The organism is Stenotrophomonas sp. STEN020, from assembly GCF_056760195.1.
In genome coordinates, this window is the sequence record NZ_JBRREI010000004.1 from 56,892 (window position 1) to 158,825 (window position 101,934).

The 101,934-nt window shown below is 63.8% G+C and carries 64 protein-coding genes and 1 riboswitch (1 of these 65 cut by a window edge); of the genes, 27 read left to right on the forward strand and 37 right to left on the reverse strand.

The features are described from left to right. From ACVOLZ_RS03085 to ACVOLZ_RS03150, 14 genes are all read right to left on the reverse strand, one after another. Positions 1-596 carry the start of an efflux RND transporter permease subunit gene (locus ACVOLZ_RS03085; protein ID WP_481514974.1) on the reverse strand. The gene continues 2,572 nt to the left of window position 1, outside the view, so only the first 596 of its 3,168 coding nucleotides appear in the window; it begins with the start codon at positions 594-596; the stop codon falls past the left edge of the window. 32 nt (positions 597-628) lie between these two features. After that, entirely contained in the window at positions 629-1,633 is a 1,005-nt protein-coding gene (locus ACVOLZ_RS03090) for an efflux RND transporter periplasmic adaptor subunit (RefSeq protein ID WP_481514975.1), read from the reverse strand. After that, positions 1,630-2,910 (reverse strand): TolC family protein, encoded by a 1,281-nt coding sequence (locus ACVOLZ_RS03095; protein WP_481514976.1) that lies wholly within the window; start codon positions 2,908-2,910, stop codon positions 1,630-1,632. The genes ACVOLZ_RS03090 and ACVOLZ_RS03095 overlap by 4 nt, the downstream gene beginning before the upstream one ends. Before the next feature lie 54 nt (positions 2,911-2,964). Beyond that, entirely contained in the window at positions 2,965-3,348 is a 384-nt protein-coding gene (locus ACVOLZ_RS03100) for a hypothetical protein (protein WP_481514977.1), read from the reverse strand. Between the two features lie 267 nt (positions 3,349-3,615). Continuing rightward, positions 3,616-5,400 (reverse strand): DUF885 domain-containing protein, encoded by a 1,785-nt coding sequence (locus ACVOLZ_RS03105; protein ID WP_481514978.1) that lies wholly within the window; start codon positions 5,398-5,400, stop codon positions 3,616-3,618. A gap of 110 nt (positions 5,401-5,510) precedes the next feature. Further along, positions 5,511-5,846, reverse strand: coding sequence for a lipid-A-disaccharide synthase N-terminal domain-containing protein (locus ACVOLZ_RS03110; RefSeq protein ID WP_481514979.1), 336 nt, complete (start codon positions 5,844-5,846; stop codon positions 5,511-5,513). A 2-nt stretch (positions 5,847-5,848) separates the two neighbouring features. After that, positions 5,849-6,571, reverse strand: a complete 723-nt coding sequence (locus tag ACVOLZ_RS03115) for a glycosyltransferase family 2 protein (RefSeq protein WP_481514980.1) — start codon at positions 6,569-6,571, stop codon at positions 5,849-5,851. 72 nt (positions 6,572-6,643) lie between these two features. After that, positions 6,644-7,609 (reverse strand): SDR family NAD(P)-dependent oxidoreductase, encoded by a 966-nt coding sequence (locus tag ACVOLZ_RS03120; protein ID WP_481514981.1) that lies wholly within the window; start codon positions 7,607-7,609, stop codon positions 6,644-6,646. Continuing rightward, positions 7,606-8,337, reverse strand: a complete 732-nt coding sequence (locus ACVOLZ_RS03125) for a suppressor of fused domain protein (RefSeq protein WP_481514982.1) — start codon at positions 8,335-8,337, stop codon at positions 7,606-7,608. Before ACVOLZ_RS03125 ends, ACVOLZ_RS03120 begins: the two co-directional genes overlap by 4 nt. A gap of 39 nt (positions 8,338-8,376) precedes the next feature. Then, a complete protein-coding gene (locus tag ACVOLZ_RS03130) occupies positions 8,377-8,685 on the reverse strand; it encodes a helix-hairpin-helix domain-containing protein (protein ID WP_481514983.1) in 309 nt (102 codons plus the stop codon). 34 nt (positions 8,686-8,719) lie between these two features. Continuing rightward, positions 8,720-9,634 carry a ParB/RepB/Spo0J family partition protein gene (locus tag ACVOLZ_RS03135; protein ID WP_481514984.1) on the reverse strand — a complete coding sequence of 305 codons (915 nt, stop codon included), beginning with the start codon at positions 9,632-9,634 and terminating at the stop codon, positions 8,720-8,722. Continuing rightward, entirely contained in the window at positions 9,634-10,431 is a 798-nt protein-coding gene (locus ACVOLZ_RS03140) for a ParA family protein (protein ID WP_481514985.1), read from the reverse strand. Before ACVOLZ_RS03140 ends, ACVOLZ_RS03135 begins: the two co-directional genes overlap by 1 nt. Before the next feature lie 424 nt (positions 10,432-10,855). Next, on the reverse strand, positions 10,856-11,497 hold the full coding sequence (gene rsmG / locus ACVOLZ_RS03145) for a 16S rRNA (guanine(527)-N(7))-methyltransferase RsmG (RefSeq protein ID WP_481514986.1): 642 nt from the start codon (positions 11,495-11,497) through the stop codon (positions 10,856-10,858). 181 nt (positions 11,498-11,678) lie between these two features. After that, positions 11,679-12,269 (reverse strand): 4'-phosphopantetheinyl transferase family protein, encoded by a 591-nt coding sequence (locus ACVOLZ_RS03150; protein WP_481514987.1) that lies wholly within the window; start codon positions 12,267-12,269, stop codon positions 11,679-11,681. Between the two features lie 102 nt (positions 12,270-12,371). Between ACVOLZ_RS03150 and ACVOLZ_RS03155 the strand changes: the two genes are divergently transcribed. Further along, positions 12,372-12,626, forward strand: coding sequence for a GlsB/YeaQ/YmgE family stress response membrane protein (locus ACVOLZ_RS03155; protein ID WP_057629282.1), 255 nt, complete (start codon positions 12,372-12,374; stop codon positions 12,624-12,626). Between the two features lie 56 nt (positions 12,627-12,682). On the opposite strand, the gene xth is transcribed toward ACVOLZ_RS03155, so the two are convergent. Continuing rightward, on the reverse strand, positions 12,683-13,456 hold the full coding sequence (xth, locus tag ACVOLZ_RS03160) for an exodeoxyribonuclease III (protein WP_481514988.1): 774 nt from the start codon (positions 13,454-13,456) through the stop codon (positions 12,683-12,685). Positions 13,457-13,808: 352 nt separating this feature from the next. Here xth and hsdR point away from each other — a divergent pair, with 352 nt between their 5' ends. The 16 genes from hsdR to ACVOLZ_RS03240 all read left to right on the forward strand — a co-directional run bounded on the left by hsdR (position 13,809) and on the right by ACVOLZ_RS03240 (position 41,678). Beyond that, positions 13,809-17,291: a type I restriction-modification system endonuclease gene (gene hsdR, locus ACVOLZ_RS03165; RefSeq protein WP_481514989.1), complete on the forward strand. Its 3,483-nt coding sequence runs from the start codon at positions 13,809-13,811 to the stop codon at positions 17,289-17,291. A 90-nt stretch (positions 17,292-17,381) separates the two neighbouring features. Next, a complete protein-coding gene (locus ACVOLZ_RS03170) occupies positions 17,382-18,569 on the forward strand; it encodes a Fic family protein (protein ID WP_481514990.1) in 1,188 nt (395 codons plus the stop codon). Then, positions 18,566-20,110 (forward strand): class I SAM-dependent DNA methyltransferase, encoded by a 1,545-nt coding sequence (locus ACVOLZ_RS03175; RefSeq protein ID WP_481514991.1) that lies wholly within the window; start codon positions 18,566-18,568, stop codon positions 20,108-20,110. The genes ACVOLZ_RS03170 and ACVOLZ_RS03175 overlap by 4 nt, the downstream gene beginning before the upstream one ends. Then, complete coding sequence (locus tag ACVOLZ_RS03180) at positions 20,103-21,608, forward strand: restriction endonuclease subunit S (protein ID WP_481514992.1); 1,506 nt, start codon at positions 20,103-20,105, stop codon at positions 21,606-21,608. The genes ACVOLZ_RS03175 and ACVOLZ_RS03180 overlap by 8 nt, the downstream gene beginning before the upstream one ends. A 51-nt stretch (positions 21,609-21,659) precedes the next feature. Continuing rightward, entirely contained in the window at positions 21,660-22,925 is a 1,266-nt protein-coding gene (locus tag ACVOLZ_RS03185) for an HNH endonuclease (protein ID WP_481514993.1), read from the forward strand. 427 nt (positions 22,926-23,352) lie between these two features. Beyond that, complete coding sequence (locus tag ACVOLZ_RS03190; RefSeq protein ID WP_481514994.1) at positions 23,353-24,204, forward strand: HpcH/HpaI aldolase/citrate lyase family protein; 852 nt, start codon at positions 23,353-23,355, stop codon at positions 24,202-24,204. Between the two features lie 52 nt (positions 24,205-24,256). Next, the gene (locus ACVOLZ_RS03195) at positions 24,257-26,665 is read left to right on the forward strand and encodes a sodium:solute symporter family protein (RefSeq protein ID WP_481514995.1); all 2,409 of its coding nucleotides are present in this window, start codon (positions 24,257-24,259) and stop codon (positions 26,663-26,665) included. 135 nt (positions 26,666-26,800) lie between these two features. Next, a complete protein-coding gene (locus ACVOLZ_RS03200) occupies positions 26,801-27,682 on the forward strand; it encodes a LysR family transcriptional regulator (protein WP_481514996.1) in 882 nt (293 codons plus the stop codon). Positions 27,683-28,180: 498 nt separating this feature from the next. Next, positions 28,181-30,355, forward strand: coding sequence for a TonB-dependent receptor (locus tag ACVOLZ_RS03205; RefSeq protein ID WP_481514997.1), 2,175 nt, complete (start codon positions 28,181-28,183; stop codon positions 30,353-30,355). A gap of 437 nt (positions 30,356-30,792) precedes the next feature. Further along, complete coding sequence (locus tag ACVOLZ_RS03210) at positions 30,793-33,051, forward strand: TonB-dependent receptor (RefSeq protein WP_481514998.1); 2,259 nt, start codon at positions 30,793-30,795, stop codon at positions 33,049-33,051. 20 nt (positions 33,052-33,071) lie between these two features. After that, positions 33,072-34,328 carry a serine hydrolase domain-containing protein gene (locus tag ACVOLZ_RS03215; protein WP_481514999.1) on the forward strand — a complete coding sequence of 419 codons (1,257 nt, stop codon included), beginning with the start codon at positions 33,072-33,074 and terminating at the stop codon, positions 34,326-34,328. Beyond that, complete coding sequence (locus ACVOLZ_RS03220) at positions 34,325-35,266, forward strand: ribokinase (protein WP_481515000.1); 942 nt, start codon at positions 34,325-34,327, stop codon at positions 35,264-35,266. The genes ACVOLZ_RS03215 and ACVOLZ_RS03220 overlap by 4 nt, the downstream gene beginning before the upstream one ends. A 37-nt stretch (positions 35,267-35,303) precedes the next feature. Continuing rightward, entirely contained in the window at positions 35,304-37,493 is a 2,190-nt protein-coding gene (locus ACVOLZ_RS03225) for a formylglycine-generating enzyme family protein (RefSeq protein ID WP_481515001.1), read from the forward strand. After that, entirely contained in the window at positions 37,490-39,346 is a 1,857-nt protein-coding gene (locus tag ACVOLZ_RS03230) for a glycoside hydrolase family 127 protein (RefSeq protein WP_481515002.1), read from the forward strand. Before ACVOLZ_RS03225 ends, ACVOLZ_RS03230 begins: the two co-directional genes overlap by 4 nt. 162 nt (positions 39,347-39,508) lie before the next feature. Next, positions 39,509-40,702: a CoA transferase gene (locus tag ACVOLZ_RS03235; protein ID WP_481515003.1), complete on the forward strand. Its 1,194-nt coding sequence runs from the start codon at positions 39,509-39,511 to the stop codon at positions 40,700-40,702. A gap of 13 nt (positions 40,703-40,715) precedes the next feature. After that, entirely contained in the window at positions 40,716-41,678 is a 963-nt protein-coding gene (locus ACVOLZ_RS03240) for a transaldolase (RefSeq protein ID WP_481515004.1), read from the forward strand. 300 nt (positions 41,679-41,978) lie between these two features. Here ACVOLZ_RS03240 and ACVOLZ_RS03245 read toward each other — a convergent pair whose 3' ends face one another. From ACVOLZ_RS03245 to ACVOLZ_RS03260, 4 genes are all read right to left on the reverse strand, one after another. Further along, entirely contained in the window at positions 41,979-43,394 is a 1,416-nt protein-coding gene (locus ACVOLZ_RS03245; RefSeq protein WP_481515005.1) for a coniferyl aldehyde dehydrogenase, read from the reverse strand. A 303-nt stretch (positions 43,395-43,697) separates the two neighbouring features. After that, on the reverse strand, positions 43,698-45,419 hold the full coding sequence (locus ACVOLZ_RS03250) for a cation acetate symporter (RefSeq protein ID WP_481515006.1): 1,722 nt from the start codon (positions 45,417-45,419) through the stop codon (positions 43,698-43,700). Then, positions 45,416-45,733 carry a DUF485 domain-containing protein gene (locus tag ACVOLZ_RS03255; RefSeq protein ID WP_481515007.1) on the reverse strand — a complete coding sequence of 106 codons (318 nt, stop codon included), beginning with the start codon at positions 45,731-45,733 and terminating at the stop codon, positions 45,416-45,418. The genes ACVOLZ_RS03250 and ACVOLZ_RS03255 overlap by 4 nt, the downstream gene beginning before the upstream one ends. A gap of 151 nt (positions 45,734-45,884) precedes the next feature. Next, positions 45,885-47,318: a DcaP family trimeric outer membrane transporter gene (locus ACVOLZ_RS03260; RefSeq protein ID WP_481515008.1), complete on the reverse strand. Its 1,434-nt coding sequence runs from the start codon at positions 47,316-47,318 to the stop codon at positions 45,885-45,887. Positions 47,319-47,557: 239 nt separating this feature from the next. Here ACVOLZ_RS03260 and acs point away from each other — a divergent pair, with 239 nt between their 5' ends. The 3 genes from acs (at position 47,558) to ACVOLZ_RS03275 (ending at position 51,298) form a co-directional block, all read left to right on the forward strand. Continuing rightward, positions 47,558-49,501, forward strand: a complete 1,944-nt coding sequence (gene acs / locus ACVOLZ_RS03265) for an acetate--CoA ligase (protein ID WP_481515009.1) — start codon at positions 47,558-47,560, stop codon at positions 49,499-49,501. A gap of 129 nt (positions 49,502-49,630) precedes the next feature. Continuing rightward, a complete protein-coding gene (locus tag ACVOLZ_RS03270; RefSeq protein WP_057629262.1) occupies positions 49,631-50,296 on the forward strand; it encodes a response regulator transcription factor in 666 nt (221 codons plus the stop codon). 221 nt (positions 50,297-50,517) lie between these two features. Then, positions 50,518-50,680: riboswitch (yybP-ykoY riboswitch) on the forward strand. Positions 50,681-50,689: 9 nt separating this feature from the next. After that, the gene (locus tag ACVOLZ_RS03275; protein WP_481515010.1) at positions 50,690-51,298 is read left to right on the forward strand and encodes a manganese efflux pump MntP; all 609 of its coding nucleotides are present in this window, start codon (positions 50,690-50,692) and stop codon (positions 51,296-51,298) included. A 207-nt stretch (positions 51,299-51,505) separates the two neighbouring features. Here the strand turns inward: ACVOLZ_RS03275 and ACVOLZ_RS03280 are convergent, their stop codons facing one another. The 10 genes from ACVOLZ_RS03280 to glyQ all read right to left on the reverse strand — a co-directional run bounded on the left by ACVOLZ_RS03280 (position 51,506) and on the right by glyQ (position 84,150). Next, a complete protein-coding gene (locus ACVOLZ_RS03280) occupies positions 51,506-54,946 on the reverse strand; it encodes a hybrid sensor histidine kinase/response regulator (RefSeq protein WP_481515011.1) in 3,441 nt (1,146 codons plus the stop codon). A gap of 336 nt (positions 54,947-55,282) precedes the next feature. Continuing rightward, a complete protein-coding gene (locus ACVOLZ_RS03285) occupies positions 55,283-56,302 on the reverse strand; it encodes an OmpA family protein (protein WP_481515012.1) in 1,020 nt (339 codons plus the stop codon). A 10-nt stretch (positions 56,303-56,312) separates the two neighbouring features. Next, on the reverse strand, positions 56,313-59,693 hold the full coding sequence (locus ACVOLZ_RS03290) for an Ig-like domain-containing protein (protein WP_481515013.1): 3,381 nt from the start codon (positions 59,691-59,693) through the stop codon (positions 56,313-56,315). Next, on the reverse strand, positions 59,690-71,452 hold the full coding sequence (locus ACVOLZ_RS03295) for an SdrD B-like domain-containing protein (RefSeq protein ID WP_481515014.1): 11,763 nt from the start codon (positions 71,450-71,452) through the stop codon (positions 59,690-59,692). The genes ACVOLZ_RS03290 and ACVOLZ_RS03295 overlap by 4 nt, the downstream gene beginning before the upstream one ends. A gap of 331 nt (positions 71,453-71,783) precedes the next feature. Beyond that, entirely contained in the window at positions 71,784-72,518 is a 735-nt protein-coding gene (locus ACVOLZ_RS03300) for a winged helix-turn-helix domain-containing protein (RefSeq protein ID WP_481515015.1), read from the reverse strand. A 145-nt stretch (positions 72,519-72,663) separates the two neighbouring features. Beyond that, the gene (locus ACVOLZ_RS03305; RefSeq protein ID WP_481515016.1) at positions 72,664-74,811 is read right to left on the reverse strand and encodes a S46 family peptidase; all 2,148 of its coding nucleotides are present in this window, start codon (positions 74,809-74,811) and stop codon (positions 72,664-72,666) included. Positions 74,812-75,256: 445 nt separating this feature from the next. After that, positions 75,257-79,117: a translocation/assembly module TamB domain-containing protein gene (locus tag ACVOLZ_RS03310; RefSeq protein WP_481515017.1), complete on the reverse strand. Its 3,861-nt coding sequence runs from the start codon at positions 79,115-79,117 to the stop codon at positions 75,257-75,259. Further along, on the reverse strand, positions 79,114-80,913 hold the full coding sequence (locus ACVOLZ_RS03315; protein WP_481515018.1) for an autotransporter assembly complex protein TamA: 1,800 nt from the start codon (positions 80,911-80,913) through the stop codon (positions 79,114-79,116). The genes ACVOLZ_RS03310 and ACVOLZ_RS03315 overlap by 4 nt, the downstream gene beginning before the upstream one ends. Positions 80,914-81,169: 256 nt before the next feature. After that, positions 81,170-83,242, reverse strand: coding sequence for a glycine--tRNA ligase subunit beta (gene glyS, locus ACVOLZ_RS03320; RefSeq protein WP_481515019.1), 2,073 nt, complete (start codon positions 83,240-83,242; stop codon positions 81,170-81,172). Next, positions 83,239-84,150 carry a glycine--tRNA ligase subunit alpha gene (gene glyQ / locus ACVOLZ_RS03325; RefSeq protein WP_481515020.1) on the reverse strand — a complete coding sequence of 304 codons (912 nt, stop codon included), beginning with the start codon at positions 84,148-84,150 and terminating at the stop codon, positions 83,239-83,241. The genes glyS and glyQ overlap by 4 nt, the downstream gene beginning before the upstream one ends. 92 nt (positions 84,151-84,242) lie before the next feature. On the opposite strand from glyQ, the gene ACVOLZ_RS03330 reads away from it, so the two are divergent. From ACVOLZ_RS03330 to ACVOLZ_RS03340, 3 genes are all read left to right on the forward strand, one after another. Then, positions 84,243-86,045, forward strand: coding sequence for a GspE/PulE family protein (locus tag ACVOLZ_RS03330; protein WP_481515033.1), 1,803 nt, complete (start codon positions 84,243-84,245; stop codon positions 86,043-86,045). Beyond that, positions 86,042-86,767: a glutamine amidotransferase gene (locus ACVOLZ_RS03335; RefSeq protein ID WP_481515021.1), complete on the forward strand. Its 726-nt coding sequence runs from the start codon at positions 86,042-86,044 to the stop codon at positions 86,765-86,767. Before ACVOLZ_RS03330 ends, ACVOLZ_RS03335 begins: the two co-directional genes overlap by 4 nt. Positions 86,768-87,450: 683 nt before the next feature. Next, on the forward strand, positions 87,451-88,353 hold the full coding sequence (locus ACVOLZ_RS03340; RefSeq protein WP_481515022.1) for a BPSS1780 family membrane protein: 903 nt from the start codon (positions 87,451-87,453) through the stop codon (positions 88,351-88,353). 57 nt (positions 88,354-88,410) lie between these two features. On the opposite strand, the gene ACVOLZ_RS03345 is transcribed toward ACVOLZ_RS03340, so the two are convergent. From ACVOLZ_RS03345 to ACVOLZ_RS03380, 8 genes are all read right to left on the reverse strand, one after another. Beyond that, complete coding sequence (locus ACVOLZ_RS03345; RefSeq protein WP_481515023.1) at positions 88,411-89,409, reverse strand: diguanylate cyclase domain-containing protein; 999 nt, start codon at positions 89,407-89,409, stop codon at positions 88,411-88,413. Then, positions 89,400-89,981 carry a chemotaxis protein CheB gene (locus ACVOLZ_RS03350; RefSeq protein WP_481515024.1) on the reverse strand — a complete coding sequence of 194 codons (582 nt, stop codon included), beginning with the start codon at positions 89,979-89,981 and terminating at the stop codon, positions 89,400-89,402. Before ACVOLZ_RS03350 ends, ACVOLZ_RS03345 begins: the two co-directional genes overlap by 10 nt. Next, positions 89,978-90,844 carry a CheR family methyltransferase gene (locus tag ACVOLZ_RS03355; RefSeq protein ID WP_481515025.1) on the reverse strand — a complete coding sequence of 289 codons (867 nt, stop codon included), beginning with the start codon at positions 90,842-90,844 and terminating at the stop codon, positions 89,978-89,980. The genes ACVOLZ_RS03350 and ACVOLZ_RS03355 overlap by 4 nt, the downstream gene beginning before the upstream one ends. Then, positions 90,829-94,431 (reverse strand): response regulator, encoded by a 3,603-nt coding sequence (locus ACVOLZ_RS03360; RefSeq protein WP_481515026.1) that lies wholly within the window; start codon positions 94,429-94,431, stop codon positions 90,829-90,831. Before ACVOLZ_RS03360 ends, ACVOLZ_RS03355 begins: the two co-directional genes overlap by 16 nt. A gap of 98 nt (positions 94,432-94,529) precedes the next feature. Beyond that, positions 94,530-95,279 (reverse strand): twin-arginine translocase subunit TatC, encoded by a 750-nt coding sequence (gene tatC / locus ACVOLZ_RS03365; protein ID WP_481514353.1) that lies wholly within the window; start codon positions 95,277-95,279, stop codon positions 94,530-94,532. Further along, a complete protein-coding gene (tatB, locus tag ACVOLZ_RS03370) occupies positions 95,276-95,803 on the reverse strand; it encodes a Sec-independent protein translocase protein TatB (protein ID WP_481515027.1) in 528 nt (175 codons plus the stop codon). Before tatB ends, tatC begins: the two co-directional genes overlap by 4 nt. A gap of 15 nt (positions 95,804-95,818) precedes the next feature. After that, positions 95,819-96,046, reverse strand: a complete 228-nt coding sequence (gene tatA, locus ACVOLZ_RS03375; RefSeq protein WP_481514351.1) for a Sec-independent protein translocase subunit TatA — start codon at positions 96,044-96,046, stop codon at positions 95,819-95,821. A gap of 74 nt (positions 96,047-96,120) precedes the next feature. Next, positions 96,121-97,026 (reverse strand): lipid-binding SYLF domain-containing protein, encoded by a 906-nt coding sequence (locus ACVOLZ_RS03380; RefSeq protein ID WP_481515028.1) that lies wholly within the window; start codon positions 97,024-97,026, stop codon positions 96,121-96,123. Between the two features lie 206 nt (positions 97,027-97,232). Between ACVOLZ_RS03380 and hemH the strand changes: the two genes are divergently transcribed. The 4 genes from hemH (at position 97,233) to ACVOLZ_RS03400 (ending at position 101,827) form a co-directional block, all read left to right on the forward strand. Further along, positions 97,233-98,195 carry a ferrochelatase gene (gene hemH / locus ACVOLZ_RS03385; RefSeq protein ID WP_481515029.1) on the forward strand — a complete coding sequence of 321 codons (963 nt, stop codon included), beginning with the start codon at positions 97,233-97,235 and terminating at the stop codon, positions 98,193-98,195. Beyond that, positions 98,192-99,055: an alpha/beta fold hydrolase gene (locus ACVOLZ_RS03390; RefSeq protein WP_481515030.1), complete on the forward strand. Its 864-nt coding sequence runs from the start codon at positions 98,192-98,194 to the stop codon at positions 99,053-99,055. Before hemH ends, ACVOLZ_RS03390 begins: the two co-directional genes overlap by 4 nt. 125 nt (positions 99,056-99,180) lie before the next feature. Further along, positions 99,181-99,657, forward strand: coding sequence for a hypothetical protein (locus ACVOLZ_RS03395; RefSeq protein WP_481515031.1), 477 nt, complete (start codon positions 99,181-99,183; stop codon positions 99,655-99,657). A 13-nt stretch (positions 99,658-99,670) separates the two neighbouring features. Then, positions 99,671-101,827 carry a methyl-accepting chemotaxis protein gene (locus ACVOLZ_RS03400; RefSeq protein ID WP_481515032.1) on the forward strand — a complete coding sequence of 719 codons (2,157 nt, stop codon included), beginning with the start codon at positions 99,671-99,673 and terminating at the stop codon, positions 101,825-101,827. The last annotated feature ends 107 nt before the right edge of the window (positions 101,828-101,934 follow it).

A 101,934-nucleotide genomic window follows, 5' to 3' on the forward strand; every position in this document is an offset into this window, starting at 1 on the left:
TCCGGGGTGATGTGGATCTGCCGCTGGTAGCCACCAATCGTATTGACCTCGGTGACGCCGGGCACGTTGCGCAACTGTGGTCGCACCACCCAGTCCTGCAGCGTGCGCAGGTCGGTGGCGGTGTATGGCGAACCATCGGGCTTGCGCGCCTTGGGATCGGCATCGATGGTGTACATGAAGATTTCGCCAAGACCGGTGGCAATTGGCCCAAGTTGCGGGTCCAGGCCTTCCGGCAACTGCGATTTCACCTGCTGCAGGCGTTCGGCGACCTGTTGGCGGGCGAAGTACAGGTCGGTGCCATCCTTGAACACCACCGTCACCTGCGACAGGCCGTAACGCGACAAGGAACGCACCTGTTCGAGCTTCGGCAGACCCGCCATCACCGTTTCAACCGGATAGGTGATGCGTTGTTCCGTCTCCAGCGGCGAATAGCCGTCGGCAGCGGTGTTGATCTGCACCTGTACATTGGTGATGTCGGGCGTTGCATCGATGGACAGACGGGTGAAGCTCCAGCTGCCGATCGCGATCAACGCGAAGGTCAGCACCATCATCATCCAGCGATGGGCGATGGCACTGCGGATGATGCGCTCAAGCATGGCTGCGCCCTCCGCGTTGCTTGCGGCAATGATCAATGTTCATGCGCGGCCCCCGCCTTGCCGATATCGGCCTTGACCACATAGCTCTGCTCGACCACGACCTGCTCGCCAACGCGCAGGCCGTCCTTGATCTCGACCTTGCCTGCATCGCGTGCGCCCAACACCACCGGGCGCGCGGTATAGGTGTCGCCATCACGCACGAACACCACATCGCTGCCTTCCATGGTCTGCAGTGCGGAGAGCGGTACCACAACCGCCGCAGGCTGCATCGCCACCACGATGCGCGCCTTCACCGCGGCGCCGGGCCGCCACAGGCCGTCGTCGTTGCGCACGCTGGCGCGGGCCACGGTGCTCTGGCTTGCAGTGGCGGTGCCGGGCAGCACGCGTTCCAGCGTGGTTGTCTGGCTGACACCATCGGTCATACGCGTCACCGTCACCGGCACGCCGGCGGTGATGTGCTGGGTGTCCTTGCCGAAGATATGCAGGTCCACCCACAACTCGGACAGATCGCCGATCTCGAACAGCGGCGCGCCCTCGCCCGCCACCGCACCAACCTGTGCCTGCCGCGACAACACCACGCCGCTGATCGGCGCGCTGACGCTGTAGGTGGTCAGGCTCAGGTTGCTGTCGATGCTGGCCAGGGTCTGGCCGGCGCTGACGCGGTCACCCACATTGGCCCGCAGCGTGCGCACCGGCCCGGGGTAGCGTGCCGTCACCTGGGCTACGCGACCGTCCACCGGCGTCAACAAACCCTGCACTTCGTGCTCATCGGCAATGGTGCCGGCCTGCACGGCAACGCTGCGTATGCCGGCCTGCTCGGCCATTGCCGCCTTGATGGTGGTGCGGTCGGCTTCTGCTTCCTCGCCCGCTTCATGGGCGTGACCATCTGCTTCGCCGCCCTTTTCTTCGTCATGACCGTGTCCGGCTTCTTCCGCTGCTCCGTCGGGGGCTTCCGCAGCCGGCTTTGCGCCGCAACCCACCAACAGCAGACTCATTGCCAGCACGCCGGCAGCTACAACACTCATCGGACGGCTCATCGTGCGTTCTCCACGGCAACGGTTGCATCGGTGGCCAGCATTCCCTGGCCGGTAAGGCGCTGGATTTCTATCAGCGCGGTTTGTGCGGCGATGGCCGCGTCCAACTGGCGCTGGCGCGCCTCGATGCGCATGGCCTGCAGCTGCGCCCATTCCATGTAGCTGGCGGCACCGGCGCGCCAGGCACGTTCGGCGGCGCGTTCTGCCTTCTGCAGCTGCGGCAGAACATCGGCCTGCATGCGCTGCACTTCCAGACGCGCGGTGACATAGCGGCCGTGTGCTTCGGCAAGGGTGGCGTACAGCTGTTGCTGACGGGCCTGGCGCTGATACGGCAGCAGTGCGAGATCAGCCTCGGCCTCGCGGATTTCCGGCGCAGCACGGCGGGTGCTGCCCAGCGGGATGCTGAAGCCGCCAACCAGTGACGTCGCATTGTCGGCGCGACTGTTGCGCACGCCCACCTGCCAGTTCCAATCAGGACGGCTGCGAGTGCGCACCAGTTGCAGCTGGGCTTCGCGGATGCGCTGCTCGCCGAGCAGTTCGGCCAGTTCCGGTGCGCGTTGCAGATCGTCATTGAGCAAGGCGAAATCGCGCAGTGCCGGCAGCTGCAGTGCGTTGCCACTCACCTCTTTGAAATCAGGTGAGCGTGCTCCCCACAACGCGGCCAGCGACAGCCGCGCTGCGCTGGCTTCTTCAATTGCGCGGTCACGGTCCAGTTCGGCCTGCGCCAGCATTGCCTGCGCGGTGAACAACACCGATTCCGGCGAGGCGCCGGCCTGCAAGCGCAGACGCGCGGCGTCAACGGCACGGCGACGCTGTTCGATATCGGTGATGGCGATCTGCAATGCAGACTGTGCTTGCGCTACGGCGAGATAACGACGCGCGGTCTCTGCCAGCAAGTCGAGTCTGGCGGTGGCACGTTGCGGCGCCAAGGCATCGATATTGGCTTGGGCCAGCATGCGGCGGGCGTCGAGCTTGTCGCCGCGCTCCAGTACGCCGGACAGGCTGACCGTAGCTTCGGCGCCCTGCACGCCGCGGGTATCACCGCTGCCGAGCAGGTTTTCCAGTTCCACGCCCAGCTGCATCGGCGGGCGCAGTAGCGCTGCATCGCGGCGGGCTTCAAGTACGGGACGCTGCGCATCGATCAGGCGCAGTTCGGGGTGATCAAGTGCAACGCGGACGATGGCATCGTCCAGCGTCAACGGCACAGCAGACGCCGGCGCCTGCGCATACGCGCGCGGCACCAGCGCAAAGGCGACAACAGCCGCCAGGCGCATCCACATGGGTTTCTCCAGATAGCAGGTTCAGACGTGGGGGCCGGCCAGAGGGCCGGAACGTCAGACGGCTATCGGGGGGCGGAACAGACTTTCGGTCGGGTGCGAGACCCGTTGCGTGCCAAGTATGGCGACGGCCTGCTGTGCAGGCGGCGATGCAACGATCCAGGCCGGGGTAACGGTTGGCAGTACACCGCCGTGACCGTGACAGTCCACGCAATGCACCAGCGCGTGCAGCAGTGCGTTGGCGCTGTCCTCGGCATCCGGGGCCATGGCCAGCTTGCTGTCGTCGTGCTCATGCACGTCGGCACCGATGTCGGTGTGCGCCAGCATGTGGATGTCGGTCAGTACTGCTGCCAGCGAGGTGCCGAATACGCCAAGGCCAACCAGCGCCAGCATCAGCAGGCGTAGCAGGTAGAGGCGGCGGTGGCGCAGGGTGTGCAGCATCGGCGCAGGTTAGCGGGTGCTCGATGGGTTACACAATCGCAAGAGCGGCATGATGGTTCAGGTGCGGGCTGTCGCCCCTCCCCTTTGGCGCAGCCAAGGGGGAGGTTGGGAGGGGGTGGCTTTGTTTGTGGCTTTTGCGTGTTGCTTTGGGTCACTGCGAAGTGCACCCCTCCCCAACCCTCCCCTTGGCTGCGCCAAAGGGAGGGAGCTAGAAGCACCCCTCCCCAGCCCTCCCCTTGGCTTCGCCAAAGGGAAGGAGCAGAGCACTTACTTCGCTGCTTTGCGCTCGGCGATGTAGGCGTGGATCTGCTGCTCCAGCACCGGCAGCGGTACCGAGCCTTGCTTGAGCACGGCGTCGTGGAAGCCCTTGATGTCGAACTTGTCGCCCAGTTCCTTCTCGGCCTGTGCGCGCAGCTTGACGATGGTGATCTCGCCCAGCTTGTAGCTCAGCGCCTGTGCCGGCCAGGAAATGTAACGATCCACTTCGGTGGTGACTTCGTGCTCGCTCAGCGCGGTGTGGTCACGCAGGTAGGCAATCGCGCGGTCGCGGTCCCAGCCGTAGTGGTGCACGCCGGTGTCGATCACCAGGCGGCAGGCGCGCCACATTTCATAGGTCAGGCGGCCGAAGTCTTCGTACGGGGTCTGGTAGATGCCCATGTCGACGCCCAGCTTCTCGGTGTACAGGCCCCAGCCTTCGCCATAGGCGGAGATATAGGCGGTGCGGCGGAACTCGGGCTGGCCGGTCTGCTCGGCGGCGAGTGCGCCCTGCAGGGCGTGGCCGGGATCTGACTCGTGCAGGGTCAATGCCGGCAGGTTGTACAGCGGGCGCGCCGGCAGGTTGTAGGTATTGAGCCAGTAGGTACCCATGCCACCACGGCCGGCGGTCCAGAACGGGGCGATATCCGGCGGCACCGGCACGATGGTGAAGCGTGCACGCGGCAAGGTCATGAACTTGCCGATCACGCCGTCCACGCGCTTGGAGATCCACGCCGCACGCCACAGCAGTTCATCCGGCGTCTTGGCGTAGAACTGCGGGTCGGTACGCAGGAATTCGAGGAAGTCGGCGAAGCGGGTCTGCTCGCTCTTACCCTTGAAGCCGACCTTGTCGATGATGGTGTTCATTTCCTGCTGGATACGATTCACCTCGGCCAGGCCCTGCGCATGAATCTGCTGCGGGCTCAGGTCAAGCGTGGTGTATTCGCGGATCTGCTGGCGGTAGAACTCCTTGCCGCCCGGCATTTTCTCGGCAGCCAAGGTGGTACGCGACTGCGGCACGTATTCCTGCCTGTAGAAAGTCAGCAACTTGCCGAACGCCGGCACCACGCTGCCACTGATGGCCTGCTTGGCCTCGGCCTGCAGCTTGGCCTGCTCGGCGGCGGGGATGCTGTTGGGCAGCTTCTTCAGCGGCTCGTACAGCGGCGACTCGGTCGGGTCCTTCAACTCGGCCACGGTCGAGATGGAGACATCACGGCCTTCCAGCACCGCACGCGGCACGCTGAAACCACGGGCGAGGCCGGCGCGCATGTTGACCATCTGCTGGTCGAAGTAACGCGGCACATCGTTCAAGCGCGCGATGTAGTTGCGGTAGTCCTGCGCGGTCTTCATCTCACGACGCGCCATGAAACTGAGGTTGGACCAGAACGAGGAATCCGAATTGAACGGCATCTCGTAACTGCCCAGGCGCACTTCATCGGCCAGGCTTTCAACCTGGTAGTGATAGATGGCGTAGTTGATCTGGTTTTCGGCCGAGAGCTTGCTCGGGTCGATGGCCTTGAGCTTGCCCAGCACCTCGTCCCATACCTTCAGCCGCGCCTGCTGTGCAGCGGCGCTGACGTCAGGCAGACGCGTGCTGTTGGCCGGTGCGTCGCTGTCTTCGCTGGCTTCACCGCCACCGGTCTGGCGCCAGGCCCATTCCTTCTCGTAGATGGCCTTGAACTGCTCATCCAGCGACTGGGTGGCCAGCGTGGCCGGGGCCGCCGGTGCGGCGGCAAAGGCCGGGGTGGCGCTCAGGCCAAGGGTGAGCAGCAGCGCAACGGTCAACGGTGATTTCACGATCGGTATTCCCCAGGTGATTCATTCACCCCGATCATCGCATTGAAGCCGCCGCCCGACCTAGACGGATTCGGGCGGCAAATCCGCCGGATTCGGGCACAGTCGCCCGCTCAATGGCTGGCCTTGTCGCGCTGCCAGCCGCGGTGCTTGATGTCCAAGCGCAGGCTGTACAAGGCGGTGAAGGCCGGGAACAGGTTCTGCACCACGCCGACCGCGTCCTGCTTGGACGAGAACAGGAAGTAGCTCAGCGTCATCAGGCTGCCGAGCACGCTCATGTACCAGAACAGGCGCGGGATCACCGGCTTGCCGGCGCGCCGCGAGGCCACGAACTGCACCAGCCAGCGGCCACCAAACATCAACGCGCCGGTCAGGCCGATCAGCTTCCACGGCGACATGTGCAGGCCGGTCCACTCCAGCCACACCAGCGGTTGGTTCATGAAATCCATGCTCAGACCTCTTCCACCGCGGTGCGCTTGGAACGGGTGATCAGCCAGGCCACACCGCGCAGGTCGCGGATGCCGACCAGCGCCCGGCCGAGGTTGTTGTACTTGGACACGCCGGCGGTGCGATGGCGGTGGTTGACCGGCACGCTCACCGTCTTCCAGCCGGCACGCTGCATCAGCGCCGGCAGGTAGCGGTGCATGTGGTCGAAGTACGGCAGGTCGAGGAAGGCAGCGCGCTCGAACAGCTTGATGCCGCAGCCGGTGTCCGGGGTGTCATCGCGCAGCATGCGGGCGCGGATGGCGTTGGCCCACTTGCTGGCCCAGCGCTTGCTGCCCGAATCCTGGCGATTGACGCGCCAGCCGGCGAACAGCCGCACCTGCGCGTCGGCGCCATTGCGGGCAGCCAACAGCTTGGGAATGTCGGCAGGGTCGTTCTGGCCGTCGCCGTCCAGGGTGGCGATCCAAGGCGAGCGTGCGGCCTTGACGCCGGTGCGCACGGCCGTGCTCTGCCCGCTCTGGCTGACATGGTGCAGCACCCGCAGTTCCGGGTTGGCGGTTTTCAGCGCCTGCAGTACCTGCAGGCTGTCGTCCTTGGAATTGTCGTCGACGTAGACGATCTCGAAATCGATCTGGCCGCGCAGCGCGGCGGTGATTTCATTGACCAGCGGGGTGACGTTGTCGCGTTCGTTGAAGACGGGAACAACCACTGAGAGGCTGGGCTGGTTCATTGCTGATTCCGCAGGTTGTGCATTTGAAGAAAGGTCACGCATTTTCCAAAACTCAACTTAGCGGAAGATGAGTCAGGGGCGTAACCCGAAATAGGTGCGGCACCACTCCACCACCGGCGGCAGACCCAGCTCGATCGGCGTGTCCGGCGCGTAGCCGAAAGCAGCCTGTGCGCGCGAGGTATCGGCCATGGTTTCCACCATGTCGCCCGGCTGCATCGGCTTGTAGACCTTGTGCGCCGGGTGCCCCGCGGCCGAGGCGATCACGTCGATGAAGTGTTCCAGTTCCACCGGGGTGTGGTTGCCCAGGTTGAACACCTGGTGGGGTGTGGCCTGGGCGGAGGGATGCGACAGCGCCCCGAGGATACCTGCGACGATGTCAGAAACATGTGTGAAGTCGCGCCGCATATGGCCGTTGTTGAACACATCGATGCTGCGCCCTGCCAGCACCGCGCGCGAGAACAGCAGTGGCGCCATGTCCGGCCGCCCCCAAGGGCCATACACGGTGAAAAAGCGCAGGCCGGTGGCCTTCAAGCCGTATAGCTGCGCGTAGGTGTAGGCCATCAACTCGTTGGCGACCTTGGTGGCCGCGTACAGCGAACGCGGTTGGTCCACCCGTTGATCTTCGGAAAACGGCGGCGTGGCCGAGTTGCCATAGACCGAGCTGCTGGAGGCATAGACCAGATGCTGCACGCCGCGATGCCGGCACAGCTCCAGCATGTTGACGAAGCCGACCAGGTTGCTTTCAACGTAGGCGTGCGGGTTTTCCAGCGAGTAGCGCACGCCGGCCTGCGCGGCCAGGTGGATCACCTGGGTCGGCTGGATCTCATCGAACAGCGCGGCCAGGCCGTCACGGTCGGTGATATCCAGCGCGCGGATATCCAGCTGCGGGCACAGCGCGGCGACGCGATCGCGCTTGAGCTGCGGGTCGTAGTAGTCGTTGTAGTTGTCCAGCCCGACCACGCGCTCGCCGCGTGCGGCCAGGGCCTGGCAGGTATAGGCGCCGATGAAGCCGGCGGCGCCGGTGACGAGAGTGGTCATGCAGTTGGTCCAGACAGGTATTCGCGGGCCGGATTGTGCCGGCCCGGCTCGATGACATCGCCGATGTCGTTGTCGCTCAGCAGGTCGATCAATGCATCAGCGCCTTCGCGCAGCTTAAAGGCCATTTCCTGTGGGTATAACGGCACGACGGACAGGAACTCTATGCTGGTGTCGTCGTCGACCATCAAGGTATCGAAATCTTCCGGCGCCGACAGTGCCAGCAGCAGAATCGCGCCGTCGAAATCCACGCCGGGTGCGTACGCTTGGGCCGGGTCGCCGTTGGGCACGGTGTGGGCCAGGCCTAGCCAGGTGTTGTGCTTGTGCGGCAGCCGCGCCAACGTCTTGAGCAGGCGGATCGGCCAGTAATTGCGCTCGTCCTGCAGCTGCGCATGCTGCAACGGCCAGTCGCCCGGCAAGGTCAACATCAGTTCCAGATAGGGTGAGACTTCCACATCATCCGGCAGCTGCATCGGCAGATCGCTCATGCCGGAGGTGACCAGGCGCGTATTCGGACAATCCCCGCACGGCGGCACGACATGGATATCCAGGTGCACGGCGTCGGAGACGATCTCGTGCAGCACGCTGGCTATCGGCCCTAGATGGCGCTCAATGTGCGCGCTGATCGCCTCGAGGTGCGAATGGCCACGCGCCGGTTCGAAGTCACTGGCTTGCCCATGGCTGAGCATCCGACTGCCGCCAGGGCTCATTTCATCGCCTGTGTTGCTCATGCACTGCTCCGGTTCGTGGCCACGACCATTGCGCATGCCTCACCACATGGTGAGCGGCGCTTCCTTGGCCAGGGTTGCCTTGCGCTCCTTGCTGTACGCCCACCAGGGCTGCGGCGCATCGCCGCCCATGAAGCGCACCACCGACAGGAACACATCGATCACGCAGGGATCGTGCACCACGCCGGTTTTCAGGCATAGCTGTGCATACATATCGTAGGCATCACGCCCGCGCAGATGCGCGGGGACGCGGATCCCGATCAAACGGAGATCCTTTTCACAGGCCGGCCCGACATTCGGCAGGTCGGTCAGACGCAATAGATGATTGCGGTCGACCTTGGTGGGGTTCATTGCCTTGCGTGCACCTCGTGGGGGATGAAGTACGTCAGCCGTTCTGGCGGACGCGCAGCCGCTCCAGCACGCCGTCCAGCGTGTCCAGATCGGTGTAATGAATGACCAGCTTGCCCTTGCCGCCGCGGCCGTGGCTGATCGCCACTTTCGCGCCCAGCGATTCGGACAGCTCGGTTTCCAGCGATGCGATATCGGCCTGCGGCGCGGTCGGCGACGGCTTGGCCTTGCGTGCGCCCGGCACCTTGCCTGCAGCGAACTGCTGCGCGCGGTGCTCGACTTCACGCACCGACCAGCCCTGCTCGGCAGCTTCTTCGGCCAGCTTGGTCGCCAGTTCCGGCGCCAGCGTCAGCAGCGCGCGGGCATGGCCCATTTCCAGACGACGGGTTTCCAGCAGCACGCGCACACCGATCGGCAAATCGATCAGGCGCAGCAGGTTGGACACCGAGGCGCGCGAACGGCCAACGGCCTGCGCGGCTTCGGCGTGGGTCAGCGTGAACTCGCTGACCAGCCGTGCCAGCGCTTCGGCTTCTTCCAGCGGATTGAGGTCTTCGCGCTGGATGTTCTCGATCAGCGCCATCGCGATGACGGTGCGGTCTTCCAGCTCACGCACGACCGCCGGCACTACCTCCAGCCCGGCCAGACGCGAGGCGCGCCAGCGGCGTTCACCGGCGATGATTTCGTAGCGACCGCCTTCGATCTGGCGCACCAGGATCGGCTGGATGATGCCCTGTGCCTTGATCGAGTCGGCCAGTTCGGCCAGCTTGCCTTCGTCCATGTCGCGACGCGGCTGGTACTTGCCCGGCTGCAACTGGTCGATGGGCAGCTTGCGCAGCACTTCGCCGGGTTGCGGTTCGGCGACGGCAGCGACGGTGACCGGGGTTACTGCGCCCTTGGGGCCCAGCAAGGCATCAAGACCACGGCCAAGACCGCGCTTTTTCGCTGCACTCATCAGACAGCCTCCACGGCCCGGGAGGGCTGCTTGCGTTCACTGTTGCGACGGATGATCTCGCCAGCCAAGCCCAGATAGGCCACACCGCCGCGCGAGGCGCGGTCGTAGCCGACGATGCTCTGGCCATGGCTGGGCGCCTCGGCCAGGCGCACGTTGCGCGGCACGATGGTGCGGAACACGCGGTCGCCGAAGTACTCGGTGAGCTGCGCCGACACCGCGTTGGCCAGGTTGTTGCGCACATCGAACATGGTGCGCAGCACGCCTTCGATTTCCAGCGCCGGGTTGAGATTGATCTTGAGCGCGTCGATGGTCTCGACCAGCGCGCTCAGGCCTTCCAGCGCGTAGTACTCGCACTGCATCGGCACGATCACCGAGTCGGCGGCGGCCAGCGCATTCAGCGTCAGCAGCGACAGCGCCGGCGGGCAGTCGATCAGGATGTAGTCGTATTCATCGCGCACCGGTGCCAGCGCGCGCTTGAGGCGCTGCTCGCGCTCGCTCTGGTCCATCAGCTGGATCTCGGCGGCGGTCAGGTCGATGTTGCCCGGCAGCAGGTCGAAACCTTCGGGCGTGGTCACGCGCACTTCGGCGGCAGTGATCTCGCCCAGCAACAGGTCACAGGTGGACGCTGCCACTTCACGTTTGTCCACGCCACTGCCCATGGTCGCGTTGCCCTGCGAGTCCAGGTCGACCAGCAGCACACGTTTTGGTGCGGCGGCAAGGGAAGCAGCCAGATTGACAGCCGTCGTGGTCTTGCCGACGCCGCCTTTCTGGTTGGCGATGGCGATGATGCGAGCCATGCAGGAGAGCCTCGTTGGCGAAGTTGGACTGGTCATTATGGGGGTAGCGGCGCGTAGGCGGAAACCGGTTTCCGGGCAACGGGCGGCTTTGGGGCGGGAATGTGCCCTGATTTGCTCTGCTTTTGCCGTGCCCCCTCCCTTTGGCGAAGCCAAGGGGAGGGCTGGGGAGGGGTGGCTCTTGGCTTTGCTGGTAAAGCCCCTGCCGAGCATGGCTCGGCACTACGCTTTAGCCCCTCTCCCGTTCACGGGAGAGGGGTTGGGGTGAGGGCAGCTTTGGGCTTTGGCTGGTAAAGCCCCTGCCGAGCATGGCTCGGCACTACGCGTCGGCCCCCTCCCTTTGGCGAAGCCAAGGGGAGGGTTGGGGAGGGGTAGCTTTTGGCATTGCTGGTAAAGCCCCTGCCGAGCATGGCTCGGCACTACAGATCTAGCCCTTGCGCTCCACCACCACCAGATGCCGGTCACCAACCAACCCCGGCACCTGCAACGGGCGCACTTCCAGCATCTGCCAGCCGGCCGGCAGCTGGGCGATCTCATCGTGCGGGTACACACCCTTCATCGCCAGCAGCTGGCCACCGGGACGCAGCAGATGACCACCAACCTCGATGATGCCGGCCAAGGTATCCATGGCACGGGCGGTGAGGTTGTCGTAAGCACCCGGCTCGTCCAGCGCTTCAGCGCGCGATTCGGCGACGCGGGCATTGCTCAAACCAAGCTGGCGCACGGCCTCACGCATGAAGCGGGCCTTCTTGCCGTTGCTCTCGACCAGGGTCACCTGCAGCTGCGGATGGGTGATGGCCAGCGGAATGCCCGGCAAGCCCGGGCCGGTGCCCAGATCGGCCAGGCTGCCGCTGCTGACATGCTCGGCCATGGCCAGCGAATCGAGCAGATGGCGGGTGACCATTTCGCGCGGGTCGCGGATGGCGGTGAGATTGTAGGTGCGGTTCCAGCGCACCAGCAGGGTCAGGTAGGCCAGCAGGGGCTTGGCCAAGGCGGCGTCCAGGCCCATGGCCTTCAAGCCGTGGTCGAGGTCGCTGGCGACTTCGCGCGGGAGAGTGGTGTCGTTCATGGCGGGGATTATCGCAGGAGTGGCGCTTGAGCCCGCTCCCTTGCGCCGAAGGCGCAGGGGAGGGTTGGGGAGGGGTGCTCTGGATCTGGCTTTTGATCTGCCGCGCAGAGCAAGAGCAACGGCAACAGCTACCCCTCCCCAGCCCTCCCCTTGGCCTGCGGCCAAAGGGAGGGGGCAGAAGCTACAGCGGATACCACGCCAGCGCGGCGCGGAAATCTTCCGTCGCCTGCCACTCATATAGATTCCAGCGTGTTGCGTCGCCAAGGCCCGGATCGCACCACACCAACTGCAAGGCCCCCATCGCATCCGGCGCAAAGCGCAGCTTGTTCAGCCCGAACGAAATGCCGTGCCCGTGCGCCTTCAACAGCGCCTCCTTTGCGCACCACAGGCGGAAGAACCATTGCTCGCAGCCGCTGTCATCCAGCGACTCAAGCCAGGCAATCTCATCCGGGTGGAAGTAGCGGCGGATCACCTCGCGCATCTGTTTGCGCGGCCGCTGTCGCTCCAGATCCACGCCCAGGCGTGCGCCCTCGCCCAGCGCCACCAGCAGATGACCGCCGCTATGGCTCCAACCGGTACCGTAGTGCGCCAGCTCACCAATCAGCCATGGCCGGCTGCGCTCATCGCGGGTCAGCGGCAAGGCCTCGGGCGTGGTGTCGAAGACACCGGCCAGCAACTCGCGGGCCTGCGGCTCACCGCGGGTGCCCGGAGTATGCGGCAACAGCCACACGTCGACCGGGCCAAACTGCCAATGGCTACCCGTCGGGCTCATGCTGAACAGGTTCCTGCCCGGACAAACATGTTCTTAACGCCACTACGCGTTGACTGTCGCCACCGCACCTTTCGGGGTGCTTCACGGCAGGGAGGTTCGCGCATGGGCATCATCATCTGGTTGATTATTGGTGGCGTCGTGGGTTGGCTGGCCAGCATCATCATGCGCCGCGATGCGCAGCAGGGCATCATCCTGAACATCGTGGTGGGCATCATCGGCGCCATGATTGCCGGCTTCTTCTTCAGCGGCGGCAGCATCAATGGTGCAATTACGCTGCGCTCGTTCCTGTTGTCACTGGTTGGCGCAGTGGTACTGCTGGCCATCGTCAATCTGTTCACACGCAAAAGCGTGCGTTAACCGTTCTGGCGCCGATTCGACCAAGGCCCGGCTGGCAACAGCCGGGCCTTGTTGTCTCAGCCTTGTGCCAGCTGCACCCAGGCCGGGGCGTGATCGCTGGGGCGCTCCCAGGTGCGCGGTTCACGGTCGATGCCGGAGGCCACAGCGCGCGCCTTGAGCGCATCGGACACCAGGGTCAGATCGATGCGCAGGCCCAGATTGCGGCGGAAACCCGCAGCGCGGTAATCCCACCAGCTGAAGATGCCGGCTTCGTCGTTGTGCAGACGGAAGGCATCGTGCAGGCCCAGATCCAGCAGCTTCTGCAGACCAGCGCGCTCGGCGGTCGAGGTGAGGATGTGGTTCTCGTTCCAGACGCTGACATCAGGGACATCGCGGTCATCCGGAGCGATGTTGAAATCGCCCATCACCACCAGCTGCGGGTGTTTCTGCAGTTCGGCGGCGATCCATGTGTGCACCGCGTCCAGCCAGCGCAGCTTGTAAGCGTACTTGTCGGTGCCCACGTCCTGGCCGTTGACCACATACAGATTGATGATGCGCACACCGTTGACGGTGCCGGCGATCACCCGCTTCTGCTCATCCTCGAAATCCGGGATGCCGATCTGCACGTCTTCGATCGGATGCCGCGACAGCAGCGCCACGCCGTTATAGGTCTTCTGCCCGGCGAACACATTGCGATAACCCAGCTCCAACAGCCGCGTATCGGGGAACTTGTGGTCCTCCAGCTTGGTTTCCTGGATGCCGACCACGTCGGGGGCAAAGTCGGCCAGCCACTGTTCCAGGTGCGGCAGGCGGACATTGAGCGAATTGACGTTCCACGAAGCGATTTTCATGCGGGTGATTCTAGCCGGGGCTGGGAACAAAGACCCTCCTTTCAGCTGAAGGCCGCAGCAACCAGCCCCCTCCCTTGCGCCAAAGGCGCAGGGGAGGGTTGGGGAGGGGTGCTTCGGCTTCGGCTTCGGCTTCGGCTTTGGCTTTGGCTTGTAGGCAACAGCGCAAGCAAAGTCAAAAGCTCCCCTCACCCGCCCCTTCGGGGCACCCTCTCCCGCAGGCGGGAGAGGGAACGGCCTATAGCTTCCACGCACACTTCCCCTAAATACACCGGCGCGGTCGGCTGGCTGCGCCGCCAGCTAACGCATACCATGCAGATCTGTGCTCCAAGGGGGGAGCGCCGGAGACAATTGGATGTCCGCAACACAAGGTAACTTCACCTTTCTCGGCCAACACGATCCCGTCCTGTTGCGGCTGGCGACGACCGCCGAACAGGTTTTCGCTTCCGATCCCAATACCACGCTGATCAAACTGCGCCAACTTGGCGAGGCGCTGGCGCAGGCGCTGGCATCACAGGCGGGGCTGAAGTTTGATGCCCAGACAACTCAGCTGGAGCTGATCCAGCTGTTGAATCGGCATCTGGACCTGGATCCGGGCATCCGCAATCTCTTCCACACCCTGCGGGTGGAAGGCAATCGCGCCACCCATGGTTTTTCCACCCAGCACCGGGAAGCCATGGATGGGCTACGCGTCGCCCGTGAACTCAGCATCTGGTACCACCGCGCCTCCGGCAAAGCCGACAGCGCCTTCCGGCCCGGCGCATTCACCGCGCCGACGGACCCCAGTGCCGCCCTGCGCTCTTTGCACGGCCAGATCGACACGCTGGAGCAGGAGCTGCGTCAACGTGATGAAGCCCTTGAGGGCAGCCGCAAGTTGGCTGAACTGCGCATCGAGGAGAGTGCGCAAAGCATGGCGCTGGCCGAGGCCATGGATGAGGAGGCCCGCGCACTGAAAGCGCAGCTGGACGAGCGCGCAGCGCAGTTCGAGCAGGAACGCATCCAGTTCCACGCGCAGCTGCAAGCGCTGCAACAGGCCAGCAGCACCGACCAACCGCAGGCGACCGCGCTCGTCAAACGCAGCCGCCAAGCGGCCGCAGCCTTCGATCCGGACGAAGAACTCACCCGCATCCTGATTGACCAGCAACTGCGCGACGCAGGCTGGGAAGCAGATTCACTGCAACTGACCTGGTCCAAAGGCGCCCGGCCGGAGAAGGGCCGGTGCATGGCAATTGCCGAATGGCCCACGCGTAGCGCCAAGGCATGTGCCGACTACGTACTGTTTGATGGCCTGATGCCGGTGGCTATCGTCGAAGCCAAGCGCCGACGGGTGAATATTGCCGAGCGCATTGACCAAGCCGAGCGCTACTCCCGCGACCTTCCCATCAGCGCACCGCTGCAATTGGCCGGCATTGGTCCCGCCGGTGGCCCCTGGGCTGACGGCCAGGGCGCGCAGTTCCAGGTGCCGTTTGCCTATGCCTGCAACGGCCGGCCGTGGATCAAGCAGCTGGCCGAACAATCCGGCATCTGGTTCCGTGACCTGCGCAGCCCGGCCAATCTCAAACGCCCACTGCAGCAATTCCATACCCCGCAGGGCTTGGCCGAGCTGATGCTGCGTGATCGGGAACTGGCAGAGCAGCGCCTGAGCACCGAGCCTTATGGCTATCTCAAGCTGCGCCCGTACCAAGAAGATGCCATTGCAGCGGTTGAACAGGCCTTGGCATCAGGCCAACGACACTGCCTGCTGGCGATGGCCACCGGCACCGGCAAGACCCGCACCACCATTGGCTTGATCTACCGCTTGCTCAAGGCCGAGCGCTTCAGCCGCGTCCTGTTCCTGGTTGATCGCACCAGCTTGGGTACCCAGGCGCGTGAATCCTTTGACGACATGTCGCTGGAGCAGGGCCAAAGCCTGTCGCAGATCTACAACGTCAATGATCTGGGCGACATGGCCGCCGAGGCAGAGACGCGCGTACAAGTCGCCACCGTGCAGGCCATGGTGCGGCGGTTGTTCCAGTCCGATGCGCCACCGCCGATTGACCAGTTCGACTGCATCATCGTCGACGAGGCGCACCGCGGTTACACCCTGGACCAGGAAATGACCGAGGGCGAGCTCTCGCTGCGCGACCACGCGCAATACCTGTCCCAATATCGACGTGTGCTGGAGTACTTCGACGCCTGCCGTATCGGCCTGACCGCCACCCCCGCACGGCAGACCACCGAAATCTTCGGCCGCCCGGTCTATACCTACAGCTACCGCGAAGCCGTAGCCGATGACTGGCTGATCGACCACGAGCCACCAATCCGCTTCGAAACCCAGCTCAGCCGCAACGGCATCCACTTCGACAAAGGCGAACAGGTGGAGGTGGTCAACGCCCTGACCGGCGAGGTGGACAGTGCAGAGCTCGACGACGAGCTGTCCTTCGATATCGAGTCTTTCAACCGCAGCGTCATCACTGCCGATTTTGATCGGGTCATCTGCCAGGCATTGGCAGACGAGCTGGACCCGCTGGGTGAAGAAAAGACCTTGGTGTTCTGCGTCAACCAGGTGCATGCCGTGCGTGTGTGCAATCTGCTCAACGCGGCCTTCCACAAGGTCTACGGCGAGGAGTGGAACCAGGCCGCCGTGCAGGTCATCACCGGCCGCACCGACGAAGTGGCCAAGGTGATACGCCGCTACAAGACCGAGCGCCTGCCCAGCGTCGCCATTACCGTGGACTTGCTGACCACCGGCATCGACGTGCCAGCCATCACCAACCTGGTGTTCATGCGCCGGGTGCGCTCGCGCATTCTCTACGAACAGATGAAGGGCCGCGCTACCCGCCGCTGCGATGACATCGGCAAGACCGTATTCCGCATCTACGACCCGGTACGTCTATACGAAGCACTGGAGGCGGTGGATACCATGCGGCCGCTGGTCAAAGACCCCAACATCAGCGTCGGCCAGCTGCTGCACGAGTTGCAGGACCCGCGCAGCCATCAACCGGGCTCCAGCCCCGAGGCCGGCAGCCACGCCCAGGATGTGCTGGACCAGCTCAGCCAGAAGCTGATGCGCGTATTGCGCCGTGCCAGCCACAAGGCACAGAACCGCGAACCGCTGCGCAAGCAACTGGAACAACTGGAAACCGCCTGGGGCGTTGAGCCGGCCAAGCTGCACCAGCACCTGCACGGTCTGGGCCCAGAGCAGGCCGCCAGCTTCATCGCCACCCGCCTGCCGGCGCTGGAAGCACAGATCGACGAGCTGCGTGCACTGCTGGCCAGCGAGCAATACCCCATCATTTCCCATCACACCGACACGCTGCTGCTGCGCGAGGTGAGCTACGGCGGCAATAACCAGAAGCCCGCCGACTACCTGGAAAGCTTTACCGATTTCATCCGTTCCCAGCTCAACCAGTCCGCTGCACTTGCAGCCGTGGTCAACCGCCCGCGCGACCTTACCCGCGAACAACTGCGTGAGGTGCGCCTGCTGCTGGATGGCAAGGGCTACAACGAGGCCCACCTGCACAGCGCCGAGCGCCAGCAGTCCAACCGCGATATTGCCGCCGGCATCATCGGCTATATCCGTCGGGCCGCCATCGGCGAGGCGCTGCTGCCTTACGAGCAGCGCGTGCACAGGGCGCTGGATCGCATCCTCGTCAGCCGCAGCTGGACCCCCGTGCAGCAACGCTGGCTCAAACGCCTTGCCAACCAATTGGTGACCGAGGTGGTGATCGACCGCGACAGCATCCAGCACGCCTGCGCACCGGATGGTGGGGTCAAGCTGCTCGATACCGTGTTTGCCGGCCAGCTGGACCAGCTGATCGAGCAGTTCAAAGAGGCGGTATGGGAGGAGGTGGCTTGAGCCCTGCCCCGCCTGCGATGAGCCGAATCCGATCACTAAACAGGCCTATTCGGCTCATCGACTGAGCCGAATAGCGTTATTATTCGGCTCATGGATGCCAGCCAAGCCCCCGCCCCGCCGCTCTGGATCTGGCAACAGCCGGACTGGCCAGCCTTTGTCCATCAGGACGCTGCGCTGGCGCCGCTGCTACGCCAGTGCCAGCAGGCCCAAGGCCAGCTGAGCGCCTTGGCCGGGGTGCTGCCCGAAGATGGGCGGCAGGCACTGGATACCCTGCTGCAGAACATCGTCACCTCCTCCGCCATCGAGGGCGAAAACCTCAATGTCGGCTCGGTGCGCTCCTCACTGGCCCGGCGTCTTGGCATCCCCGACGCGGCCGAACCGGCCCCGCACAGCGCCCGCGCCGAAGGCGTGGCCGAACTGATGCTCGATGCCACCGGCGATGTGAGCAAACCACTGAATCTGCCGCGCCTGCTGCGTTGGCACGCCCTGCTGTTTGCCGGCCATGACGGCCTGCTGCCACTGCGGATCCGCATTGGTCAGCTGCGTGGCGACGAGCCCATGCAGGTGGTATCGGGTCGCATCGACCGGCCCACCGTGCATTTCCAGGCACCGCCGCGGCAAGGGCTGGACGAACAGCTGCAGCACTTCCTTGCATGGTTTGCAGCCAGCAGCGACGACCCCGCACTGGATCCGCTGCTGCGCGCCGGCATCGCCCATTTCTGGTTTGTCACCCTGCACCCGTTCGACGACGGCAATGGCCGTCTCACCCGCGCCATCACCGATCTGGCCCTTGCCCAAGCCGCGCCGGGTATCGCCCGCCTATACGCCATGTCGGCCAGCATCCTGGACGACCGCAAAGGCTACTACCGCATCCTGGAAGCCAGCCAACGCGGCGGTCTGGACATCAGCGCCTGGCTGCATTGGTTCCTGCAGACCTTGCTGCACAGCCTGCAGCAGGCCTTGGCCCGCATACAACGTGTCATCGACAAGGCTCGCTTCTGGCAACTGCATGCACAGCAAGCCTTGAGCACCGAACAGGCCAAGGTGCTCAACCGCCTGCTCGATGGCGGTGAACGCGGCTTTGCCAATGGCATCAACGCCTCCCAATACCAGGCCGTGGCCAAGGTCTCCAAAGCCACCGCCACCCGCCACCTGACCGACCTGCTGGACAAGGGCTGCCTGCGGCGCCTGCCCGGCGGCGGTCGCAGCACCCGTTATCAAATCAACCTGCCCGGCACTGCCGGCAACGCAATCCCGTCAGGAGACGGCAGCCAATGACCAACAACGATATCGTCGCCAAGCTGTGGAGCCTGTGCGACATCCTCCGCGATGACGGCATCAACTACAGCGATTACGTCACCGAGCTGGTGCTGCTGCTGTTCGTGAAGATGGAGTACGAGCAGGCCCAGTCCAACGACAATTTCGAGCACCGCCTGCCCAAAGGTGCACGCTGGCCCGACCTGACTAGCAAGTCGGGCGTGCCGCTGCATACCTTCTACAAGCAGATGCTGCTCAACCTCAGCCAGAACAGCGACCTGATGGTGGCCGCCATCTACACCGATGCGCAGACACGCCTGAAAGAGCCGCGCCATCTGGAGCAGCTGATCAAGAGCCTGGACGGGCTGGATTGGTTCTCCGCCCGTCAGGACGGGCTGGGTGATCTGTACGAAGGCCTGCTGGAAAAGAATGCAGGCGAGACCAAGTCCGGTGCCGGCCAGTACTTCACCCCGCGCCCCTTGATCGACAGCATCGTGCGCTGCATCCAACCGCAGCTGGGCGAAACCATTCAGGATCCGGCTGCCGGCACCGCAGGCTTTCTCATCGCCGCCGACGCCTATATCAAGGCCGAGCACGATGATCTGTACGGACCCAAGGTCACCGACAAATCACGCAAGTTCCAGCGCACCAAGGCCTATACCGGCGTGGAACTGGTACCGGGCACCCGCCGCCTGGCGCTGATGAACTGCCTGCTGCACGGCATGCAAGGCGAAGGCGAAGGCGTGGTGCTGCTGGGCAACAGCTTGGGCAGTCTGGGCACCACCCTGCCGCGCGCCGATGTGATCCTGTCCAACCCGCCATTCGGCACCGCCAAGGGCGGCGGCGGCCCAAGCCGCGACGACCTGCCGTTTGTCACCAGCAACAAGCAGCTGGCCTTCCTGCAGCACATTTACCGCAACCTGAAACCACATGGCCGCGCTGCGGTCGTGCTGCCGGACAACGTGCTGTTTGAAGCCGGCGTCGGCACCGATGTGCGCCGCGACCTGATGGACAAGTGCGAGCTGCACACCATCCTGCGCCTGCCTACCGGCATCTTCTATGCGCAAGGTGTAAAGACCAATGTGCTGTTCTTCCGCAAGGGCAGCGCCAGCAATCCCAAGCAGGACACCGGCTGTACCCAGCAAGTGTGGGTCTATGACCTGCGCAGCAATATGCCGTCCTTTGGCAAACGCACGCCGTTCGGCCCCACGCATCTGAAGCCATTTGAAGATGCATATGGCGCTGACCGCGATGGCAGCAGCCCGCGCGTGGATGAAGGTGAAGAAGGCCGCTTCCGTTGCTTTACCCGCGCGCAGATCGCCGAACGGGGTGACTCGTTGGATATCAGCTGGTTGAAGGATGCCGATGCGGTGGATGCGGCAAATCTGCCGCCGCCGGAAGAGCTGGCCGCGCAGGCGATGGCGGAGCTGAGCGAGGCACTGCGCGAGTTGGATGCGTTGATGCAAGCTTTAGGTGCGGTCGATGAGGCCAACCAGCAGAAACAGCTGCTGGCGCAAGTACTGGGTATAGACGATGTTCTGGGGGAAGTAGCGCGTGACTGAATTGCCTAAATGGTGGGCCACCGCAACCATCAACGACCTTATCGGAAGCGAAGGACTATTCACCGACGGTGACTGGGTCGAGAGCAAAGACCAAGATCCCGAAGGTGCCAACCGTCTCCTCCAGCTTGCCGATATCGGAGATGGCGTTTTCCTCAACAAATCATCTCGATTCTTGAACGACGAACAGTTTGATCGATTGAACTGTACAGAACTCAAAGAAGGCGACGTTCTGGTCGCGAGAATGCCAGCACCGCTTGGTAGAGCCTGCCTGATGCCGGCAATAGGACAGCGCTGTCTTACAGTTGTTGATGTTGCTGCAATTCGTATTGGAGCTACGGGCATCTCAAACAAGTGGCTCATGCACTTCATAAACGCTCCTGAATTCAGGCTCGAAATCGAGAGCAAAGCCTCTGGAACAACCCGGAAAAGAATATCCAGAGGGAATCTTGGAGGCATTGCATTGCCCGTTCCACCGTCAGCCGAACAAGTGCGTATCACTACAGCACTCGACGACATGCTGGCTCAGGTGGGCACCCTCAAGGCACGCCTCGACACCTTACCCTCGTTGATTAAGCGCTTTCGTCAGTCCGTCCTTGCCTCTGCAGTTTCTGGGCGCCTGACTGAAGGATGGCGAGGAGTCAATGAGTTGATTAACGTTAAAATCCTACTCAATGAAATTGCTGTGGAGCGGAGCGGCCTGAAAGCCCGAAAACTTCTTAAAGCTAGCGCCGGGTGTTTTGATGCAGTGGAAGAACTCTATCCACTTCCTTGTAATTCATGGGAATGGGTATGCTTCAGCCAGATTTGTAGAAATGAAAATAATGCCTTGAAGGCAGGGCCTTTCGGATCCGCACTTAAGAAATCTGATTGTGTACAGACCGGACATAAGGTCTACGGCCAAGAGCACGTGATTTCGGGCAATGAGGAACTTATTACTTACTTCATTGATGAGGATAAGTTTCGTGACCTTCAGGCGTGCCGCGTAGGTGCGGGAGATATTCTTATCAGTCTGGTAGGGACGATCGGCAAGGTTCTTGTCCTATCCGAGAAGGCAGAAACTGGAATTATCAACCCTCGACTCGTAAAAATTAGCGCGCACCCTGACGTGAGCAGGGACTACTTAAAGGTGTATCTGGATAGCCCAATTGCTCACGGATTCTTCAGACGATTCAGCCATGGCGGAACCATGGAGATCTTGAACTTAGGCATCTTGAAAGAGCTGCCAATACCTTTTCCTTCTATTGCCGAACAAACCGAAATCGTCCGCCGCGTCGAACAGCTTTTCGCCTTCGCCGACCAACTCGAAGCCCGCTTGGCCGATGCCCGCCAGCGCGTCGATGCGCTGACCCAAAGCATCCTCGCCAAGGCCTTCCGTGGCGAGCTTGTACCGCAGGATCCGAATGACGAACCGGCCAGCGTGCTGCTGGAGCGCATTGCCGCCCAGCGCGCCGCCGATCCAAAACCCAAACGCGGTAGAGCAGCAAAAGCAACCTCATAAATCTAATCCGGTTCTTTTCCCCCATTCCTTCTGCAAACGGAACTTGTCGCCATGGACCTGCGTGAAAACGAAGCCTTTACCCAACTGCTGCGAAATGCCGTATCCCAGGCGGAAAAACTGGGTTACAAGCCCAACCAGTTCAAACGCATGCTCGAACAACATGGCGGCTTTGAAACCGTGCAACGCGTGTTGGCCACCGGCAAGCCATCGGATGGGTTTACCCGGCTTTGGGAGCTGAGGCGTCTTGACCTCACCTGCGAAGCGCTGATTGTGGAAACCGAGTGGCGCAAGCACTTCGATCCCGCCCTCATCGCACGCGCGGAAGGATTGCTCGCGCAGATGAACTACGCCTTCGAGCCTTTTACCGCGCCTGAAATTGTGAAACTCGCAGAACCAGCCGCTGCCGAGGATGAAACCGGGAACACCGACCTGGATCCCGCTGCATCCGTGGGGGACATGCGCATCAACGCTTTCTTCCGCGACGTGCTGTTCGCGCCGGTCAGAAACGAGCGCTGGTCATGGGGTGCGGTAGACGAAGCCCGACGCCACGTTTTTCTGCGTCTGTGGAGTGACGACATCCTTGAAAGAGAAGGTGCCCGGTGGATCCGCGTATTGGGCCAGAACCGCGCAAATCGCAATGGCTGGTCTGAGCGTGAGCGCCATCTGGGCTTGATTGAAAAGGGCTACACGGCCTATGCGGTGATCTGCGAAAATGGTGTTGGCCCCGACAGGCGTATTGAGCACTTTGACCCGAGCACGCTGATCCAGCTTGGGGATGTCACCGAGATCAACAACGACAGGTATATGCGTCTGGCCGACCGCATTTCTATAACCGCATTCTCCGCACCGCGGGACAATGCCGTCGCCTTGCAGCAAGACCTGGATGAGCTCCAAGTAGAAGGAGATGGCAGCACACCGACCACCCGCAGCACGTTGGTGGATGCACGTTTAGGCCAAGGCAGGTACCGCAACGACCTGATGCGTGTATGGGATGGCGCATGCGCGGTGACAGGTTGTGGCGTAGCCGCGTTGCTGCGTGCCTCACACTGCAAGCCTTGGCGGGATTCTGACAATCAGGAACGACTTGATCCCCATAACGGCCTGATGCTGACCGCCAATCTTGATGCCCTGTTTGATGCCCGGCTGATCAGTTTTGACGAAGATGGCGCCATGTTGGTGAGCGCGGCCATTACTTCTGAGGAGTGCAAAGCACTGGGCCTACCTGCGCCCTTGCTGAAAAAGCCCTCCCCCGACCTGGGTGGCTATCTGCGGCACCATCGTGAGAGGTTCAATTTGCTGGCCGGCGTCGGGCGTTGAAGAAATAGCGTCCCGATCCTTCCTGGATACCCTCGCAAGCGGGGGAGGGACGGCGCTGGTGCCGGCAGCATTGCTTGATACCCAGCATTGCCGCGTGCTGCGGCAATCTGCTCCCTCCCTTTGGCCGCAGGCCAAGGGGAGGGTTGGGGAGGGGTGCTTTGGCTTTGGCTTTGGCTTTGGCTTTGGCTTTGGCCCTCCCGCCGCTTCGGCTTGCTTTCCCGCAACTGAGACAACGTCAAAAGCGCCCCCCTTCCGCCCTTCGGGCACCTTCCCCCGCAAGGGGGAAGGGAGACTTCCAACTTTTTGTTGCTTCACCCCACCCGCCAAACCCCGCAAACCACAACAAAACCTATCGGGTGAATGTCGGGGAATACACTTTTTCAGCGTTCCGATTCGCGCAGACTGCCTCTCAAAGTGAGGGGAAGCCATGCGTAGCAAGCTGTTTGTGCCCGGCGCACGTCCGGAACTGTTCGACAAGGCCTTGGCCAGTGCGGCCGATGCTCTGTCCTTCGATTTGGAGGATTCCGTCCCCGAAGCCGGCAAACAGGTGGCGCGCGCAAACATCGCCAGCTTCCTCGTCCGCGCCGATGTGCTTGCCAGCAACAAGCTGCTGATCGTCCGCACCAATGCCACCGACAGCCCGCACTTCGCCGCCGATCTGGCCGCGATGGCGGTGCCCGGCCTGTGGCTGCTCAATATTCCCAAGGTGGAATCGGCGGCGCAGGTGCGTCAGGTGGTCGTTGCGCTGGAACGGGCCGAGGCCGCCAATGGCGTGACCCGCCAGATCGGCCTGCTGCTGAACATCGAAACCCCGCGTGGCCTGCGCTTGGCCGCCGAGCTGGCTGGCGCGCATCCGCGCGTGGCCGGCTTGCAGCTGGGCTTGGGCGATCTGTTCGCGCCCAATGGCATCGCCCGCACCCCGGCCAATGTGCACGCGGTACTGTTCGCGGTGAAAATGGCCGCCACCGAAGCCGGCGTGTTTGCCTGTGACGGGGCTTGGCCGGATGTGGCCGATGCCGAGGGCTTCCGTACCGAGGCCATGCTCGCGCAGCAGCTGGGCTATATCGGCAAGAGCTGCATCCATCCGCGTCAGGTGGGCCAGGCCAATACGATTTTCAGCGTGGCCGAGGCCGAGCTGGACGAAGCGCGGCGTATTGTTGCCGCCGCGCGGGCGGCCAGCGATCTGGGCCGCGGTGCGTTCCTGTTCGAGGGACGCATGATCGATGTGCCTTACCTGCGCCGGGCCGAAGCCCTGCTCGCCGGCGCCCTGCGCGCCTGATCTTTCCACTTGGCGGTTCACCGCCACGCCGTTCATTACCGGGGTTCCATCCATGCCCACGCCCATGGCCACTGCGCTCGCCGCGCTGTCGCATCGCTTCTCGCTCGGCTTCCGCCTGCTCGTTGTCACCACCTTGCTGACCCTTGCTGGTACGGCGGCCGCCGAAGAGAGTTTGAATGCAGTGAAGTCCGGCGCGTTGCCGGCTCTGCCCGACGCTGCACCTGTGCAGCAGTTGCTGGATGTCGACGGCCACCTGCTGGCCCGCTCCGGTGACAAGGCGTGGCTGTTGGACAAGAACGGCAAGGCGTGGACGCCGGCCACCGGTATCAGCAACGAGCCCATCCAGGACATCGTTCGCAACGGCGAAAAAACCTGGGTGCTGAGCGGCCCGGATGCCAGCCACAGCAATCAGCTGCAGCAGATCACCCTCAAGGGCGGAACGCTGGGCAAGGGCCAGTCACTGTCCTTGCCAACGCCGTTGAGCAATGCGCATGCAGCCGCCCTGGATGCCGCACTGTTCGTAGCCGGTGTCGACGATAGCGGCGTGACCCAGCTGTACAAAAAGCCGGCTGATGCTGCGCAATGGCAGCCGCAGCCGATCTGGCCGGGCGCTGCCGCAGCGGCCGCACTGCAGGCGCAGAAGGGCGCGCTGTACGCGGTAGTCGGCAACAACGGCGCACAGCAGCTGCTGCGTTGGAACGCTGAAAAGGGCTGGCACAGCCTGCCGGCCATTGGTGGCGACGTGGTCCCGGGTTCGCTGCGTGCACTCGGCCAGGCGCACTTGTTGATGCAGGTGACCGACGCGACCGGCAACAGCCACGCGCGTACTTTCCACACCATCACCAGCGCCTGGGCCGATCTGGCCGATACCGATGCCAAGGCACCCGTTGCCAGCGCCAGCTGGGGCAATGGTCTGGCCTGGGCGAACGCTGATGGCAGCCTGCATACCTTTGAACTGCAGAGCGGCAAGCATCTGCTGGGCTGGATGGACTGGACGGTGATCATCATCTACCTCGGCGCGATGCTGGGCATGGGCGCCTACTTCTACTTCCGCGAGAAGCGCGCCAGCACCGCCGACTTCTTCGTCGGTGGCCGCAGCATTCCGTTCTGGGCAGCGGGCGTGAGCTTGTACGCCACCAACACCAGCTCGATCAGCTTCATCGCCATTCCGGCCAAGGCCTTCGAGACCAACTGGCAATACCTGACCAACAACCTGATCGCGGTGCTGGGGCTGATGTTCGTGGCGGTGTGGATCGTGCCGCTGCTGCGTCGGCTGGATTTGATGAGCGTGTTCTCCTACCTGGAAACCCGCTTCCATCCGGCCATCCGCATGCTCGCCAGCGCGCTGTGCATCGTCATGCAGATCGGTGCGCGCATGAGCGTGGTGCTGTTCCTGCCGGCATTGGCCATCGCCACCATCACCGGCATCAGCGTGGTGTGGAGCATCATGATGATGGGCGTGTTCACCATCCTCTACACCGCGATGGGCGGCATGAAGGCGGTGATATGGACCGACTTCGTGCAGGTGATCGTGAAAATGGGCGGCGCGATCTTCGCCATCCTGTTCATCGTGTGGACGTTGAAGGGTGGCTTCGGCGAGTTCGTCGCCACCGCGGCGATGGAAGACAAGACCAAGCTGTTCGATTTCAGCTTCGACCTGACCAAGGCCACGGTGTGGGGCTTCATCTTCCTGGTCGTGTTCGACGTGGTGCTGACCTTCCCCAAGGACCAGGTGCTGATGCAGCGCACCCTGGCCACCAAGTCGGACAAGGAAGCCGGCCGTTCGATCTGGGCCTTCGCTGCGATCATGATCCCGGGCGGCTTCATCTTCTACGGCATCGGCACTGCATTGTGGGTGTTCTACAAGAACAACCCGCAGCGCCTTGACCCGCTGCTGCCGATCGATGCGACCTTCCCGCTGTTCATCGCCGCCGAGCTGCCGCCGGGCGTCACCGGCCTGATCATCGCCGGCGTGTTCTCTGCGGCGATGGCGACCTTGTCGAGCATCATGAACAGCGTCGCCACGCTGATCTCGGTCGACTTCTACGAGCGCATCGCCAAGAACCCGACCCCGCGCAAGAGCGTGCTGTTCGCCGAAATCTCCACGGTGCTGGTCGGCCTGACCGCGATTGGTCTGGCGCTGATCATGACCCGCTACGACATCCACTCGCTGTTCGATGTGTCGATCGAACTGGCCGGCCTGCTCGGCGGTGGCTTCGCTGGTGCCTATACGCTGGGCATGTTCACCCGCCGCGCCAACTCCGCCGGCGTGGCAATCGGCGTGGCCTCCAGCATCGTGCTGACCTTTGTGGCCTGGTGGTACAGCCTGGTGCATCCGTACTTCTACCTGGCCATCTCGATCTTCCTGTGCATCGTGATCGGCTATGTGGCCAGCCTGTTCTTCCCGGCCCCGAACCGCTCGCTGAAGGGCCTGACCATCTACAAGCAGGACGCGGTGTGAAGGCGGGCCTGCGCGCCGCTGCGGCCTTGATCCGCGGCGGCGTGGCGCCAGATCCGGCAAAGACCATGACGTTGGTCGCATCGCGCCGCCGCGCCCGCTGGTGTAGTTTGGCGCGCAGCTGAGAGGTCTAATCGCGTGGAAACCCAGTTTCTCAATACCTTCGTCACCGTGGTCGACCGTGGCTCCATGGCCGCGGCGGCACGCATGCTGCACATCACCCCGGCCGCCGTCGCCCAGCAGATCCGCACGCTGGAACGCGAGCTGGGCGCACCACTGATCGCCCGCGCTGGCCGCACCGTCAGCGTCACCGAGGAAGGTGCGCGCATCCTCCAGCGCGCGCGCGACCTGCTGCGTGGCGTGGCTGATCTGCGCAGTGTGGCCAACGAAAGCGGCATGGCTGGCGAATTGCGGCTGGGCGCCTGCCCTACCGCGCTGGGCGGGCTGGTGCCGGACATCCTGGCGCGGATGGTGGCCAAGTTCCCCGAGATCAATGTCTTCATCAAACCCGGTTATTCGTCCGACCTGTACGGCGCGGTGGAAGCGGGTGATCTGGATGCGGCGATGGTGCTGCAGGCCCCGTTCTCGCTGCCCAAGACCTGCGACTGGCAGCTGCTGCGCGAAGAGCCGCTGGTGGTGCTGGCGCCGGCGCGCATGGCCGGTGCCGACCCGCACCAGCTGCTGCGCGAAGAACCGCTGATCCGCTACGACCGCCACGAATGGGGTGGACGCCAGGCCGACGAATACCTGCGCAAGGCCGGCATCGTGCCGCGTGAACGGTTCGAGCTGAATGCGCTCAACGCGATCGCGGTGATGGTCGATCGCGGCCTCGGCGTGTCGCTGGTGCCGGATTGGGCCAAGCCGTGGCCGGAAGGCATTTCGGTGGTGCGCATTCCCCTGCCCGAGCCCAGCGAGCCGCGCCGTATCGGCATGGTCTGGTCGCGCTCATCGGTGCGCCTGCGTCAGGTCAATGTGCTGCTGGACGAGGCACGCACGGCGTTGTTGCAGCCTACGGATTGAAAACAATTCCGTGTAGTGCCGAGCCATGCTCGGCAAGGGCCTTCCCGGTCCTGCTGGATTTCCTGGTAAGGCCTCTGCCGAGCATGGCTCGGCACTACAGCTCCCTCCCTTTTGCGTAGCAAAGGGGAGGGTTGGGGAGGGGTAAGCCCTTCCGCTTCTGAATTTTCGGTGGCTTCGCGGCTTACGCCACTCCTACACATGGGACGCCGCCTGCCGGATACATCCCGGTGAAGCCCCTGCCGAGCATGGCTCGGCACTACCTATGCAAAGACCAATCGCAACAAACCCTAGGCTTTGAACATACACAGGTGCGCTTCTATCGCGCCGGGGTGCCGCCTAGGCTTCGCCCAACGTCGGAGTTGCGCCCGGTGCCCGCCTGGTCGGGGACCGAAAGCAACAAACGGCAGGATCAAAGGGGCGCTAGTCCCCAACGCATTTTGGCTCTGCCGGCTCCCAGGCCGGTCGCGTCACACATTCAAACCTGGGGGAGAGAACAACATGATCAAGCCACTTTCGGCCGCCATCAGCGCCGTGCTGCTCGCCAGCGCGATGAGTCCGGCCTTTGCACAAGACGCCGCAACCACGCTGGACCAGGTGATCGTCACCGGTACCCGCACTCCGGTTGCCATCGACAAGGTACCGGGTGCTGTCACCCTGATCAGCCCGGAGCAGGTGCAGCGCACCTTGAACCTGACTGAAGACGCCACCGCCGTGCTCGCACGCATGGTGCCAGGCTATTCCGAATCCTCGCAGGCGATGAGCAACTCCGGTGAGACCCTGCGCGGTCGCGTCGCGCTGCGCCTGTTCGACGGCGTGCCGCAGGGCTCGCCACTGCGCGAAGGCAGCCGCAACGGCACCTTCACCGACATGGGCGTGATCGGCCGGATCGAAGTCATCAATGGCCCGTCCGCCGCTGAGGGCATCGGCGGCGCCGGTGGCGTGATCAACTACCTGTCCAAGAACCCGGATGTGGCTGGCCACGAAACCACCGTCACCACCCGTTACAGCAGCCAGTTCAAGGACGACAGCGCGCAGTCCAAGATCGGCGTCACCCACGCCTTCAAGGGCGACGCGGTCGACTACCTGATCAGCGGCGCTTACATCGACCGTGGCATCGCCTACGACGGCGACGGCCGCCGCGTTGGCCTGAACACCTCCGGCTCGCTGTCCGATTCGTACAGCAAGAACCTGTTCATGAAGGGTGGCTACAACTTTGGCGAAGGCCAGATGCAGCGCATCCAGGCCAGCTACAGCAACTTCCACATCGGCGGCAAGCACAACTACATTCCAGTGGAAGGTTGCCGTGCCGGTGACCTCGGCTGCACCAAGCCGACCACCAATACCGCCGAAAAGGGCTCGATTGCTGGTTCGCTGGCCGAGTTCAACGATTTCGAACAGTTCGCGGTGAAGTACACCAATGCCGACTTCTTCGGCGGCGACCTGAGCGTTGATGCGTACTGGGCCGAGCAGGCCATGCGCTACGTGCCGGAAAACGGCGACGACCGCCAGCTAACCAAGCCGGCCCCGACCGATGACGCCCTGCGTATCTGGGACCAGTCGGAAATCAACAGCGAGAAGAAGGGCCTGCGCTTCGGCTACGCCTATGGCGAGCTGTTCAAGGTGGAAGGCCTGCGCCTGCGTGCCGGCCTGGACCTGGTGGAAGACACCGCCGAGCAGCGCCTGGCGTTGACCAACCGCCTGTGGGTTCCGCCGATGAAGTACACCAGCATCGCGCCGTATGCGCAGCTGAGCTGGGACATCGGCCCGGTGACGCTGGATGCCGGCATCCGTCGCGAAGATGGCCAGCTGGAAATCGACAGCTACACCACCGTTGCCTTCCGCGACCACACCCCGGTGCAGGGCGGCAAGATGGATTACAAGGCCAACATGCCCAACTTCGGTGCGATCTGGCGCATCACCGACCAGTGGTCGGTGTTCGCTTCGTACTCCGAAGGCTTCGGCATCGCCAACGTCGGCATCCCGCTGCGCAACATCCAGGCCAGCAGCCCGTGCAAGGCCGTGTCCTGCATCGCTGATCTGCAGCCGCTGATCACCGAGAACAAGGAAATCGGCTTCAACTGGCGCGGTGCCCAGGGCCAGGTTGGTGCATCCGTGTACCGCTCGACCTCGGACTTCGGTTCCACCCTGACCATCGACAAGGCCACCGACGACTTCATCCTGACCCGCGCACCGGTCGAGATCGAGGGCTTCGAGTTGAACAGCGCCTGGACCTTCAACGAGCAGTGGAAGGCCAGCTTCCTGTACTCGCGCATCCGCGGCCAGACCCAGTACTACCCGGGCTCAGGCCTGAAGAAGGAAATGGGCATCCTCGACATCTCGCCGGACAAGGTAAATGCCTCGGTGACCTGGACCCCGACCGATACCCTCAACGCAACCCTGGGTGTCAGCAAGACCTTCAGCCGCGACCTGCGTGAGACCTTCGTCAATCCGGCCAACAACGCGGTCTACAAGAACGAAGAGAACACCTATGGCTACGCGCTGTGGGACCTGAGCGTGAACTACGACATCGGCCGTTATGGCCAGCTGGCACTGGGCGTCGAGAACCTGTTCGACAAGCAGTACGTGCTGACCTGGTCGCAGCTGCCGGGCTGGCAGAACTACTTCTCCGGCCGTGGCCGGATGGTGTCGCTGACCCACACGTTCAAGTTCTGATAGCTGCAGTTTGAAAGCGGCGCCACAGGCAACTGTGGCGCCGTTTTCTTTTGTTGTTTGTGGTTTGTAGGAGCGGCGTACGCCGCGAAGCTGGAGAAAGCAACCGCTCCCGCACATCCTGCAATTGCAAACATCTCGTTGCCGGAACGATGGCCTGCTTCGCGGCTGACGCCGCTCCTACAAGAGCAACGGCCCGCAGCAACAAGAAAACCTTTCTTGTTGCACCGCAAGAAAAAACCGCAGCTTGTTTCAAGCAACAAAACCTCACGTCTGAAGCTAGCCCCCCCGCCTTCAATGCACCCCTGTCCACGCCTAGGCTGGCTTTGTCGGGGAGTTGCGTCGGGAGGGATGCAGCAGCCAACAGAAGTATCGGAATGCCGCAGTCCGCGGCAGCAGTTCATGCACGTCTTATCTAAAACAAAAACGAGATAAACAACATGAAAAAGGTACCGGTAGCGTTGGGGGTTCTGGTTCTGGCCGCGGCTATAAGCAGCAGCGTGCAGGCCCAGCAGATGCAGGCAGCAAACGAAGACGACAGTCGCAGCGCTGGCAAGCGCGCGCAGGACAAGAAAGCTACCGACCTTGATCGGGTCATCGTCACCGGCGTACGTGCGCCCAAGGCGGTGGACAAGATCCCCGGCGCGATCACCATCATCACCCCGGAAGAGATCAAGCAGTCGCTGATCATCACCGAGGACAACACCGCGGTACTGGCGCGCACCATTCCCGGCTATGCCGAATCTTCGCAGGCGATGACCAACTCCGGTGAGTCGCTGCGTGGGCGCATTCCACTGCGTCTGTTCGACAGCATCCCGCAGGGCTCGCCACTGCGCGAAGGCACCCGCAACGGCACCTTCACCGACATGGGCGTGATCGGCCGCATCGAAGTCATCAATGGCCCGTCCGCTGCCGAAGGCATCGGCGCCACCGGTGGCGTGATCAATTACATCTCCAAGGTGCCTGAGCAGATCGGCAGCGAGACCACCATCAGCGCCCGCTACCAGACCCAGTTCAACGACGACAGCGTCGGCTGGAAGCTGGGCCTGAGCCATGCGATCAAGCAGGACAGCTACGACTTCCTGGCCAGCGTCTCGCAGCTTGAGCGCGGCATGGCCTATGACGCCAAGGGCCGCAGCATCGGCATGAATTCCAGCGGTTCGCTGGCCGATTCGCAGTCGCGCAACCTGTACGTGAAGGGCGGCTACAACTTCGGTGAAGACGGCGAACAGCGCCTGCAGGCGACCTACAGCAACTTCAACATCGACGGCAACGGCGACTATATCCAGCTGGTCGGCTGCAAAGGCCCCAACGACTGGCCGCCCTGCGACACGCCGGTACCGAACACCTCGATCAAGGGCCATATCGATGGCCAGCGCGACGCGCTCAACAAGTTCATCCAGTACAGCCTGCAGTACACCCACAACGACTTCTACGGCGGCACGCTCGACCTGGTCGGCTTCCAGGCCAAGCAGGGCATGCGCTTTCTGCCGGAGAACGGCGCCGATCGCCAGCTGGTGAAGCCGGCACCGGCCGACGATGCCGATCGCATCTTCGATCAGTCCGAAATCCAATCGAAGAAGAAAGGCCTGCGCACCTCGTGGACGCGCCCCAGCATCTTCGCCGTGGACGGTTTGGAACTGCATACCGGTGTGGATTTCGTGCAGGACGTAGCGCAACAGCGGCTGGTGATGACCGACCGCGTCTGGGTGCCACCGATGGACTACCGCAGCGTGGCGCCGTACGCGCAGCTGTCCTGGGATATCGGCCCGGTAACGGTCAGCGGCGGCTTCCGCCGCGAGAACGGCAAGCTCGACATCGACAGCTACACCACCGTGGCCTACCGCAACAGCGTGTTCGTCGAAGGCGGCACCCTGGACTACACCGCCAACCTGCCCAACCTGGGTGCGATCTGGCGCGTCACCGATGAATTCTCGTTGTTCACCGCCTATAGCAAGGGCTTCACCCTGCCGGACATCGGCATCCCGCTGCGCAACGTGAACTACACCGGTCAATCGGTGGCCGGCATCCTCGACCTGCAGGCGATCATCGTCGACAACATCGACATCGGCTTCAACTGGCGTGGTTCACGCGGTGCGCTGAGCGGCAGCTGGTACCACTCCACCTCGGACTTCGGTGCATCGCTGGAAGTAGACCCGCTGACCAGCGACTTCATCATGACCCGCGCCCCGACCGACATCAAAGGCATCGAGCTCACCGGCGAATTCCGTTTCACCGACACCTTCAAGATGACCGGCCTGTACACCCACCTGCGCGGCTGGACCTCGTTCTGGGGCCCGGACCCGCAGGGTCGCTACGACGCCGGCCCGCTGAAGAAGCCGATGGGCATCTTCGATGCGACGCCCGACAAGATCAACATGGCGCTGGTGTGGAAGGCCCTGCCCAATCTGGATGCCACCCTGGGCGTCAGCATGCTGCGTGATCGTCACCTGACCAGCTCGGCAGTGCGTCCGTACGACGGCGAAGAATACGACTACGACGAAAAGATCAACGGCTACACGCTGTGGGATCTGGGTGTGAACTATGATTCCGGGCGCTTCGGCACGTTCTCGCTGGGCGTGGACAACCTGTTCAACAAGTACTACATCCTCAGCGGCTCGCAGGGCGATGGCTGGCAGAACTACTGGGCCGGTCGCGGCCGTGTGGTGTCGCTGAGCTATTCGTATGCGTTCCGCTGATGAACGCAGGAGTGCCCGCCATGCAACACCACATCGCAACACCGCGCAGCCACCGCTGGCTGCGCAGCGGCGTCGCACTCCTGCTGTGCCTGTCCGCACCACTGCTGCACGCTGATGAGCGCTGGCAGCGGCTGGACAGCTTTCTGCAGGCAAGCACCGCGTCGGGCCAGTTCCCTGGCGCGGTCGCCATCATCGAGCACGATGGCAGGATCGCGTTCCAGAACCACTACGGCCAGGCCGACAGCGCTGGCACTCGGCCGATGCAGGCCGACAGCATCTTCCGCATCTATTCGATGACCAAGCCGGTGACCTCGGTCGCCGTGCTGATGCTGCTGGAAGAAGGCAAGCTGTCATTGGATGATCCGCTGTCACGCTATCTGCCTGAGTTTTCCAATCGTCAGGTCGTAGTCGGTGGCGACGTGCAGAGCCCGCAGACCGAGGCAACGTCGCGAGCGATCACCCTGCGTCACCTGCTTACCCATACCAGCGGCTTTGCCGCAGCGTCGGATACGCACCGGGTGGCGACCAAGCTGCTGACCGCCGCCGATGTGGACAGCGCCACCTCGCTGCAGGACGTTGCACGTCGCCTGGCTGCGCTGCCATTGGCCGATGCGCCCGGCACCCACTTCCACTACGAAGGCAGCAATACCGATTTGCTGGCGCGCGTGGTCGAAGTGGTCAGCGGGCAACCGTTCGCGCAGTTCCTGCAACAACGCATCTTCAGCCCGCTGGCGATGCACGACACCGGTTTTGAAGTGCCGCTGGCGCAGCGTGGCCGCGTGGTCGAACTGCCAACCAGCAATGACGATGGCAGCCTGCGCGTGGCCGACACGCTCAGCGCGCGCAATCCGGGCGTGCGCCTGAAGGGCTACGACAGCGGTGCCGGCGGCTTGTACTCCACCGCCGCCGATTACCTGAAATTCGCCCATATGCTGCTCGATGATGGCCGCAGCGGTAAGCAGCAGCTGCTCTCGCGCAAGACCGTCGAGCTGATGATGAGCGACCAGCTCGGTGGTTTCGAGCCGACGATTCGCGGCGAAAGCGCGGGCGAAGGCTTCGGCCTGGGTGGCTATGTGGTCACTGATCCGGCCTATCGCGGCAAGCTCGGCAGCGTTGGTCAGTTCGGCTGGTCTGGTGCCGCATCGACGTATTTCACCATCGACCGCAAGGAGAAGCTGGTGGCGATCCTGCTGATGCAATACCTGCCCAGCGGTGACAAAGCCCTCGCCTCGCCTTCCACCCGTTTCTACAACCTCGTTTATCAGGCTATTCCATGAGTTCCACCGTTCTTGTCGCCGGCTCGGCCAATCTTGATTTCGTTGTGCGTGCGGCGCATGTGCCGGCACCGGGCGAAACCGTGCTCGGCCGCGAATTCCGCACCTTCCCCGGTGGCAAGGGTGCAAACCAGGCCGTTGCCTGCGCGCGTGCCGGCGGCGCTGCCACGCAGATGCTGCTCGCGCTGGGTGCCGATGATTTCGCCAAGCCGATCGAAGCCTCGTTGAATGATGCCGGCGTGATGCTGCATACCGTGCGTGATGTGCAGCTGCCGACCGGTACCGCCTTCATCTGCCTGTCCGACGATGCCGAGAACGCCATCACCGTCGCGCCCGGCGCCAACATGGCACTGCTGCCGGAGCACCTGCCGTCGCTGGATGGCGTGCAATGGCTGCTGCTGCAACTGGAGTCGCCGTTGGCCTCGGTGCAGGCCTATGCCGCCGCCGCCCGCGCTGCTGGGGTGAAAGTTGCATTGAACGCCGCACCGGCGCAGGTGCTGCCGGCCGAACTGCTGGCACAGCTGGACATGCTGATCGTCAACGAAGGTGAGCTGGCCGTGGTTGCCGGCAATCCGCCGGACCTGGCCACCGGCTTGGCACGACTTGAAGTGCCCTGCGTGATCGTCACCCTCGGCGCGCGCGGCTGCCTGGCCCGCATCGATGGCGAGATCCTGCTGCAGCCCGCATTCTCCATTTCACCGCTAGATACCACCGCCGCAGGCGACACCTTCTGCGGCACCTTGGTCGCGCTGCTCGCCCGCGATGAACCGCTGCAGCAGGCCCTGCTTGCCGCCAGCGCCGCCTCGGCACTGGCCTGCACACGCCTGGGTGCACAATCCAGTATTCCCGAACACGCCGAAGTGCAGGCATTGCTGGCCGATGCCAGCCGCCTGCCCGGCACCGACGCCCATGCCGCGCTTGCGGCATGGTGCGCGCTGTAACCGTTACAAACTCCCCCGCTTTTGTTGGATGACTGCCATGACCTCCCCCTACCCCGCCCCCGACTACGACTACGATTCCCCCGATCATGGGCGTGAGGTGATCCACACCGAGTACAAGTTCTCGCACGTCACCACCGGCCGCTACTTGCCCACCCCGGGCAAGGCGCCGGCGTGGCCGTTCGCCGACATCGGCAGCTGGATGATCGATGCCAATGCCAGCGCCGCCGACTGGTTGACCGAGCTGAAGGACTGGCGCCAGGAACACCTGGTGCGCATCGGCTATACCGACGTGAACTACCGTCGCCCGGACCTGCAGTGGGCGCAGCGCAACTTCGTGCACGCGCAGATGATGGTCGAGGACCGCTATTTCTTCGACGTGGAAACCGCGCAGTACACCGTCGACAAGTACCTGGACGACCTGATCGAACGCTTCGGCGGGCTGGACTCGGTATTGATCTGGTACATCTACCCGAACATTGGTATCGACGACCGCAACCAGTTCGATCTGGCGCACACGCTGCCAGGCGGCCTCGAAGGTTTGACCGCTGCGGTAAAGGCGTTCCAGAAGCGCGGCGTGCGCGTGTTCCTGCCGGCCAAGCCATGGGACCACGGCACCCGCGATCCGGGCGTGACGCATTGGGATGGCTTGGCTGAGATCATCAAGGCCACCGGCGCCGACGGCATCAACGGCGACACCTTCAACGGCGTACCGCGCGCGTTCTTCGATGCCTGCGATGCCAACGGCAACCCGGTGGTGGTGCAGCCCGAATCCACCATCAGCTCGGAAGAGCAGCTGATCTGGAACGTGCAGAGTTGGGGCAAGAAGGCGCCCGACGGCCCGGTGCCGCCGGTGTCCAAGTGGAAGTGGCTGGAGCCGCGCCACATGGTCAACTACGAGAATCGCTGGGGCCGCAACCGCAACCACGACCTGCAGTACTGCTTCTTCAACGGCATCGGCTACAACGCCTGGGAAAACATCTGGGGCATCTGGAACCAGTTCACCGCGCGTGATGGTGAAACCCTGCGCCGCATCGCCGCCATCTACCGCCAGTTCCCGGCGCTGATCGTGGCCATGGACTGGGAGCCCTACCAGGTCTGCTACCAGGGCGGCATCTTCGCCAGCAAGTTCCCGGTCGACGGCCAGTGCCTGCATACCTTCATCAACCGCAACGAATACGCGGTCAACGGTGAGCAGATCGGCCTGCCGCATGTGGACGGCACCCGTTACTACGATGTCTGGCATGGCGTTGAGCTGTCACCGGCCGTGCGTGATGGCGTGGCCATCATCGAGCTGCCGATGGAAGCGCGTGGCTTTGCTGCGGTGCTGAGCGTGCAGGCTGGCGTTGCCATTGAAGGCCTGGATGCGTTCCTGATCGAAGCTGCCAAACGCGCCGAACAACCGCTCAACAGCTTCTCCGGCGCATGGAAGGCAATCCCGCAGCAGCTGCGCGAGATTCCCGCCACCACCGCGCAGGCTGCCGCGCCGCAGGGCATGGTCACCATCCCGGCTGGCGAGTTCGTGTTCGCCGTTGGCGGTGTCGAGATCGAAGGCTTCAACTGGGCCGGCCAGGACGTGCAGTTCCCGTGGGAAGACTGCCCGCGCCGTCACCATCGCAAGCTGATGCAGATGCAGGCGTTCCATATCGATCGCCATCCGGTCACCAATGCGCAGTTCAAGGCCTTCATCGATGCCACCGGCTATCACCCGGCCGATGACATCAACTTCCTCGCCCATTGGGTGGATGGCGCACCGCGCGCCGGCTGGGACAACAAGCCGGTGATCTGGGTGTCGCTGGAAGACGCGCGTGCCTACGCTGCGTGGGCTGGCAAGCGTCTGCCGCACGAATGGGAGTGGCAGTACGCCGCGCAGGGCAACGATGGCCGCACCTACCCATGGGGCAATGACTGGGACCAGAGCCGCGTGCCGCAGGTCAACCGTGGCCGCCGCCTGCTGGCCCCGGCCGATGTCGATGCGCATCCGCAGGGCGCCAGCCCGTTCGGCGTCGAGGATCTGGTCGGCAACGTGTGGCAGTGGACCGATGAGTTCGTCGACGAGCACACCCGTGCGGCGATCCTGCGCGGTGGCTCCAGCTACCAACCGCAGACCTCGCATTGGTATTTCCCGCAGGCCTACCGCCTGGACCAGCACGGCAAGTACCTGCTGATGGCACCGGCCAAGGACCGCAGCGGCATGCTCGGCTTCCGTTGCGTGGTGGACGCGGCATGACCGCGGCCATCAGCAGCGGCCAGCAACTGATCACACCGGCAGCGGTAAAACTCGACGGTGTGTTCGGGCAGATGCTGGCGGCCAACCGCAGCGGCCGCCTCAGCCATTTCATCGTCGATGAAGCCAGCCCGTCGATCAGCATCTTCGGCCAGGCGCACAAGCAGCAGAACCAGGAAGGTGACTGGTACGGCGAGCACGCCGGCAAGTGGCTGTCGGCCACTGCGCGTGCCGTTGCCCAGGGCAACCAACCCGAGCTGGAAACCAATCTGCGCCGCGTCGCTGATTGGCTGATCAGCCAGCAGGATGCCGACGGCTATCTCGGCAACTATGCCGCCGACCGTCGCTTCACCGTGCCGCAGCCGCCCAAGCCCGAGAGCTGGAACGGCGAACCGGCGCTGCGCACCTGGGACATCTGGACCCACAGCTACCTGATCCTGGGTTTTCTGGAGACCTGGCGTGCGCTGGGCGATGACAGTTACCTGCAGGCCGCGCGGCGCATCGCCGACCTGTGCTGGCAGGCGCTGGAATCGGGCATCGACATCACCACCCTGGGCAACCACCACGGCATGTCGGCGACGGTACTGCTGGACCCGGCGGCGGATCTGTACCTGGTCACCGGTGAGCCGCGCTATCTGGCGCTGGCCGAAAAGATCCTGCAGCAGGCCAACGCCAATCCGCGCCTGGCCCTGCTCGACAAGGGCATCGCCAACGAAGATGCCGCCTTCATCGCCACCGGCAAGGCTTACCAGCTGTCGTGGAACCTTGTTGGTCTGGCCAAGCTGTACAAGGCCACCGGCAAGGCCGATTACAAGCTGGCCATCGATAACCTGTGGAACAACATCCGCGAGCAGCATCTGACCCTGGGTGGCGGCCCGTGGGGCGGCGTGGCCCATCGCTCGCGCGAAGTGTTCAACGCACCGCGCACGTTCTTCCCGCAGGCGTATGTGGAGACCTGCTCGGTGCTGGCGTGGATGCAGCTCAACCGCGAGCTGCTGGCCATCAGCGGCCACGCACGCTACGCCGACGAGCTGGAGCGCACTGCCTACAACGACCTGCTGGCAGCGATGGCGCCGAACGGCGAGGACTGGTGTTACTACACCTTCCCCAACGGCAAGCGCGTGCATACGACGTACTGGCGTTGCTGCAAGTCGTCCGGCGCGATGGCGGTGGAAGAGCTGCCGCAGGTCGCCTATGGCGTCGCTGCCGACGGCGGGTTGCGGGTGAACCTGTACGGGGCCGGCGAAGCCACGCTCCAGCATGCAGACGCCGGCACGGTGGTGCTGCAGCAGCAGACCCGCTATCCGTTCAACGGCGATATCAGCCTGCGGGTGACGCCCGAGCACAGTGCCAGCTTCGGCATCGGCCTGCGCATCCCGGCCTGGGCCGGGGATGCACGCATCCAGGTCAATGGCCTCAACGTGCCGGTGCAGGTTGGCGCCGATGGCTACGTGCAGCTGCAGCGGCAATGGCAGGCCGGCGATCTGGTCAGCGTGCAGCTGCCGATGCAGCCGCAGCTGCACCGCGCCGCCAACATCAATGTGCAGGAATCGCGTGCACCCGACGGCTCGCCGGTGGCGCAGGAAGTGCTGCGCTGGGAATACGTCGGCTTGAGCTACGGCCCGCTGGTCTATGCGACCACGCTGATCGATGGCTTCAAGACCGATGAAACCGTGAAGCTGCCGGAAGGTGATCCTTCGCGCTGGCTGCAGGTTGGCCAGGATGAGGGTGAAGGCGCGCCGGTGACGATGCAGCTGGAATGCCGCGCGCCGCTGGTGTTCGAGCCCTATTACCGCTGTGGTGGCCGCGAGCACGACGTCTGGCGCCTGAGCTGGCTGTCACTGGCCCCGCAATAAGCCTGTCATCGCTGCCTGTCACCAGAAACTGTGAAGGCAGCGGTGGTTTTGAAGGCGATGACACCGCGATACCTGCTTTTTGTCCTCGCTGAAAATACCCGCACGATATGTTTCTTCCCATCCACCGGGAGGAAACTGCAATCAAGGATTCGAGTGCAGCCCATGTCAGCAAGCAACAACCCATCTCCGTTCGACATCGCCCAGCGCGATGGTGCCCGTGGTCCGCTCAGCGGCGTGCGTGTGCTGGACCTGAGCGCCTATATCGCCGGGCCGTACGGTTGCACCCTGCTGGCCGACCAAGGCGCCGAGGTCATCAAGGTGGAACCGCCGGTTGGCGACAACCTGCGCAAGTACCCGTCCACGCTGGAAGCTGAAAGCCGCGCCTTCCTCGGCGTGAACCGCTCCAAGCGCGGTGTGGTGCTGGACCTGAAGGAAGCCGACCAGCGCGCGGTGCTGATGCGCCTGGTGCGCGAGGCCGACGTGCTGGTGCACAACTTCCGCCCCAGCGTGCCGGCCCGTCTGGGCATCGATTTCGACAGCCTGAACAAGATCAACCCGCGCCTGGTGTACTGCGCGGTTACCGGTTACGGCGAGGACGGTCCGCTCAAGGACAAGGCCGGCTACGACCAGGTGCTGCAGACCATGACCGGCATGTGCGCGATGCAGGGCAAGCCCGGCGGCGCGCCGGAGATCCTGTACGGCTCGGTGGTCGACTACTACGCCGCCGCGCTGGTGGCTGCCGGTGTGTCCTCGGCGCTGTTCGAGCGCGAACGCAGTGGCGAAGGCCAGTATGTCGGCGTGTCGCTGCTGCGCAGCGCGCTGACCATGCAGTCGGCACGAATGATCTGGGCCGAAGGCGAGCCGGAAGGCGTGGGCCGCGACATGCGCTCGGGCGGTGTCACCGGCATCCACCCGACCGCGCAGGGCCATCTGTACATCTCGGCCAATACGCCGCGCTTCTGGCAGGCGCTGTGCGACAAGATCGGCCTGCCGGCAATGGGCAGCGATCCGCGCTACGACACCGTGCGCAAGCGCGCCGAGCATTCCGACGAACTGCTGGCCAAGCTGCATGCAGCACTGGCTGCACGCAGCGCGCTGGAATGGGAAGCGCTGTTCGGCGAAGAAGTGCCGTGCGCGGCCGCGCGCAAGGTCGAGGACATGTTCGAGCACCCGCAGGTGCTGGCCGAAGAAATGATCACCACGCTGCAGCACCCCTTGCTGGGCAGCTACCGCGGCATCACCCGTCCCATCGTGTTTGGTCGCACCCCCGGCCCGCAGCCATTCGCCGCGCCGACCTTCGACCAGGACACCGCCGCTGTCATCGCCGCCGCCGATGCTGGCGACACCACCGCCTGATCCAGAGCACATCATGAGCACTGCATCCAAGCTCGCGCAGCTGCGCGAACTGTCCGTCGTCGTCGCCGACACCGGTGATTACGACGCCATCAAGCGCCTGCGTCCGGTCGACTGCACCACCAACCCGACGCTGGTGAAGAAAGCCCTCGATCTGCCGGTCTATGCCGGCCTGATCGAGCGCGAGCTGCAATGGGGCCGCGCCCAATCCGGCGACAAGCAGGTCATCGCCAATGCCGTGGTCGACCGCTTGACCGTTGGCGTCGGCACGATGCTGGCCGAGCTGGTGCCGGGCCGTGTCTCCACCGAAGTGGATGCCGACCAGGCGCACAACACCGAGGCGACGATTGCCAAGGCGCGCGAGTTCATCGCCATGTACGAAGCGGCCGGCGTGCCGCGCAGCAAGGTGCTGATCAAGATCGCCGCCACCTGGGCCGGCGTGGAAGCTGCGCGCGTGCTGCAGGCCGAAGGTATCGACTGCAACCTGACCCTGATCTTCAACCCGACCCAGGCGCTGGCCTGCTCGGAAGCCGGCTCCTTCCTGATCTCGCCGTTCGTCGGCCGCATCCTCGATTGGTACGTGGCCAACGGCCAGACCCCGGCCAGCATTGATGAAGACCCGGGCGTGGTGTTCGTGCGCGGCGTGTTTGCCGAGTTCAAGCGCCGCGGCTCCAACCCCGTGGTGATGGGCGCCTCGTTCCGTTCGACCGCGCAGATCGAAGCGCTGGCTGGCTGTGACCGTCTGACGATCTCGCCGGACCTGCTGAAGAAGCTGGATGCTGATTTCGGCGCGCTGCCGCGCAAGCTGGTGGCCGGTGTTGCCGAGGCGGTGAACGTCGCTGCGATTGATGAGGCCAAGTTCGATGCGGATATGGCGGCTGATCCGATGGCCACCGAGAAGCTGGCTACTGGTATTGATGCGTTTGCGAAGGATCTGCAGACGCTGCGTCAGCGGATTTTGGATGAGTTGGGCGGCTGAGGCTGGCCCAACAGACTTCACATTGCCTGGTGTCTCCCTTCTCCCGCCTGCGGGAGAAGGTGCCCCGAAGGGGCGGATGAGGGGAAGCTCTGAAAGCTTTTAGAGCTTTAAAAGCGTTTGCTCCACGTGCTTTCAGAGCGCCCTCACCCCAACCACTCTCCCGCGCGCGGGAGAGGGGCTTTCAGATCGCATGCTACTTGCAGGCTTTGTTCTCACCCCGCTTTTCGACACCCGGCTCCCTCTCCCTCGTGCCGGGGTCACCGCAGCCGGCCCCCTGTGCCTGGTTGCGGCTTTTCTACCTCAGCGCGAAATCATCTCGATGAAACGCGCGACCCGTGTGTAAGGCGGCCGCAGCAGATCACTGCCGGCCCGGCGGGTCTGCCACAGCACCGGCAAACGTTTGCTCATCGCATCGAAGCCGGCCTTGCCGTGATAAGCACCCATACCACTCGCTCCAACGCCACCAAACGGCAAACCATTGATAGCGAAATGCAGCAAGGTGTCGTTGACGGTGACGCCACCGGCAATGGTCTGGCCGACGATCTTTTCCACCGTCACCTTGTCATGGCTGAAGGGATACAGGGCCAAGGGCCGGTCGCGACCATTGATGGTGGCGATGGCCTCGTCCAACGAGCGATAGCTGCGGATCGGCAGGATCGGCCCGAAGATCTCGTCCTGCATCACCGTCGCGTCATCGCCAGGCTGCAGGATCAAGGTTGGTGGAAACAAGCGTTCACGTCGCGAGCGCTCGCCATCGATATCGGCCAGCGGCAATACCTGCAAGCCACGCGCACGCGCGTCATCCACATAGCCCAGCAGGCGCTGGTACTGGCCTTCGTTGATGATGCGGCTGTAATCAGCCGCATCGCTGAAGTCGCCGTAGCGCAGCCGCACCTGCGCACGCAGCGCAGCCACAAGTGCATCCACTCGAGCTTCGTCGATCAACACATAGTCCGGCGCGATGCAGGTCTGGCCGGCGTTGAACCACTTGCCGGTGGCCAGGCGTGCTGCTGCACCTTCCACCGGATAATCCGCTGCCACCAGCGCCGGTGACTTGCCGCCCAACTCCAAGGTCAACGGCGTCAGATGCTGCGCGGCGGCCGCCATCACCTTGCGGCCAATCGCGGTGGAACCGGTGAACACCAGATGGTCGAACGGCAGGCCCGAGAACGCCGAGGCCACACCGGCATCGCCCTGCACCACCGCCACCCGGTCTGCCGGAAACACCTCGGCCAACACCGACTGCAGGAAAGCCGAACTGTTCGGCGTGTGCTCGGACGGCTTGAGCATCACATGGTTGCCAGCGGCGATCGCGGTCGCCAACGGCACCAGCGCCAGATTGACCGGGTAGTTCCACGGCGAGATCACCCCGACCACACCCACCGGCACCGGTCGCACCTGCGCCCGTGCCGGCCAGAAGCGCCAGCCAACACCAATCCGCTCCGGCTTCATCCAGCCACGCAGGTGCGAGAGCAAGTGATCGATCTCGCCAGTCACAGTCATGCCATCGGCGATCACCGATTCGTGTTTCGAGCGATGACCGAAGTCGGCAGCGATCGCTTCGGCCATTTCCGGAATGCGTGCCTTGAACGCGGCGCGCAAGCGGCGCAGGTCGTCGCGGCGCTGCGCGTAATCCGGCTTGTGCTGCTGCCAGGCGCTGCGCAGCTGCGTCAGCCGCTGCTGCAATGTGTTTGAACCATCGGTCTGTGGATCCATGGTGCCTCCCCAAGATCAGCGGCCACTGTAAACCCAGCTGCGAGCCGACGTGAAGCAAAGTTGGCGTGATGTGCTGCGCAAACTCGGGGCGCGAAGGCGGTGGAGCTACCCCTCCCCAACCCTCCCCTGCGCGTTGCGCAAGGGAGGGAGCAGAGCGCGTGACCTGTCAGCCCCCCTTTGCGCGCCGCTTTTGCCCCCTCCCTTTCGCGCAGCGAAGGGGAGGGCTGGGGAGGGGTGCTCTCCGCGCACAAAAAAGCCGCCCCCTTACGGAGGCGGCCTTTGCACTACGTATTACTCAAGCAATCAGTGCGACGAAGCCTTGCTCGCACCAATGCCGGTCTCGGCACGGACTTCCTGTGCCGGGTAGGCAGCACGCTCGGCCTGTGCGTTCTTGCTCTTGTCGGTGATCGAGAAGAACCAGATGCTGACGAAAGCAATCGTCATCGAGAACAGTGCCGGGCTGGTGTACGGGAACGGCGCACTGCCGGCCGCATTGCCCAGCGTGTCCACCCATACCGACGGCGACAGTAGGGTCAGGATCAGCGACGAGGCCAGGCCCAACGAACCACCAATCACCGCACCGCGGGTAGTGCAGTCCTTCCACAGCAGCGACAGGATCAGCACAGGGAAGTTGGCCGATGCGGCGATGGCGAAGGCCAGCGACACCATGAAGGCCACGTTCTGCTTCTCGAACACGATGCCCAGCAGCACTGCGATCACACCCAATGCCAAGGTGGTGATGCGCGAAACACGCAGCTCCGAGCCAGGCTCCGGGTTGCCCTTCTTGAACACGGTGGCATACAGGTCATGCGACACCGCCGATGCACCGGACAGCGTCAGGCCCGCGACCACGGCCAGGATGGTGGCGAACGCCACGGCCGAGATAAAGCCCATGAACAGGTTGCCGCCAACGGCCTTGCCGACCAGCACGGCTGCCATGTTCGGCCCGCCCTGGATGGTGCCGGTGACCGGATCCGCGTACTCCGGATTGGTCAGCACCAGTGCGATCGCACCGAAGCCGATGATGAAGATCAGGATGTAGAAGTATCCGATCCAGGTGGTTGCCCACAGCACCGACTTGCGTGCCTGCTTTGCATCGGGAACGGTGAAGAAGCGCATCAGGATGTGCGGCAGGCCGGCGGTACCGAACATCAGTGCCATGCCGAACGAGATCGCCGAGATCGGATCCTTGACGAAGCCACCAGGCCCCATTATCGCCAAGCCGGTACTGGCCGCTTCCTCCGCACTCTTGCCGCCGTTGGCTGCGATCTGGGTCTTGACCCGCACCGCCTCGCTGAACAACGCTTCGAAGCTGAAGTTGAAGTGCCACATCACCATCACGGCCATGAAGGTCACGCCGGACAGCAACAGGCAGGCCTTGATGATCTGCACCCAGGTGGTGGCGGTCATGCCGCCGAACAGCACGTAGACCATCATCAGCACGCCGACCAGCGCCACTGCGATCCAGTAGTCCAGGCCGAACAGCAGCTTGATCAACGCACCGGCACCAACCATCTGTGCGATCAGGTAGAACAGCACCACCACCAGCGTGCCCGACGCCGCGAACATGCGGATGGGCTTTGCCTGGAAGCGGTAGCCAGCGACGTCGGCAAAGGTGAAGCGGCCGAGGTTACGCAGACGTTCTGCCATCAGGAAGGTCAGGATCGGCCAACCGACGAGGAAGCCCAATGCGTAGATCAAACCGTCATAGCCGTTGGTCATCACCGCGGCGGTGATGCCGAGGAACGAGGCCGCCGACATGTAGTCACCGGCGATGGCCAGGCCGTTCTGGAAACCGGTGATGCCGCCACCGGCGGTGTAGAAGTCGGACGCCGACTTGGTGCGGCCAGCGGCCCACTTGGTGATGCCAAGCGTGAACACCACGAAGGTCGCGAACATGATGATCGCGGTCCAGTTGGTCGGCTGGCGCACGGTCTGGCCGATGTCGCCGCCGGCGGCCATGGCCGCACCGCTGGCGATCAGCAGACCGAGCAGCGCGCCCGATCGGAGGACGGAGTGGTTCATTGTGCTTCCTCCACGATCTCTTCGGTCAACTTGTCGAATTCCTTGTTGGCACGGCGCACGTAGAAGCCGGTGATCAGGATGGTGAACACCATCAATCCCAAGGCGATCGGAATGCCGACGGTGGTGATCTTGCCGGGGCCGATCGGCGTGGCCAGGAAGGCCTTGTCGAAGGCGATCAGGCCGATATAGCCGTAATACCCCAGCAGCATCAGGATGGTCAGGAACCAACCCAGCTTGTTGCGCGTACTGCGCAGCCGTTGGTACTTCGGGTTGGAGGCGATCCGCTCTACACGGGGATCGACGGAAGCATTCATCGGAATTCTCCAGGCGTTGGGAATACGAACGCCACGGCATGCGGAGATGCCTTGACGGTCACATGAGTGCTCCCCGTGGGGGTAGGGAGATGGGGCGTACTACGTTTTCAGACGCGGTAGCGGCGCTACTGCAACGCCGCTACCGGATGGGTCAGAAGCTGTACTTGGTGGTGAACTGCACGCGGCTGATATCGCCCTTCTTGCCGTTCTCGATCTCGCGCACGCCGTACATCAGCTCGGCACCGACATCGACCTTTGGCATCGGCGTGTAGAAGATGTTGCCGCGGATCGACTGCACACTCTTGGTCACCAGGTCACCGGTGATGGAGGCGTTGTTGTCGTAGTCGCTGCGTGCGTAGATCAGGTTGGTGCGCAGCTTCGGCGTGAACGCATGGCGCCAGCCAACATAGCCGGCAACCACGCCGGTCGGGTCGATCTCGTCGCGGATGGCGTCATAGCCACCGTCGGCGGTGATGCCCAGGCCGATGTAGCGCGAAATGCCTTCGCCGCCGGTCAGCTGGTAATGCAGGGTATCGGCATCGCCCATCAGCCACTTGCCGCCGAGGGTGACGCCGCCGCCGACCTTGCTGGCATCGGCACCGGTGGTCTGGTTGTCGAGCTTGAGCTGGCGCACCAGGCCGGCCACGCCAAAGGTGCCCCAGTCGCCCTTCCAACCGTAGCGCACGGTCAGGTCGGGCATCGAACCACGGTCGGAGTTGGCTACCGCCGGCACGTTCCACTTGTTGGTGACCGGGTTGTAGGCGCCGGTAAGCGTGGTGGTTTCCGGGTTTTCCAAGGCAACACTCAAGCCACCGTTGGTGTAACGGATCTGTGCCTGACGCACGAAGATCACGCCATCGGTGGGGCCGACGAAGTCAGCCGCTTCCGGGATCGATGCAGCATCCATGAAGTTGGACCAGGTCTGGCCTGCCAACCACTTGTTCCAGTACATATAGGCGTGGCGCAGGGTGACGCCGTAGGTGTTGGTCGCGGTCTGGTTGCCCAGCGAATTGCCGAAGAAATCCATCTCGACCATCGCGCCGGCCTTGTCGCCGTTCTCGGCCACATGGTCCACGCCCAGGTTGAAGCGCGAGAACTTGGCGTGGGCGTTGTAGTCCACGTCCGAGGCCTTGCCCGAACCACCGGCGCCATGCACCGGCGTCTGGCCGGGCAGATACAGCGCGCGGCCGGTGGCGTCGTCGGCCAGCTGGCCGTCACCGGTACGCGTGGCGAGGAAGTCGGCCTTGATGAAGCCACCGACCTTGAAGGTGGTGCCCGGCGCGGCGCCCGGAGTGATGCTGGTCAGCTGAATCGGCTGCTTGCCGGCCGGCACGGCAGGCGCGGCGACGCGCTCGGCCTGCGCAGTGCGCACCTGCACCACTTCGCTCTGGGTCTGGGCGATGGCGCCCTGCTGTTGCTGCTGGGTGGACAGCAGCAGCTGCACCTGGCGCTCAAGATCAGCGACGCGCGCCTCCAGTGCCTTCTCTTTTGCGGTCTCGGCGAAGGCCATGCCCGGCGCAATCAGCGCGACGAACAAGGCAGCGGCGAGTGGCCGGCGGGCCGTTTTCAACATGTTTCGATTCATTGGGACTGCCTCTCTCCAGGCTGGCGAACGGTCCGCGCCGGTTGCACGGTCGCAGCCAGCGTGCGCGGCGATGCCGCCGGCCGGCTATTCGCCATTAGTCGTAAGCAGGCGTCTGTTCGACCATCGTCTAACAGAAGATGCAGCGCGAGGTGGGGTGGATGCGGCACACTTGGGGTGTCCCGGCCCTGTCCCACGACAGGGCTCATTCATTGGTTACAAGTGCAAAGGTGAGGGTTGCCATGACTGATGTATATCCCGTTGATTCCGCGTTCGCCGAGAAGGCACGGATCGACAAGAACACGTACCAACAGCTGTACCGCGAATCGGTCGAAAACCCCGATGCGTTCTGGGCCAAGGCTGCAGAACGCCTGGACTGGTACAAGAAGCCGACCAAGATCAAGAACGTCAACTACCAGCTCGACGATTTCCGCATCAAGTGGTTCGAGGACGGCGAACTCAATGTCAGCGTCAACTGCCTTGACCGGCAGCTGGCCACGCGCGGCGACAAGACCGCCATCCTGTTCGAGGCCGATGGCCCGGACAGCCCCGCGCAGAAGGTTACCTACCGCGAACTGCACGAGCGCGTCTGCCGCCTGGGCAATGCGCTGCGCAACCTCGGCATCAAGAAGGGTGACCGCGTCACCATCTACCTGCCGATGATCGTCGACGCAGCGGTGGCGATGCTGGCCTGCGCCCGCGTCGGTGCCATCCATTCGGTGGTGTTTGGTGGCTTCGCCGCCAACTCGATTGCCGACCGCGTCGGCGACTGCGCCAGCAAACTGATCATCACCGCCGACGAAGGCCTGCGTGGTGGCAAGAAGGTGCCGCTGAAGGCCAATGTCGATGCCGCGCTGAAGCTGCCCGGCACCAATACCGTGGAAACCGTGCTGGTCGTGCGCCACACCGGTGGTGCGGTCGACATGCAGGCCCCACGCGATCGCTGGTTCCACGATGTTGTGGACACCCAGCCGGCCGAGTGCGAACCCGAGCGCATGAACGCCGAAGATCCGCTGTTCATCCTCTACACCTCCGGCTCCACCGGCAAGCCCAAGGGCGTGCTGCACACCACCGGTGGCTACCTGCTGTACGCGGCCTACACCCATGAAGCGGTGTTCGACCTGCGCGAAGACGATATCTACTGGTGCACCGCCGACGTCGGCTGGGTCACCGGCCACAGCTACATCGTCTACGGCCCGCTGGCCAACGGCGCCACCTCGGTGATGTTCGAAGGCGTGCCGAACTACCCGAACACGTCGCGTTTCTGGGAAGTGATCGACAAGCACCAGGTCACCATCTTCTACACCGCGCCCACCGCCATTCGTGCGCTGATGCGCGACGGCGAGGAACCAGTGAAGCGCACCTCGCGCAAGAGCCTGCGCCTGCTCGGCAGCGTTGGTGAGCCGATCAATCCGGAAGCCTGGCGCTGGTACTACGACGTGGTTGGCGATGCACGCTGCCCGATCGTGGACACCTGGTGGCAGACCGAAACCGGCGGCATCCTGATTTCGCCGCTGCCGGGTGCAACCGACCTCAAGCCGGGCTCGGCAACGCTGCCGTTCTTTGGCGTACAGCCGGCGCTGGTCAGTGCCGATGGTGAGCCGCTGGAAGGCGCCACCGAAGGCAACCTGATCATCCGTGATTCGTGGCCGGGCCAGATGCGCACTGTCTACGGTGACCACCAGCGTTTCATCGACACCTATTTCCGCACCTATCCGGGTAGCTACTTCACCGGTGACGGCTGCCGTCGCGATGAAGACGGCTACTACTGGATCACTGGTCGCGTCGATGACGTGATGAACGTGTCCGGTCACCGCATCGGCACCGCGGAAGTGGAAAGCGCGCTGGTGTCGCACCCGAAGGTTGCCGAAGCTGCCGTGGTCGGCTTCCCGCACGAGATCAAGGGCCAGGGCATCTATGCCTACGTCACCCTGATTGCCGGCGAAGCGCAGACTGACGAGCTGCTCAAGGAACTGATTACCTGGGTGCGCAAGGAAATCGGCCCGATCGCTGCACCGGATCACCTGCAGTGGGCGCCGGGCCTGCCCAAGACCCGCTCGGGCAAGATCATGCGCCGCATCCTGCGCAAGATCGCCGAGAACGCCCCGGACCAGCTCGGCGACACCTCCACGCTGGCCGATCCGTCGGTGGTCGCATCGCTGGTGGAAGAGCGCAAGGTTCGCTAAGCGTTACAAACCCGGGGCACCACGGTGCCCCGGTTGTCGGTCCGTGTGGAGGGCGTGGATCGGCATCTGTACCGGTATCCTGTTTCACCGGAAGGGCGTCACGCCCCTTACTTCAGCATTGGATCGCATATGCCTACCCTCCTCATTGCCGATGACCATCCGCTGTTCCGCGAAGCCCTCAAGGGTGCGGTGCAACGCGTCATACCCGGCGTGCAGCTGATGGAGGCCGACAGCGTGGAAGCGCTGTACGCACTGGCCGAACAACACCCCGATGCCGATCTGGTGCTGATGGACCTCAACATGCCCGGCGCGCAAGGCTTCAACGCGTTGGTGCACCTGCGTTCGCTGCATCCGCAGCTGCCCATCGTGGTGGTATCCGCACGCGAGGAAGCCACGGTGATGCGACGCGCATTGGACCATGGCGCATTCGGGTTCATCCCCAAATCGGCCGATTCGGACACCATCGGCCACGCCCTGGGCACCATCCTCGATGGCGAGCGCTGGGCTCCGGCTGAGGCGCATAACGTGCCGCCGACCCCGAACGAAGAACGCGAAGTCGGCCAACGCCTGCGCGAACTGACCCCGCAGCAGTTCCGCGTGCTGCAGATGCTCGGCGTAGGCCGCCTGAACAAGCAGATCGCCTATGACCTGGGCGTTTCCGAGGCCACCATCAAGGCGCACGTCACCGCCATCCTGCGCAAACTCGGCGTCACCAACCGCACCCAGGCGGTGCTGATGGCCGGCAAACTGGCCATCGACGACGACGCCATCGTGCTGCCGCCGGAAGAAGACTGAGCCCCGAGCAGCTGCAGCTCGGCCCTTTTGTAGGAGCGGCGTAAGCCGCGAAGCCACCGAACCTGCAGATAGCGGGTGTGTGGCTCTGCAAGCATTCGCCGAAAAGCCAGATTCCTGAATGGCGTTGTGTCTGCCAGCCCGGGATCCATCGGCTTCGCGGCTTACGCCGCTCCTACAAACGTCCCACAAACAGCGGCTCCAGCTTGCTGCTACAATCCGCGCTCCCTTGGGGAGTAGCCTGCTTCCAGTAATGGAAGCGCCCACATCAACATACTCGGCCAGTGCGCCGTGGTGTGGGCAGCCAGACCCGGTTGGCGAGACCAGCGGCATGCGTGCGCAACTACGGTTGGGCGCGGCGCATGCCGTTTGTGTCCGCCCGACCCGGTAATCCTGATGCCTCCCATTTCCATTGTTCTGATCGGCTTCGCCATGTCCACCGACGCCTTCGCTGCGGCGGTCGGCAAGGGCGCTGCCATGCGCAAACCTCGCCTGCTCGACGCACTACGCGCGGGTTTGATCTTCGGCGTGATCGAAGCCATCACTCCCATCATCGGCTGGTTGCTGGGCCGTGCTGCCTCGCAGTACGTGCAGGCCTTCGATCATTGGATCGCGTTCGGCCTGCTTGGCGTACTTGGTGCGCACATGATCATTGCCGGCTTGAAGCCTGATGACGAAAGTGAAGCCGACGGTGATGAGGACGAAGCCGGCGAACAGCACAAGAGTTTCTGGACCCTGGCTGCGACCGGTTTCGCCACCAGCATCGATGCGATGGCGATCGGCGTGGGCTTGGCGTTTCTTGATGTGCATATCGGTGTGGTGGCGCTGGTGATCGGCCTGTGCACGATGACCATGGTGACCATCGGCATCATGCTCGGCCGTGCCTTGGGTGCCCTGGTTGGCAAGCGCGCGGAGATCATCGGCGGCGTGATCCTGATCATCATCGGCTGCGCGATTCTGTATGAGCATCTGAGTGCAGCGAGCGCTGTTGTAGGAGCGGCGTAAGCCGCGAAGCCGACGCACCAAATGTAGAGCGCAGCCATGCTGCGCTGGGGCATTACCGGTAAAGCCTCTGCCGAGCATGGCTCGGCACTACAGATCCCGCTGTTGCTCAAAGCCCCTCTCCTGCGAAGCGGGAGAGGGGTTGGGGTGAGGGCAGCTTTTGCCGGTAAAGCCTCTGCCGAGCATGGCTCGGCACTACATTGCTGCTTGCTAACGCCTGCGCGGGTCGTTCAATGCGGTCAGGAAGGCACGCAGCGAAGCCGGCTTCACCGGCTTGGTCAACACACGATAGCCGCGCTCGCGGGCCATGCGCTTCAACTCATCACGGCCATCGGCGGTCAGCAACGCGCCCGGCAAGGGCCGACCAGCCGCTTCGCGTAACGCGAGCAAGGTATCCAATCCATCAAGCCTGTCGTGCAGGTGGTAATCCACCAGCATCACGTCGGGCTGCTCGCTCAGCTTCTCCAAGGCCATGTCCACCGTGCTGGCGGCAATCACTTCCACCTTCCAACGACCCAGCAAGGCACGCATGCCGTCGAGGATTTCCTGATCGTTGTCCACGCACAGCACACGCATGCCGGCCAGTGAATCATCACCACCGAAGGCGGTCTGCTGACGCGGCGTCGGCAACGGCACTGCCGGCGTCTCCACGCGCGGCAAGCTGATCGAGAACATGCTGCCGTGGCCGGGTTGGCTGCGCGCATTCAAGCCATGATCGAGCAGGCGCGAGATGCGTTGGCAGATCGACAAGCCCAAGCCAAGGCCCTGCTCGCCCCAGTCGAACGGCTGCTGGTAGCGATGGAACTCATTGAAGATCTGCTGCATGTGATGTTCGGGAATGCCGGGGCCGGTATCCCACACCTGCAACTCAACCTGATCACCGCGCACGCGCAGCGCCAGCACGATGCGGCCGCTGCGGGTATAGCGCAAGGCATTGGCCATGAAGTTCTGCAGCACGCGGCGCAACAGGCGCCGATCACTGCGCACCCATGCGGTACGTGCAAACACATGCAGGCGCAGACCGCGCCCCGCTGCTACCGGCGTGTATTGTGCCGCGAGCTCGCGCACCAGCACGCTGGCATCGAACTCGCTGATGGTCGGACGCAAACCACCTGCATCAAGTCGCGACACATCCAGCAGACCATCCAGCAACTCCTCGGCCGCGCGCAGGGAAGCATCAACACGTTCGGCCAGATGCCGCTGCTCGTCGGTCTCGTGCAGGCTGTCGCGCAGTGCAGACGCAAACAGGCGCGCTGCATTCAAGGGCTGCAACACGTCATGGCTGATCGCAGCAAGGAAGCGCGTCTTTGATTGCTGCGCTGCTTCAGCCGCCTGCGAACGCTCGGTTACACGCTGCTCCAGTGTCTCGTTGGCTTCCAGCAGCGCCTGCTCGGCGTTCTTGAAGTCGGTGATGTCGTTGTAGCTGGTGACATAGCCGCCACCGGGCAAGGCCTGACCACGCAACTCGATCACCTTGCCATCGGCGCCGGTACGTTCGAACACGTGTGGCGAACCGGCGCGCATATAGCCGATGCGGCGATTGATCTGCACTTCGGTATCGCCCGAACCCAGCTCGCCGCGCTCGGCGTTGTAGCGGATCAGATCTGCGACCGGACGGCCGACGTAGAGCATGCCGTCCGGGTAACCAAACATCTGCTGGTAGCGCCGGTTCCATGCAGTCAGCCGCATTTCCGGATCGACCACGCTGACGCCGGCGCTGATGTTTTCCAATGTGGTGGAAAGAATTTCGCGGTTGAAGCGCAGTTCCTGCCCAGCTTCGTCCAGCACCGCCACCACTTCGCCCAGGTCCATGCCCGAGCCGCGCAGCAGGCTGGTCAGCAGCAGACGCGCGGAGGCCGCACCGATGGAAGCGGCGAGCAGACGTTCGGTGAACTGCACCCAGACACGGTCGGCGGCAGCGGCAGGTTGGAATTCGCGCCCAAGCAACTGCGCCTGTTCGCCGAACGAACGGCGCGCGCGGTTGTCACCAATGACGCGCGTTGCCAAGGCCAACAGATCACGTACCTTGACGTGCGCCGGCCAGTCGCCGGCCACCACCGGGCGCTTGGCATACGGATCCAGGAACGGTGCCGCGCGCAGACGCTCAGCGACATCAGGGCGCCAGCGCATCGACACCAGCAACATGGTCACGGTATTGATCAGCAGCGACCAGAAGGTGCCATGGGTCAGCGGGTCCCAACCGGTCAGGCCGAACAACTGCTGCGGTCGCAGCCAGCCGATACCGAACGGTCCATCCGTCAGCAGGCTCGCATCCAACCAGCCACCGTGACTCAGTGCAGGCACCAGCAAGGTGTAGGCCCAGACCACAAAGCCGGCCAGCATGCTGGTCTCGACGCCACGGCGGCTGGCACCACGCCAGTACAGGCCACCGAGCAGGCCCGGTGCGAACTGCGCCACCGCCGCGAAGGCCATCAACCCGTAAGCGGCCAGCATGGTGTCGTCGTTGCTGCCGCGGTAGTAGCCATAGGCGACCAAGGCCAGCAGCACGATCGCCATGCGCCGTATCCACAGCACGCGCGAAGCAACATTGGCGGCCTCGCGGTGATCGCCACTGCGGCGCAGCAGCAGCGGCATCACCAGGTCGTTGCTGATCATCGTCGCCAGCGCGATCGAGGACACGATGACCATGCCGGTAGCCGCGGAGAAACCGCCGATATAAGCAATCAAAGCGAGCGTGGTATTGCCGGCGAACATCGGCAGAGCCAATACCAAGGTGTCATCTGAAGCCAAACCGGTGCCAAACATCGCAGCGCCGGCGGTAGCGATAGGCACGATCATCAGCGAGATCAGCACCAGATAGCCGCCGAACATCCAGCGTGCACTGCGCACATCGGCGGCATTTCCGCATTCAACCACCGCCACGTGGAACTGCCGTGGCAAGCAGATCAGGGCAAGAAAACTGAGCAGGGTCTGCGAGACAAAGCCCACCGGCGGCATGCCTTCAAACAAGGCGCGTGCCGACTGCACCACCGAGTCGCCGCGGTCGGTCAACCACACATAGGCGAACACGCCGATGGCGACCATCGCCAGCAGCTTGATCAGCGATTCCACCGCGATGGCCAGCATCATGCCGTAGTGGTGCTCGGTGGCATCGACCTGGCGGGTGCCGAACAGGATGGCGAACAAGGCCATCAGCAGCGCCACATACAGCGCCGGATCGGTCAGGAAGCCCTTGCCGGCAGCGTCGCCGGTCAGCACCTGCAGGCTCATCGCCACGGCCTTGTACTGCAGCGCCAGATACGGCACCACGCCGATCAGCGCGATCAGTGCGACCAGCGCCGCCAGCCGCCGCGAGCGCCCGAAACGCGAGGAGATGAAGTCGGCGATGGAGACCACGTTCTCGCTGCGGGCGATCAGCGCCAGCCGCTCGATGATGCGCCAGCCGAACATCAGCATCAGCAGTGGGCCAAGATAAATAGGCAGATAGCCGATGCCGTAGCGCACCGCCGAGCCGACCGCACCGTAGAAGGTCCAGGACGAGCAATAGACCGCCAGCGCCAGGCTGTAGACCACCGGCCGCAACCACGGGCGGTCCGGATACAGCGGGCGACGATCACCCCACCAAGCCACGCCGAACAGCAGCGCGGCATAGCAGAGTGAGACCAGGAGCAGGATCCAGCTGGAGACCAAGGGTAGTTCCCATGCGACTTAGCCGGGCCAGTGTAGCCATTCCGCTGGATTGGGGGGTCTACCCCCTCCCTTGTGCGCAGCACAGGGGAGGGTTGGGGAGGGGTGCTTTTGGCGCTGGCAGCCGGATGCGCTTTCCGCTTGGCGCGTTCGTACCTTCGGAAGCACGGAGCTTCGAGTTGCGCTCGCCTACCCCTCCCCAACCCTCCCCTGCACCTGCGGTGCAAGGGAGGGAGCAGATCGCCTGCGCACGGAGATTACCCGGGAGGAGACTTGCCCCCAAAACGAACAACGCCCCGGCATTGCCGGGGCGTCGTCGATCAATTCATCACACTGAATTTACTGCGCCAATTCAAACCGCACTTCCACGCGGCGGTTCGGCAACAGGCATTCAAGCAGTGCCGCACGCGGCTTGACGCCGTCGCACTGCTGCACCTGCTGGGTGTCACCACGGTACTCGTAGCGGATCTTGTCAGCCGGCACACCGCGGCCGACCAGCAACTCACGCACGGTCTTGGCACGGCGCTCGGACAGGGCCTGGTTGTAGTCGAAGCCGTTGCCCTGCATGCGGTCGGCGTGGCCAACCAGGGTCACCCCGGCCAGTTCACGCTTCTCGCTGCCGATGGTGGCCAGGGCGCGGTCCACGCTCTCCAGCGAGTAGGTGCGGATGTCCTTGTAGCCGTCGCGGTCGAACTCGAACAGCACGTTGGCAATCAGCGGACCTGCTGCGACCGGCACAACCATCGGGCCAGCCGGATCGACGCCGCACAGGCGCGCTGCGGTTTCGGCTTCGTTGACCAGGTCTTCGGCGATCTGGATGTAGGGCTTGGAGTGGCGCCACTGCTGCTGGTTGAACTCGTTGCCGGCATGCACCAGCTCCACTTCACCACAGGCCACCTTCTGCGCAGCGCAGGCGAAGCCCGGCGTGCCGTGGATGACCTTCAGGCGCTGCCACAGATCGGCACGCAGGTACTTGGCGTCATTGACCAGAGCGGTGTCGGTGGGGATCGGCGAGACGCCGTTCTCCATGTCCACGATCAGCTTCTCCGACTCGGTCAGTGCTTCCTGCGGGAAGGCGCTGCGGTCGTTGCGGGTGTATTCGTGGAAGGACACGTCCAGCCAGCACTGCGCCTTGGACAGGTGGTAGTCACGGATCGGGCGACCACCATCATTCAACGCCTGGATGCGGCCCTGGGTCGCTTCATACGACTGCAGATCAGCATGGATGGCTTCATCGCTGATGCGCTTGGCCTGCGGGTTGAGCTGGGTCTGCTGGGCGCCGGCAGTGCCGGCGACAGCGAAGACGGCAACAGCCAGCAAGCTGCGCAGCGGACGGTTCTTGGTGTGCATAACGGTCATGGTGTCGTCCTCAGCGGGCCGGGTCGCGGTAGCGAACCGGGTCCCGACGGAATAGGTCTTCGTCGAACTTGAAGCGCAGGCGCAGGAAGAAACCCTGCTGCGTGTACTCGTAGCCATTGAGATCACTGTCGCCTTCAAAACCGGTCCAGTTGTAACCGGCCGACAGCCACAGGTTCTGCCGCAGCAGGCGGCCAACTTCCATGCCGTAGGCAAACTGGTTGCCGCCGTACTGGCCACGGAAAGTGGAGCCGAGCACACCGATATCCCAGTTTTCGGTGATGTCGTACACGACACGACCGGACACCTGCACCGCATTGAAGCTGCTGTTGACGCGGCTGCCGTCGCCATAGGCGAACTGGTCGCGCTGCCACTTTCCGGCTATACGACCGGTCAGCCACCACGGCCGCGACGGATGCCAGTCAGCGTGGGTGGAGATGATGTGCGCACGGGTGCGTACATCCTGGCTGGTGCCACTCACCACGTCGCCGTTGAGCAGGGTCAGGCCGCTTTCGTCGCGCTCGAGCTTGTACTCGTAGCGCATCAAGGCGTTGATCCGGTTGCGGTCGGTGTCACGGTAAGCCAGGCCGATCTGGAAGCGATCCTGCAGCACGTCGCCGCGCTCTTCGTAGTTGGTGGCCAGCAGGTAGTTGCGACCCAACAAGGTCCAATCACGGCTCAGCTTGCGCGCAACCATGAACTGCAACAGTGAGGTGGTGAACGCCTCGTTGCTGTCGGTGGTGCCCGGCACGTCTTCGGAGATGCGGTGCTCGGCACGGATCGCGCCGCGCCACAGCGGGTTGGCACTGTAATCCAGGGCCAGCGCCAGGCCGGTGCTGTCGCCGGTATCGCCGGCGACCACGTTGACGCGTTCGATCGAGCTGCTCAGGCGCAGGCCCTTGGCGATATCCCAGTTGTTGCGGATACCCGAGGCGGCCTGCACATCACGGCCACTGATCGCATCACGCAGGCGGTACTCGGAGAACGCCTGGGTGTCGCGGATGTAGCTGCTGTCGATACCGAACACCAGTGCATCGGCCTCGCGGTCGGTGGTGGTGATGCCGTAGGCACTGGTCAGGCCGGTCTGCTTCTCGTAGCGGCCATACAGGCGGCTGCGCTCGAAGACCTGGTAGTCGACGCCTGCGGCAACGCGGTTGCGGTCTTCACCGCTGACGCTCTGTTCATACTCGGCACCGCCGCTGAACTTGTCGTTGAAGCGGTAACCGACGCCGACACGGGCGCTGTCCGATTCCAGCTTGGTGCCAACCGGCAAGTCGCTGGTCATGGTGTCGCCATTGCTGCCGCTGTTGATCACCATCAGGCCGGTAGCCGGATCCAGCGCCTGCTGGCCGTAGCCCAGTGCGCCGCCGCCCGAACCGGTAGCAAAGCCGCCGGTCAGGCCGGACAACTGGCCGTAGCCGGTGTTCGACCACGGCGAGGTGATGCCGATGGTTTCGCGGATGCTGCGCACGCCGAAGTCCAGGGTCAGACGCTCGGTAGCGGCGACTCGCACACCGGCACCGCCGGCATCACGCTTGCCGCCATCCGGGTTGCGGTCTTCGCTACGCAGGGCTTCGACGTACAGCTCCAGGCGCGGGCCAACCGCATAGGACATGCGGCCGCTGTATTCGCCACGACCGCCGTACAGCGGTGATGCCTGGTTGTTGAACTCCGGATCGGTGCGCGCACCGAACAGACGCGCGTCGAACTTGTCGCCGTCATGGGCGAACTCAACGCGCCATGCGTCGCCTTCAACCTGACCGGTAATGTCCTTCAAACCCTGCGAAGTGACCTGGTTGAGCGAGTTGGTGTTGACCTCACTCTGGGTGCGGGCGAACTCAGCCACCAGCATGGTGTTCTGACCGAAACGATAGCCAGCGTTGACGCTGCCCATCTTGAACTCGGCATACGGATTCTGGTCTTCGACCGCCGACGCACCGACTTCCAACTTGTCGGTCAGCTTGAACTGGCCGTCGGCGCCCACCACCCAGAACTTCTCGGTCTGCTGATCGAGCTCATAGGTGATGCGCAGCGAAACCGGATTCAGATCGCTGTCGAACGAGGGCAGGAACTGGTTGAGCAGGATGCGTCCGGAGAACGGCTCGAAGCTGTAGTCCACCAGACGTGCCAGCGGCTTGACCGAGACGATGCGCGAGGGCTGGTTGCGGTCACGCACGATCATCTCGACGCGCTCGCTGCCTTCCAGCACCGCATTGTTACGCAGCGCATACGGGCCACTGCCCTGGCTGCGGAACTCTTCGATGATCTGCCGCAGCGAATCCTCGATGGCGAACACATTGGTACGCACGCGCTCACTTTCAAAGTGCCAGCCCAGGCCGGTTGCGGTGCGGTTGTAGGTGCTCAGGCTGCGCTGCGGGATCGGACCGCTGCCGCCAACGCCACTGGTCGTCGCCAGGGTGTCACCGGTCTGGAAATCGCCGTACAGCAGGTAGCTGCGCTTGTTGTCCACACGCACATACAGGCGCTCGGCCGAGCGAGCATCGAAGCCACGCAGCGAGGAATCACCGTAGACCGGATAGAACTCTTCTGGCTGGATGTCGCGCAGCAGGCGGCCACGCACATCCTTGTCCGAATCATAGGCGGCGGTGAGCAGGTACTCGCCCTTGATCCGGCCCTTGACGAAGAACGCGGTGCGCGCCGAGGCGCTGGCCTTGCCGTTGTTGAACTGCTTCTCCCAGCGACGGATGTCGCGGTCGAACGCATCGTGGTGCTGCACCGGCGAGATCAGGCTGGCGTTGGACTTGTTGCGGAAATTCAGCACGCCTTCGATCAGGCCGGTGGCGAGCAGCTCGCGCATTTCCGGCAGGAAGCCAATCGTGCCTTCGGCGGTTTCGCCACCGGCAGTAATCCGCAGCAACACATCCTGCGGGTCATGCGGGGCGATCAGGTCGAACTCGGCAACACCGTTTTCCACTTCCAGCTGCACGCCAGGCATCACCTTGTCGGCGTCGCTCGCACCCGGGCCGAACTCGTCGGTACGCGAACCCGGCAGGCGAATGCGGCCGCCGCTGTTCTCGATGGTGACGAACGATTTGCCAGCCAGCGGCTTGCCGTCGGCGCCGAGCAGATGCACGGTGATGTGCACCGGCGTCTGCCCATCGGCTGGCACACCGTCACGGTCCACTTCCACCGAGACACGATCAACACCGGCATTGCGGCTGTAGTCCACTTCGCCCGAGCGCGCCGCCACCACTTCCGGCGGCGTATCGGTGGTGGTCAGCGAACGCGGGTACAGCGTGGTGCTGTCACCGATCACCGGGGTGAAGCGGGTGCTGCTGCCCACGTTCTGGGCCATCAACGGCAATGAAGCAGTTGCCAACGCGCAGGCCAACAGGCTTACGCGCGGCATCTTGCGCAGGGCGGTGCGGCTCATGGCTGCACCTCCTGCTGGGCCGCCGCGGACGGCGGATTGGGTCGCGGTTGCACGATCGGCCTCTGGTTGGACGAGTCCGTGGCCTGCTGCGGCGCACGGACCGGCTTGCTGTCAAAACGCAGCTGCGACTGCCCGGTTTCGGTTTCCGGTGCACGCACCTCACCCTGGGTACGACGCGCCTTCACCTGCTCCAGCAGCGGGTTGGAGCAGCTGCCCTCGACGAAGTCGGCGCGGTGCAGCTCACCGTTCTTCAGGTCCAGGAACAGGCTGTCGGCATCGCCCAGGTTGCGGTTGCTGCTGGTGGTCAGACGGGCGCCCACCGGCAGGGTGGACGGGTCCACCTTCAAGGTGTGGCTCTGCGGCGGCAGGCCGCAGTAGCTGTACTTGCCTTCGGAATCGGAAATCATCCAGGTGCCGTTGGAGAAGTACATGCGCACGCCCGGAATACCCAGCTCTTCCTTGTCCTGCACGTGGTTGTTGTTGCAGTCCACGAAGATCTTGCCCAGCACACAGGCTTCCTCGGTGAACACGCCACCGGTGACGCGCACGCGGTACTCGGCACGGTTGGACGGCACCGAACCCGGCACCGGCGTCATGGTGCCCGGATCGATACAGCCACCGCTGATCGAGCAACCATGTGCCTGCGCACGGTTGATGCCATCGCCCTGCTGCGCACCCACGCCGACACGCACGCGGTAGGTCAGCACCAGCTGCTGGCCGACGTTGATCGGGCCAAGGTTGAAGCCCAGACGCGGGCCCGGCTTGCCGAACGGATCTTCCACAGCGCGCCCACCCACACGGCCAGTGCCGTCGATGTAGGTGAAGCCACGCGGCAGCGTATCGACCACGTTCAAGGTGGCCATCGCACTGCCGGCGGTCTGCCGCACGGTGATGGTGTACTGCACGGTGTCACCGATTTCAGCGGTCTGGCGATCACCGGTCTTGGTGATGACCAGGCCAGTGGCCTGCGCGGTATCCAGCGGGATGTGGTTGTGCACGATGCCAGCGGTAGCCGAACCTGCGAACAGGGTCAGCCAGTACTGGGTAGGCGTGCCCACTGCACCGGTCGGTGCACCGGTCTGCGGCTGCACCAGGTGGCTGCTACCCGCTGCACCCAGTGGTGACAACGAACCCGTCTCCGCCGGGATCAGCGACGACACGAACTGGTAACCACCCGGCGGCGTGACCGTCAGCTGGAACTCGCAACGTGCCGGCGCGGCCGGACCAAACATGAACTGGTAATAGCCGTTGTTGCCAACCGTCATCGACACCGCATTGCCTTCCACGCGGTAACCACCGGCGCCGGCATTGAGGATGGCGGTCTTCGGGTCATAGCCGGTGCACACGCCAACCGGTGCGAGGGTGACGATGGAGCCCGGCACCGGATCACGCGTAACTGCGTCGTAGACGACACCGGACGGATCCACCGGCAGGCTCTGCTGCGGCAGATGCTGGCCGGCTTCGAGCACGACCTGCAGCTGGCTGGTGCCGTTCTCACTGACACGGCAGGCACTGACGCCGTCGTTGCCGATCGCACGCGGGCTGTCACAGCCAACGCCCATACCACCGGCGGTTTCCTGGTTGACCGGCCATGCCCATAACACGCCGGAGCTCGGATCGCGGAACTGGATGTTCCACTTCACGCCCGGGATCACGTCGGCGAAACGATAGCTGCCATCCACCGCGGTAATGGTGGACTGGGACACCAGACCGGTCACCGAATCCATCAACTCCACGATCCACGACTGCAGGCGCTCGTCGCCGCCGTCGAGGAAGGTGTCCTCGCTACCGACATCGAACCACACAGTGCCGCCAACCGAGGACGACAGCTGCACCTGGTTGGGCACGCGGCAGACGTTCTGGGTAATGCTGGTATCGCACACCGGCAGGTCGCCGACGTTGCCTTCAAAGGTGCTGCGCTCGGTGGTGGTCGGGGTACGGAACTCATTCTCACCGCCGCCTTCGATCAGCACCGCATTGTTGACGGTGCCAGCGTTGGCAGCCTCGATACCGACGTGCACCTTGACGGTGATGTCAGACAACGAAGTGGTGCCGACGTTGACGACTTCCGAACTGCGGCACTCGAAGCGTGCATCGCCCACTGCACCGGAGCAGGTCCAGTTGTTGCCCGCCGGCACTTCGGCCAGGGTCAAGCCCACCGGCAGGCGATCCTTGACGATGTACTCGCCGAAGGACGGCTTCTGCCCACCGTTACGCACGCGGATGGTGTAGCTGCCCACGTTGTTGACGGTGAACTTCACCGTGTTGGACGACTTGCTCACCAGCATGTCCGGCGAATCGCCGATCTCGCCGAAGTTGTTGTCCACCGAGTTGTTGCCCGGCTTCAGCACGATGCCGTCGATCTGCGAAGGCACGGTTTCCTTGCCGGTGACCTTGGCGCCGGACTTCACACCGTCGATGCTGCCGGCGGTGGTCAGGCCATTGAGGGTTTCAGCAGGCTGGGTCGGCTCGGTCACGATGTAGGTGCCCGGGCGCAGGTTCTGGAACACATAGTGACCCTGCGCATCGGTGACACCCTGCACGTTGACCGGGTTGCCCAGGTCGTCGGTGCCGGTCAGCACCACGTCGATCATGGCGTAGCCACCTTCGTCGTTCTGCTTGATGCCGTCATCGTTGCTGTCGTTGTAGACGAAGCCGGCAATGCTGCCCACCGGCACTTCACCGAAGTTGTTGTCCTTCGAGGCTTCGTTGACGCCGACCACGATCGTCGAGATCTTCGACGGTGTGGTGCCCGGTGTGGTCGCCGTACCACCGGTACTGCCCGGCACGGTCTTGCCATCCAGGGTGCCCGGCGGCTGGTTCGGCTCGGTCACGGTGTAGGTGCCCGGCGGCAGCTCGTCAAAGCTGTAGCTGCCGTCTGCGCCGGTGGTCACGGTGAGCTTGATCGGCGTGCCATCGATCGCGGTGCCTTCCAGCTCCACGGTCACACCACCGATGCCCTTCTCGCCCGGATCCACCACGCCATCATTGTTGGTGTCTTCCCACACCTTGCCGCTGATGGCGCTGCTGCGCGGAATTTCACCGAACAGGTTGTCCACCGAAGCCGTGCCCGGCACCGACAGGTCGATGTCGGTGACCTTGCTCGGCACCGTGGTGACCGGCGTGGCAGTGCCACCGGCGCTACCGGCGGTGGTGATGCCATTGGCGGTACCAGCCGGCTGGGTCGGCTCGGTTAGGCTGTACTTGCCCGGACGCAGACCTTCGAAGCTGTACTTGCCGTCCTTGTCGGTGGTGGTGCTCAGGCTGACCGTAGCGCCGGTATCGTCGACGCCGCTCAGTTCGATGACCACACCGTCCAGACCGGTCTCGGCCGCACCCAGCATCGCGCCGTCATTGTTGACGTCGAGGAACACCGCACCAGAGATCGACACCTGCAGCACTTCGCCGAAGTTGTTGTTCTCGGACACGCCGCCCGCAGCCAGGGTGATGCCGCTGATCGCGCTGGGCACGGTTGCCACCGACGTCGCCACACCGCCGGTGCTGCCAGCGGTGGTGATGCCGTTGATGGTCGGCGCGCCGCTGTAACTCGGCTGCGCCGCCTGCTGGGTCACCGCATAGGTGCCGGCCAGCAGATCCTGGAACACGTAGTTGCCGTTGGCGTCGGTGCTTGCCTTCAGTGCGTCCTGGCCAAGCACGTTCTTGATGCTGGCTGGCAACGCAACTTCCACATTGGCCAGGCCCGGCTCACCGGCGTCCTGGATACCGTTGTTGTTGCTGTCCAGATAGACCACACCCGACAACACCGCGGCCTTTTCGCCGAAGTTGTTGTTGTCCGAGCCAGTCGACGGCAGGTTGGTGATGGTGATGACGTTGGAGGTGTTCTCCTTGCCATCGGCCAGATTCGCCGGCTGGGTTTCGGTGATGGTGTAGTCCACGCCCGGCAACGCATCCGGCCAGCTGTAGCTGCCGTCGCTGCCGGTGGTGATGGTTACGTTGACGTCATCGCCGCCACCAGGCACGCCGTCCGGGCCGTTGCTGGTGATGGTGATGCTCACGCCCGGAATACCCGGTTCACCCGGATCCTGGCTGCCGTCATCGTTACGGTCGACATACACGGTGCCGTTGATCGGTGCCTTCTTCAGCTCACCAAACAGATAACCGCTGGCCAGCTGGCCTGCATCCAAACCGATACCCGAAAGGATATTGGCCACGGCGTTGCTGCCGGTAGTGCTTGCATTGCCAGCGCGATGCTTGCCGTCCTCGTAACCAGCAGGCTGGGTCTCGGTGATGGTGTAGTTACCCGCAAGCAGATCACCAAAGCTGTAGGCACCGTTGTTGTCAGTGGTGGTGGTGCGGGTGACAGGCTTGCCCGCCGCATCCGTGCCGGTCAGGGTCAGGGTGGCGCCGGCAATACCGGCTTCGCCGCTGTCCTGGATACCGTTGTTGTTGCCCGCGGCAGTTGCCGAGAAGTCCTCGTACACGACGCCGGTCAAGCCACCCAGCTTCTCACCGAAGTTCTGGTCGCTGACACCCGCCACCGGCAGCTTGCCAATGCTGATCTCATTGCCCGGATTCTGCTTGCCTTCGGCGTAGCCGGTCGGCTGCAGCTCCTTGACCACGTAATCCACACCGGTGGGCAGGTTGCTGAACGCATAGGCGCCCTGTGCATCGGTCTTGGTACGGGTGATCTCGGTCGTGCCGTCGGCGGCATACAACACCACCACGACACCCTCGATGCCACCATTCGACGCCGAGTTGTTGCCGCCGGCATCGCCGGCATCGAAGCTGCCGCTGTCGTCACGGTCAACGTAGACCGTACCGCTGATTCCGGCCACCAGCACTTCACCGAAGTTGTTGTCCACCGAGCTTTCACCCGGCAGCAACGGAATACCCTTGATTGCACTCGGCGTTTCGGCAACCAGCGATGCAGTGCCACCGGTGCTGCCCTGGGTGGTCTTGCCGTTGTGGGTGCTTGCACCACCGTAGACCGGCTGCGCTACCTGCTGCGTCACCGTATAGGTGCCCGCCAGCAGGTCCTGGAACACGTAGTTGCCATCGGCATCGGTGACCGCCTTGGCAACCAGCTTGCCCAGGGCATCCTTGGTGCCGGCAGGCAGCGTGACTTCCACATTCGGCAGGCCCGGCTCGCCTGCATCCTTTACGCCATCGTTGTTGCTGTCCAGATAGACGGCGCCCGACAGCACTGCGGCAATCTCACCGAAGTTGTTGCCGCTGGAACCGGTGGACGGCAGGTTGTTGATGATGATGACGTTCGGCTTGCCGGTATTGACGGTGCCGTTCTCCTTGCCATCGCCAAGATCACTCGGCTGGGTTTCGGTGACACGGTAGTTCTTGCCGGTCACTGCTTCCGGATAGGTGTAGTAGCCGTTGTTGTCGGTGACGATAGCCGGACCCGGTACCTTCACCCAGTTGCCCGGGCCGTCTTCCACCTCCACAGTGAGGCTGATGTTGGGGATGCCCGGCTCACCAGCGTCCTGCTTGCCATCATTGTTGCGGTCGATGTAGATCGTGCCGCTGATGGGCGCATTGGCCAGCTCACCGAACAGGTAATCGATGCCGCTCTGGCCGGCAGCGAGCGTGATGCCACTGATGATATTGGCCACCGCATTGCTGCCCTGTGCACTGCCGCCAATGGTGCCAACGGTGTGCTTGCCATCGATGTAGGCCGACGGCTGGGTTTCAGTGATGACGTAGGAACCCGCAAGCAGGTCACCGAAGCTGTAAGCGCCGGTGCTGGCATCGCTGATCGCAACGCGATTGACCGGAGTGCCATTGGCATCGGTGCCGGTCAGCCTCAAGGTCACTCCGCCGATGATCTTCTCACCGGAATCGTGGCGGCCGTTGTTGTTGTTCGCCGCAGTGCCCGAGAAATCCTCGTATACCAGGCCTGCCAGCGAGCCCAACAGCTCGCCGAAGTTCTGATCGATGACACCGGCGACCGGCAACGCAGCGATGTTGATGCTGTTGCTGCTGTTCTGCTTGCCTTCGGCATAGCCGGTCGGCTGCAGTTCCTTGACCACGTAACCCACACCGGTCGGCAGGTTGCTGAAGCTGTAACCGCCCTGTGCGTCGGTGCGGACGCGGGTGATCTCGGTCGTGCCGTCAGCTTCATACAACACCACTACAACACCCTCGATGCCGCCATTGGCCGCCGAGTTGGTGCTGCCCGCATCGGCGGCGTCGAAGCTGCCATTGTCGTTGCGGTCCACGTAGACCGAACCGCTGATGGCGGCTACCAGTATTTCGCCGAAGTTGTTCAGCACCGAGCTGCCACCCGCGGTCAGCGGGATATCACTGATGGCGCTCGGGACCACGCTCACCGCAGTCGCCGTGCCACCGGTACTGCCCTTGGTGGTCTTGCCGTTGTGGGTGGTTACACCATCGTAGACCGGCTGTGCACTCTGCTGCGTCACCGTATAGGTGCCCGCCAACAGGTCCGGGAAGCTGTAGTTGCCGTTCGCGTCGGTGGTGGCGGTCAGGTGGTCTACACCTAGCGCGTTCTTGACCGCGGCCGGGAGGCTGATCACCACGCCCGCCAAACCCGGCTCGCTGCCGTCCTGTACACCGTTGTTGTTGCTATCCAGGTAGACCACGCCGGACAGCACCGCAGCCTTCTCACCGAAATTGTTGCCGCTTTGACCTGCAACGGGCAATTTGGCAATCGTGATCGAGTTGCCCGGATTGGTAACGCTCTGGCCCAGGCCCGCAGGCTGGACTACCTCTTCAATCAGGTATTCCTTGCCAATAACCGCATCCAGATAGCTGTATGCACCGTTGGCGTCGGTCTTGCCGGTATAGACGGTAACCCAGGCACCGTTTTCCTTGACCTTGATGGCGATATCCACGTCGGCAATGCCGACGTCGTTGCTGCCACCATCAAAGTCACCCGCTGTCGCCTTCCTGTCAAGGAAGACGACACCGCTGATCGGAGCCTTCAGGTTTTCGCCGAAGTTGAATTCGGTACCGTCGCCAGCCGCCAGCTTGATGCCGCTGATCCGGCTTTCATTGGCTGCGCTGCCCGCGCCCGGAATACAAACGGTGGATACGCACAGCACACCACCGATCTTGCCGGGGTTCACGGCTGCGGGCACATCAACCAGGCCCGCCGGGCTGCTCGGCAGCGGTTCGCCCACTACATAAGTCTTACCGGCGGACAGACCGGTAAACGTATAGGCACCAGCGTTGGTCGTGGTTACCGGCGGAAGCACACGACCGGTTTCCACCTCAAGCAGGGTCAGGGTCGCGCCCACAATCGGCGCATCGCCGGCATTGAAGGTCAACGAGTTGTCCTGATCGACGTAGACGAAACCGCTGAGTCGACGCTCGTTCGGCTCGGGGAAATCGAACATCACACCCGTACCACCCGAGCTCAGCACCACACCGCTGATCACACTGGTGGCGTTGTCCGGGTTGGACGCCGTGCCCTTGCTGGTCACACCGACGCTGCTGCCGTTGCGGATGTTGCGGACGGTATTGGGCTGGGCTACGCCATTGACCGGGTAGCCGCTCGGCTGCTTCTGGGTGATCGTATAGCCGCTTGCGTCCGACGGCGGAAGATTCTTGAACAGGTAATCGCCGCTGCCGTTGGTCGGCATGGTCATTGCGATGTTGTTGCCGTTGGCGTCAACACCGGTCAGCTTGATCTCAACACCCGCAATGGCGGCATCACCGGGATCCTGGTCACCGTTGTCGTTGGCATCGGCGAACACGCGCCCGCCAATGCTGGCCGCCTGCTTGACCTCTACATCCGACTCAGCGTCGTTGTTGGTGGTATCCGGCTCCTTGAAGGCCTCGGCGTTATTCTCATCAAGTCCCGGCGATACCTTGACCTTGTTCTTGACAGGCGTTGCATACGGCCCGCTGTACACGCCAGGCACCGGACGCGCCCACAGCTTTACCTCGACCCCATTGGCAGCGCCATTGGGGAAGTTGCCGAGCAGATCACAGGTGATCTGCTGGTGCTGGCTACCGGCGGTGATCGGGTTGGTCGAGCTGCCGGAGAGATAGCAGACATTGCCTGTGCCCGCTGCCGGCGCATTGCCACGAATCGTCAACGGCCCCGCGATACTCGCGGTTCCCTTGACCGTGGCGACCGGAATATGACCGCTGCTGGTCACCCACTCGAAACCGTTTGGCAAGGTATCAACCATACGCAGACGGGCAACGGTATCCGGACCGTTGTTGGTCAAGGTGATGGTGAACGGCACAACATCGCCCGTATCGATCTTGCTGCCGGGCGGCAGATCGGTGGTCTTGCTCACGGTCAGATCACCGCGCGGCCAGACCGATCCATTGATGCGCGCATTGTTGTTGTTGTCCGTGTGCACCGCCTTGGTGCACCAGCCCTTGCGCTCATAGCCGTTGGGCGTCGTGGCCTCTTCCTGGCTGCCGGATGAGCACACCATCGCAGTATCACCAAAGCTCACACGTGTGGTGGCCGTATTGGTGGTGCCACTTCTATCGACCAGTTTGAAGCGCAGCTCGAAGTCCAGCTGCTCCTTCGGTCCGAGGTAGTCCTTGTCGGTGAACGTGCAGCTCACCTTGTCTGCCGCTGGCTGGCTGCAGCCGACAGCACGCGCCACCATGGTGTGACCGTTGAGCACGGTGCCGGCGTTCATGTTTTCGCCGGTGGTGCTGACCAGCTTCAGCTCATAGCCCGCCTGCGGATCAAGGAAATCGGTCATCTTCACCGCCTCAGCGCGCGTCAAGCCGCCGTTGCTGATGGTGAAGCGGAACCGGAGCTCCTCATTCAAATAGAAGATCCGATCAGCCCGACCTACCGGGAAGATCGCCTCCTTGGCCTGCACCAGGTCGTAGTCCGGCGTGGTGATCTGGAACTTCAGGGTGTACGCGTTGTTGCCAAGCGCACTGGCGTCTCCACAGGCGGTACTCACCGGCCTGATCACACTGTTTGCATCCGTGTAGGTCGCGGAGTTCCATTCGCACATGCCAGCACCCAGCTGCACACTGGCGGTGTTGGTGGCCTTATTGGTGTCGTAGACCACACTGTCCAGCGGGTAAGCGCTGGGAGTCAGCGCCGGCCGCATAACCTGGGTATTGATCTTCACCAGGGCCGTGTTATTTGCCGGAATCGTCGTGTTGTTGCTGCAACGCACACGCGTGTGGTTGGCATCGGGAATACCGGCGAGCAGTTCGCACGTCAGCCTGGCGTCGGTGCCACTGGTCACGGCAGGCAGGCCAGCACTCAGGTCGTAGGAGGGCTTCGCCAAGGTTGCCTCGCCGGTGTAGATATCATCTACCACCACGAAATCGCCGACGCCGGTGATCGCGAACGGTCCACGATTCTCCGCACTGATCGAGAAGGTCATCGGCTGCCCGATCGCGGGCTTGCCTGGATTGACAACTTTGTTGGTGATGCGCACATCCAAACGCGGCGCGATTTCAGCCGTGGCGTTGTCTTCCACCGTTCCGCTCAGCACCGCATTGGGCGAGCTGATCCTTGCCTTGTTGTCCAGCACCCAGTTGTTGCTCACGCCCGCCACTGGCGCCTTGGCATCGGCACTACCAAGCTCGCGCTTTACATGCAGCTTCAGGGTAATCACCGCTCCGCCGGCTACGTCGGTGAATTTGCATTCCAGCTTCTTGCTACCCGCCAAGATCTGCGCTGGGCAAGTGTGCGTGCCATAGCTACCGGGAGTGGAATCGACCGTGACGTTGATCGCTGGCGTGCGCGCATGTGCAAGGTTTGAAATGCCCGGCAGATTATCGACCAGGTCAAGCGTCTGGATCGGCAATACGGTTGCACCCGTCGGGCGGGTGATCTGGATTTTCCAGTACAGATCCGTTTCCAGCTCGCCCAGAACGACGTTCTCGGACCAGCTGACGTCGTCCTTTGAAACCTGTTTCGTGATATCGATTTTGCCGCTGTCAGGAACTTTACCAACCGGTGTTCCTACCAGATCCGCTCCTGCCTCCGCGCAATCATTGCCGGCATTTGTGTCGGCCGGGTAAGGACGGGCGCCGGGCGGCGTGCCCAGAATATCCATTGCGGTGGTGGAACCGCAGGCCTTGTCAATAAGCGTGACCGGCGTTGCGTTCGGTGCCATCTGCGCGATTGTCGTAGTGAAGGAGACACTCAAGGATTCATTGATCGCAAGTGTCCCGCTGCCGATGGTTCTGCAATCAACAATTTTTGTATGGGCCGCGCTAGGCCGCTGCGCGAGCTCGGCTTGCGTGCTGGCGTCACGGACGCTGCACGTCCAACTACTGGAAATGTCGATGAGTGCATCAGCATCAATTTCTTCCGGGCGCATGAAGTCCAGCACCCGCAACGGCGCTGCCGGGCTGTAGCTGAGCACGCCGGTGCTGTTGGCCGCATTCGTGAAAGTCAGCTTGGTGGTGATCTGGGTGCCGGGAATTTGCGGACCGGAGATAACGCCACCGCCACCAGCCTTGAGCTTTTCTTTTTTCAAACTCAGGTCGGCCAGCGGCGTATCGACCGTGTAGTTCACGCTGGTCGTATTGTTGGTCAGGTCACCATCGGCCAAGCTGGGATCAGGATTGACCTTGACCGCGATGCTCCCGCTACCAGGTGTAGGCGGCATCTTTACCGGAATGACGAACGGCTTTTCAGAACCTGCGGCCACGGTCGTGTTGACCTGGCAGGTCAGCGTCTGCCCGGGCAACGGGGCATTGGACACCACCGGACCGCAGCCCACCGGCAAATTATTGTCGTCGATGACAAAGCCGTCCGGGATCAACGCTTCGATGCTGCCGTTGGTCGAGGTGACCGGACCATTGTTCCTGTAAGTCAGCGTCAGGGTCGCATTGCCTTCCGGCAGGTGCGGACCGGCGGACAGGCTTGCCAGCGCCTGGATGTCGGTACCCGGATCGGCGGTATAGGTCACCGCATCCTTGTTGTTTGCGTCTACCACCCGATCCAGATAGCCGCTGACCGGAGCGATTTCGACGTTGTTGTCAAAGCTGCCTTCTGCCTTCTGCACACCCTCTACAACGATGCTTGCATTGGCGAAGCTGCTGGCCGCCAATGGCCCTGTATAGGTACAGGTGACCGTGTGCGTTGGCTTGCTGATCACACAGTTGGCCGGCGGCCCTGCGCTCACTGATGCGCTGGTCGCTTCAAACTGACCAGCGCCCCCTGGCAATTTGTCGACAACTTTGATCGAGGCGCCTGCAGGAATGTCTGCATTGACGCCACCGATGCGCGGCCTCAGTTCAAAGCTCATTTTGCCGCTGGCAATCGCATTGCCGGCCGGCGAAGTCTTTAGCTTGGTGACGGTCAGGTCGCCGCTGGGGGTAACGCTGCCGGTATTGTTGCTGGCGCTGGTACTGCCCGCGTCATCACCGGTAGCAATAAAGCTCAGCGATTGTGCAGGCTGCACGCCCTTGATCTGCACGCGCAGGGTTCCGTCGATAACACCGGGCGGAATGGTGCAGGTGAGCGTTCCCGACACCGGGCCGGTGCAACCTGCCGCCAACGCGTCTGCGGACTCGACGGTTACCTCGGCTGGCAGCTTCAGCGTGAATGTGCCGCCCGAACTGACTGGCGCGGTATCCCAGCGGACTGCGAGATCCGCTTTCATCTCGACGCCGAGATTTGTTGGCGGCGTTACTTCCTGGGGAATCACCGCAGCCATCGCCCCAGCGACTGGCAACATGCCACCCATCACAAGCAGCAGCGTCGCCGCGCGATGCTTCCAAACTGCGAACTGCGCCCAACGCCCTGCTCGGCGATGAGCGGACTCAGCGCCTGACTTCAAGGATTTGACCACTTCATCTTCAGACTGGATGTACATCGGTAAACCTCTTGCAAACGCTGCGCGCGCGGGCCGCCAGATCTGGCAGCCCGGGAAAATTCATGTTCGGCAGACGGTTCGCCCCAAAAACGAACCGCCAATTCAGCACCGTGAGGTGCTCGTGTTGGCGCGGATTCTTACGGCGCGTGCGCGCCTATTCAGTTCCGCTTTGTGACGGAACCTCTCACTTGCTTGCGCGGCGGACTGCCGGGCGTGAGCGTTAAACCGCTATCACATTGATTTCACGCAGGAATTACACATACGGTCGCGTACGAAGATGAATCGGCGCGCCTTCAACTTCGTGAATCACAACTTAATGAAAAAGTGTGACCTAGACCGTAAGACGGTAGCCGGCACCACGAACTGCGCGGACCGGGAGGGTACAGCCGGTGGCCGACTGCACGCGGTTACGCAAACGGTGTACCAGCACTTCAATCCGGTGCGGATCAAAGCTCCAGGGCTGGTCAGTCAGGGCGGCAATCAGGCGTTCGCGGGCGACAGTCTCGCCTGGCGATGAGAACAGCAAAGTGAGAAATGCGCGTTCGGCCTCGGTCAGCGCCAATACCTGCGCATTGGGCCCGCGCAGGTCCCAGCCGTCGGATTCCAGCCCCCAGCTGGCGTCGCTGCCAGATCCGGCGGCTTCCATCAGCTGCGCCGCCTCACCCGGCAAGCGCCGGCGCAGGCTGTACAGCTTGGCAGCGAGGAATTCCGGCTCCGGGCGGTGCGGCAGGCAGGCGTCGGCGCCGGCCCACAGGCCATCGGCAATCAGTTGTGGAGTATTCGGGTCGACCAACAGGACCACACCCAGATCATCACGACGGCGCAGGTGCTCGACCGTCTCGACCATGCCGGCGCGGACCCGGGTGGTGTCGATGACCACGATGTCGCAGGGAATGATCACCAACTCGCGGTACAGCGCCTCCACGCTGTCCAGTGCCTGGATCTGGGCACCGTAGGGCAACAGTGGCTGCAACAGCTCCAGGTTACCGACAATCCAGATACGCAGTGGCGCCAAGGCCGTGGGATTGGCTGCGCCCATGGGCGCATAGTTCAGATCCGATACCACACACTCTCCCTGTCGGGCGTCAGTTAGACAGCCCACCTATAACCGGGATTTTAGCCTAGCGTAATGTCAGTTATCGCTGAAACGGGGTACAGACCGTTTTATGAATGGAATGGGCGTCACTCCCGTGACGCCCATTGCGCAGCCTTTACTCGGCAGGCACGCCCATTTCCTGCAGCAATGCGGGGGCCGGGTATACCTTCGCCAACAGCCAGCGCAGGTAGCGCATGTCCACGTGCACGGCACGCTTGTAGCGCGGGTCGAACCACCAACTGGCGCTGACGGACTCCCAATTGGAATCGAAATTCAGGCCAATCAGCTCACCCTTGGCGTTGAGCACCGGTGAACCGGAATTGCCGCCGGTGGTGTCCAGGTTGGTCAGGAAGTTCACCGTCTGCGTCTTCAAGGCCGGATCGGCAGTGCTGCCAAAGTCGCCCTTGGCGATCGCTGCCAGCAGCGGCTTGGGCGCGTCGAACGGCACCGTGTTGGTGTTCTTCTCGACGATGCCGGCCACCGTGGTCACCGGCGAATAGCTGACCGCATCACGCGGATGCAGCGCTTCGACCTTGCCGTAGCTGATGCGCAGGGTGCTGTTGGCATCCGGGTATACCGCCCTGCCCTGGCTTGCGCGCCAAGCAAACAAGGCCTGCATGTAGGACGGACGCAGGCGCAGCTGCTCGCCTTCGCGTTCCTTGCTGTCGCGCTCTGCACTGAGCTGTGCCATCACCAAAGCCGAGGCCACCGACACCAGCGGGTCGGCTTCGATGAAACCACCCTTGCGTGCGGCCTCGAAACGCGACAGGCGCTGCGCTTCATCGCCCAGCTTGGTCTGTGCGTACAGCTCGTCCAGATGCTTGGCCAGCGCAGCCGGCGTGCGACCAAACAGGTTGTCGTAATGCGAATTGCGCTGCGCATCGGGCAACTGCTGGTAGCGGGTCAGCAATGCGGTGAGCAGTGCTTTTTCGACGGCCGGGTCGTAGCGACGCTGCACCTGCTTGAGCACACCTTCGATCAAAGCCTGGTCGCGCTGCTGGTAACCGGCCTCGCGCTCGGCATCGGGTTTGAGCGATTCCACCCGCAGGCGTTCCAGCAGCAACGCAGAACGCAGCAGCTGGGTCTGGCTGGACATCAGCGTCACCAGGAACTCGCTGCTGCCGACCGCACGGTCTTCAGCCAGGGAGGCAAACAACGCGTCGATATCGGCCTTGTACTTGCCATCGGTGTTGGCCAGCATCGCCTGCTCGTCCTGTGCGCGCTGGGTCTTGGCATCGCTGCGCAGCAGGCCTTCCAGTTCGCCGGCGGCACGCTTGCGATTGTTCTTCAGCGACTGCAGCTGCGAGGCATAGCGCGTGCGTGCATCGGCATTGCCCTTGCCCTGCGCCTCGATCACGTCGATCAACTGCTGGAATACCTCGACGCGGCGCGGCAGCACGGTATCGATCTGGCTGGCGAATTCATCGGCAGTGCGCAGGCGGTAGGTGGTGCCGGGATAACCGGCGAGCATCGCGTAGTCGCCTTCCTTCGGACCATCCAGCGACATCTTCAGATGTGCGGGCGGATGGTAAGGCACGTTGTCCTTGCTATACGGCGCCGGCTTGCCGTCCTTGCCGACGTAGGCACGCAGCAGGGTGAAGTCGCCGGTGTGCCGCGGCCACATGAAATTGTCGATTTCATCGCCGTAATTGCCGATCGCACGCGGCGGCGCGTAAACCAGACGAATGTCGGTCAGCTCCAGCTGGCGGATGCGGTAGAAGTCGCTGCCGTAGTACATGTTGGCCACCGAGCAACGCACGCCGCCTTCGGCCTCGCAGTCGGCGACGATGCGCTTGCGCGCGCTCTCCACCGCGTCGTAATAGCCGCGGCCGGTCTTGCCACGTGCGTCCTTGAGTACCTCATCGGTGACCTTGTCGAAACCCACCGTCACCAGCACCCGGTAATCGGGATTGGCAGCGCGCTCATCGTCGCGCCCCTGGGCGATGAAGCCGTCATCGATGAAGTTGTGCTCCTTGCTGGCGTTGTACTGGATGACGCCATAGGCCACGTGGTGATTGGTTAGCAGCAAACCCTCGTCGGAGACGAACGAACCAGTACCACCACCGACACGCACCACCGCGCTCAACGGCGGCGCGGTGACGTCGGCCAGCTGCTTCGGGTCACCCTTGAAGCCGGCTTCCTTGAGCGTCCTGGCCAGCTCCGGCAGCTGCGTGGGCATCCACATGCCTTCGTTGGCGTGGGCGGCAGCGGCGGCCAGGCTCATGCCCAGCGCCAGCGCGGCGGTAAGTGGTTTGCGCGTCATCGGAACTCCAACGAATTACAGAACAGGCGTGGACAGTAGCGGCCCCCGCTCGGAGCGGCAACCGCCAGCAGTCACGCAATATCGCCGACGCTTGTAGGAGCGGCGTCAGCCGCGAAGCCCGCGCTGCATGAACTCGCTTTGTCGCTGATCTTCGGCGTGGCAAATGCGCTGTTGGCTGCGGATGGAGCCGTGGTTTCGCGGCTTACGCCGCTCCTACAAAAACCCGCGCACTCTCCAGCGCGCGATTGCTGGCTGATGTTGAAACAGCGCTGAGCCGGTACATCGGGCGCGACGCTTTGTAGGAGCGGCGCAAGCCGCGAAGCCACTGCTGCATGGTCTCGCAAATAGCCAGGTCTTCGGTCAGCGCAACGCGCTATTGGCTGCGAACGGAGCGGTAGCTTCGCGGCTTACGCCGCTCCCACAACCGTGCCATCCACATTGCCCATCAGCGCTCCTTGCGCCAGTTCACCGAGCCGCGGTTTTCAACCGTGGAAGATTCCACTTCGATGTCGAAACCGCGCCGCAGCAGGTACTTCAAGGTCAGCACCGAGCCGCTGCCGACCAGCGAGACGCCATAGCCGATGTAGAGCTTGGGCGTGATGTACTTGCCCACGCCGATCACCGAGCCACCCAGCGCGCGTGATTGGCTGACGCCAGCATCGTCCAGGCCCAGCTTGGCGCCCACCTGCGCAGCGAGCAGGCCGGTACCGGCCGACAGTGCCGCCGATGCCGCGTTGACCTGCTGTGCCTGGTCGCTGCTGGCCATGCTCAGGCTGCGCCCCAACACCAGATAGGCGAGCGATTCGGATTGCGACATCGCCGGATCCGACCACACGTCCACCTTCGGCTGTTGCGCGCGGCCGGTGACGTGGATGCCGGCGGTGACATCGCCAATCGAGCGCTCAGCCTTGATGTTGATACGCGGATCGGAGACCACGCCGTAGTTCCACAGCAGTTGGCCATCGGTGATGGTCAAGTCCTGGCCGTAGGCCTTGTAGCGGCCGCTGACTTCCAGGCCGCCGTTGGCGGTCATCTCGCGGCCCGGGCGTGCACGCACCTGCATCCGGCCGGTCAGCGCGCCCTTCAAGCCGAAGCCACTCATCTTGACCTTGTCGCCGAGGCTGACGGTCAGGTCCATGTCCAGTGGCGAGGACGGGCCCTCCTCCGGATCGACCGGGTCCAGCACCACGATGTCTTCCGATGCCGATGTGCCGCGGTCCAGACGCTCAAGGTCCAGATCGGCCTCGGGCACGTGCACACTGCCACGCAGTTCCATCGCGGTGCCGGCCAGGGTGAAGTCCAGATCCGGGTTGGCCACCACCCGCAGTTCGCTGGTATTGGCCAGCAGCACCTTGTCGCCATGGATATGCAGCTGCAGCGGCTGTGCATCGCCGAACCAGGACAGACCACCGTCCACCTGCAGCGTGCCTTCGCCGCCGGTCTTGGTCGATGCGCTGATACGCGCCGAACCATCGGGCTGGGCGACAAAGGTGGCCTTGCCTTCGCTCAGGGTCAGACCCAGCGCCGGGAACTCACCGGTGAAGTTGCTGAGTTTGGCGTCGCCGCCCATGGTTGGCTGCGAGCGCGTGCCGCGCAGGCTGACGTGGCCTTCGATCAGGCCTTGCGGCCGCACCAGATCGGGCGAGAACAGCTCCAACCAGTACAGCCGCGCGATGTTCATGTACAGCTCGCCGGTGAGCGCCGCATTGGGCTCCCAGCCGGTCTGCACCTTGGCATCGATGAAGCCGTCGCCCTTGAAACCGACGCCGAGGTAGCCCTTGATGCTGTTCGGCAACATGTCGACGTTGAGCGAGAAATTGTCGTAACGCACCAGCTCGCCACGGGCGTTGTCGCCGAGGCGGATGCCGCCTTCGGCCGAGGCCACCTTGAAGCCACCCTCCCAGGCATTGCCACGCGGGCGGATGTTGCCGTCCAGAGTGAGTTCGCCGCGCAGGTACATGCGGCGGCCTTCGTTGGGTGGCAGCCAGGGCTGCACCAGGGCAAGCGGCAAGGCATCACCACGCAGCTGCAGGCCTTCGCGCGGCCAGTTGGCGGCAATGCACAAAGCACCACCGGTGTCCGAGCCCATGCAAGCATCGGCCAGGGTGAAGTTGCTGCCCTGCGCGCTGAAGGCGGCGGCTTGCCGCAGCTGCCAAGGCGCGCCCTTGACCGGTGCGATCCGCAGCGAGGCAAGCTCGCCGCGCCAGGCCTGCCCTTGCTGACGCACGCTGCCGCTCAGCGCCACAGCACCCAGTTCGTTGCGGGTGTCAGCTTCCAGCTGCAGGTTCTGCACGCTGCCACGTGCGTTGATGTTGACCTGGTCCAGCAGCATGCCGACTTCGACCGCACTGCCGTGGATCTGCAACGCGCCGTTGTTGCCCTGCCACGGCAGGCGGCCGTTGACGCTGATCTGCTGCGCCTTCCAGTCGTCCCATTGCAGGCCATTGCCGCGCAGGTCAGCGGTGATGTCCGGCTGGCTGGGGGTGCCGCGCAGCTGCAAGGTGCCGGCCAGGCTGCCGGTGCCGCCGGGCAGCAGATCGGACAGGTGCAACGGCTCCAGCCGCGCATCCACATCCAGACGATCACCGACCTTGCCCTTGGCTTCGATCTGGCTGTCGCCCATTACCAAGCGCACATTGCCCTCGCCCTGCATGCCCTGCAGCGCGAGCTTGGCGCGCGCATCGACGCGACGGCCGCGCAGCGTGCCGTTGATCTGCGGCACGTCCAGCGTCGCCTCGAAGCGCATATCGCTGCTACCGGCCACCGCCGGCAGCTGCTTGCCCTTGGAGGCCAGCGAGCCGGACAGATTGCCTTCCCAGCCCGGTGCGAAATAGCCCGGATCAAACTTGGACAGGCTTGCGTCCACATCCCAAGCCAGCGCCGGTGCCCATGCCGCCGAGCCCTTCAGTTCCAGCGCACCGCCGGGCGTGGTCGCCTTGAGGAGCTCGATATGCGCTTGCTGGTCGTTGCCACGCACATCGAAATCGAGATTGGCGTCCTGCGCTTCGCGCGCCACCTCAGCTTTGCCAACGGCGGCCCAGTTCTTCAGGTTGCCGGCCACACCCAGTCGCGCTTCCTTCAGGTGCAGCGGTACCGGCGTGCTGTCCGGCGAACTCGGGTCCGGCTCAGGCGTGTAGGTCAGTTGATTGGCCACCACTGCGAAGCGGAAGCCCGGATTCTGTGCATCGCTGAAATCCGCGGTGCCCTGCAGGCGCACGCTGCCGCCGAAGGCTTCGGCAACCAGCGGCGCGACCGTCAGCACCTGCTTGTCGATGGCGACATTGGAAGGTGCCAGCACCAGCTCGTTTTCACCCTGGCGCACCCGGCCCTGCAGCCGCGCCTGACCGCCGCGACCACGCGCGGTGAAATCCAGCGCCAGCGGTGCCGGTGCCTCGGCCAGGAACTGCGCCGGTACCAGTTGGCCGATATCCAGCTGTTCACTGCGCGCGGCGACGTTCCACACCGGATCGGTGCGGCCATCCAGAATGAAACTTACATGCAGCGGCGTGGGCGCGTAGCCGGCCACCGCAACTTCCATATGGGCGAGATTGCCGCGTGCGACCAGACCCAGCCGCGCAGCGGGCTGGCCCGGGCGTGGCGGCATCAGCGCGCGCACGGTCAGGTCGGTGGCGTAGTCCTCTCGCGGCAGGTAATGGCCGTCGATGCGGAAATCGCCGAGGTTGCTGTTGACCTTGATCTGGTTGGCGGTGAACTCACCATTGGCAGCTTCAAGCCCACCACGGACCTTGCTGATGTCGATGATCGGCTGCTGCAGCTGGGTGATGCGCAGGCCATCGATGACGATGGTGTCGGCCTGCAAAGCCAGCGGCAACTCGATGGCGGGCAGCACATCCGGCCAGTTCGGCAGCTCGAAAGGCTTGTCTTCCGACGGACCGAGTTCCAACGAGGCGTCGGTGATGCGCAACGCATCCAGGCGCAGCTTGCGGCCGAGCAGCGGGCGGATATCCGGGTCCAGATAGGCCTTGCCGGCGGTGAAGTGCAGCTCGTTGTAGCGGAAATCCAGGTCGTACAGGACCAGCGGCCCGGCCAGCGGGCCTTCGGCCTTGCTCCAGGTCAGCGATGAACCGGCGGGCAGGCGCGCCACTACCTGCGCCAGCAGCACCTCGCGCCCGGCCACGGTCTGCAGCAGCCAGTACAACGCGAACAAGCCCAGCAACACCAGCACGGTGATGGTGATGCCGCTGCGCACGGCCAGCTTGCGCAGCCGCGCCTTGCGCTTGGCACGCAGCTCGGCGATGCGCGCTTCGCGTTCTTCCGGAGTCACATCATCGGGCCGGCGGCTCATAGGTCAGCTCCGATGTTGAGATAGAGCTGGAACTGCGAATCGGGGCTGTTCAAACCGTGGGCGATATCAATACGCACCGGGCCTACCGGTGATTTCCAGCGCACGCCAAAGCCGACGCCGGTATGCAGGTCGATGTTGTTGTCGAAGGCGCTGCCGGTATCGACGAACACCGCGCCGCCCCAAGGGCCGCCACCAAAGTAATGCTCGTACTCGACCGAACCGACTGCCAGATTCTTCGCGCCCAGCGCGAACTTGTCCGGTGCCGGCGTGCGCGGGCCAACTTCGCGGAAGGCATAACCGCGGATGGAGCGGTCACCACCTGCGAAGTAGCGCAGGCTTGGCGGCATCGACACCAGATCGCTGGTCCAGGTAGTACCGGCCTGCCCGCGCAGGATCAATCGGTCCGCATCGCCTACCGGTATATACCAGCGCACGGTGGCATCGGCCTGGATGAAACTGGTATCCGACCCGGCACCTTCGATGCCGCCACGCATTGTGGCGTTGCCGCTGATGCCGCGACGCGGGAAGCTTTTATCGTCAACCTTGACGTAATCAGCGGTGAGCTGCGGGTAGACCAGGGTCGAATAGTTGTAGACCGCGGCATTGAACTGGTCGCCTGAGCTGTAGCGCCAGCGTTCGCGCAGGGCATTCATCGAGACGAGGGCGGTCAGGTTTTCGTTGATTTCGCCGCTGCGGCTGGCGATCAGCTTGACGTTGCGCAGATCGATGTAATCGGTCTGTTCGTCATAGGCGCTGACCGCAAAGCTGTACCAACCGTCCAGCCAGCGGAAGCCGGGCACGCGGTAACTGGTGATGAAGCTCTTGCGCCGCTGCGCGTAGTCCAGCTGGGTGCTGAGCTTGTGCCCGCGGCGATTGACGTAGCGGCGATCGACGCCACCGCGCACACCCGGGCCGCTCTCGCTGCCGTAGCTCAGACCGGCGGTGTAGATGGTGCGCTTGGCGCGGGTCAGCTTGACGTTGACCGGCACCTCGCCGTTGTCATCGGCCTGCTCCGGATGCGGCTGGATGTCGATGACGCTGAAGTAATCGAGCTTGGTCAGCGACTCGCGCAGGCGATCGAGCTTGCCTTCATGCCAATAACTGCCTTGTTCCCAGTACACCAGTGGCTCGAACAGACCCGGGCGGAAATAATCCTGCTCGAAGTTGATCGGCCCCATGTTGTAGCGGCGGCCGCTGTCCCAGGTGAGGAAGATGTCGGCGGCGTTCTCGGCGCGGGTCACTTCGACCTTGCGCTGGGTGAAGTCGGCATCAAAGTAGCCGCGCTCGGCCAGGCGCCGGGTGATGGTGATCTTGCTGGCCTCGTAGCTGACCGAATCAAAGACCTCGCCGGTCTTGGGGTGGAAGGCTTCGATGTCTTCCTGCAGGTACTTGTCGCGCGAGGCCGGGCCGGTGATGTCCAGCTCCTGGGTGCGAACCTTGACCTGCTCACCCTTGTCGACCTGGATCAGCACCTGCAGGGTATCGCCGGTGCGCGGCGCTTCCACGGTGATCTTGGGATTGTAGAAGCCGAACGGCTCCAGCGCCGTACGGGTCTGCCGCTCAGCCTGCGACAGCAGGTATTCCAAGCGTGATTCACCCTGCACCTTGCCGATCGCGTCGTAGACCGACAGCGATACCTCGATGTTTTCGATCATCTCGGCATCGTCACCCTTGTCCAGACCTTTGATCTGGACTTTTTCGATGGTGCCGCGGGCATGGGCGAGGGGTGCTGCCGCCAGCGACGCCAGAAACAGAAGGAGCGGGGTGATTCGAGATAGCTGCATGCGCGTCAGCATACCGGTCCGAACATGACCGGCAAAATCACATGCCCGTCATGAAGCTGCCTACGGCAGTGCCGAGCCATGCTCGGCAGCGATGACCCCTGTAGTGCCGAGCCATGCTCGGCAGGGGCAGTACCGATGCCCTCTGTAGTGCCGAGCCATGTTCGGCAGGAGCTGTACCGGCAATGCCCCTGCCGAGCATGGCTCGGCACTACCACAACGCAACAGGCCCGCTTGCGCGGGCCTGTTGCGGTCAGACATCCAAGGTCGATCAGCTGGACAGATGCTCGATCGCTGCAACGCTGCCGAGGCGGTCGCCCAGCGTGCGCAGCAGCGCCAGCCGGTTACCGCGCAAAGCCAGATCATCGGCATTGACCATCACCGCATCGAAGAACGCGTCCACCTGCGGGCGCAGGCGGGCCAGGCGGCCGAGCACGGCCACGTAGTCCTTGTGCGCAAGTGCGGTGCCGGTGTCGTCAATGGCTGCGGTGACGGCCTCGGCCAGTTCGCTCTCAGCCGGCTCACGCAGCAGTGCCGGGTCGATCATGCCGGGGATCTCGCCATCAGCCTTGCGCAGGATGTTGCGGATGCGCTTGTTGGCCGCAGCCAGTGCTTCGGCTTCCGGCAGCTGGGCAAAGGTGCCGATGGCATCGATGCGGCGGTCGAAGTCGTACAGCGAAGCCACGTGCAGCTCGGCGACGGCGTTGAAGTGGGTGGCCGGCACGCCCTTGTCGGCGTAATAGCCCTTCAGGCGGTCGATGATGAAGTCGTAGAGCTCGCCCGCATCGGCCTGCACACTGCGCTCGGCAAGGCCCGCATTGGCCGAAGCCAACAATGCCGGCAGATCCAGGTCAAAACCCGACTCGATGATGCTGCGAGCCAGACCCAAGGCATTACGACGCAGCGCGAATGGGTCCTTGTTGCCGGTCGGCTTCAGGCCAGCGGCAAAACCACCGGCCAGCGTGTCCAGGCGCTCGGCAATGGCCAGCACCTTGCCCAGCGGCGACAGTGCGATGTCATCGGCGGCGAAGCGCGGCTGGTAGCTCTCGTCGATGGCCAGCGCCACCGACGGCGATTCGCCACCGGCAACAGCGTAGTGACGGCCAGCAATACCCTGCAGTTCCGGGAACTCGTTGACCATGCGCGACTGCAGGTCGTTCTTGGCCAGCTCGGCGGCACGCTTGGCGTGAACCGGATCGGCACCGACCTGCGGCGCGATGATCTGCGCCAGCACGCTGACGCGCTGCACCTTGTCGGCGACGCTGCCCAGCTTGGCCTGGTAGGTGACGGTCTTCAGGCCATCGCCCATGCCCACCAGCCCCTGCTTGAGGTCTTCGTCGAAGAAGAACTTGGCATCGGAGAAGCGCGGACGGATGACGCGCTCGTAGCCCTTGGAAACCTCGGCCACGTCCTTGGATTCGATATTGGCAATACCGATGAATTTCTCGGTCAGCTTGCCGCCGCCATCCAACACCGGGAAGAACTTCTGGTTGATCTCCATCGTCTCGATCAACGCTTCCTGCGGCACGGCCAGGAATTCGCGCTCGAAGCTGCACAGCACCGCCGCAGGCCATTCGACCAGGTTGACCACCTGCTCCAGGTTGTCGTCAGTGATACGAGCCACGCCGCCGGCCTGGGCGGCGGCAGCGTTGACCTCGGCGACGATGCGCTCGCGGCGCGCGTCGGCATCGACCAGCACGTTGGCGGCCTTCAGCGATTCAACATAGTCCGCCGGATTGCTCAGCCACACCTGCTTGTCGGCCATGAAACGGTGGCCACGGCTGAAACGGTCGGACGTCAGGCCCAGCAGTTCGGCCGGCACGATGTCGTTGCCGTGCAGCAGCACCAGCCAATGCACCGGGCGGGCGAAGGCGTATTCGTGATTGCCCCAGCGCATCGGCTTGGGGATCGGCATGGCGGCGATGGCTTCGCGCAGGATCTCCGGCAGCAGGCTGGCGGTCTGCGCGCCCGGGGTCACCGAGCGCAGCACGAAACGCTCGCCCTTGGCGTCGGTGGTGCGCTCCAGCGCGGTCCAGTCGATGCCGGCCTTGGCGGCGAAACCCTGCAGCGCCTTGGTCGGCTCGCCATTGGCGTCCAGCGCGATGTTCAGGTACGGGCCGAACACTTCCGAATGCTGCTCGGGTTGTTCGGTTTCCACGCCCGGCAACAGCACCGCGAGGCGACGCGGGGTCGACAGCGGCTTGGCATCGCCACGCTCAAAGGCCACGCCACGCTTGGCCAGGCCATCGATCACGCCATCGAAGAACGCCTGCGCCAGGCCCGGCAGCGCCTTGACCGGCAGCTCTTCCACGCCCAGTTCGATCAGCAGCGGCTGCATGCTCATGCCTGCACCTCCTTCGCTGCGACCGCTTCGAGGCGCTTGGCCTCGTACAGCTTGGCCACCGCCTGGGCCAGCGCGCGCACGCGCAGGATGTAACGCTGGCGCTCGGTCACCGAGATGGCGCGGCGTGCGTCGAGCAGGTTGAACGAATGCGAAGCCTTGCAGACCTGTTCATAGGCCGGGAGCGGCAGGCCGGCTTCCACCAGCTTCTGCGCTTCCTTCTCGCAGGCGTCGAAGCGATGGAACATTTCTTCCACGTCGGCGTACTCGAAGTTGTAGGTGCTCTGCTCTACCTCGTTCTGCAGGTAGACATCGCCGTAAGTGACCGGGGTGCCGTCCGGGCCGTAGGTCCAGATCAGGTCGTAGACGTTGTCGCAGTTCTGCAGGTACATGCAGAGCCGCTCCAGGCCGTAGGTGATTTCGCCCATCACCGGCTTGCACTCCAGGCCACCGGCCTGCTGGAAGTAGGTGAACTGGGTGACTTCCATGCCGTTGAGCCAGATTTCCCAGCCCAGGCCCCAGGCGCCCAGGGTCGGCGATTCCCAGTTGTCCTCGACGAAGCGCAGGTCATGCACCAGCGGGTCGATACCCAGCGCCTTGAGCGAATCCAGGTACAGCTGCTGGATGTTGTCCGGGCTCGGCTTCATCGCCACCTGGTACTGGTAGTAGCGCTGCAGACGGTTGGGGTTTTCGCCGTAGCGGCCATCGGTGGGACGGCGCGAGGGCTGTACGTAGGCGGCATTCCAGCTTTCCGGGCCGATCGAGCGCAGGAAGGTGGCCGGATGGAAGGTGCCGGCACCGACCTCCAGGTCCAGCGGCTGGATCAAGACACAGCCCTGTTTCGCCCAGAAATCATTGAGGGTCTGGATCAGTCCCTGGAAGGTAATCGAAACGGGGGGAGTCGCGGACATGCTGCCTGAGCCGTACGTAAGGGGTGCGTTAGTATAGCGACCGACCGCGCGATGGCCGCGCCAGCAAGGGGTTTGGGGTGGAAAACGCGGCTGTGGAAGGCACTCAGGCACCCTCACCGCAGGTGGCTATCGCCCCGGGAAGGCTGCAGTTTTCCAATGTCGCCAGCGCCCTGCTGGCCGATGGGCTGGTGGCTGCGCACGACCAGGAGCGGATCCGTTTCTCCGCCCAAGGCGCGCGCAACGCCAGTGAAGTGCACCCACTGGTGTTGCTGGCCAACCTCAAGCTGGCTGCCACAAGCGGGGCTGGCGAACTGGGGCTGGAGCGCCTGACCGAATGGCTGGCCGCACGCACCCAGACCCGCTACCTGCGCATCGATCCGACCCGTGTGGACGTGTCCGGTGCCACCGCGGTGGTCTCGCATGCCTATGCGCGCCGCCACCGCATCCTGCCGCTGGGCCTGGACAGCGAGCGCGTGCTGGTTGCCACCAGCGAGCCGCTGGCACGCGACTGGGTACCGGACCTGCAGCACCTGACCCGCCGCCGCATCGACATGGTGCTGGTCAATCCGCTGGACCTGCACCGTTATTCGATGGAGTTCTTCGGCGTCACCCGCTCGGTGCGCGGCGCGCGCAGCGACGCCCGTGACAGCAGCAACGGCATCACTCCGCCCAGTTTCGAGCAGCTGGTGGAGCTGGGTAGTGCCGGTGACGTCAACGCCGATGACCACCATGTGGTCAGCATCGTCGACTGGCTGCTGCAATACGCCTACGAACAACGCGCCAGCGACATCCACATGGAGCCGCGTCGCGACAAGGGCCGCGTGCGCTTCCGCATCGACGGCGTGCTGCACAAGGTGTTCGAACTGCCACCGTCGGTGATGACCGCGGTGATCAGCCGGGTCAAGGTGCTGGGCCGCATGGACCTGGCCGAGCGCCGGCGCCCGCAGGACGGTCGCATCAAGACCCGCTCGCCAGGCGGTCGCGAGGTGGAAATGCGCCTGTCGACCATGCCCACCGCCTTCGGCGAGAAGTGCGTGATGCGTATCTTCGACCCGGACTCGGCGTTCAAGAGCATCGAGCAGCTGGGTTTCAGCCCGGAAGAAGCTGCTGGCTGGAACGAGTTGGTGGCGCGCCCGCACGGCATCGTGCTGGTCACCGGCCCGACCGGCTCCGGCAAGACCACCACCCTGTACTCCACGCTCAAGCGCCTGGCCACGCCGGACGTGAACGTTTGCACGGTGGAAGACCCAATCGAAATGATCGCGCCGGAGTTCAACCAGATGCAGGTGCAGGCCAATATCGACCTGGACTTCGCCTCCGGTGTTCGCACCCTGCTGCGGCAGGACCCGGACATCATCATGATCGGCGAAATCCGCGACCTGGAAACCGCACAGATGGCGGTGCAGGCCTCGCTGACCGGGCACCTGGTGCTGTCCACCCTGCATACCAACGACGCGCCCTCGGCCATCACCCGCCTGCTCGACCTGGGCGTACCGCATTACCTGATCGCCTCCACCGTCAACGGCGTGCTGGCGCAACGACTGGTGCGTACCCTGTGCCCGCATTGCAAGACGCCGGACACCCTGAGCGACAGTGATTGGGCGCCGCTACGTAATGCCCATGAAGCATTACCAGATGTGGTGACGGCATATGCACCGGTCGGTTGCCTGGAGTGCCGGCGCACCGGTTACATGGGCCGGATCGGCCTGTATGAGTTGCTACCACTGGGTTCGCGGCTGCGCGCCCTGATCACCCGCGACATGGATCTGGCCGGATTCAGCAAGGCCGCAGCGGCCGACGGGCTGCGCACCCTGCGTCGCACCGGGCTTGAAAAGGTGGCCGCAGGGCTGACTACAATCGAGGAAGTCCTGTCAGTACTGCCGCCGCCGGAATGAAGTCCCAGCCGTTCTTGATCGTTGAAACCGGGCAACCGTTCCCGACCCTGCGTCGTTATGGGCGTTTTCCGCACTGGATCCGCGTTGCCGCCGGGCTGGAAGAAGCCGACACCGTAGTGGTCAACGTCGAGCGCGGCGAGCAGTTGCCCGAACGTACCGACTTCGCCGCCACCATCGTCACCGGCTCGGCCGCCTTCGTCACCGACCGCGCTGACTGGAGCGAGCGCAGCGCCGACTGGCTGCGCGACGCCGCCCATGCAGGCATGCCATTGCTTGGCATCTGCTACGGCCACCAGCTGCTGGCGCATGCGCTGGGCGGGCAGGTCGACTACAACCCGGCCGGGCGCGAGTCCGGCACCATCCAGCTGGAGCTGGAAGCCCCGGCCTCGGCCGACCCCTTGTTCGCCGGCCTGCCGGCCAGCTTCCCGGCCCACGCCACCCACCTGCAGACGGTATTGCGCGCGCCCGAAGGCGCCACCGTGCTGGCCCGCTCGGTGCAGGACAACTGCCACGCCTTCCGTTGGGGCGAGCAGGCCTGGGGCCTGCAGTTCCACCCCGAGTTCGCCACCCATCACATGCGTGGCTACGTCCGTGCCCGCGCCGACTGCATCGCCCGCCACGGCGGCTGCGCCCGCAGCGTCGCCCGCGAGGTCACCGCTGCGCCGCTGGCCCGCCAGCTGCTGCGCCGCTTCGTCAGGCACGTACGCCGCGAAACGCATTGAACCTGCGGTTGTTTTGTAGGAGCGGCGTAAGCCGCGAAGCTGGCAATGCTGCAATTACAGCTATGTCCGCAATCTGACGATTCGTGGGCTTCGCGGCTGACGCCGCTCCCACAAAGGCCGAAGGGCCCACCGGTGTAGTGCCGAGCCATGCTCGGCAGAGGCCCTCCCGGCAATCCAACCTGTAATGCCGAGCCATGCTCGGCAGAAGCCTTCCCAGCAATCCAACCCGTAGTGCCGAGCCATGCTCGGCAGAGGCCTTCCCGGCAACCCAACCTGTAGTGGGGGGGGGGGGGGGGGCGGGGCCACCCCCCGGAACGCACGACCAGGCCATGCGACGCAGGCCCCGCCACCCGCCACACCACCCCCCCCCCCCAACCCCCCCCCCCCCCCCCCCCCCCCCCCCCCCCCCCCCCCCCCCCCCCCCCCCCCCCCCCCCCCCCACCCCCCCCCCCCCCCCCGCCCCCCCCCCCCCCCCCCCCGCCCCCCCCCCGCCGCGCCCGCCCGCGCCCCCCCACTACCGACAGCAACCCCTCCCCGGCCCTCCCCTTGCCTGCGGCAAAGGGAGGGGGCAACAGCTGCCCACCCCACCGTTACTTTGTCCTCATAAACCCGAGCCGGGTTTCAGGCGATAATCCGCCCAGCGTCGGCGTGTTGCCCGCGCACTCCCCCGTTTCGGAATTGCAATGAGCGAGATTCGCAAGGTACCGGCCTCCGCCGGTGCGGAATGGCTGCTGACCGGTTTTGGCCTGCTCAAGCGCGCGCCACTGGCGCTGGGTTCGCTGGGCATCCTGTGGGGCGTCGGCACTTCGCTGGTGCTGTCGCTGTCGATGCTGGTGCCGGCACTGGGCACCGTGGTGCAGCTACTGCTGTTGTTGGCCGGCCCGTTGTTCATGGGCGGCATGTTGTGGGCCATCCGCGAGGTCGACCAGGGCCGAACCGCCAAGCCTGCGCACCTGCTGCAGGGCGTACAGGAAGGGCGTGCGCCGCACCTGCTGGTGGCCCTGTTGCCGCAGCTGTTTGCCGCCCTGCTGCTGGGCACGCTGCTGCTGGTGCTGGTCGGTACCGACGGCCTGCAACAGCTGTCAGTAGTGATGGTCAAGCTCAATGAGCTCAGCCAATCCGGTGCACAACCTGATCCGGCGCAGATCGAGGCACTGGTGGCGACGCTGCCGGCCGGGCGCATCCTGCTGTGGCTGTTGTTGCTGATCGCCAGCTTCGTCGCCGTGACGCTTGCGCTGTTCGTGATGCCGCCGCAGGTGATGTTCGAGCGTTCCGGTGGCATGCACGCGTTGCGCGAAAGCCTGCGCGCCAGCATCCACAACCTGCCGGCGATGCTGGTGTTCTTCGTGTTGGCTTTCATCGCCATCTTCGCGATCTATTTCGCGGTGATCATCGTGGCGTTGTTCATTGGCCTGATCGCCGGCCAGGTCGCCGCCATGGCCATCGCCCAGTTGCTGCTGATGGCGATCCTGATGCCGGTCTTTGCCGGCGCCGTGTATGCAGCGTGGAAGCAGATACTGGCGCCAGCCGATGCCACCGGCCCGACCCCGCCGCCGGTGAGCAGCGGTCACGTGTTCGAAGCCTGATCCAGGCGGTCACGTCGCTTGCAGCAAGGCCGCGCAGAGATGCGCGGCCTTTTTGTTTCACGCCGTGTCGCGGCTGCGCTTGATCAGGTACATGGCCTGGTCGGCAGCATGCAGCAAGGCATCAACCTCGGCACCATCCGCTGGGTAGGCGGCCACACCAATGCTGGCGGCGATCGCCAGGGTGAGTTGTTCGCCATCACGCAGGTAGTGCATCGGTGCCTGCAGCGACTGCGTCACCCGCTCCATCAGACGATGGGCGTCGTTGATGTCATCAAGCTCTTCCAGCACCAGGGCGAACTCATCGCCGCCCAAGCGGGCCACGGTGTCGTTCTCACGCAGCGCACCGCGCAGGCGTGCAGACAGCTCGATCAGCACCGCATCACCAGCGCCGTGGCCCCAGGTGTCGTTGACCTCCTTGAAACGGTCCACGTCCACATAGACCAGCGCGAACATGCCGCCGTGGCGCTGCGCGCGATGATGGGCGCTTTCCAGCCGGTCCATGAACAAGGCACGGTTGGGCAACCCGGTGAGCATGTCGTGCATGGCCAGGTGGCGCATCTCCTGCTCCATCTGCTTGCGCTGCTCGACTTCGATTTCCAGCTGGCGGTTGCGCTCGGACAGCTCGCTCAATGCATCGCGCAGTGCTACCCGGTGCCGGTACAGCTCCAGGAACACCTGCACCTTGGACAGCAGGATGGTGGCTTCCAGCGGCTTGGCCATGTAGTCCACCGCGCCGAAGCCATAGCCCTTGAGCCGGTGCACGTCATCGGCATAAGTCGCGGTGACGAAGATGATCGGGGTCTGTCGGGTGGTTTCTTCCTGCGACAGGATCTCGGCCACTTCAAAGCCGTTGATGTCCGGCATGTAGACGTCCAGCAGCACCAGCGCGAACTCATCGTCCAGGGTCGCCTTCAGCGCATCGTTGCCGCAGGCCGCCTCGACCACGTCCACGTCGAGCTTGGCCAGCACCCGGCGGATCACCAACAGGTTGGCGGGATTGTCATCTACGGCCAGGATCTTGGGGCGCTGCACTGCCACCGGCTTGGTCACGAACATAATGCTTCCAGCAAAAAGGGAATTTCGGGGAGTGGCAGGCAGTAATCAGCACCAGCCAGCTCCAGTGCGGCGGCAGGCATCATAGCCACTTGCGCCGTTTCCGGGTCCTGAACGATCAGTGTGCCACCGGAGCGTCGTATCCGCGCGCACCCTTCGGCACCGTCGGAATTTGCCCCGGTCATCAGTACAGCCAACAGCTGCCCGCGCCAGACCTCGGCCGCAGATTCAAACAGAACATCGATGGAAGGACGTGAAAATGCCACCCGCGGGTCGATGCTCAGGGCAAAACGGCCGTTGCGCTCAATCAGCAGGTGGTAGCCGGACGGGGCCACATAGACCCGCCCCGGCTCCGGCAGCTGGCGTTCTTCAGCCTCCTCCACCGGCAGCCCGCTGCGGCTGGCCAGCAGCTCGCAGAACACTCGCATATCCTCCGAACCGCTGTGGCAGACCACCACCATCGGCACCGGCAATGGCCCTGACAGGCCGCCCAGCAACTGATGCAGGGCAGCAAGCCCGCCCGCCGAGCACCCCACCACAACGGCTTGTGGAGGCTGCCCGGACGCGGTTTTCACAGTAAGCCACCGGCGTTGCGGTACAGCCGCAATTCGGCATCCAGCGGCACGAAATCGCGCGCACTGGGGGCGAAGCGGATCGACTCCCGGTTGCCCAGGCACAGGAAGCCGCCGCGACTGAGGCTGCTGCGGAACAGGCCCAGCACCCTGTCCTGCAGCGTGTCGGAGAAATAGATCAGCACATTGCGGCACAGGATCAGCTGCGCCTCGGTGAACACGCTATCGCAGACCAGGTTGTGGTTGGCGAATGTGACCCGCTCCTTGAGCCGCTCGTCCAGCTTCATGAAGTCGTAGCGGGCGTGGTAGTAATCAGACAGCGTGTGACGGCCACCGGCCGCCAGATAGTTCTCCGAATACAGCCGCGCATCGCGGATCGGAAAGATGCCTTCCTGCGCCTTGGCCAGCGCTTCATCGCTGAAGTCGGTGGCGTAGATCTGGCAGCGGTCGTACAGCCCGGCTTCCTTCAGCAGGATAGCCAGCGAATAGACCTCCTGCCCGTGCGCGCAACCGGCCTGCCAGATATTGATCTGCGGGTACGAGGCCAGCACCGGGAACACTTCGTCGCGCAGCTTGCGGAACACCGCCGGGTTGCGAAACATCTCCGACACCGGCACCGACAGCTTGGCGATCACCTGCGGCACCATCTCGTCTTCGCGCAGCACGCGCGCGGTCAGCTCGCTGACGCTGGGCAAATTCAAGGTATGCGCCAGCGCCAGCACGCGCCGCTTCAACGAGGACGGCGCGTAACCGGTGAAGTCATAGCCATGCCGCCGCGACATCGCAGTGATGAAAGCATCGACTTCGATGTCGTCAATGTCATCGCGCAGCGCTTGCGGAGTGATGGGACCTACTTTTGCAGCCATACACGCATCATCGACAACAGTTTGTCCAGATCCACCGGCTTGGTGAGGTAGTCGTTGGCACCGGCATCCAGGCACTTGTCGCGGTCGCCATGCATCGCCTTGGCGGTGACGGCGATGATCGGCAGGTTGCTCCACTGCGGCAGCTTGCGGATCTCGCGGGTGGTTTCGTAACCGTCCATACCGGGCATCATGATGTCCATCAGCACCAGCTCGATGGACGGGTTTTCCTGCAGCTGCTGCAGTGCCTTGTAGCCATCCTGCGCCATCGACACGTTGACCCCGCGCGAACGCAGCGACTTGGACAGGGCAAACAGGTTGCGCATGTCGTCATCGACCAGCAGTACCTGACGGCCGCCCAGATTATTGTCGTCGGACGGTGTGGCATTGGCTCCACGCGAGCCGATGCTGTGCAGGAACAGGCTCACTTCATCGAGCAGGCGCTCGGGCGAACGCTGGCCGTTGATCACGATACTGTCGGTGTACTGGCGCAGCTTGAGGCTGTCTTCGCGGCTCAGGTCCTGGCCCGAATAGATCACTACCGGCGGCACTGCAACCAAGGTTGCCGCCTTCTCCAGGAACTCGATGCCGGAGATGCCGCCCAGGTTGAGATCCAGCACGATGCAGTCATAGCTATGGGTGGCGATGCGCTCCAGCGCTTCTTCGCCGGAGGCAACCTGGTCGATCTCGACGTTGTCCGCCTGCAACAGACGGGTAAGCGCCAAGCGCGAATCCGGGTCATCGTCGACCAGCAACAGCTTGCGCACGATCTTGCCGGCCACATCCAGCAGATGGTCGAAGGCGGCAACCAGCGCCTTGCGATCCACCGGCTTGGTCAGGTAACCGACCGCGCCCAGCGCAACACCGCGCGCGGCTTCATCCACCGCGGAAATGAAATGCACCGGGATGGCTGCAGTGACCGGATCGTGCTTGAGGTGCTGCAGCACCGACCAGCCATCCATGCCTGGCAACATCACATCCAACAGGATGCCGGTGGGGCGATAACGGCGCGCCAGCTCCAGGCCACTTTCGCCATCGGCGGCGGCAAGTGCGCGGTGGCCTTTGCGGCGAATCAGGTCGACCAGGATGCGGGCGAAGGCCGGATCATCTTCCACCGTCAAGATCACGGTTTCACCCGCCGCAATGGCGTGGCGATCATCGGGAATCCAATCAATCAGCTGCGCGGTAGCGACGCGCGCCGGGCCCGGCGTCGGCGCAGGCCGCTGCTCGCTGATGGCCTGACTGGCGGCCACGGCGCTATTGATGCCAGCCGACAACAGCGGCAGCACCAGGCTGAAGCTGCTGCCCTTGTCCTGCTCGCTGTCGACGACCAGCTGCCCACCCAGCAACTGCGCCAGGCGCCGCGCGATCGCCAGCCCCAAACCGCTGCCACCGTAATGACGGCTGGTGCTGGAATCGACCTGCTCGAATGCCTCGAAGATCGAGTCCAGGCGCTCTTCGGGAATACCAATACCGGTATCGCGCACCGTCAACGCCACGTGCAGGTCGTCCACAGCCGCGCCGATGCGGGTCAGCATGGCGCTGTTGGCCGTCGCCATATGCAGGGTCACCGAGCCTTCGCGGGTGAACTTGAAGGCATTGCCTAGCAGGTTGTTGAGCACCTGCTGCAGCTTGGAGCGATCAGTGACCAGTGCCTCGGGCATCGACGGGTCCACCTCGATAGCGAACTCCAGGCGGTTTTCCATCGCCATATGGCGGAAGTGGCGCGTCACCTCGCGGGTGATGGCATCGATCTTCACCTCCTCGCGGTGCACGTCCATCTTGCCGGCTTCGATCTTGGACAGATCGAGGATGTCGTTGATCAGCCGCAGCAGGTTGGAGCCGGAGTCGTGGATGACCGCAGCAGCCTCAACTTCCTCCACATCCAGATGCCCACTCTCGTTCTCGGCCAGTTCCTTGGACAGGATCAACAGGCTGTTGAGCGGCGTGCGCAGCTCGTGCGACATATTGGCCAGGAAGTCGGTCTTGTACTGGCTGGCACGCGCCAGCTCCTGCGCCTTGAACTCGGTTTCGCGCTGCAATACCTGCAGCACGTCCTTCTGCTCATTGAGCACTTCGGTCTTCTGCCGCAGCTCCTCGTTGGAGGCCTGCAGTTCTTCGGCCTGCACACGCAGTTCTTCTTCGGAAGCGGACAGGCGCTGGGCCTGTTCTTCCAGCTCCACGGTCTTGCCCTGCAACTCTTCGTTGGTGGCGCGCAGCTCTTCTTCCTGCGCCTGCAGGGCCAGCTGCGACACCTGCAGCTCTTCAGCCTGGGCGCGGGTGTGGTCCAGTAGCAGCTGGGTCTCGTCGGCGCGGCAGATATTGTCCAGGCCCAGCGCCACGGTCGGCAGCACCGAGTCGATGAAGGCTTCCTGGGTGGCGTTGAAGTGACCGAAGGTGCCGAATTCGAACACGCCCAGCAGGCGATCCTTCAGCAGCAACGGCACTGCCACCAGATGACGAGGCTGCGCCTCGCCCAGCGCCGAATGCACGCCAAAGAAGTCGTCAGGTACCTGCTGCACGCTGATGCGCTTGCGCTCCAAGGCCGCCTGCCCGATCAGGCCATCGCCAAGCCCATAGTGCAGGCCAAGATGCTTGCGCCGCTGGAAGCCATAGCTGCCCTGCAGGCGCAGCTGCTTTTCTGCTTCATTCCAGGCAAAGAACACACCGATCGGCGCATCGATGCGCGGCGCGATCTGTGACACCAGCGCCTGCGCGTACTCATCCGGGGTCTGCGCGGTCTGCAACTGGGCACCGACTTCGCCGACGCTGAGCTTGACCCAGTTGGCGTCACGCGACTCCAGCGAGTTGCGCCGGAACACCTCCAGCGCGCGCGCGATCTCACCGATCTCATCACCACGCTGCAGACCATCGATCTGCACGTCCAGATCGCCGTTGGACAGGCGCGTCATCTTGTCGGTCAGGCGATTGATCGGGTTCACCACCAGCCGCGAGATCATCCACAGCGCAAGAAGGATGATGACGAAGCCCAGCACCAGCAGCACCAGCGAGATCGTGTGCGCACGGGCGATCCAGCTGCTCATCTGGCCCCGGTCGCTGAGCAGCTGGGTCATCTCTGCTTCGTAGATCCCGTCCAGCACATCGGCCAGCGCATTGCCCTGCCCTCCGTCGCTGAGTGCGTCCAGCTGCTGCACCTCGGTGAGCTGCGCGGCACCGGCTGCCGGACGCAGCACCGCCATTACTTCGTTGTCCCAGTTGCGAGCCTGTGCCTGCGCAGCGCGCAGGCGCTCGGCCACTGCCTCGGTACCGGCGGCGGTGAGCGCGGCGGTCAAGGCGGTATCACGGCGCTCGCGCTGTTTGGCCAGCACGTCCATATGCCGCTCGCCGTCACCAAGCAGGTAATTGCGGATGGCGATCTGCTGCAGGCGCACGGCCTGGATCGCATCCTCGACCTGGCGGATCACCTCGATCTGCACGCCCTCATGCCGGCGCGCGTCGTCATCCCGCCCGGAGGTGCGGTAACTGACCACGCTGGTGGCCAGGAAACACAGGAAAACCAAGCCAAATGCCGCCAGCATCTTGCTCAGCAGTGGCACGTTGTTGATCCAGCTACTCTTCTTTTGCGTCACGCAGGTGTCCCCCGGGGTGCCACCACGCCTGCCAATCCGCGCGGCCTCTTTTCAGTGAAAATAGCGCAGATTGCTGACGACCGCCTGCTACGGTTGAATCAGGGTTTCGCGGTCTTGCCCTGGTCGCGCGGCTGCAGCCAACGCGAGGCATGTATGCCCAGTTCGTAAAGGAAACACATGGGGATCGCCAGCATCAGCTGCGACACCACATCCGGCGGGGTCAGCACCGCCGCCAGCACAAAGATACCGACAATCGCGTAACCGCGGCCTTCACGCAGCTGCTGTGGGCTCACCCAGCCCAGCAGGACCAGGATCACCATTGCCACCGGCAGCTCGAAGCTGGCGCCAAAGGCAAAGAAGATGGCCAGCACGAAATCCAGATAGGCGTTGGCATCCGGCGTGATGGCGATCACATCGGGACGGAAGGTGGTCAGGAAATGGAATACGGCCGGCAGCACCAGGAAGTAAGCAAAGGCGCAGCCGATGTAGAACAGCGCAACCGCCGAACCAAGCAGCGGCAGGGCCAGGCGCTTTTCACGGGCATACAGGGCCGGCGCCACAAATGCCCAGGCCTGGTACAGCAGCCACGGCACCGCCACGAACAGGGCGGCAAAGAAGGTCAGCTTCAGCGGTGCGAAGAAGGCACCGGCCGGATTGGTGGCAATCATCGATTGCCCGGCCGGCAGCTGCGATATCAGCGGCGTGGCCAGGTGCGTGTACAGGGTGCGCGAGAACGGCATCAGCGCCAGCAGCACCACGCCCAAGCCCAGCAGCGCGCGCACCACCCGCGAGCGCAGCTCGATCAGGTGTTCGATCAGGCTGCTTTCGTTGAGATCCGCCGCGCTCATGGCATCCGCTCCTGGCTTGCTGGGGCCTGCTCGGCGCTTATCTGCACATCATCCAAGGGGATGCTGCGGTTGAACTCGGAATCGATGGCGTCATGACTGGCCGGCGCAGCAGCCGCTTTCAGCGGGGCCAGCTCTGCAGCTGCGGGCGGCTGTCCATCGCTCATGGCGGCAGGTGCCACCGCGCGCGGCTCAATGGTGCGTGGCTCGATTACCCGCTCGGCAGCCGATTCCGGCAGTTCCACTTCGCGCTTGAAGGCATCACCTTCACTGCGCACCTGCTCGGCCTGGTCGCGCAGCCCGGCCTCGGCCTGCTGCATCGACTGGCGTACATCCTGCAGATTGCGCTTGAGCTCCTCGGCGTGCAGCTCGCGCTCAAGCTCCTGCTTGACCGAATCCCACTGGTTGCGCGCACGGCGTACCCACAGCCCGGCAAAACGCGCTGCCTTGGGCAGACGTTCCGGGCCGAGGACCACCAAGGCCACCACTGCGATCAGCAGCAGTTCGCTGAAGCCGATATCAAACACGTCGTACGCTCAGGATCAGCGCGCGTCGCGGTCGTGCTCGGCCTGCTTTTCGCCGCTCTTGTCGGCATCGCGCGATTCGTCGCTCAGCTGTGCAGCCGGCTTGTCCTCGTCACGCATGCCCTTCTTGAACTCTTTGACCGCACTGCCCAGATCCTTGGCACCGCTCGTCAAGCGCTTGGTGCCAAACACCAGCAGCACGATGACCAGCACGACCAACCAGTGCCAGATGCTGAAACTGCCCATGATCTGCTCGCGTTATCTATGTGGAGGTTGTCGAGCATAGCGCACAAGGTCTTAACTGATCGCTATGCCAAAGGTCAGTGGCCGCCATCCAGGCTTTCGGTACGGATCTCACCTTCGGAGACCGGCTGGAAGCCCTGCTGCGGTGCCGGTTCAGCAGTGGCGTGCTGCAACGGCGCGGTGGTCGCGGTATCGGCACCAGCCGTATTGGCTGCCGGCGCCTGCACGCTGACCGCATTGCTGCGCGGCGCGCTTGCCACCACCGGCACGGCACTGCCCTGGGTGCCACGCTTTTCACGCGCGGCATAGGTGGACTCTTCCAGACGGTCACGGAAGGACACCACGTCGGACGACGGCGCAGTATTCAGGCGGCCTTCCAGGATCATGCGCGGGGTGGTGTTCTGGCCGTAGGCATCGAGGTTGGCGGCATCGTCGATCTGCAGCACCGCACCATCCAGTGCGACACCTGCAAACAGGCCGCGCGCGCGCGACCACGACCAGATCTCAGCCTTGAGCTGGCCGTCGGTAGCCGCCGAGGCATTGCGGCCAACCGGGCCGGCTGCGACACCAGCGTCAGCGCCGAGAGTGAACTTGCCGTTGACGATGTTGTCCAGACTGCGGTCGTTGCGGAACACCAGAATCACGTCCGACGACTGCACACCGGCCTGGAAACCGATGCTGCCGCCAGTAAGCTTAATGAATACCGGATTGGACCAGCTGCCATCGGCCATTTTCACCGACATCAGGCCGTGGCCGCGGCGTCCACCCAGCACCAGGCCGGCCTTGATGGTGTCCGGCAGGACGACGATGGCGCGGCCTTCGTCCAGCAGCTTGTCCGGAATGGACTGCTCGGGGATGTTCTGGATTTCACTGAGCACCCGCACCGCATTGCGGGCGCGCTGATCTTCCTGCGGACCGGCGACAGCAGTGGCGGACAACAAGCTCGCGGACAACAGCAGCACAAGGCACGGCAGGCGGCGCATGGGTAACTCCGTAGGTCGATGCATAGAAAGATAGCGCAAGTGCCTGAAATTAGTAGCGTGGCTCTGAATAGCTGGTGAGCGGGCGTGAGGCATGAGCAGCTGTGCCCCCTCCCTTTCGCATTGCGAAGGGGAGGGTTGGGGAGGGGTGATGTTCGCCGCAAACCTACAGCCCTCCCTTCTCCGCCCATACCTGCGAAAATGGCCGGATGTCCAACGCCCCCACTACCGCGTTGCTCGCGGTCAATCTAGGCACGCCCGAGACACCCACCGCTCCTGCGGTGCGGCGCTATCTGGCGGAATTCCTCAGCGACCCCCGCGTGGTCTCGATCCCGGCTTTGCTGTGGAAACCCCTGCTGTACGGGCTGATCCTGCCGCTGCGCAGTGGTCGCTCGGCACAGAAATACGCCCAGGTCTGGCTGCCGGAGGGCTCACCGCTGGCGGTATATACCCGGCGCCTGGCCGAAGCCATGCAACAGCAGTTGCCACAGTGGCGGGTGCGTGCAGCCATGCGCTATGGCCAACCGGCGATGCTGTCGGCGCTGGACACATTGGCTGCCGAGGGTATCCAGCGGATCGTGGTGCTGCCGCTGTACCCGCAGTACTCGACCACCACCACCGCCTCCATCGAGGACCGCGTGCAGCAATGGCAGGCACGCAACCCCAAGGTGACGGTGCATACCATCCGCGACTACGCCGATGACCCGGCCTGGGTTGCCGCAGTCGCCGCCTCCATTGCCGGTTACTGGGCCGAACATGGCCGCGGCGGCAAGCTGGTGTTCTCCTTCCATGGCATCCCGCAACGCCTGGCCGATGCCGGCGACCCCTATCCGCAGCGTTGCGAAGCCAGTGCCAAGGCCATTGCCGCAGCCCTTGGCTTGGCCAACGACGAATGGGAACTGGCCTATCAATCGCGGTTCGGCCGCGAACGCTGGCTGCAGCCCTATGCCGAGCCGCGGCTGTGGGAGCTCGCCGAAAGTGGCATCAAGACCCTGGACGTGGTCTGCCCGGGCTTTGCCACCGATTGCCTGGAAACCCTGGAAGAAGTGCAGATGGGCTTCACCGAAACCCTGGCCGAACGCGGCGCACGCATGCGCTACATCCCCTGCCTCAACGACAGCAGCGCCCATGCCGCTGCGTTGGCCGCACTGGCGGCGGCGCAACCGGCATGAGCGCGACGCCATTTGAACTGCAGCTCGATGGCATTCGCGTGGCCGGCCTGCGCGCCGGCAACCCGGATGGCCTGAAGGTCCTCGCCCTGCATGGCTGGCTCGACAATGCGGCCAGCTTCCTGCCGTTGGCCGCACAGCTGCCGACGCTGGACCTGGTGATGGTCGACCTGCCCGGGCATGGCTATAGCGACCACCTGCCGCTGACCACGCCGTACACCACGCCGCACGCCATCGTGCAGACCCTGGCCATTGCCGACGCGCTGGGCTGGGACCGTTTTGTACTGCTCGGTCATTCGATGGGCGCGGCGATCGCCAGCCTGATCGCCGCCGTGGCCGGTGAGCGCGTGCAGGCACTGGTATCGATCGAAGCACTGGGCGGGCTGACCGCACCAGCCGACGAAACCGTGCAGCGCCTGCGTACCTATGTGGAGGCGATGCTGAAGCTGGACGCCAAACAGTTGCGGGTATTTCCCGATCTCAGCGCGCCGGTACGCGCGCGGATGATGGTCAACCAGCTCAGCGAGGCCTCGGCGCGCCTGCTGATCGAACGTGGGGTCAAAGCCGTCGACGGTGGCTGGAGCTGGCGCAGCGATCCACGGCTGATGTTGCCCACCGCGGTGCGCATGACCGAAGAACAGGTCTGCGATGTGGTCAGCGCCATCCTCTGCCCGGTGCAGGTGATCTACGCAACTCCGGCACAGGCTTATTTCCCGGAACCGGAACGCAGCCAGCGCGCGGCGCTGCTGCCCGATGGCCGCCTGCACACCCTGCCAGGCCATCACCATGTGCATATGGATGACCCCGAGGCAGTCGCGGCGATCATCCAAGGGTTCATCGCGACATTGCCCGACGCCAGCTGAATATGGACGCCGATGCCAATAGCATCGGCTTCAGTAGTAAGCACGGCAGCCGATAACCCCGGCATTGCCGTAATCGAGAAGATGTCCCGCAGCCCCGCAACGGGTGCTGTGTGTCCCACCATCGCATGCCCCCCCGCCCCGCCCTTCGGCCCGGTGTCATCACCGGCCTGATCCTGCTCGCCTGTTGGCTGGGCTGGACCACCACCAGCGTTGCTGCACTAGGCCACCGTCCCAGCGGTGACGAAGCTGCGGTGACGGCGCTGGTGGATGGACTGCGTGCACAGGGGCGGCTGCCTGCTTCTGGCGCGCCGTTGGCAATCCGATTGAGCACGCCCGGCTGCGCCTGCGAGCAACGCGAGCAGGATTGGCAACAACTCAGCACCGCGCTGCAGGCACAAGGCGCGCGCGCAATCTCACTGAGCACAACTGCCGCCCATGAGCTGCTGGTGCTGGCTGCCGATGGCCGTCCGCTCTATGCGGGCCCCTTGCGGCCTTCTGCACTGGCCTGTGGCCGCAGCGATACAGCCCCGGCCAGCTGGCTGCCTGCACTGCTGTCAGAACACAGCCCACCCCTGATCCTTCCTCCCCGCTGTTCCTGTTGAACAGGAGTTCCCGATGTCCACTCGCCCCCACGCCACGACGCCACCTCCCGACGCCTATTACACGCAGCTGGCCTGCGCGGCGGACCGCTTGTTCCTGTACTTCGGCCTGATCCTCGGTCTGGCGTCGTTTGCGCTGGCGCTGTGGTCGGGGCAATGGCTGCCGTTCTACGCCGTCAGCCTGCCCTCACTGGCGCTGATGGCGGTGCAGATCAAACTGGCGCCGGGCAGCCTGCTCAGCCGGGTAACGGTGGCATTGGTGCTGATGGCGCTGGTCGCCGCCACCATCCAGCAGGCCAATGGCCTGGTGGAAATGCACTTCGGCGTCTTCGTGGTGATCGCGCTGCTGCTGTACTACCGCGACTGGATCCCGGTGGTGGTTGCTGCTGCCGCAATCAGCGTGCATCACCTGGCCTTCTATTGGCTGCAGACGCGCGGCTTGCCAGTACGCGCCTTCGCAGCAGGCGGTGGCTTCAACATCGTGCTGCTACATGCGCTGTACGTGGTGGTTGAAACCGCCTTCATCAGCGCGATGGCAGTGCAGCTGCGCCGCCAGGTACTGACCTTGGGCACCGCACCCGCGCGTCTGCGCGCGATGGTGGATGCAATCGCCAGCGGCGAAAGCAGCGACGCGATCGGTGACGACCGCCGCTACGCACCGGGCACCTTGGCCGATGGCGTACTGCGGATGCGTACCCAGCTTGAGCACAGACACCAGCAGGAAGCCGCGCTGCACCACGAGAACACCCAGATTCGCGCCTCGCTGGATGCATCGCGCACCGGCATGATGATTGCCGACAACGAGCACATCATCCGCTACGTCAACCGCTCGGTGGTGGCCCTGCTGCGCAACCAGCAGGACACCCTGCGCAAGGCCTTCCCGGACTTCAACGTCGATACCCTGGTCGGCAGTAGCATCCACCGCTTCCACGCCAACCCGGCGCGCATCCGCGGCATGCTCGATCAGCTGAAGAAGGTGCACAACGGCCAGATCACCATTGGCCCGGTGCATTTCAGCCAGGTGGTGACGCCGGTGTTCAACGCCGACGGTAGCCGCAGCGGTTTTGCGGTTGAGTGGCATGACCGCACCCAGGAACTGCTACTGGAGAACAGCGTGGCGGACATCGTCGCCGCCGCCTCGGCCGGCGCACTCGACCAGCGCCTGCAGACAGTAGGCGAGGCCGGCTTCATCCAGACACTTACCACCGGCATCAACCAGCTGCTGGAGGTTGTTGCCACCACCACCGGCGAGCTGCGTACGATGCTGTCCGCATTGGCGGCTGGCGACCTGGATCACCGTGTGCAGGGCGACTTTGCCGGCGACTTCGAAGCAATGAAGCTCGACGCCAACCTCACCGCCGAACGCCTGACCGGGATCGTTGGCCAGATCAAGCAGTGCTCGCTGGCGATCAACACCGCCGCGCACGAGTTGGCAGTCGGCAACGATGACCTGTCGCGGCGCACCGAGCAACAGGCCGCCAACCTGGAAGAAACCGCCGCCTCGATGGAGGAACTGACGTCCACCGTACGCGAAAACGCGGCCTCGGCCCGTCAGGCCAATCAGCTGGCAGTTGGCGCGGCTGATGTAGCCGCACGTGGCGGCGCTGTGGTTGGGCAGGTGGTATCGACGATGCGTGCGATCGAGCTGTCGTCCAAGCGCATTGCCGAGATCATCGGCGTGATCGATGGCATCGCCTTCCAGACCAACATCCTGGCGCTGAACGCTGCGGTGGAAGCCGCGCGTGCCGGTGAACAGGGGCGTGGTTTCGCGGTGGTGGCATCGGAAGTGCGCAGCCTTGCGCAGCGCTCGGCCACCGCTGCACGCGAGATCAAGGAATTGATCGGCGACTCGATGGGCAAGGTGGATGATGGTGCCGCGCTGGTCGCGCAGGCCGGCAGCACCATGAGCGAGATTGTCGGTTCGGTGCAGCAGGTCAGCGATATCGTTGCGCGGATTGCGGCTGCTTCGCAGGAACAATCGGTCGGCATCGAACAGGTCAATCACACCGTCGTGCAGATGGATGAAACCACCCAGCAGAATGCTGCCTTGGTGGAAGAAGCCAGTGCCGCAGCGCGCTCGATGGAAGAGCAGGCCAGTGCGTTGGCGGAGGCGGTTTCGGTGTTTCGTTATTCGGCCGGCGGTGCGGCTGAGGTTATGCGCCGGGTGGGGTGAGGTTGCTGTAGCAGGAACAAAATCAGGAGCAAAGGCACCCCTCCCTAGCCCTCCCCTTGCCTGCGGCAAAGGGAGGGAACGGATCATGCCCGTGACGACCATCTCGA

Bases quoted from the DNA above. Each gene is read 5' to 3' on its own strand.
- ACVOLZ_RS03090 (WP_481514975.1), bottom strand. From the start codon at position 1,633: ATGAGCCGTCCGATGAGTGTTGTAGCTGCCGGCGTGCTGGCAATGAGT.
- ACVOLZ_RS03095 (WP_481514976.1), bottom strand. From the start codon at position 2,910: ATGTGGATGCGCCTGGCGGCTGTTGTCGCCTTTGCGCTGGTGCCGCGC.
- ACVOLZ_RS03100 (WP_481514977.1), bottom strand. From the start codon at position 3,348: ATGCTGCACACCCTGCGCCACCGCCGCCTCTACCTGCTACGCCTGCTG.
- ACVOLZ_RS03110 (WP_481514979.1), bottom strand. From the start codon at position 5,846: ATGGATTTCATGAACCAACCGCTGGTGTGGCTGGAGTGGACCGGCCTG.
- ACVOLZ_RS03115 (WP_481514980.1), bottom strand. From the start codon at position 6,571: ATGAACCAGCCCAGCCTCTCAGTGGTTGTTCCCGTCTTCAACGAACGC.
- ACVOLZ_RS03120 (WP_481514981.1), bottom strand. From the start codon at position 7,609: ATGACCACTCTCGTCACCGGCGCCGCCGGCTTCATCGGCGCCTATACC.
- ACVOLZ_RS03125 (WP_481514982.1), bottom strand. From the start codon at position 8,337: ATGAGCAACACAGGCGATGAAATGAGCCCTGGCGGCAGTCGGATGCTC.
- ACVOLZ_RS03130 (WP_481514983.1), bottom strand. From the start codon at position 8,685: ATGAACCCCACCAAGGTCGACCGCAATCATCTATTGCGTCTGACCGAC.
- ACVOLZ_RS03135 (WP_481514984.1), bottom strand. From the start codon at position 9,634: ATGAGTGCAGCGAAAAAGCGCGGTCTTGGCCGTGGTCTTGATGCCTTG.
- ACVOLZ_RS03140 (WP_481514985.1), bottom strand. From the start codon at position 10,431: ATGGCTCGCATCATCGCCATCGCCAACCAGAAAGGCGGCGTCGGCAAG.
- rsmG (WP_481514986.1), bottom strand. From the start codon at position 11,497: ATGAACGACACCACTCTCCCGCGCGAAGTCGCCAGCGACCTCGACCAC.
- ACVOLZ_RS03150 (WP_481514987.1), bottom strand. From the start codon at position 12,269: ATGAGCCCGACGGGTAGCCATTGGCAGTTTGGCCCGGTCGACGTGTGG.
- ACVOLZ_RS03155 (WP_057629282.1), top strand. From the start codon at position 12,372: ATGGGCATCATCATCTGGTTGATTATTGGTGGCGTCGTGGGTTGGCTG.
- xth (WP_481514988.1), bottom strand. From the start codon at position 13,456: ATGAAAATCGCTTCGTGGAACGTCAATTCGCTCAATGTCCGCCTGCCG.
- hsdR (WP_481514989.1), top strand. From the start codon at position 13,809: ATGTCCGCAACACAAGGTAACTTCACCTTTCTCGGCCAACACGATCCC.
- ACVOLZ_RS03170 (WP_481514990.1), top strand. From the start codon at position 17,382: ATGGATGCCAGCCAAGCCCCCGCCCCGCCGCTCTGGATCTGGCAACAG.
- ACVOLZ_RS03175 (WP_481514991.1), top strand. From the start codon at position 18,566: ATGACCAACAACGATATCGTCGCCAAGCTGTGGAGCCTGTGCGACATC.
- ACVOLZ_RS03185 (WP_481514993.1), top strand. From the start codon at position 21,660: ATGGACCTGCGTGAAAACGAAGCCTTTACCCAACTGCTGCGAAATGCC.
- ACVOLZ_RS03190 (WP_481514994.1), top strand. From the start codon at position 23,353: ATGCGTAGCAAGCTGTTTGTGCCCGGCGCACGTCCGGAACTGTTCGAC.
- ACVOLZ_RS03195 (WP_481514995.1), top strand. From the start codon at position 24,257: ATGCCCACGCCCATGGCCACTGCGCTCGCCGCGCTGTCGCATCGCTTC.
- ACVOLZ_RS03205 (WP_481514997.1), top strand. From the start codon at position 28,181: ATGATCAAGCCACTTTCGGCCGCCATCAGCGCCGTGCTGCTCGCCAGC.
- ACVOLZ_RS03210 (WP_481514998.1), top strand. From the start codon at position 30,793: ATGAAAAAGGTACCGGTAGCGTTGGGGGTTCTGGTTCTGGCCGCGGCT.
- ACVOLZ_RS03215 (WP_481514999.1), top strand. From the start codon at position 33,072: ATGCAACACCACATCGCAACACCGCGCAGCCACCGCTGGCTGCGCAGC.
- ACVOLZ_RS03220 (WP_481515000.1), top strand. From the start codon at position 34,325: ATGAGTTCCACCGTTCTTGTCGCCGGCTCGGCCAATCTTGATTTCGTT.
- ACVOLZ_RS03225 (WP_481515001.1), top strand. From the start codon at position 35,304: ATGACCTCCCCCTACCCCGCCCCCGACTACGACTACGATTCCCCCGAT.
- ACVOLZ_RS03230 (WP_481515002.1), top strand. From the start codon at position 37,490: ATGACCGCGGCCATCAGCAGCGGCCAGCAACTGATCACACCGGCAGCG.
- ACVOLZ_RS03235 (WP_481515003.1), top strand. From the start codon at position 39,509: ATGTCAGCAAGCAACAACCCATCTCCGTTCGACATCGCCCAGCGCGAT.
- ACVOLZ_RS03240 (WP_481515004.1), top strand. From the start codon at position 40,716: ATGAGCACTGCATCCAAGCTCGCGCAGCTGCGCGAACTGTCCGTCGTC.
- ACVOLZ_RS03245 (WP_481515005.1), bottom strand. From the start codon at position 43,394: ATGGATCCACAGACCGATGGTTCAAACACATTGCAGCAGCGGCTGACG.
- ACVOLZ_RS03250 (WP_481515006.1), bottom strand. From the start codon at position 45,419: ATGAACCACTCCGTCCTCCGATCGGGCGCGCTGCTCGGTCTGCTGATC.
- ACVOLZ_RS03255 (WP_481515007.1), bottom strand. From the start codon at position 45,733: ATGAATGCTTCCGTCGATCCCCGTGTAGAGCGGATCGCCTCCAACCCG.
- ACVOLZ_RS03260 (WP_481515008.1), bottom strand. From the start codon at position 47,318: ATGAATCGAAACATGTTGAAAACGGCCCGCCGGCCACTCGCCGCTGCC.
- acs (WP_481515009.1), top strand. From the start codon at position 47,558: ATGACTGATGTATATCCCGTTGATTCCGCGTTCGCCGAGAAGGCACGG.
- ACVOLZ_RS03270 (WP_057629262.1), top strand. From the start codon at position 49,631: ATGCCTACCCTCCTCATTGCCGATGACCATCCGCTGTTCCGCGAAGCC.
- ACVOLZ_RS03275 (WP_481515010.1), top strand. From the start codon at position 50,690: ATGCCTCCCATTTCCATTGTTCTGATCGGCTTCGCCATGTCCACCGAC.
- ACVOLZ_RS03285 (WP_481515012.1), bottom strand. From the start codon at position 56,302: ATGACCGTTATGCACACCAAGAACCGTCCGCTGCGCAGCTTGCTGGCT.
- ACVOLZ_RS03290 (WP_481515013.1), bottom strand. From the start codon at position 59,693: ATGAGCCGCACCGCCCTGCGCAAGATGCCGCGCGTAAGCCTGTTGGCC.
- ACVOLZ_RS03295 (WP_481515014.1), bottom strand. From the start codon at position 71,452: ATGTACATCCAGTCTGAAGATGAAGTGGTCAAATCCTTGAAGTCAGGC.
- ACVOLZ_RS03305 (WP_481515016.1), bottom strand. From the start codon at position 74,811: ATGACGCGCAAACCACTTACCGCCGCGCTGGCGCTGGGCATGAGCCTG.
- ACVOLZ_RS03310 (WP_481515017.1), bottom strand. From the start codon at position 79,117: ATGAGCCGCCGGCCCGATGATGTGACTCCGGAAGAACGCGAAGCGCGC.
- ACVOLZ_RS03315 (WP_481515018.1), bottom strand. From the start codon at position 80,913: ATGCTGACGCGCATGCAGCTATCTCGAATCACCCCGCTCCTTCTGTTT.
- glyS (WP_481515019.1), bottom strand. From the start codon at position 83,242: ATGAGCATGCAGCCGCTGCTGATCGAACTGGGCGTGGAAGAGCTGCCG.
- glyQ (WP_481515020.1), bottom strand. From the start codon at position 84,150: ATGTCCGCGACTCCCCCCGTTTCGATTACCTTCCAGGGACTGATCCAG.
- ACVOLZ_RS03335 (WP_481515021.1), top strand. From the start codon at position 86,042: ATGAAGTCCCAGCCGTTCTTGATCGTTGAAACCGGGCAACCGTTCCCG.
- ACVOLZ_RS03340 (WP_481515022.1), top strand. From the start codon at position 87,451: ATGAGCGAGATTCGCAAGGTACCGGCCTCCGCCGGTGCGGAATGGCTG.
- ACVOLZ_RS03345 (WP_481515023.1), bottom strand. From the start codon at position 89,409: ATGTTCGTGACCAAGCCGGTGGCAGTGCAGCGCCCCAAGATCCTGGCC.
- ACVOLZ_RS03355 (WP_481515025.1), bottom strand. From the start codon at position 90,844: ATGGCTGCAAAAGTAGGTCCCATCACTCCGCAAGCGCTGCGCGATGAC.
- tatC (WP_481514353.1), bottom strand. From the start codon at position 95,279: ATGAGCGCGGCGGATCTCAACGAAAGCAGCCTGATCGAACACCTGATC.
- tatA (WP_481514351.1), bottom strand. From the start codon at position 96,046: ATGGGCAGTTTCAGCATCTGGCACTGGTTGGTCGTGCTGGTCATCGTG.
- ACVOLZ_RS03380 (WP_481515028.1), bottom strand. From the start codon at position 97,026: ATGCGCCGCCTGCCGTGCCTTGTGCTGCTGTTGTCCGCGAGCTTGTTG.
- hemH (WP_481515029.1), top strand. From the start codon at position 97,233: ATGTCCAACGCCCCCACTACCGCGTTGCTCGCGGTCAATCTAGGCACG.
- ACVOLZ_RS03390 (WP_481515030.1), top strand. From the start codon at position 98,192: ATGAGCGCGACGCCATTTGAACTGCAGCTCGATGGCATTCGCGTGGCC.
- ACVOLZ_RS03395 (WP_481515031.1), top strand. From the start codon at position 99,181: ATGCCCCCCCGCCCCGCCCTTCGGCCCGGTGTCATCACCGGCCTGATC.
- ACVOLZ_RS03400 (WP_481515032.1), top strand. From the start codon at position 99,671: ATGTCCACTCGCCCCCACGCCACGACGCCACCTCCCGACGCCTATTAC.